The following is a 115,343-nucleotide window of genomic DNA, read 5'->3' as shown; positions in this document are numbered from 1 at the left end:
GAATGGTGGAGTCCAGCAGGATCACCCGCCAGGGCCCCAGGTCGATCACCGGGTCGAGCAGGTCGCTACCGGCGGCGGCTTCGCGCATCGGCCCCATTTCGTCGTGGTTGCCGGGGAACCAGCGCGTTGGCGCGGCGATCGGCGCGGTCAGGGCGCGGAAGCGCTCATACGACTCGACCGAGCCATCCTGGGAGAGGTCGCCCGTGGCCAGCACCAGGTCGATCGCCGGCTGCTCCTCGCCGACCAGGCGCACCACCTGGCTCAGGCTGTCGGCGGTGTCCATGCCCAGCAGCCGGCCGTTCTCTTCGGCAAACAGGTGGCTGTCGGAAAGCTGGACGACCAGGACGGAATCGGAAGCGGTGGGCTGGGTGGGCAATGCGCCTTCTCCTGTGAGGCGGGCGTGCGGGAAGTCGTGACGGAGTATGGTGACAGGCGCCCCGCTGGGCAAACCGGGAAAGCGTCACAGATCACAGTTAGGGACACGAGTCTGCGATGGGCGGGCAGGATAGCATGGTGCCACCATGGCGCAGCGCGCTCATGGCGATTTCAGCGCTGCAGCACCGGCTCCAGTTCGTGACCGCAGGCCAGGCAGTGGCTCAGCCATTCGCCGAGGAACTGGTTGAGCTGGTTCTTCTCGTCGGGCTGGTGCATCGCCTGGTTCGGGTAGGGGTAGATCGCCAGCAGGCGGCGCGCCTGCTCGGCGCCGACCACTTCGGCCATGCGCGCGTCGTGGTACACCCGCACTTCCAGCTTGGGCGCCGGCAGCCAGGGCAGGCCCAGCTCCTGGCGCACCTGCAGCACGGTGGTGTAGGGACAGGCTTCGACCACGTCCAGCGCCAGCACGCCGAGCAGCCGCTCGCCTTCGCTGAGCGCCACGCGGCGCGAGACCTGGGTGTCGCGCATCTCGGGCAACAGGCGCATCAGGCGCAAGTAGTTCGCCTCGCAGGTCGCCTGCAACCCCGCCAGGTCGACGCGATAGCGCTCGCGCAGCAGATTCACACCCATAACCCCCTTACCTCGGCGCGGTTGAGCGCCAGCCATTGCAGCGCGATCATGCTCGCCGCGTTGTTGATGCGACCGTCACGCACGGCCTGCAGGGCTTCCTCGAACGGCATGACGTGGACACGGATGTCCTCGCCCTCCTCCTCCAGCCCGTGGACGCCCGACGCGCCGCTGCTGTCGCAGCGCCCGACGAACAGGTGCACCAGTTCGTTGCTGCCGCCCGGCGACGGCAGGTACTGGGCGATCGGCCACAGCGCGCCGAGGGTCAGGCCGGCTTCTTCCACCGCTTCGCGGCGGGCGACTTCCTCGGGCTCCTCGTCCTTGTCGATCAGCCCGGCGACCAGCTCCATCAGCCAAGGGTTAACCCCGGCATCCATGGCGCCGACGCGGAACTGCTCGATCAGCACCACCTCATCGCGCTGCGGATCATAGGGCAGCACGCACACCGCATCGTGGCGCACGAACAGCTCGCGGGTCAGCAGCGGGCCCATGCCGCCGGCGAACTGGCGATGCCGCAGGCGCAGGCGGTCGACCTTATAGAAACCCTTGAAGCACTGTTCGCGCTCCTGGATCTCGATGTCCTGGGGACCTGGTTTGAACGTTTCCGACATCCCGTCCTACTCACTGTGCGTTGAACTTCGCGCCATCCTATCGCGCCGCCGAGGGCGACGCAGCCTCTTTCGCCCGCAGGCGGACAGCCAGGCTGGCTGTGACCGCCGCACGCAGCCGTGGTTCGCAAAGTGGTTCATAATCTGCCGCCGAACCGGCAGCGCCGACGGCGGTCGAACCACTCCATTGCCGGCGAACGTCAACGACAAGGATTCCCATGCGACTTCTGAAACTTGCCGCCCTGGGCAGCATCTGCCTGTTACTGGGGGCGTGCCAGGGTCTGTTCAAGCCCTCGCTCGACGAACCGCTGAGCGCGCGCCACACCGCGTTCGAGCACCCCAAGCCGGGTTGCCAGGGCGAGCAATGCCCGCTGTTCAACCTCGATACCGTCAGCTTCGACGACGAGCCGGCGCTCAACGAAGCGATCACCACGCAACTGCTGCGACTGGCCCGCGAGGGCGATGGCGCGGCACCGGCGAGCCTGGACGTCTACGAGAAGCGCTTCCTCGATTCGGCCCAGCCCGGCTGGAGTTCCTACCTGCAAGCCAAGATCCGCGAACAGCATGACGGTCTGGTGATCATCGAGCTGTCCAGCTATCGCTTCACCGGCGGCGAGTACGGCCAGCCTGGCCGCGCGTTCATCAATTATGATCGACGTATCCACAAGGTGCTCACCCTGCAGGACATTCTCCTGCCCGGCCAGGAGGACAACTTCTGGAAGGTGGCGCGCATGGCGCACCAGGCGTGGATTCTGCAGAACAAGCTGGACGAGCAGGACCCGAATTTCTCCAGGGACTGGCCGTTCCAGCCGACCGAGCACTTCGCCCTGACCTTCGGCGCGCTGACGCTCAAGTACGACATCGACCGCATCGCCCCGCACTCGGTCGGCCACCCGGAGCTGAAGATTCCCTACCCGCGGCTGAACGGCATCGTGAAGACCTATTACTTCCCGGGGCGCGGGGCGCAGTAAGTGTCGATCAGAACAGCCAGAGCCATCGCGGACGGAGTCCGCTCCTACGCCAGGGCTCGGCACGCCGTAGGAGCGGATTCATCCGCGATCGGCCGGCAACGCCGGCATTGGGCGGGTTCGCGAGCAAGCTCGCTCCTACAGGCGCAACGTTTTTTGTAGGAACGAGCTTGCCCGCGAACAGCCTCACGCCGAGGCCGGTACCTTGGCACCCACACGCCCCAGCAGCAGTTGCAACACAGCCGCCACCACCAGCGCCGGCAGGGTCGCGCCCAGGTCCGGCTGGTAGTTCGCCAGCAGGTGATACACCACCACGCCGCCCGCCCAGGCCAGCAGCGAGCCCCAGCGCAGGCAGTGGGGAATGGCAGCCGGCGCGCGGCGGCGCAGCACGAAGTGGTCGACCAGCACCACGCCGAACAGCGGCGCGAACACCGAGCCGATCAGCAGCAGGAAGTTCTGGTACTCCGCCAGCGGCGCGAACCAGGCGATCAGGGTGCAGATCACGCCGATGGCCAGGGCCAGCTGTTCGACCTTGAGCGGCAGCAGGATGCCGCTGGAGACCGCCGCCGAGTGGATGTCGGCGAAGGCCTTCTCCGATTCGTCCAGCAGGATCAGCAGCAGCGGGATGCCCATGCCGGCGCCGGCCAGCGCCAGCAGCAGGGCGTTGGCGTCACTGCCCTGGGCGAACGCCAGGGTGTAGGCCACGCCCAGGCCCATCAGCCAGAAGCAGCCGATGAAGAAGCCCAACGCCGCGCCGGCGAAGGTCTGCCCGGCGCGCTTGCCGAAGCGCGAGTAGTCGGCGATCAGCGGCAGCCAGGACAGCGGCATGGCAATGGCGATGTCGAAGCCCACGGCGAACGGCATCGAACCGTCGCCGGCCCTGGCCCAGAGCGCGGCCAGGTCGGCACGCCTGAACAGGTCGAAGGTCAGCCAGACGCACGCGGCAAGCAGCAGCCAGATGCCCCAGCGACGCAGTACCCGGCGCACGAAGGCGAGCGGGCCGGCGACCGCCAGCAGGGTTGCCAGCGCGCCGAACACCAGGGTCCACGCAGCCGGGCTGGTCCAGGCGCTGCCTTCGCCGAAGGCGCGGCCTGCCAGCAGGCTGGCGGCGTCGCGCATGACGATGATCTCGAAGGCGCCCCAGCCGATCAGCTGCAACAGGTTGAGCAGCGCCGGCAGCGCGGCGCCGTGGCTGCCCAGGCTGAGCTTGAGCGAGGCCATGGCGGACAGGCCCGTGTCGGTGCCGATCACCCCGGCGCTGGCCAGCAGCAGGACGCCGACCAGGGTACCGAGCAGGATCGCGCCGAGCGCGCCGGCCAGGCCCAGGCCCGGCGCCAGCAGGGCGCCGGTCTGCAGCACCATCAGGCCGATGCCCAGGGAGAACCAGAGGGAGAACAGGTCGCGCAGGCCGAGCACACGCTGGGCGCTGCCCACGGCGGTGGTCGGTGAATAGTCGATGGTGGTCACGATGGGTGCAGGACTCAGTGGTTGGTTTTTGTTTGTCTTTCGTAGGAACGAGCTTGCTCGCGAACAGCCCGGCAGCGGAACCGCCGGGTGGCACGGTTCGCGAGCAAGCTCGCTCCTACAGGTAACCCACCCTCGAGGGTGAGGATGGGGATACCGGTCACACCTGCTTGTAGATCACCGAGCCTTCGTCCTTGAAGCGCGCGGCCTGTTCCTGGAAGCCGGCCTCGATGGCCTTCTGCTCGTCGGTCAGGCCGTTTTCCTTGGCGTAGTCGCGGACTTCCTGGGTGATCTTCATGGAGCAGAACTTCGGCCCGCACATGGAGCAGAAGTGCGCCACCTTGGCCGAGTCTTTCGGCAGCGTCTCGTCATGGAAGGCGCGGGCGGTGTCCGGGTCCAGGCCGAGGTTGAACTGGTCTTCCCAACGGAACTCGAAGCGCGCCTTGGACAGCGCGTTGTCGCGGATCTGCGCGCCGGGGTGGCCCTTGGCGAGGTCGGCGGCGTGGGCGGCGATCTTGTAGGTGATGATGCCGGTCTTCACGTCATCCTTGTTCGGCAGGCCCAGGTGTTCCTTGGGCGTGACGTAGCAGAGCATGGCGCAGCCGTACCAGCCGATCATCGCCGCGCCGATGCCGGAGGTGATGTGGTCGTAACCGGGCGCGATGTCGGTGGTCAGCGGGCCGAGGGTGTAGAACGGCGCCTCGTCGCAGCACTCCAGCTGCTTGTCCATGTTTTCCTTGATCAGGTGCATCGGCACGTGGCCGGGGCCTTCGATCAGCACCTGGACGTCGTGCTTCCAGGCGATGCGGGTCAGCTCGCCCAGGGTCTCCAGTTCGCCGAACTGCGCGGCGTCGTTGGCGTCGGCCACCGAGCCCGGACGCAGGCCGTCGCCCAGCGAGAAGCTGACGTCGTAGGCCTTCATGATTTCGCAGATTTCCTCGAAGTGGGTGTAGAGGAAATTCTCCTGGTGATGCGCCAGGCACCACTTGGCCATGATCGAGCCGCCGCGCGAAACGATGCCGGTGACGCGCTTGGCGGTCAGCGGCACGTAGCGCAGCAGCACGCCGGCGTGGATGGTGAAGTAGTCCACGCCCTGCTCGGCCTGTTCGATCAGGGTGTCGCGGAAGATTTCCCAGGTCAGGTCCTCGGCGATGCCGCCCACCTTCTCCAGCGCCTGGTAGATCGGCACGGTGCCGATGGGCACCGGGCTGTTGCGCAGGATCCACTCGCGGGTCTCGTGGATGTGCTTGCCGGTGGACAGGTCCATCACCGTGTCGGCGCCCCAGCGGATGCCCCAGGTGAGCTTCTCCACTTCTTCCTCGATGGAGGAGCCCAGCGCGCTGTTGCCGATGTTGCCGTTGATCTTCACCAGGAAGTTGCGGCCGATGATCATCGGTTCCAGTTCGGTGTGGTTGATGTTCGCCGGGATGATCGCGCGGCCGCGGGCGACTTCCTGGCGGACGAACTCGGGGGTGATCTCCTGGGGAATGCTGGCGCCGAAGCTCTGCCCCGCGTGCTGGGCGTCCAGCAGGCCGGCGGCGCGGGCCTCCTGCAGCTTCATGTTTTCGCGGATGGCGATGTATTCCATCTCGGGCGTGATGATGCCCTGGCGCGCGTAGTGCATCTGCGTGACGTTCTTCCCGGCCTTGGCCCGGCGCGGGGTGCGCACATGGGCGAAGCGCAGGGCATCGAGGCTGGGGTCGGCCAGGCGCGACTGGCCGAACTCGGAGGTCAGGCCGGGGAGGATCTCGGTGTCGCCGCGCTCGTCGATCCAGCGCGAGCGCACGTCCGGCAGGCCCTTGCGCAGGTCGATGCGCACGTCAGGGTCGGTGTAGGGGCCGGAGGTGTCGTAGACCATCACCGGGGCGTTCTTCTCGCCGCCGAAGGCGGTGGGAGTGTCGGCGAGGGAGATTTCCCGCACGGGGACGCGGATGTCCGGGCGCGAGCCGGTCAGGTAGACCTTCTTCGAATTCGGAAAGGGCTGGGTCGACTGGCGGTCGAGCTGTTCAAGGCGGGTGACGTTGTTTTTCTGGGTGCTCATCCTGGCTCTCCTGGGGTGATTGCCGGGGAGAACCTGGGACGAGAGGAGCTGCTTGCCGCAGCGAAGGGACGCATCCCGGGAAGGGCTGGGGCCGGGGCGGAATGCGCCGCGGGATGCGTACTTCTTGTTCCCTACGCGGGTCTTAACCCGATCAGGTTCAACGGGATCCGGAACTATCCGATCTCAGCCCCTCGCAATGGGGCACCCCGACAAGAACGTCCGCAGTCTAATCAAGTGCGCCCGGATAAGCCAACGCCGCTCGGCCGAAATCACGCACTTGCCTGCAGCCAGCTACACTGCTGCCTCGGAAGGCTCGTACGAACGTGCCTTGACCGCCACCCGGCGGCAACCGTAGCCTTGCCCCACCTCGCATCACTTTCCAGGATGAACGAATGCTGCGCAGACTCTCTCTGGCTGTCGCTGTAGCCGCAACGACAGGCTTTGCCTGGGCTGCACAGCCCACCCCGGCCGCCCCCTCGCTGCCCACCAAGACGGACCTGATCAGCGTCTACAAGGACGCCGTCGACAACAACGCCGACCTCGCCGCCGCCCAGGCCGATTACCTGGCGCGCAAGGAAGCCGTCCCCCAGGCACGCTCCGGCCTGCTGCCGCAGATCAACGCAGGCGCCAGCACCGGGACGACCCGCACCGCCCTGGACACCCCGAGCGCCACGCTGAACCGCAACACCCAGCTGGTGCAGGCGAGCCTGAGCCAGCCGTTGTTCCGCGCGGATCGCTGGTTCCAGCTCAAGGCCGCGGAAAACACCACCGAACAGGCCCAGCTGGAATTCTCCGCGACCCAGCAGCAACTGATCCTGCAAACCGCCGAGACCTATTTCGGCGTGCTGCGCGCCCAGGACAACCTGGCAGCCAGCAAGGCCGAGGAAGCGGCGTTCAAGCGCCAGCTCGACCAGTCCAACGAACGCTTCGACGTCGGCCTGTCCGACAAGACCGACGTGCTCGAATCCCAGGCCAGCTACGACACCGCGCGGGCCAACCGCCTGGTGGCCGAGCAGCAGGTGGATGACGCCTTCCAGGCCCTGGTGACCCTGACCAACCGCGAGTACAGCGCCATCGAGGGCATCCTCCACTCGCTGCCGGTGGTGGCGCCGATGCCCAATGACGCCAAGGCCTGGGTGGACACCTCGGTGCAGCAGAACCTGCGCCTGCAAGCCAGCAACTACGCGGTGGACGCCGCCGAAGAAACCCTGCGCCAGCGCAAGGCCGGCCACCTGCCGACCGTCGACGCCGTGGCCCAGTACCAGAAGGGCGACAACGATGCCCTGGGCTTCACCAACACCGGCGCGCCGGGCGACCCGCACTACGGCAAGTACGTCGACCAGACCAGCATCGGCCTGCAGCTCAACGTGCCGATCTACAGCGGCGGCCTGACCAGCTCGCAGGTACGCGAGGCCTACCAGCGCCTGAACCAGAGCGAACAGCTGCGCGAAAGCCAGCGCCGCCAGGTGGTGCAGGACGCACGCAACCAGCACCGCGCGGTGAACACCGACGTCGAGCAGGTGAAGGCGCGTCGCCAGGCGATCATCTCCAACCAGAGCTCGCTGGAAGCCACCGAGATCGGCTACCAGGTCGGTACCCGCAACATCGTCGACGTACTGGACGCCCAGCGTTCGCTGTACAACTCGGTGCGCGACTACAACAACACCCGCTACGACTACATCCTCGACAACCTGCGCCTGAAGCAGACCGCCGGCACCCTCGCGCCGAGCGACCTGGAAGCGCTGGGCAGCTACCTGAAGCCGGACTACAACCCGGACAAGGACTTCCTGCCGCCCGACCTGGCCAAGGCCGCCGAGGCCCAGCTCAAAGCCGGCTCGAAGTACTGAGCCAGCCCAAAGAAAAAGCCCCGCGATGCGGGGCTTTTTCTTTGGAGCCACGCCAACGACAACGAGCGACTCGTTTTTTGCTCTGGCTCTGCTCTGGCTCGTCAGAGACTTCCAGAAAAACACCCTCACACGCCGAACCGCCCCTTTCAGGAGGCCGAGTGGAAGCGGAGTTTCAGGGGTTGAGCGACATGGATGTCGCGAGAGCCGTGATGGGCCAGGGATGGCCCGTCACGGCGTGCCCCTGAAACTGCGCTGCAGCGAGGGCATTTTTCGCCTGGGCGAAAAACCGGATGGAGGGGCAAGACCTTTTGGTTCCTTTTGGGTCGTTTGCCAAAAGGGACTCGCCGAGAGGCGAAACCCAATCCTCCAGCGCACACCGAAGCGGCGCTGAAACGCCCGGCAGAAATGCAAGCTGACGTCCCAACGCATCCGCATACAACCGGAAACAGCGCGGCGCTACATTTTCGGCGAAGAGGTTGGTTTCCATGCGAAGCCCGGTTCACGCCGCGCGGGATTTCGCGGACAAGGTCCGCTCCTACATGGGATATCGTGCCGGCCCGCCCTCTCCCCCGCCCTCTCCCTGAAGGGAGAGGGAGCCATCCGAGCCGGCTGACGCCACAGTTTCAGCCGGCGCCGGCCCAGTCCCCTCTCCCTTCAGGGAGAGGGTTAGGGAGAGGGGAAATAGCCAGTACGGGGTTTCAGATGAAGACAGTTGCTCCTACGCCTGCCCAAGCAACGGCATCGACCTGCAGCAGCACGCCACGCGCGCCATCGCGGGCATGGCCCGCTCCGCCGCAACGCAGCCCGAAGGCGGCGATCACTCCCGATACCCCGGCGCCACCCGATCCAGCATCCGCAGCAGCGCCGCCCAGGCCAGCTCGTAAGCATCCGGGTCGCTCAGCTCCCCTTCCGCCAGCGGCCGCGCCGGGGCATTGAACTGCTGCTCGGTGTGGCGGCACACCTCCTCCGAGGGGATCACCAGTTCGCCGCCCGCCTGGGCCGCCAGCTGGATGTCGCACGCCTTCTCCAGGTAATACATGCGCAGGAATGCCTGCTGCACCGTCCGCCCCACGGTCAGCAGGCCGTGGTTGCGCAGCATGAGCCCGAAGTGGTCGCCCAGGTCACGCACCAGGCGCTGCTGCTCATCCAGCGACAGCGCGATGCCTTCGTAGTCGTGGTAGCCCAGGCGCCCGTAGAACTCCAGGGAGATCTGGTTCAGCGGCAGCAGCCCACAGGCCTGCGCCGCCACCGCGCAGCCGGCGCGGGTATGGGTGTGCAGCACGCACTGCGCGTCCTCGCGGGCGGCATGGATGGCGCTGTGGATGACGAAACCGGCCGGGTTGACCTTGTACGGTGTCGGCTCCACCGCGTGGCCGTGGAGGTCGATCTTCACCAGGCTCGACGCGGTGATCTCATCGAACATGAGGCCATAGGGGTTGATCAGGAAATGGTGTTCGGGACCGGGGATGCGCACCGAGATGTGGGTGAAGATCAGGTCGGTCATGCGGAAGTGGGCGATCAGCCGGTAGCAGGCCGCCAGCTCCTCGCGCAGCGTCCATTCCTCGGGTGAACAGGTAGCGCGGCTGGGCGCCTGCAGCGATGTCATGGTGCACGTCTCCTCAAGGCAAAGAGACGCCGGGGCCCGCAGGCCCCGGCGTCATCGTCATTGCGCGGCCCAGGCGTTGAAGCGCTCTTCCAGCTCCTCGCCGTGGTCGACCCAGAACTCGTCGTCCATCGCCAGGCCCTGGGGCAGGTTCTGCGTGGAGGTCGGCACCCAGCCGGCGATGTCGGACGGCAGGCGTTCGGCGGCCTGCTTGTTGGTCGGACCATACGCAATGTGCTTCACGTAGTCGACCTGGGCGTCCGGCTGGTTGGCGAAGGCGATGAAGCGCTTCGCCGCGTCGACGTGCTGCGAGCCCTTGATGATCGCCCAGTAGTCCATGCCGTACAGGCTGCCCGGCCAGACCAGCTGCAGATTGCGCCCGCTCTTGTAGGCGTCGGCGATGCGCCCGGTGTAGGTGGTGGTCATCACCACGTCACCGGCGGCCAGCCACTGCGCCGGTTGCGCGCCGGCCTCCCACCACTGCACGTAGGGCTTGATCTGGTTGAGCTTGGCGAAGGCGCGGTCCACACCGGCCTTGGTGCCCAGTTCCTTGTACACGTCCGCCGGCTTGACGCCGTCGGCCATCAGGGCGAACTCCAGGTTGTAGATGGCGCGCTTGCGCAGGCCGCGCTTGCCGGGGAATTTCTGCAGGTCCCAGAAATCCGCCCAGGATTGCGGCGCCGGCTTGAGCTTGTCGGCGTCGTAGGCGATCGCCACGCCCCACACCAGGGCCGCCGAGCCGCAGTCCTTGGCGGCATTGGGGATGAGCTGGTCCTTGCCGCCGATCTGCTGCCAGTCCAGCGGCACGAACAATCCCTCATCGCAGCCCCGCGCCAGGTCCGGGCCCTCAATCTGCACCACGTCCCAGTCGGCGTGGCCGGTGTCGGCCATCACCTTGATGCGGGCCATTTCGCCGTTGTACTCGGTCTGCGTCACGCCAACGCCGGACTGCCGGCTGAAGGGCTGGAAGAACGCCGCGTCCTGGGCCTTCTGGCCGGCGCCGCCATAGCCGACCACCACCATGTTCTCGGCGGCCTGGACGACGCCGCCGCACAGCCCGAGGGCGAGCAGCAGCGGCGAGAGGGTGGTCTTGAGGAAGGAACGCGTGCGGCAGGTGTTGCGGTGGACAGTCATCGGGCATACCCCCGGTCGTAGGTGGCAGCGGGCGCGGCCGCAATGGCCGCACACACGCAGGACGGGCGCGCCGGAACCACGGAGCAAGACAGACAGGGCAGCGATGGATCGATTGCCAGCGGGTGAACCCGCCCGGCGAGGGGGGACCGTGCGAAACGGTTCATGCGCCTCTCCTCTTGTAGTTGTTGTGGAGCTCCTCGCGGTGACCCCGGAGGGTCCCGGGGCGGGATTGAAACTACCCAGTCACTTTTAAAAAAACAAGTTGATTTTTTACTACCGGTAAATTTCTATAGCCACAACTTAAACAACATTTTCCGCATCAGGAGAAGTCCCCGTGTCCCAGGTCCATCACTTCCAGCAGGCCGCCTTGCAGTTCCAGTCCTACGGCGGGCAAGACATCGAGCGCGCCGCCATCTGCCGGCTGATCGGCCCGGCGGACAGCCAGACCATGGGCGCGGGCCTGGCACGCTTCGACGGCGTGTCCATCGAGTGGACGGTGCTCTACGACGAGCTGATCGTGGTGCTGGACGGCCACTTCCGCCTGCGCCTGGCCGACCGGGTGATCGACGCCAGGCCGGGCGACGTGATCTGGGTTCCCGAACGCACGCCGCTGGCCTACGAAGGCGAGCGAGCCACCGTCTTCTACGCGCTCTATCCGGTGGATTGGCAGGCGCGCAACGCCTGAATTCGATTGGCTGCCTACGCCTCGACACCGCACCACCCGCTGCACCACAACAAGAATCCGGAGTTGCCCGATGAGCCAGTTTCCCCACCTGTTCAGCCCGCTGCGCATCCGCGGCAAGGTGCTGAAGAACCGCATCATGTCCACCGGGCACGACACCTCGATGCCCACCGACAACCTGGTCAATGACCAGCTGGTGGCCTATCACACCGCCCGCGCCAAGGGCGGCGTCGGCCTGATCGTGCTGCAGGTCGCCGGCGTGCACGATAGCGCCCGCTACACCTCCCACGTGCTGATGGCCACCGATGACGCATGCATTCCCGGCTACCGGCGCATCGCCGAGGCGTGCCATGCCGAAGGCACCGTGGTGCTGTCCCAGGTCTTCCACCCCGGCCGGGAGATCATGGAATCCAGCGACGGTCTGCTGGCCGTGGCCTATGCGCCATCCGCCTCGCCCAACGAACGCTTCCGGGTGATGCCCCGCGAGCTGAGCCAGGCGATGATCGACGAGATCGTCCAGGGCTACGCCGACGCCGCGCGCCGCCTGCACAGCGCCGGCATCGACGGCGTGGAAGTAGTCGCCAGCCACGGCTACCTGCCGGCGCAGTTCCTCAACCCGCGGGTGAACCGCCGCGGCGACGGCTACAACGGCGACCTCGACGCGCGCCTGCGCTTCACCCGCGAAGTGATCGCCGCCGTGCGCGCGGCCACCGACGAGGACTTCATCATCGGCCTGCGCATCTCCGCCGATGAGCGCGACCCGGAAGGCCTCACCGAGGACGAATCGCTGCAGGCGGTGAAGTCCCTGCAGAACCAGCTGGACTACGTGCACATCGTCGCCGGCACCTCGGCATCGCTGGGCGGCGCCATTCACATCGTCCCGCCCATGGCCATCGAGGCGGCCTACCTGGCCAGCGAAGCCGGCACCTTCAAGCACAGCCTGGAGATTCCGCTGTTCCTCACCGGGCGCATCAACCAGCCGCAGGAGGCGGAGCTGATCGTCGCCCGTGGCCAGGCCGACGTCTGCGGCATGACCCGCGCGCTGATCTGCGACCCGCAGATGCCGAGCAAGACCGAAAGCGGCCATGTCGAGGACGTGCGCGCCTGCATCGCCTGCAACCAGGCGTGCATCGGCCACTTCCACCGGGGCTACCCGATCTCCTGCATCCAGCACCCGGAAACCGGCCGCGAGCTGATCTACGCCGAACGCCAGATGGCCGCCCTGCGCAAGCGCGTGCTGGTGGTCGGCGGCGGGCCGGCCGGCATGAAGGCCGCCGCCGTGGCGGCCCAGCGCGGCCATGAGGTCACCCTCTGCGAAGCCAGCGCCCAGCTCGGCGGCCAGGTCAACCTCGCCCAGTTGCTACCGCGCCGCGCGGAGTTCGGCGGCGCCTCCACCAACCTGCAACGGGAGATGCAACTGGCCGGCGTCGACGTGCGCCGCAACACCCGCGTCGACCGCGCGCTGGTCGAGCAGGAGCGCCCCGACGTGGTCATCGTCGCCACCGGCGCCACGCCCTATCGCCCGCCCTATGAAGAGGCCGGCGACCTGCAGGTGGTGGACGCCTGGCAGGTGCTGCGCGGCGAGGTAAAGATCGGGCGCTCGGTGCTGGTCACCGACTGGCGCGCCGACTGGATCGCCCCCGGCATCGCCGAGCGCCTGGTGCGCGAGGGGCACCAGGTACAGCTGGCGGTGAACGGCACCCACGTCGGCGAAAACCTGCCGCTCTACGTGCGCGACCACCTGGCTGGCGAGCTGCACCGCCTGGGCATCAGCATCACCCCCTACGCCCGCCTGTACGGCGTCGACGACAGCACCGTCTACCTGCAGCACACCGCCAGCGGCGAGCCGATGCTGGTGGAAGGCATCGACACCCTGGTGCTCTGCCAGGGCCACCAGCCGGTGGACGAACTGGCCGACGAGATCGCCGACCTCGCCGAGGTGCGCCGCATCGGCGACTGCCTGGCGCCGCGCACGGCGGAGGAAGCGATCTACGAGGGCCTCAAGGCGGGCTGGGCGATTTGAGGCGCGGTTGAGCTGAGCCGCTCCAATTTTCCCGGCGTGCGCCTGAGCCGCTCTTTTGTAGGAGCGAGCTTGCTCGCGAATTGCCCAGCACCGAAGTCGCCGGACGAATCGTTCGCGAGCAAGCTCGCTCCTACGAAGAGCAACGGTCCATACAGCCGGCGCATTGTTTAGAATGCCCCACGACGAACATCGCCAGGACCCTCGCCGCATGAGCCGCAAAGCCCCGCAGGAAGCCCCCGCCAACGCCGAAGCGCAGTTCCTTGGCACCCGCATCCGCGGCCTGCGCAAGCGGCGCGGCATGACCCTGGCGGAGCTGGCCGAGCAGAGCGGGCTGACCGCCGGCTACATCAGCCAGCTGGAACGCAACCTGGCCTACCCGTCGATCCCGGCGCTGTTCAACATCGCCCGCAGCCTGGGCGTGACCATCCAGTGGTTCTTCGCCAGCGAAGTGCAGGTCGACCCGACCGACGCCGGCTACGTGGTGCGGCGCAACGCGCGCACCAGCGTGCATTACGAAGACGGTATCGTCGACGAACTGCTCAGCCCGCAGCCCAGCCGCCAGCTGGAAATCCTCCACTCGCGCTTCCCGCCGGGCGCCTACAGCCAGCAGAGCTACAGCCACGACGGCGAGGAAGCCGGCTACCTGCTCAGCGGCACGTTCGAGTTGTGGGTGGGCGAGCGCCATTTCGTGCTCAACGAAGGCGACAGCTTCAGCTACTCCAGCCAGGAGCCGCACCGTTATGGCAATCCCGGCGACGTGGATGCCGTGGTGCTCTGGGTGATTACGCCGCCGACGTTCTGAGGCGCGGTTGTAGGAGCGAGCTTGCTCGCGAACGCTCTTCGGGGGCCTCGGTGGCTTCGGCGCCAAGTGGGTTCGCGAGCAAGCTCGCTCCTACAGGCTCCTTGGGAGATGGGTGCGAAAGGTAGCCGGCTGCCTCGGAATTGCATGCCGCGCCAGACTAGTCCCCTCTCCCTTCAGGGAGAGGGTTAGGGAGAGGGGAAGTCCCCTGCTCCGAAACCGATCAACCCTTGATCAACCGCCCCAACCCATCCAGCAACCGCCCCAGCGCCCCCTGGTTGGCCTTCATCACACCCAATCCCGCCTCGGCCATGCGCGCAGCCGAAGCCGGCTCATCCCACAGCGCCGCCACGGCCACCGCCAGCGACGGCGCGTCCGCCACTTCGCGCAGCGCGCCGACCTCGCGCAATTGCGCGGCGATCTCCAGGAAGTTGAACAGGTGCGGGCCGGACAGCACCGGCTTGCCCAGCGCCGCCGGCTCCAGCAGGTTGTGCCCGCCGTTGGGCACCAGGCTGCCGCCAACGAAGGCGACATCGGCCAGCGCGTAGAGGAACAGCAACTCGCCCATGGTGTCGCCCAGCAATACCTGGGTATCGGCGGTTACCAGTTCGCCGGTGGAACGGCGCAGGGTGCGCAAGCCTTCGCGGGTACACAGCTCGGCCATCGGGTTGAAACGTTCCGGATGACGCGGCACCAGGATCAGCAGCGCGTCCGGGTGCTTCTCCAGCAACTGGCGATGCGCGGCGAGGATGATTTCGTCTTCGCCGGCGTGGGTGCTGGCGGCGATCCAGATCGACCGCTGACGCGCCTGCCACTGGTCGCGCAGGTCAGCGGCGCGCGCCAGCAGTTCGGGGTCGATGGTCAGCTCGAACTTGATCGAGCCGGTCACGCTCACCCGTTCCGGACGCGCGCCGAGCTGGCGAAAGCGCTCGGCTTCGGCTTCGGTCTGCACGGCGATCCAGCTCATCTCCTCCAGCATCGGCCGGGTCAGCCCGGCGAAGCGCGCATAGCCGCGCGCCGAACGCTCGGACAGCCGCGCGTTGGCCAGCGCCACCGCAATGCCGCGCCTGGCGCACTGGTGGATGTGGTTCGGCCACAGCTCGGTTTCCATGATCACACCCAGCACCGGTCGCGCACGGTCGAGGAAGCGCGCCGCCGCCCAGGGCAGGTCGTAGGGCAGGTAGCAGTGCTGCACCTGCTCGCCGAACAGCGCGCGGATGCGCTCGGAGCCGGTCGGCGTCATGCAGGTGACGGTGATCGGCAGATCGGGGTGGCGCTGCATCAGCGCGCGGATCATCGGCGCGGCGGCGATGCTCTCGCCAACCGACACCGCATGCACCCAGATGCCGCCGGGTTTGAGCGCCGGCAGGCCGAGGGCGAAGCGCTCGCCGACGCGCCGGGCGTAGGCCGGGGCCTTGCGCGAGCGCAGGAACAGGCGCAGCGCGACCAGCGGCAGGCCCAGGTGGAACAGCAGGGTATAGAGGGTCCGGTTCATGGCGGCGGAGAGTAGCAAATTAGCGGGCTGGGTCGCCGCACAATCCTGAGTGCAGCCGCGTGTCGGTAGGAGCGAGCTTGCTCGCGAACCGCTTGCTACCGGCGCGGCCATTGGCACCTTCCGATCGTGCAGGAGCGGATCTCATCCGCGATGGTCGTGGCACTGCGCCGGGATTTCGCGGACAAGGTCCGCTCCTACGCAGCCCCAGCGCCGGCATGGCAGATCAATCCGGTTCGCGAGCAAGCTCGCTCCTACGAAGAGCAGGTTGGCACGACGTCACACCGGCGAAGCAAGGTGTTCGGCAAAACACTCACCCAACCACTGCGCCGCCGGCCCCAGCGGCTCATCGCGGCGCCAGACCAGTTCCACCACCAGTGGCGGCGGCGTCCAGTCGCTGGCCAGTTCCACCAGCAGCGGTTGATAAGCCGGGTACTGCGCCACGTGGGTCGGCAGCCACGCCCAGCCGAGGTCGCGCATCAGCAGTTCGGCCATGGCGTAGAAGCTGTCGGCGCGCCACACCAGCGGGCTGATTTGTTCGCCGCCGGGGTAGTGGCTGTCCTGCGGGGCCATCAGCAGCTGGCGATGCCGCGCCAATTCGCGGCGGTCGGCATAGTCCAGCTTCGCCAGCTCGTGCCCGGCGCCGCACACGGTGACCATCTCGATGGTGCCCAGGCGCTGGCGCTCCAGCGCCTCCGGCATGCCCTCGTGGTGGAACAGCAGGCCGAGGTCGGCGCGCCGCTCCAGCAGCTTGCGCGCCACGTCGCCCTGGGCGCCGCTGGCCAGTTGCACTTCCAGGGTGGGGAATTCCCGCGCCAGCGCCTGCAGGCCGGAGAGCACCGGCTGGTAGGGCATCGCCTCGTCCTGGGCCAGGCGCAGCAACGGTTCGGTGCCGCGCACCAGCGCCAGCGCACGGCTTTCCAGGCGCTCGCACTGGCGCAGCACCTCGCGCGCCTCGTCCAGCAGCGCCCTGCCCTCGGCGGTCAGCACCGGCTGGCGGCCGCTGCTGCGCTCGAACAGGGTCACGCCCAGGTCGCTCTCCAGTAGCGCGATGGACGAGCTCACCGCCGATTGCACGCGCTGCAACTGCCGCGCGGCCGCCGAGAAGGAAGATTGATCGGCGACGCTGACGAAGAGTCGCAACTGGTCCAGGTTCCACTGCATGGCCGTCTCCGCAACCTATCTCAATCACAGATAGGTAATGACTTTATCCCATCAGCCAGGAGACTAGAATGCCGGCAGAATCGAACGCAACCAACTCGCCGCCGCGCGGCGCGTCGTTTACGGGGAGGACCTACCATGCCCGGCTATCTCTACCTCGCCATCGCCATCGTTGCCGAAGTCATCGCCACCGCCTCGCTGAAGTCGGTGAAAGGCCTGTCCACGCCCCTGCCGCTGGTGCTGGTGATCGTCGGCTACGGCATTTCCTTCTGGATGCTGACCCTGGTGGTGCGCAGCATCCCGGTGGGGATCGCCTACGCCATCTGGGCAGGGCTGGGCATCGTGCTGGTCAGCGTGGCGGCGCTGGTGCTCTACCAGCAGAAGCTCGATACCGCCGCCCTGCTCGGCATGGGCCTGATCGTCAGCGGGGTCGTGGTGATCCAGCTGTTCTCCGGCAACGCCGGCCACTGACCAGCGCCCTCTCCCTGTAGGAGCGAGCTTGCTCGCGAACACCGTCCGCTGCGGGGGCTGGTTCGCGAGCAAGCTCGCTCCTACCGCTGCCGGCAGACGTTTACCGCGACTGACAGGCGTTATACTGCGCGCTTCGTTTTCCCTCGAGGCGCTTTCATGTCCGAATCCCTGAGCACCGACATCCTCATCGTCGGCGGCGGCATCGCCGGCCTGTGGCTCAATGCCCGCCTGCGGCGCGCCGGCTTTTCCACCGTGCTGGTGGAGAGCACCGCGCTGGGCGGCGTGCAGAGCCTGCGCTCGCAGGGGATCATCCATGGCGGCACCAAGTACGCGCTGCACGGCGCGCTGACCGGCGCCTCGGAAGCCATCGCCGACATGCCGGCGCTGTGGCGCGATTGCCTGGCCGGTACCGGCGAGGTGGACCTGCGCGGCGTGCGCGTGCTTTCCGATGCCCATTACCTGTGGTCGCCCGGTGGCCTGGCCGGCAACCTCACCAGCTTCTTCGCCAGCAAGGCGGTGCGCAGCCGCGTCGCCCAGGTGAAAGGTGCGGACCTGCCGCCAGCGCTGCAGGACAAGGCCTTCAAGGGCAAGGCCTACCGCCTGACCGAACTGGTGCTGGACGTGCCCAGCCTGATCGCCCGCCTGGCCGAACTGGCCGGCGATAGCCTGCTGGCCGGCGAGCGCATCGAAGCCCTGCGCGACGGCGACAGCCTGGCCGGCCTGCGCGTGGACGGCCGTGACATCCGCGCCCAGCGCGTGGTGCTCAGCGCCGGCGCCGGCAACGAGGCGCTGCTGCGCGAGCTGGGCCTGGAGCGCCCGGAGATGCAGCGTCGCCCGCTGCACATGGTGCTGGTCACCGCGCCGACGCTGAAACCGCTGTACGCCCACTGCCTGGGCGGCGGGCCGAAACCCCGCGTCACCGTCACCACCCACCCGCTGAGCAATGGCGACTGGGTCTGGTACCTGGGCGGCGACATCGCCGAAGCCGGCGGCGTGGCGCGCAACGAGGCCGAGCAGATCGCCGAGGCGCAGCGCGAGCTGCACAAGCTGGTGCCGTGGATCGACCTTTCCGCCGCCCGCTGGGCCACCCTGCGCGTGGACCGCGCCGAGCCTTCGCAGAACAACCTGCTGCGCCCGGACAGCGCCTTCCTCGCCGAGGACGGCGCGCTGCTGGTCGGCTGGCCGACCAAGCTGGCCCTGGCACCCAACTTCGCCGACCGCGTCGTCGAATCCCTGGACAAGAGCGGCATCCGCCCGCAGGCGCACGCCGCCCTGCCGAGCCTGCCGCGCCCGGCCATGGCCCGCCCGGTGTGGGAGGAACTGTTCGGATGAAGACCCTGCATCACCTGCACCGCCCACTGGGCGGCACCGGCCTAAGCGTTTCGCCCCTGGGCCTGGGCACCGTGAAGCTCGGCCGCGACCAGGGCGTGAAGTACCCCGAGGGCTTCCGCATCCCCGATGACCGCGAGGCCGCCGACCTGATCGCGCTGGCGCGCGAGCTGGGCATCAACCTCATCGACACCGCCCCGGCCTACGGGCGCAGCGAAGAACGCCTTGGCCCACTGCTGCGCGGCCAGCGCGAGGCGTGGGTGATCGTCAGCAAGACCGGCGAGGAGTTCGTCGGCGGCCAGTCGCTGTTCGACTTCAGCGCCGCCCACACCCGTCGCTCGGTGGAACGCAGCCTGCGGCGCCTGGAGACCGACTACATCGACCTGGTGCTGGTGCATTCGGACGGCAATGACCTGGACATCCTGCGCGGCACCGAGGTCTACGCGACCCTGGAGGCACTGAAGCAGGAAGGGCTGATCCGCGGTTTCGGCTTCTCCGGCAAGACGGCGGATGGCGGCCTGCTGGCGCTGGAGCGCGGCGATTGCGCGATGGTCACCTACAACCTCAACGAGCAGGCGGAAAAACCGGTGATCGACCATGCCCAGGCCGTCGGCCGCGGCATCCTGATCAAGAAGGCCCTGGCCAGCGGACACGCCGCCCTCGCGCCGGGCGTGGACCCGGTGCGCGCCAGTTTCGAGCTGGTGCTGGGGCACCCGGGCGTCGCCAGCGCCATCGTCGGCACCATCAATCCGCTGCACCTGGCGCACAACGTGGAGATCGCCGCCCAGGTGCTCGACCGCTGATCGGCGGTCATGTGGATTACGCATTCCTGTGCCATGCTCCAACTCCCCCGATGAAATGCGCGGGGCACAGAAACTGTCGCCAACCGGCGATTCCCCCGCAAAAGCCTCGGAATCGCCAAACCTTTCAGGGAAAAATCCGGAAATCCTTTTGATTTTCGATGGCACCAGGATCGGTGCCAGGCTGTCCAGGTTGTAGCGACCCCGTTATGAACGATCGGCCGGACCGTCCCCAGGACGGTCAGCGTTCGCGTCGGCGCCGCCTGCCACGGTAGGGCGCGCCAGCGCAACCCGGCGCCCTGTACGAGAAGGAGTCCCTATGCCCCGTACGCTCGCCCGCAAGGACCCGACCGCCTTCAAGACCCTGCCGCTGCTGGTGGACGCCAGCCCGGAAGGTCTCGCCTACCAGACCCTCGGCAAGCCCCTGAACTTCGCCCAGGTCCTGGAAAAGCGTCGCCCCATCGAGATCGACGAGACCGAGCGCTTCACCGCCGAACTGGCCAACCTCGGCGTGTCGGTGCGACTGACCCTGAACTATCAGGGCCGCGACCACTGGATCCTGGTGCGCCAGCGGCGCGAAGACCGTGGCGACACGGTGCTCAAGCTGATCTCCGGCTACGTGCCGGCTCACGAACTGAACCTGCCGCTGCTCACGGCGATCCAGGAAGTGGCTGAGGAATGCCTGGTGGAAACCGCCGACGGCTGGCTCGGCGGGCGCTTCGGCGACACCTGGCTGCCGACGCCCTACGAGGGCATCCTGCGCTACCGCGAGAGCAGCCACTTCTCCCTCACCCCGCTGTCCGGCGCCTCGCGCCCGGTGCAGGCCGGCGCGCTGCGCCTGCTGGAGCGCCCGCAGGCGTACGTGCACCTGCCGACGGCGTCGCTGCAGCTGGTCTACGACCTGCGCATGGAGCTGCCCAAGGACGCCCGCGAGGTGAGCCTGTTCCACGTCGACGAGAAACTCGAAAGCGGCCCGCTGGTGGCGCGGCTGGACCGTCGCCGCCCGGACATCTACCTGCTGCCGCTGGAGCACGGGCAACCGACCGGCGAGCTGTTCACCCTGAGCAAGGGCGAACTGTGCAAGGCGAGTACCCGCGGCCTGTGGCTGTCGGAGAGCTTCGCCAGCCAGGACGGCTGGCTCGTGCGCGAGGAACGCATCCGCTTCCGCGAATGGATGGAGCAGTGGCCGCCCGCCGCCGGCAATGCCGGCAGCGGGCGGCGCACGGCCTGACTCCGCCGATTTGAACCGGCCACGTTGATGGTCGGAGCGACCCTGTAGGAGCGAGCTTGCTCGCGAACCAGATCGACCGGCCAATGCCAACATTGGGCGGTTCGCGAGCAAGCTCGCTCCTACGAAAAGCACCGCCGTCACTTCAACTGACTGGAACTCTTGCCCAGCAGCCGCCGCGCCACGATCAGCAACTGGATCTGCTGGGTACCTTCGAAGATGTCGAGGATCTTCGAATCCCGCGCCCACTTCTCCAGCAGTTCCTCCTCCCCATAACCCAGTGCGCCGGCCAGCTCGACGCATTTCAGCGTCACCTCATTGGCCACCCGCCCGGCCTTGGCCTTGGCGATGGACGCCTCCTTGGAGTTGGGCAGGCGGTTGTCGGCCATCCACGCCGCCTTCAGCGTCAGCAGGCGCGCGGCCTCCCATTCGGCTTCCAGCCGGTACAACGTGGCTTCGGCGTGGCTGGCGCTCAGCAGCGGCTGGCGATAGTCGAAGCGGCAGCCGGCCTTCTTCAGCAGTTCGCGGGTGCGATCCAGCGAGGCCTTGGCCACGCCGATCGCCATGGCAGCCACCAGCGGGCGGGTGTTGTCGAAGGTTTCCATCACCCCGGCAAAGCCCTTCTGCACGTCGATCTCGGCATTGCCCAGCAGGTTGGCGGCCGGCACGCGGCAGTCGCTGAAGCTGATGGAGGCGGTGTCCGAGGCCTTGATGCCGAGCTTCTTCTCCAGGCGGGTGACGGTCATGCCCGGCGTGCCCTTCTCCACCACGAAGGACTTGATCGCCGCGCGGCCCAGGCTCTTGTCCAGGGTCGCCCAGACCACCACCGCATCGGCGCGGGCGCCGGAGGTGACGAAGATCTTCTCGCCATTGAGCACATAGTGATCGCCATCGCGGGTGGCGGTGGTGCGGATCGCCGCCGAGTCCGAGCCGCACCCCGGCTCGGTGATGGCCATGGCCGCCCAGGTGCCGGCGAAGCGCTTGAGCTGCTCCTCATTGGCTACCGCGGCGATGGCGGCGTTGCCCAATCCCTGGCGCGGCATGGCCAGCAACAGGCCGGTGTCGCCCCAGCACATTTCCATCACGCCCAGGCAGGCGGAGAGGTTGCCGCCGTTCTTCACGCCCTGCTCTGCGCCCTGTTCTGCGCCAGCCTTGCGCTTGCTGGCCGAGGTGGCGCCCACGGCATCCGGCGAGCCGGCATTCATGCCGTCCAGCAGCGCGGCCAGCAGGTCCAGCTCCTTGGGGTAGGCGTGCTCGGCCTTGTCGTACTTGCGCGAAATCGGCCGCAGGTAGTTCTCCGCCACCTGGCGGGCCTGGTTCTGCAGGGTGCGGAGTTTCTTCGGCGTCTCGAGGTACATGCAAAGCTCCTTAGAGATGCAGCCCGCCAGCCATCAGGCTGACGGCGCGCAGGTCACGGTACCAGCGCTCTGCCGGGTGTTCCTGGGTGAAGCCGTGGCCGCCGAGCAGTTGCACGGCGTCGGTGCCGATCTTCATCGCCTTCTCGGCGCACAGCAGCTTCGCCAGATAGGCCTCGCGGTGGAACGCCTGGCCGCGCTCGGCCAGGGCGCAGGCGCGCAAGACCATCAGGCGCATGGCATCCAGCTCGATGGCGATGTCCGCCACCATGAAGGCCACGCCCTGGCGATGGCTGATCGGCTCGCCGAAGGCCTCGCGCTCGTTGCAGTAGGTGATCACGTAGTCCAGCGCGGCCTGCCCGGTGCCCACGGCCAGGGCACACCAGGCCAGGGCGGTGTAGTCGAGGAAGGCCTGGTAGTCGAAGCGCTCCGCCGCCAGCCGCTGCTCGGCGGGGACCTTGACGCCCTTGAAGCGAACCCGTGCGGTGCCGGTGGCCTTCAGGCCCATGGCCGGTTCGGCGCGCACCTCGACCCCCTTGGCGCGGGTGTCGACGAGGAACAGCGCCGGGCCCTCGCCGGCATCCGCCGCGACGATCAGCTTCTGCGCATCGACGCCGCGCACGACCAGGCATTTTTCGCCGGACAGCGTGTAGCTGGAACCGCGCTTGCGCGCCTTGGTGGACAGGCGCTGCGGATCGGCCAGCAGCTGCGGCTCGCTCACCGCGATGGCGATCAGCGGCGCCGTCTCTTCACCGACGAACGCCGGCAGCCAGCGTGCCTGCTGGGCAGGCGAGGCCCAGCGGCGAATGCAGTTGGCCGCCGACAGCGGCACCAGCAGCGCAGCCGCCAGGCTGAGGTCGCCCCGGGCAAGGGATTCGGCGATCACCGCATTGGTCACCACGGTGCGCTCGCCGGCCATGCCGCCCAGCACCTCGCTGACGCCGTAGTGGGTCAAGCCCAGCTCCTGCGCCTGGGCCAGCAATTCCAGGCTCAGGTGGGCCTTGGCGTCGGCCTCATGGGCGGCGGGGCGCAGCACCTCGGCGGCGAAGCCTTCGAGCATCTCCGCCAGCATCTGCTGCTCGTCGGACAGGGACAGGTCGAACAACCCATCCGGGTCAACCTTGCGCGGTGTCTTGGGCTGCTTGGCGGCACGCTCGCTGGCCAGCCGGAAGCCGGTGCGGCTGCCGCTGTAGAGCAGTCGTTCGAAGGGCTTGCGCAGCTTGAGTCGGTCCGGCCAGTCGGCCTGGGCGACACGGTTCAGCACGGCCAGGGCGCGGCCCTGCACGTCGGTGGTCATGGCATCTCGCTCCGCGGAGGGGGGATGCCGTGATCATGCGCCGGGAATTGGCGGGGGAACCATGACCGCTTTGCCGCCGGTCACTGGCAGAGCGGTCAGTGGGGGGAGCGGGGGCAAGCGGAGAGCGTGTGCCTGGGCTTACCCCCTCACCCCAGCCCTCTCCCTCAGGGAGAGGGGACAGGTTATGCCGGCTGGCGTCATGGTTTCATCCTGCACCGAACGGTCCCCTCTCCCCCTGGGAGAGGGTTAGGTGAGGGGAATCCGCAGGAACGAAGATTCAGCCCTGGTGGCGAATCTTCTCGACGATGGCGGTGGTGGAGCTGTTTTCCACCAGGCCCAGCACGCGCACTTCGCCGCCGTAGGCGCGAACGATATCGGCGCCGACCACCTGCTCGACGCCATAGTCGCCGCCTTTCACCAGCACGTCCGGGCGGACTTCTGTGAGCAGGCGCTCGGGGGTGTCTTCGGCGAAGCTGACGACCCAGTCCACCGCGCCGAGGCCGGCGAGCACGGCCATGCGGCGGTCGACGCTGTTGATCGGGCGGCCCGGGCCCTTGAGGCGGGTCACCGAGGCATCGTCGTTGGTGGCGACGATCAGGCGGTCACCCTGGGCGCGGGCCTGTTCCAGGTAGGTCACGTGGCCGGCGTGGAGGATGTCGAAGCAGCCGTTGGTGAAGACGATCTTCTCGCCGTGGGCGCGAGCGTCTTCGATGGCCAGCAGCAGTTGCTCGAGGCTCAGCACGCCACGCTCGGAGCCCTGCTCGCGCTGCACGGCGCGGCGCAGTTCCGGAGCGCTGATGGCCGCGGTGCCGAGCTTGCCGACGACGATGCCCGCCGCCAGGTTGGCCAGGGCCACGGCCTGCGGCAGGTCCTCACCGGCGGCGATGGCGCCGGCCAGGGTGGAGATTACCGTATCGCCGGCACCAGTGACGTCAAACACTTCGCGGGCGCGGGCCGGCAGGTGCAGGGCACTGTGGCCGGGGCGCAGCAGGGTCATGCCGTGTTCGCCGCGGGTGACCAGCAGCGCGCCGAGCTCCAGCTCGGTCATCAGTTGCAGGCCCTTGGCGACCAGGTCGCCTTCGTCGGTGCAGCGACCGACGATGGCTTCGAATTCGGAGAGGTTCGGGGTGATCAGGCTGGCGCCGCGGTAGATGGCGAAGTCCTTGCCCTTGGGGTCGGCCAGCACCGGGATGCCACGCTGGCGGGCGGCCTGGATCAGTTGCTGGTGGTTCTTCAGCGCGCCCTTGCCGTAATCGGAGAGCACCAGCACGCGGACCTGGTCCAGCAGCGCCTCGACGTCGGCGGACAGCGCCACGGCGTCGGTGCGGAAGGCTTCCTCGAAGTCCACGCGCAGCAGTTGCTGGTGGCGGCTCATGACCCGCAGCTTGACGATGGTCGGCTGGCCGGCGATGCGTTGGAAGCGAGTGGTGACGCCCACCGCCTGCAGGCTGTCGCTCAGGCTGTCGGCGGCCTCGTCGACACCGGTGACGCCGACCAGGAAGGCCGGGGCGCCGAGGGCGGCGAGGTTCAGCGCGACGTTGGCGGCGCCACCGGGGCGGTCCTCATGCTGCTCGACCCGCACCACGGGCACCGGCGCCTCGGGCGAGATGCGCGAGGTCGCGCCGTGCCAGTAGCGGTCGAGCATCACGTCGCCTACCACCAGCACGGGGGCCTGATCGAATCGGGGCATGGTCAATTTCATGGGAACTCCGCAGGTCGAAATCGCCGCGGATAATACCATAGCCGCCCAGTGCGACTTGCGCCGAACACCGGGCGGGCGGCGCCAGGGCGGCGCCGATGGGTTACGGCAGTTTGCGCACCCAGAACAGCTCGTGGCGACGCACCGCCTTGCGGAAGAACTCGTCGTCGCCGGTGGCCGGCCACTGGCGCCCGGCGAGCACGCGCTGGATCAGGCGGCGCAGGCGCTTCTTGCCGGTGAGCGGGGTCTGCAGATCATGCTGCAGGGCCAACGCCTGGGCCTTGTCGATGCGGGTCGCGGCATCCAGTACCGGGCTCCACAGCGGGTCGGCCGGCAACGGCTCGATGCACGGCGGCAGCGCGATGCCGCCGTCGGCCGGGCCCATGGGCCAGCGGTCGTTGTCGTGCAGGTGGTTGGCGTAGAGCAGCAGGGTCTGCGGTTTCCAGCTGCTGCGCTGGATCGCCTCCAGGGTCGCGCGGGTGGCCTGCACGTGGTCGGCGTGGGGGTCCAGCTCCGGGTGGGCGGTGAGGATCACCTCCGGGCGGATGTGTTCGATCAGCGCGGTGAGGTCGGCCACCAGGTTCAGCCAGGTCGGCGCGCCGTCGCTGTCGGCCGGCAGGGCGAACGGGTTGAAGCCGCGCACGCTGCGGATGTCGCTCTCGCCGGACTCCCTGGAGCCGAACGCCTGGCTCGGTTCGGCGGCCATCGCCGGCAATTGCAGGCAGTAATAGCCCAACTGCACGCAGCGCTCGGCCGGCACCCCGCCCCAGAGCGGCCCGGCGATGCTGTCCCAGGTGCGCAGGCGGCCCTTGAGCCGGGCGGCTTCGGCCTTGTCCAGGCCAAGACGCTGGTAGTGCTCGGCCTCGATTTCGCCCTGGGTCAGGGTGACGATCCAGGCCTCCGGGCAGCGGCTGTACTGGCCGAAGGCGGCCAGTTCGGCGTCGTCGGCGTGGGGCGCGACGATCAGCATGCGCTGCCGGGCATAGTCGGGATTGTCGAACGCATGCAGGACGCCCTGTTGCGCCAGTCGGCAATGGCGGCTGCGGATGATCAGCTTGCCGGCGCGCAGCGCTTCGCCCTGGCCGGAGAGATTGATGTAGCGGGTGCCGCTGACGCCGCGCTCGAAGTCCTGCCGATCAGGCTCGACACCCTCGATCAGCACCTGCGGGTCGAGCCAGCGGCCGAGCAGCGAGGCCTTGACCTGGATTTCCAGCACCAGCGTTTCCTCGTTCTCCGGCAGCGCGCCGGTGGCGACGTGCAGGCCGTGGGCGCCGAGGGAAACCGGCAGGGCGATGGAACCCTCGGGGAAGTCGTAGCGGTAATCGTCGCGCGGGGAATAGAAGAGGTGGTCGGCGAACCAGGCCTCATGGGCGATCCAGCCGAGCAGCACGGCCAGCGGCACGCTCCACCAGGGCGCGACGATGCCCAGCAGGATCAGCGCCAGCAGGGCGACGAGCAGCACCGCACGTTTCTTGCGGCGGTGCTGTTTGAGCAGTTGCTGTTTACGCCCGGACATGGTGGTTCTCCCTCAAGGCCAATCGCGGATGGAATCCGCTTACGGGAAAGATCGACGCTCGGATTTCCCTCTCCCCCACCATTCTGTGCCGGCTGACGCCAAGCTTTCAGCCTGCGCCGATCCAGTCCCCTCTCCCTTCAGGGAGAGGGTTAGGGAGAGGGCGCTTCAGACCTGGAACACCGGCACCCGATGGCACCAGCGGTCCTTGTATTCACGGTCGGCGCGGCCGAAGGAATAGCGCAGCGGCTTGCCCAGCGCCTCGGCGTCGGCCCAGGCCTCTTGCGTGTTGACGAAGCTGAGCACGCTGCCGGGGCTGAACTCGCGGTTCTCCGGCGCGACACCGCCGTTGATGTATTCGACGCTGACCCATTTGGGCGCCTCGACCCGGTAGAGAATCTGGATCGCCACCGGCTCGCCGTCCAGGCGCACCAGCGAGCCGCGCATGAATTCGCGCATCAGGCCGAACACCTCGGCCAGCCGCGCCTTGCCCGGCACCTCGAACTCCCAGCGGCGCTGGAACAGGTCGGCATAGATGCGCGCCTGTTCCTCGGGGCTCAGCTCGCTCATCGGTTGCAGTACGCCGCCCGCCTCTTCCAGCAGGCGCTGCTCGCGGCGCTGGTTGTAGCGGAACTTCTTCGAGAAATCGGCCGGCGCGCGGTTCATCGCCAGTTGCTCGGGCTGCTCGCGGGCATCGCTGACCTGCTCGCGATTCAGCTCGGAGAGGTAGCGCACCTGGTGGCGCAGGTCGATGCGCGCACCGTCGGCGATCGGCAGGATGATCTCGGCGTTGCCCAGGTCGAACAGGGCCTTCTTGCCCGCGCGCTTGAGCACGTCCTTGGACAGCGCCAGGTGGCGTCCCCAGGTCGGCACGGCGGCGCGCAGCTCATCGCCCTCGAACCAGCCGAGGTAGCGCACCGGAATACCGGCCAGGCCGGCGAGGCGCTCGACCACCTCCGGGTGGGTGGCGACGCTGCCGCCGAAGCGCTGCCAGGCGGCGGCATAGTCCGCCGCCGCGATGGGCGTCCAGCCGCGCTCGCGGAAGACTCGCAGGCGGTTCAGCATGCCGGGGACTGCGTCATACCGGCTGCTCGACGGGCACTTCTTCGCCGCCCTCGACCGGGTCGTCGGCGAACTGCCGGGCATGCAGGCGGGCGTAGTAGCCGTTCTGCGCGATCAGTTCGTCGTGGGTGCCGCGCTCGACGATGTGCCCCTGGTCCATCACCAGGATCAGATCCGCCGCCTCGATGGTGCTCAGGCGGTGGGCGATGACCAGGGTGGTGCGGCCCTCCATGACCTTCTCCAGGGCCGCCTGGATGTGCCGCTCGGACTCGGTGTCCAGCGCCGAGGTGGCCTCGTCGAGGATCAGCACCGGCGCATCCTTGAGCAGCGCGCGGGCAATCGCCAGGCGCTGGCGCTGGCCGCCGGAAAGCATCACGCCGTTCTCCCCGACCTCGGTCTCGAAGCCTTCAGGCAGGCGGTCGATGAACTCGCGGGCGAAGGCGTCTTCGGCGGCCTTTTCCACCGCTTCGCGCGGCTTGCTGGCGAGGTCGCCATAGGCGATGTTGTTGAGCACGCTGTCGTTGAACAGGTTGACCTGCTGGGTGACCAGGGCGATGTGCTTGCGCAGGTTGCGCAGCTTGTAGTCCTCGACGTCCAGGCCGTCGAGCAGGATCTGCCCGTCGTTGTGCGAATAGAAACGCGGGATCAGGTTGGCCAGCGTCGATTTGCCGCTGCCCGAACGCCCCACCAGCGCCACCATCTGGCCCGGCTCGACGGTGAAGTTCAGATCGTTGAGGACCCGCTTCTCGGTACCCGGGTAGGTGAAGCTGAGGTTCTTCACCTCCAGGCGGCCGCTGACGCGGTCGCGCTCGGCGGTGCCGTTGTCGACTTCCTGCGGCTGGTCGAGCTGATCGAAGATGCTCTCCGCACCGGCGACGCCCTTCTGAATGGTGGAGCTGACTTCCGACAGCTGGCGGATCGGCTTGGGCAGCAGGCCGGCCATGGAGATGTAGGCGACCAATTCACCCGCCGTGGCATCGCCCCGCAGCAGCAGCACCAGATACAGCAGCACGGCCATGGCGCTGTAGATCACCAGCTGCAGCATCGGCGTGTAGACCGCCGAGGTCTTGTTCATGCGCAGGTTCCGCTTGGTGTTGTCGTTGCTCACCTTGAGGAAGCGCTGGCTCTCGTATGGCTCGCCGCCGAAGCTGCGGACCACGCGGTAACCATGGATGGTTTCCGAGGCGACATGCGTCACGTCGCCCATGGCCACCTGGATCTTCTTGCTCTGCTTGCGGAATTTTCGGCTGGCGCTGGTCACCATGACGGCGATGACCGGCAGGATGGCCAGCATCACCAGGGTCAGCTTCCAGTTCATGTACAGCAGCGAGGCGAACAGGAACACCACGGTCATGCCTTCGCGGATCACCACCTTGATGGCGTCTGTCGCGGCACCGGTGACCATGGTCACGTTGAAGGTGATGCGCGAGATCAGGTGGCCGGAGTTGTGCCGGTCGAAATAGCGATTGGGCAGGGTCAGCAGGTTGTTGAACAGTTCGACACGCAGGTCGTGGACCAGGCCGAGCGAGACCTTGGCCAGGAAATAGTTGCCCAGGAAGGAGCCGACGCCTTGCCAGACGGCGATCAGCACCACCAGCAGCGGCACGGCGTAGAGCAACTCCAGGTCACGCAGCCAGAGCCAGGGAGCGTCGGGGAAGAGGGCGGCGTCCGGATTGGTCAGGCCATCGACGAAATACTTGAGGATGCCGGCAAGCATCGGCTGGGTGGCAGCGAAGATCAGGAAACCGACGATGCTCAGTGCGAACAGGCCAGCGTACGGGCGCACGTAGGAGAGCAGGCGGAAGTAGATCTTGATGCTGGACACCGGCTGGGCGCTCCGGGGAGAATCACTCATGAAGTGCAAGCTGCCTTGTCGTAAGAAGACTGCGGATAATACCACCGCTGTCCCACTCCATGTTGCCCCCAGGTCTGACAGTCTGTCCCGATGAACGCCCTCGACGATTCCTCCTACCTTTCACTCGTCGACGGCGCCCAGGTCATCGAACGCGATCCCCATGGCGACAAGGTCCTGATCCTGCGCGACGGCAGTTTCCTCAAGTTGTTCCGGCGCAAGCGCCTGCTCTCCACCGCGCTGCTCTCGCCGCCGGAGAAGCGCTTCCAGAACAACTGCCAGGCGCTGGCGACCCGGGGCATCCCGTGCCCGCGCACGCTGCAGACCTACAGCTTCCCGGACATCGAGCGCACCGCCGTGCGCTACCAGCCGCTCCCCGGCGAGACCCTGCGCAGCTACATCCCCCTCCAGGCGCCCGAGCGTCAGCTTGAACTGCTGCGCGAGCTCGCCGCGTTCATCGCACGCGTGCATGACCTGGGTATCTATTTCCGCTCGCTGCACCTGGGCAACGTGATCCTGACGCCCTCCGGCGAGTACGGGCTGATCGACCTGTCGGACCTGCGCACCCGCCCGACAGCCTTGTCCCGCGCCCTGCGAAAACGTAATTTCAAGCACTTGCTGCGCTACAAGAAGGACCTCGCACTGATCCGCAAATTGGGCCTGGCCACCTTCTTCGAGCTTTATAACAAGAACGCCAAGACGCCCCTGGACAGTCGCGACCTCATCGCCGAATACGAACCTTCCAGGGCGTGACCCCACAACAGGAGCCAGCCTCCAGCCAGATCAGGGAATGCCGGAAATGAGCGAAACGATGAAGATCTTCGTCGGATGTGATCCGAACGACTGCGATCTCGAACAAATGATGGTGCTGGAATACAGCCTGCGCAAGCACGCCAGCCAGCCCCTCGAGATCCACTGGATGCAGCTCTCCCACGACCCGCAGAGCTTCTGGTATTCCAATCCCGAACAACAGCAGGGCTGGCGCAGCGATGACTGGACCACTCCGTTCTCAGGCTTCCGCTGGGCCATTCCTGCGTTCTGCCAGTTCGAGGGCCGGGCGATCTACATGGACGCCGACGTGGTCATCCTCAGCGACATCGCGGAGCTGTGGAACACCCCCTTCGAGCCGGGCAAGATCGTCATGGCCAAGGGCGGCGAGGAGTCCTGGCGCTTCTGCGTGTCGATGTGGGACTGCGCCGCGGCCAGGGAACACCTTCCGCCACTGGAGCAGATCCGTAGCGACCGCAAGGCGCACCACAAGCTGCGCGACTACTTCCGTGACCATACACAACTGATCCAGGCGTTCGACACCCAGTTCAACAACATCGACGGTGAAGACCACCCGATCGAAGCAATCAAGATCCTGCACTATTCGGACATCGGCACGCAGCTGTCGCACAAGCACTCGTTCAAGCGCCTGGCAAGCCAGGGCGAGAAACACTGGTTCGACGGCGCGGTCTTCGATCATCCGCGCAAGGATCTGATCGAGCTGTTTGACCGCTACCTCGCCGACGCACTGCAAGCGGGTTATTCGCTGGACAGCTACAAGGTGAAGCGGCGCTTCGGGACCATCACCAAGGCATCCCAGAAGAACTACAAGGGCAACGACATCACCCGCGGCAAGAAAAGCAGCGGCTTGCTCGCTCGCCTGTTCGGCCGCTGAGCATGGCAGCCATCACGCCGCATGGCGTGATGGCCCTTTCCGTCAGGCCGCTCGCTCGACCCTGTGCTGGGTCGCCACCGCCAGGCAACCCGCCATCGGCAGCCAGAACCACATCCACACCAGGTTCGGCGCAGCGACGAAGAAGTGCAGCTCGACGGTCATTACCACCGCGGCGGATACCATCACTGCGAACCACAGCTTGGCGAACTCAGTACGTGCCTTCCACGCCCCACGGATGCAGGCGACCATCGCCAAGACCATGGTGAACAAGCCGACCAGGCCGAATTGGTAGAGCACTTCCAGGTAGAGACTGTGAGGGTTGCGCACCACCTGCCCAGTGGACAGGGTGACCTTGCCCAGCTCGGTGTGCGAGCCATGACCGAACCACCAGGCCTCGCCAATGCGCTCGAACACTACGCGCCAGATCTGGTCACGGTGGGTCAACCCGCGGGAGCCGAACTCGTACATGACCTGCTCGAAGCCGAAGACCAGCACGGCCAGCCCGACCAGCACGGCCAAGCCGACCGCAATGAGACGCTGTCGCCCTTCGGTCATGCACAGCACCAGCAGGCCAGCGCCCATCAGACCGGCGACCCAGGCGGAACGCGCAAAGGTGAAGTACAGGTAGGCGAACAACACCAGGCTGCAGGCCAGCCAGACCGTGCGCATCGTCACGTTGCGCGCGCGCATCAGCAGCCATACCGCCACGATGAAGCAGAAGGCGTAGTGCATGCCCGCTTCGATGGTGATGCCGAAGTCGGCAATGCCGAGCACGCCGGAGTCCTTGATGTTCATCATCCGGTAGCCGAGATCGAACTGCCCCTGGAGCGCCTTGTTGACCAGGGAGAACCCGGCGAAACCCGCGCCCGCCAGCGCATCCAGGCCGAGCACGAACAGCCATGGCCGGCTCTCGCGGCCTCCCATGATCATCACGACCCAGGTGAAGAACAGGATGACCAGCAGCTGTTTCACCGAGCTTGGGGAGTCGGTCAGGATCGAATTGAGTAACAGCCCCACCCAGAACACCAGGTAGAGCAGGAAGGGTACGCTGGCCAGCCGCGCACGCTCGCGGAACAGCTCCAGCGACAGGAAGATCACCGCGAGAAACGCCCCAAGGCGAATGCTCTTGAGCCAGTCGCCGTTTTCCGTCGGCCACCAGAAGCGCCCCACCACCAGCATGCTCAGCGTAAGGACGGCGAAGGCCAGCCCCACCAGTTTCAACCAATCCGACCGTCTTTCGAGTTGCATAACACCACGCTGGCAAGTCAGTGATCGACGGCGATCGCCGTCGGGAATCAGAGTTTGATGACGGTAACGCCGCTTTCGCGGGTCCATTCCCGTTCGAAGTCCCAGGCATGGCCATCCCAGAACGAGCCGCCTTCATCGGAAAATCCAACCAGGACAATCTCGTAGTCAGCCTGCTTGAGACGCTTCACGTAATCGAAGAAGGCCAGAGCGTAGAACCCCGTGGAAGGGCCGCCGCGGCTCGGCAGGCGCTCGTAGGGATAACCTTCCAGCGCAGGAAACGGCTGCTTGAGCGGCAGGAACGAGGCCTTGCGATGCGAGGCGGGCAAGGTCTCCACCTCGCCTCCCAGCAGAACACTGTGGAAGCGTGCATTGAACCAGGGGAACAGCCGCAGCCATCCCTTGTAGGGGAAGCCGAAGTACCCGCTCTTGCGGTAGTTGTGCCGATGAATGAACACGTTGTGCAATTTGCGGCGCAGCAGCGTGCGGTTGCGGCACTTGTTGAAACTCACCACCAGATCCTCAGGCCCGAGCGCGAGCGCATCGACATGGTCGCGGGTGATCGCCGGGTTATTCGCCAGCAGAATCACCCGGCGCGACGCGACGATGCGCGCGAGCAGTTCCGGCGAGATTCGCTCCAGGGATGGGTGTGCCGCAGCCAGCATCGAGAGTCAGTCCTTCAACATCGTGGCGATATCGTCCGTCGTGTAGAGCCTTGCAATGACCAGATCGTTGCCGCCCTGCTTGAGATTCGAGCTGTACAGGGCAATATCCTGCGTGCCGGGCACGCTGAGGAAATGCTCATCGCTGTCGGAAATCTGCCGCACTCGCACCCCCGAACGCAGGGCATGCCAGTGCAGCCAGATGTCATCGGCCTTCGGCGTCACCTCGACGAAGGCTTCGCCCGCCCGCTTGAGCACGTCCTGCAGCACTGCCGGGTAAAGCACCCCGGAGACGCCAATGGCGAAGTTGCGCACGCTGGGTGTCTTGTCCAGTTGAGTGACCCAACCGTGGTACGGCTGGATCACGCCCTCCTCGATGCCCACCTGCTTGGCCATGTAGCACACTACCTGGTTCGGGGTCTGCTCATGGGCCGCCTGCAGGCCGGCAAGCCAGGTATCTGGGTAGAGCACGTCATCGTCCGCCGTCACCAGCGGCGCACCGATTCTCTCACCCTGAACGTAGGGAAAGTATTTCTTGTGCGGCCCGTAATTATTGCAGCGCTTTACTTCCAGCCCGCGCGCCTGCAAACGCCGCAGCGGCGCGGGGAGGTTCGCCAGGGTCTTTTCCTCGTCGACCCACAGGATCAATCGCGAGGGCAGCAATCTGCCGGCGGCAATCGACTCGAGGGTGATGTGCACCTTGCTCAGCCGTGTCGAATAGCTGGTCAGCGAGACGACCGGACCGCCCTCGGCCACCACCTTGCGTGCGCCAAAACGATTCACCAGGGCAAAACGCAGCAGCAGGCATTTGCGCAGCAGGCGGGTGCGGTACTTGCGAACCTTGCGGGTGAGTTTCGAACCCTGGGAGCTGCGCCCCATCAGTGGCCGCGCTCCAGCGAATCGCCGCGACCGACCGCATAGTAGAGCAGGCCGGCCGCGCGAACCTCGTCCGGGTTGTACAGGTTGCGGCCATCGATGATGACCGGGCGGCGCAGGGCCGACGCCAGCCAGGCGAAGTCCACCGCGCGGAACTCCTTCCACTCGGTACAGATCACCAGTACGTCCGCGCCTTCGACCACCGACTCGCGGCTGTCGACCAGCTCCAGGTCGGGGCGCTCACCATAGACACGGCCAATTTCATGGGAGGCCACCGGATCGTAGGCGCGGACGCGCGCACCGCGCTCCCACAGCGCCTCCATCAGTACACGGCTGGGCGCCTCGCGAATGTCATCGGTATTGGGTTTGAAGGCCAGCCCCCAGATGCCCACCGTGAGGCCAGACAGCTCACCATCAAAGGCCTGCAGCAGCTTGCGCAGGAGCACGTGCTTCTGTCGGTCGTTGACGCGCTCCACGGCGCGCAGCAACTCGGCCTCGTAGCCGATTTCACTGGCGGTGCGCTCCAGCGCCTGCACATCCTTGGGGAAACAGGAGCCGCCGTAACCACAGCCGGGGTAGATGAAGTGGTAGCCGATGCGTGGATCGGAGCCAATTCCCAGACGCACCTGCTCGACGTCCGCGCCGACGCGCTCGGCGATGTTGGCGATCTCGTTCATGAAGCTGATCTTGGTCGCGAGCATGGCGTTGGCCGCGTACTTGGTCAGTTCCGATGCCCGCACGCCCATGAAGAACAGCTTGTCATGGTTGCGATTGTAGGGGGCGTAGCATTCACGCATCAGCGTGCGCACTTCTTCCGAGTCCGTGCCCACGACGATGCGCGCGCCACGGGTGAAGTCCTCGATCGCCGCACCTTCCTTGAGGAATTCGGGGTTCGAGCAGACATCGAAGCGGAACTCGGTGCCCCGCTTGCGCTGCTCTTCGAGCACCGCGGCCTGGACCTTGTCGGCGGTGCCGACCGGCACGGTGGATTTGTTCACCACCACCTTGTAGCCGTCGATGTGCTGGCCAATGGTGCGCGCCACATTGAGCACGTAGGTCAGGTCAGCCGAGCCGTTCTCGTCCGGCGGCGTGCCCACCGCGATGAACAGCAGCGTGCCGAAGGAGATGGCCTCGGCGGCATCCTCGGTAAAGCGGATGCGCCCGGCGGCCAGGTTGTTGCGCACCATGACATCCAGGCCCGGTTCATAGATCGGTATCTGGCCCTTGCACAGCATCTGTGTGCGTTCGCTGTTGGTATCGACGCAGATCACCTGGTGCCCGGCGTCAGCCAGGCAGGCACCAGTCACCAGACCGACATAACCGCTTCCGAAGATCGTGATTTTCATGCTCAGACCCTGCTGTTGCGGAGTCGCCGCCCGTGCATCAAGCGCGGGAGAACAGCGACCCGAGCCGGCGGAGGAGACTCGGCCGGCTGATTCCTTGGGGATTCGGATGAGGCAGCGCGAGCACCTTCGAGAAAGCCTCGGCGCGCTGGCTCAGGCGATGCCGCTCGAACACCAGATCGTGCCCGGCGCGGGCGATGGCCGCAGCCTGCTGCGGATCGGCCAGCAGCTGGCGGTACTTCTCCATCAGCTCTTCGAGCGTGTCGTAGTGCACCACGTTGCGCATGTCGATCAGGCCGAGCAGGTCATCCTCGGTCGGCTGGCGCTTGGCGACCAGCACGCAGCCGCAGGCCATGGCCTCGAAGTTCTTCGCCATGTACTCGTTGAAACCGATGTCCGCACTCAGGAAGAAGCGGATGCGGTTGAGCACCGTCAGGTATTCGTCGGGATTCTCGGTGCGCAGCAACTGCAATGGCGTCTGCTCGGCCACACGGTCGAGCAACTCCTTGCGCCGCCCGTAGACCTTGCTCTTCACTCGGCCGACGAAGGCCAGGTCGATGTCGCGCGCCAGCCCGAGGTCCTTGAGCTGGCGGTCGTCGAAGGCCTTGGGCACGAAGTGGGCATTGACGCCCTGCTTGGCGAAGTAGCCGCGCACGGATTCGCTGGTGTAGATCACCGGCGCACCCTTGAGCGAATGGAAGAAACGCAGGAACTTGCCGTAGAACTTGCTCTCGCCCATGAACTCCTGGTACGCGTCCTCCTCGTAGTACACCAGCCCCGGCAGGGCGCGCACGCTGTCGAAGGCGTGCGCGGCACGGCGCAGCGGGATGTCGAAGAGCACCCGCTCGTAACCGGAGGTGTCCAGGTTGGACAAGGTGCGCGGCAGGTCGCGGATTTCCTCCTTGCTCAGCTTGATCATGCGCGAACCGGGGTTCAGCGCGATCAGGCCTTCATAGAGGGTATCCAGCGAGCGGGCGCGCTCCTGGCGGTTGATGATCAGGACACGCATGCTGGCGCTCCGCCGGTCACTGCACGCCGTCCTTGACCACCAGGATGTCCTGCATGATCAGGTATTGCAGGTCCGAGCCGTAGAACATGTTCAGGGCGTCGGTCGGCGAGCAGATCATCGGTTCGCCGCGGCGGTTGAGCGAGGTGTTGAGCGCCACGCCGTTGCCGGTGAGCTTCTCCAGTTCCTTCATCATGTCGTAGTAGCGCGGGTTGAACTCGCGCTTCAAGACCTGGGCGCGGGAGGTGCCGTCCTCATGGACGACTTCCGGCACGCGGGTCTTCCACTCTTCGTTGACTTCGAAGGTGAAGGTCATGAAGGGCGCCGGGTGGTCGATCTTGAACATCTGCGGGCCGACGGTATCGAGCATCGACGGGCAGAAGGGTCTCCAGCGTTCGCGGAACTTGATCTGCGCGTTGATGCGGTCGGCCACGCCGGCCACGCTCGGGCAGCCGATGATCGAGCGGCCGCCGAGGGCGCGCGGGCCGAACTCCATGCGACCCTGGAACCAGGCCACCGGGTTGCCCTCGACAAGCACCTTGGCGATGTACTCGGGCACGTTGTCGATCTTGCGCCACTGCGGCTTGGCCTCGTGGCGGGCGCAGGCGGCGATGACGTCTTCGTTGCTGTATTCCGGGCCGAGGTAGACGTGCTCCATCTTCTCGACCGGCACGCCGCGCTCCCAGGACACGTACGCGGCGGCGCCAACGGCGGTGCCGGCGTCGCTGGCCGCGGGCTGCACGTACAGCTCCTTGACCTCGGGGCGGGCGATGATCTTCTGGTTGAGCTTGACGTTCAGCGCGCAGCCGCCGGCGAAGGCGATCTTGCCGGTCTCGCGGATGATGTCGCCCAGGTAGTAATCCATCATCTCCAGCGCCAGCTTCTCGAACAGGGCCTGGATGCTGGCGGCGTAGTGGATGTAGGGATCGTCGGCGATGTCGCCTTCCCGTTTCGGGCCGAGCCATTCGATCAGCTTGGGCGAGAAGTAGTAGCCCTTGCCCTTTTCCTTGTAGCGGCGGAAGCCGATGACGTTGGCGTAGTCGGTGTTGATGATCAGCTCGCCGTTCTCGAACTTGGCGAGACGGGAGAAATCGTACTTGCTGGCGTCGCCATAGGGCGCCATGCCCATGACCTTGAACTCGCCGTCGAGCATGTCGAAGCCGAGGTATTCGGTCAGCGCGCCGTAGAGGCCGCCCAGGGAGTCCGGATCGTAGAACTCCTTGATCTTGTGGATCTTGCCGTTCTCGCCATAGCCGAAGAAGGTGGTGGCGTACTCGCCCTTGCCGTCGATCCCGAGGATCGCCGTCTTCTCCTTGAAGCCCGAGCAGTGGTAAGCGCTGGAGGCGTGGGCCAGGTGGTGCTCGACCGGCTGGATCTTGGTCTTCTTCAGGTCGAAGCCCAGCTGCTGCAGGCACCACTGGATGCGCTTGTAGTAGCGGTGGTAGCGGCGGTTGCCGAGCAGGATGGCGTCCAGCGCGCGGTCGGGCGCGTAGGCGTAGCGCTTGGCGTAGTGCCAGCGGGCCTTGTCGAAGATGCTGATGGGGGCGAACGGAATGGCCACCACGTCAACGTCGGACGGCTTGATCCCGGCCTGTTCCAGGCAGAACTTGGCCGACTCGTAGGGCATGCGGTTCTTCGCGTGCTTGTCGCGGACGAAGCGCTCTTCTTCGACGGCCGCGACCAGCTTGCCGTCGATGTACAGGGCGGCGGAAGGGTCATGGCTTACGGCGCCGGACAGGCCGAGGATGGTCAATGCCACAGGGTCTAGCCTCTTTCATCTGGGCGGGTGCCAGGCACCCGCGGTAAACGTTCGTCGAGCAGCCGGTGCAGTGCGCTGCCCTCTGGCCAGTTGCGCAGGAAACGCGCACGGTCGCGGGCATAGGCGCGGGCGAAGCTCGCTTCGCGCGAGTGACGCTGCATGGCATCGAGGTCGATCAGCGACCACTGCCCGCCTTCGCCCTGCTCCTGCCAGAACAGGTTGTGCCCCTTCAGGTCGCCATGGCTGATGCGCTCGCGCACCAGCGCCGCGAACAGTCTGTCCAGGGCTGCAAGGTCTGTTTCCGGCGGCAGGCCGCTCCCTGCCTGTTGCTCCAGGTAGGGTTTGAAACGGGCGATTATATCCTGACCGGCCAGGTAATCGGTAATCAGGAAGGCGGGGCCGCGTAGCCACAGCCAGCGCCGCTCGATCACCGCCAGCGGCTTGGGCGTGGCGATGCCGAGGAAGTCCAGGCGGTTGCCCTCGCGCCACGAGGCCCAGGCGCGGCTGGGGCGCCAGAAGCGCTTGAGCCAGTGCAGCAGGTTCTTGATGTTGTAGCGCTTGACCACCAGCGGCCGCCCATCGAGTTCCACACGGGCGACGGTCGCGGCACCGCCGGTCTTGTAGATATGCCCCCTGGCAATGAAGGCATCGGGATCGGCCAGCAGCGGCTGCAGCCCCTCCTCCTGCTCGCGGCGCACTGCGCGCAGGCCGAACGGGCCCTTGAGCACGCTGAACAGGCTGCAGTCGCGAGCGATCTTCTTCATCAGGTCGCCGACGCGCCAACGGCGGACCCTGGCGATTTCCTTCTGCAGGGCCTCCAGCGGCAGGGCGTGCTCGCCATTGGCCAGCAGGTAGTGGATCAGCAACTCTTCCAGGTAAGGATCCAGGCTCGCCGGCAGCTGGGCGAAGAACACCCCGAGGTTTTCCAGCACGCGCTTGCGCGACAGCGGCTGGCCGGGGGCTTCCGCACGGATGCCGGCGCCGTCGATCAGGTACAGCGTGCCGCCCTGGCGCAGCAGGTTGTCCAGGTGCAGGTCTTCCTGCCACAGGCCCTTGGCGTGCAGCTGGGCGATGGCGGTGAACGCCTCGGCGATGACCGCGGTCTGCGCGTCGGACAGCAGCGGCTCGGCTTCCACGGCGCGCCAGGCGTCCCAGAGGCTCTGGGCGTTATCGAGGAACTTGAAGAGCAGCCAGCCGCCCTCGCCGTCTTTCAGGCCGTCGGCCAGCAACTGGGGCGTACTCAGGCCCTGTTCGGCGAGCAGGCGTACACCATCGCGTTCACGCTGGAAGTGCCGCGCGGCCTTGCCGCCGACCAGCAACTTGGCCAGTACCGGGCGCCCGCGCCAATTGGCCGCACCGACGTAGCGCTGGCCGGGCAGTACGCGCAGCAGGCTGTCCAGGCGCAGTTCGGCCGGGCCGGCGCCGTCTTCCAGCTCGATGCGCAGGGGCAGCGCCGGCGTGCGGCCGGCTTCGCGCAGGGCGGAGAGCCTCATGCGCGGTTTTCCTTCTTCTTGCGACGCGCGCCCAGTCGGCGGTACCAGTCATCGACTTCCGGGCCGCCGGACGCGGTGCCCAGGTACGCCGCCAGCAAATTGCGCACGTCGGTCTCGTTCCAGTCCGGCGCGCGGCGCAGCAGCGGTTCGAGGTCGCGCACGCGGTCGCGCTGGCCGAACCACAGCGGGCGGGTCTTCTCCAGGTCGATCAGGGTCGCCTCGAAGGCATCGTCGGTTTCGCGCAGGAAGATGTGCTTGGGGTAGAAGCAGCCGTGCATCTGCCCGGCCTCGTGCAGACGACGGGCAAGCATGCCGCAGGCGCGCAAGATCGCCTGGCGACGCTCGGCGGGCAGGTTCGACCAGCCCTGCAGCAGGCTGTCCAGATCGCGCCAGCCATCCAGGGCGCGGGTCATGAGGATTGCCCGGCGCTCGCCGCCGACCTGTCGCGCGCCGAAGAAGGCTGCCTGCATGGAGGGGATGCCGAGCTGGTGGTAGCGCTGGATGTTGCGGAACTCGCGGCTGAAGGTTGGCTCGCCCAGCGGGCGCTTCAGGCTACGGGTCAGGTGGTTGCTCTGGCGCTTGAGGTAGTAGGCGGTGCCGTCCAGCTCCAGGCGGTACACGCTGCTCCAGCCGCCGCGCTCGGTGTTGGGCTCGTCCACGGCCACCAACTCCAGGGCCCACAGGGCATCGAAATCGGCCAGGGCATGGCTTTCCAGCAGGGCCTGATCGCCCTCGGCAATGAAATCCTTCACTCGCGTCCCTCGAAGAAATGAACGATGTGGCGGACGCGCTTCTTGTCCGACGCATTCAGGCGCTCACGCCGGCGGTACAGCAGGTAAAAGCGCAAGCGCTGCGTGGCCGACAGCTGACGCTTGGCGACCTTGTCCAGCGTGGCCAGGTCCTTGGTAATGCGGTAGCGCAGCATGAAGCCGATCCAGAAGTCGCCGATCGGGCAATCGATGAAATACACCGTGCCCTCGCCATCGACCAGGATGTTGCGCCACTTCAGATCGTTATGGGTGAAATGATGGTCATGCATCGTCCGCGTATAGCGCGCCAACTGCTGCATGACGTGATCGACCCAGGCACGGTCCTTCAGCCGAGGATCCTTTTGCTTGGCCAGGGCCTGCAGGTCCTCGGTGCCAACCAGCTCGCGGGTGATGATCGCACCGCGGGAGAAACCGCCGTGCTCCCGCTCCAGACCGTAGGCCACCACCTGCGCCGTGGGGATACCCCACTTGGCGAACTGCTTGAGGTTCTGCCACTCGGCCTTCACCCGCGGGCGCGGCAGGAAGCGGCGAAACCCCTTGCCCGGCTTGCGGTAGCGCTTGACGTAATAGCGCACGCCATCGCGCTCGATGCGCACCACGTCGGACATCGCATCCTTGGTAATGCGCTCGCCTTGCAGGGCGAACACGGCATCCAGGCTGCCGAAATCGGCGGCGAGATGCTGGTAGTCGGCTTCGAGTACCCAGCCGGCCATCAGAGCAGGTCTCCGTATCGTTGTTTGCGGTCGTAGAGCTTGGCTGCCTTGCGCTCCATCCATGCCAGCAGCGCGGCTTCCTCGCGGAGGATGTCACGCAGGGGGCGCTGGAAGTAACCGCGCAGGAAGCGCAATTTGTCACGGCGCGTGAGGCCGATGTCCAGCGCGGAGAAGTACAGCGCCGCCAGGTCCTTGTTGCGCCAGCGGCGCGGCGTCGCGGCGCGGGTCTGGGCGCGGTGCAGGTCGATCACCGACAGGCGCAGGTCGTCCGCGCTGATCGGCCGATCGGTGTGCAGCAGGAAGTGGCAGATGTAGCAGTCGCGGTGGTTGACCCCGGCGCGGTGCATGGTGCCGACCATCGTCGCCACTTCGGCGATCAGCGCGCGCTTCAGGCGCGGCTCGGGTGGCGTCTGCAGCCAGTCCAGCGACAGGACTTCCAGGTCGGTGGTGGGCGCCAGCTCCTCGGTGATGATGAAGGAGTGCTGCGCGGCCGGGTTGCCGCCGCGCTCGCCGTAGGCCACCGAGGTCATGGTCGCCACGCCGGCCTGGTGCAGGCGCTCCAGGGCGCGCTGCTCCTGGCCCGCGCCCAGCACCGGGAGCTTGGCGCTGAACAGGTTCTTGACGATCTCGCCCCAGCCGATGCCGCGGTGGATCTTGACGAAATAGCCGCGCCCATCGACCTCGGTACGCAGTGTGCGGCGGCCTTCCAGTTCGCGGTAGACCTTGCCCTGCAGGCGCTCGACCTCGACGAAGGGGTCCTTGCCGGCCCACAGGCGCTTGAAGGGCTCGTGCAACTCAAGCTTCATGGAAACCGCCTTTGTAGGAGCGAGCTCGCTCGCGAACCTGCATGGCACTCCGGGTGGCCGGGAGAGCATTCGCGAGCAAGCTCGCTCCTACCAGAGCAAAAGCGTTCATGCGCGCTCCTGCAGGATCAGGTCGGCGGCGTGCTGCGGCATGCTGTACAGGTCCGCGGTGTCGGCGAAGGCCAGGCCGTTGCGCCCCCACTCCGCCCGCGCCGCGTCGTCTTCCAGCATCTGCTGGAGCATGCCGTTCAGGCGTTCCTGCTCGAAGGGCGACGGCACTACGCGGCCGGCGTTCGCCTCGTCGATGTAGTGGGCGTAGCCGCACACGTCGGTGACCAGCACCGGCAGGCCCGCCACCAGCGCTTCGAGCAGCACGGTGCCGGTGTTCTCGTTGTAGGCCGGGTGGATCAGCAGGTCGGCGCCGAGCAGGAAGCGCGGAATATCGCTGCGCCCCTTGAGGATCTGCACGTTGTCCGACAACCCCAGCGCCTTCACCTGCAGCAGGAAGGGCTTGGGATCGTCCTGGCCGATGGCGATCAGGCGGGTGCGCTTGCGCAGGGAGCGCGGCAGCGCCGCCAGTGCCTTGAGGCTGCGGTCCAGGCCCTTGGTCTTGAAGCCGGAGCCGATCTGCACCAGCAACAGGTCGTCGTCCGCCAGCTTGAACTCTCGACGGAACTCGGCGCGGATTTCGCCGGCGTTGGCCGGCGCGCGGCGGTCCTGGGCGATGCCCGGCGGCAGCAGGTGGAAACGGGATTCAGGCGTACGGTAGTGCTTGATGAACAGCGGCTGCTGGACCTCGGAGATCATCAGGATCTCGGTTTTGGACTCCGGCGCGAACACCGCGCGCTCGTAGTCGGCGAAGTGCTTGTAACGGCCCCAGCGGCGATAGAACCCGTTGCGCAGGGTCTGCGCCTTGTCCTCGAAGCAGCCGTCGGCGGCGTAATAGACATCCAGGCCGGGCATCTTGTTGAAACCGATCACCCGGTCCACCGGCGAACGCGCGAGGTCGGCGGCCAGCCAGGCGCTGAACTTCTCGTTGCGGCGGTGGTTGAACAGCGATTTCACCGGCGCCACGCGCACGTCGAAGCCGGGCGGTATGTCGCCTTCCCAGATCGGGGTGTAGACACGGATGGCATGGCCGCGCTGCTGGCACTCCAGCGCGATGCGCATGAAATCGCGTTGCAGCCCGCCAAAGGGGAAGTATTTGTAGAGGACGAAAGCCAGGGTCATCGAAGCGTCTCCGGGGCCAGCAGCAGTGCCTCCAGCTGGGTGGCCACGCGCTGGGGATTCAGGCGCGTGAAGCACAGAGGCTGTTCATGCCGCAGGTCGAACTGACGCTTGTCGTCGGCCGTCGGCTGGTAGGTGCAGGTCTTCTGCAGGCAGGGGGCGCACGGCCAGTCACTGGCCAGGTGCACCTGCGAGCGCCCGTAGGCGCCGGTCAGACCGGGATTGGTCGGGCCGAACAGCGACAGCGTCGGCACGTCCAGGGCAGCGGCCAGGTGGCCCAGCCCGGTGTCCACCGCCACGCAGGCGGAAGCGCCGGCCAGCACCTTTGCCATGCCCGCCAGGCTTAATCTGGGGAGCACGGAGGCATTTTCCAAGCCTTCGGCCAGGCGCTCGGCGCGCTGCCGCTCGGCGTCGTTGCCCCACGGCAGGCGCACCGACCAGCCGCGTTCGCCCATGCGCTGGGCCAACTCGCGCCAATAGACCTCGGGCCAGTGCTTGGTCACCCAGGTGGTGCCGTGGAGGAACACCAGGTACGGGTCGCCATCCACGGCATCCAGCAGGCGATTGCGGTCCAGGCCGTAGTCGCCGGTGCCGGCGGGCAGCGGGTAGTCCAGCGCCTGGGCGAACAACTGGCGCACGCGCTCGACGGCGTGCTGCCCCCAGGCAACCGGGTAGGTGCGGCGATAGAAGCGGCTGGCGGCCGGCTCGCGGGCCGACGCCTTGTCCAACCCGGCGACAGGCGTGCGACGGCGTGCATAGCGGGTCAGCCAGGCGCTCTTGAGCAGGCCCTGGGCATCGATCACCAGGTCGTAATCCACTTCCTTGAGGCGACGCTTGAAGCGCCCCCACTCACCGCTCTTGAAGGTTTGCCAGAGGTTCTTGCGCCAGCGGCGGATCGCCACCGGGATCACCTGGGCGACCGCCGGATGCCAGGCCGGAATCTCGGCGAAACCTTCTTCCACCACCCAGTCGAACTGGATGCCGGGAATGGCGCGGGCGGCGTCGGTCAACGCCGGCAGGGTATGGATGACATCGCCCAGGGACGACGTCTTGATCAGCAGGACCCTCATTCCACATCAACCGGATCGGCAACCAGGCGGTCCAGCGCTTCGATCACCGGACGCGGCTTGAGCTCGCGCAGGCAGTTGTAATGGCCGAAGCGGCACACGCGATCGAAGCAGGGGCTGCACTCCAGGCCCAGGCGGACGATTTCCACCGCATCGGCCAGCGGCGGGGTGAACTGCGGCGAGGTGGAACCGTAGACCGCCACCAGCGGGCGATTCAGCGCGGCGGCCACGTGCATCAGGCCGGAGTCGTTAGTGACCACGGCGCCGGCGCAGGACATGAGGTCGATGGCCTCGGCCAGGGCGGTCTCGCCGGCCAGGTTCACCGCCTCTTCGCGCAGACCGGGGATCAGCCGCATGCGGATGTCTTCGCCGCCGGGATGGTCGTTCTTCGACCCGAAGATCCAGACCTGCCAGCCAGCACGGATCTTCGCTTCGGCGACCTTGGCGTAATACTCCGCCGGCCAGCGCTTGGCCTCGCCGAACTCGGCGCCGGGGCACAGCGCCAGCACCGGGCGATCCAGGCTCAGGCCGAACTTGGCCAGCGCCGTGTCGCGGCTTAGCGGGTCGATGGACAGGCGTGGCTGTGGATAAGGTTGCGGCAGCGCGGCGCCCGGCTCATAGGCCAGGGCCATGAAGCGCTCGATCATCAGCGGATAGCGCTCTTTATCCAGCGTGCGGATGTCGTTGAGCAGGCCGTAGCGCATCTCGCCCTTCCAGCCGGTGCGCGTGGGGATGCCGGCGAAATACGGCACCAGCGCCGACTTCAGCGAGTTGGGCAGGAGGATCGCCTGGTCGTACTGCCCCTTGAGGGACTTGCCGATGCGCCGGCGCGAGGCGATGTCCAGCACGCCATGGCCGAGGGGGAAGCTCAGGGCCTGGCGCACCTGCGGCATGCGCTCGAGGATCGGCCGGCTCCAGTCCGGCGCCAGCACGTCGATCACGCAGTCCGGATGCTGCTGCTTCAGACACTGGAAGAGTGTCTGCGCCATCACCATGTCGCCCACCCAGGAGGGGCCTACGATCAGAATTCTCATGCCTTTTCCGAAAAACGACCGGGGAGGCTCTCGCCTCCCCGTATTCCATTCATCCAGCCGTGCGGCAGGTGCCCTCACGGTTGGGTGCCGAGCAACGAATGCCGGCAGTCTAGCCCAGCCTTCATGCCGGCCGGGCGGATTTCGTCACTCCCTGTGACCTGGCGCAATGGCATCATGCGCCGGCTCCTGATCCCACCCTGGCCCGCGCAGGCCACCCGACAGCGCGGCGCGCTCCGGCGATGGTCATTGCGCCGGATGCCAGTGACTTCGTGGGGAAAACGCAGCGAATCAGGTCAGCTCGAAGGCCTTCCACATCTGCATCACCATGCGTCGTTCTGCATGGAAGTGGTCGCCGCTCACCACGCCCGGCTGCTTCTGCAGGGACAATCGGTGCGCCGCCGCCCGGTAGGCCTTGTAGGCGTCCTGCAGCTTCAGGACATCCTCGCCGGACATCAACCCGACCCGCTCCAGGGCTTCCAGGATGCGGATGTTATCGGTGAACTCCACCAGTTCCGGGTGCTGCCAGGACCACGCCAGGGCCGCGTATTGCACCATAAATTCGATATCGACGATACCACCGGCATCCTGCTTGAGATCGAACGGGGCCGCGGCCTCGAAGGCATTCGGCGCGGTGCCGGCGGCGGTGCTCGGGGTGCCGAGGTTGTCGCGCATCTTGGCGCGCATTTCACTGACGTCCCTGCGCAGCTCCGCCAGGTCGCGCTGCTGGCCCAGGACCTTGGCGCGGATCGCCTCGAAGGCCTTGCCCACGCGCGGGCAACCGGCGAGCACGCGGGCGCGCACCAGCGCCTGGTGCTCCCAGGTCCACGCCTCGCCCAGCTGGTAGGCCTCGAAGGCGCGCAACGAACTGACCAGCAGGCCCGACGCGCCGCTCGGGCGCAGGCGCATGTCCACCTCGTAGAGCATGCCCGAGGGCGTCTGCGCGGTGAGGAAGTGGATGATCTTCTGCCCCAGGCGCGTGTAGAACTGCGCGCCGTCGATGGACTTCTCGCCATCGGTCTCGCACTGCGGGTCGCCGTCGTGGATGAACACCAGATCCAGGTCCGAGCCGTGGCCCAGCTCCAGGCCGCCGGACTTGCCGTAGCCGATGATGATGAAATCCGGATCGCACGGCGTGCCATCGGCACGGGTCGGCCGGCCGTGGCGCTGCACCAGCTGGTCCCAGGCCAGGCTCAACACCTGCTCGAGGATCGCCTCGGCCAGCCAGGTCAGGTAGTCGCTGACCTTCATCAGCGGCAGGGTGCCGGCGATCTCCGAGGCGACCACGCGCAGGGCATGGGCCAGCTTGAAGTGGCGCAGGGTTTCCATCTGCTGTTCGAGGTCATCCTCGGGAATGCGCATCAGCCGCTCGCGCAGCTCGGCGCCCAGCTCGGCGGCCTGCGGCGGACGGAACAGCCGCCCCTCGTTCAGGAGCTCGTCGAGCAGGATGGGGAAGCGGGCGATCTGCTCGGCCACCATCGGGCTGGCCGCGCACAGCGTCAGCAGGCGCTCCAGCGCCCCGGGGTTCTCCGTCAGCAGCACCAGATAGGCCGAGCGCCGCGCCACTGCCTCGATCAGCGGCAGGGTGCGCTCGAGCAGCACGTCCGCCGGGCCGCGCTCGGCGATCATGTTCAGCAGGCGCGGCATGAAGGCGTCCAGCCGCTCGCGGCCCAGGCGCTGCATGGCGCGCACCTGCGGGCCGTTGCGCAGGTCGGTGAGGCGCTTCCAGGCCGCGGCCGGCTCCACGAACCCGGCATCGGCGAACTGCCGGCAGGCAGACTCCTCGTCCACCGCCTCTTCCCACAGCGGAATCCATTCGCCGCCGATGGTGGTGTCCACCTGCCCTTCTTCATCTTCGTCCGGGTCGGCGATGACCTGGCGGAAGTGCCAGTCGATGCGCTCGCGCCACTGGTTGGTCGCCTGGTGGAACGCCGACCAGTTGGCGAAGCCCATGATGAAGGCCACGCGGATCCGCTCGAACTCGTCCTCCGGCAGCATCTGCGTCTGCCGGTCGGCGATGGCCTGCAGGGCGTGTTCGGCGTAGCGCAGGAATTCGTAGCCCTCGCGCAGCTCGGCGACCACCTGCGGCGGCAGGTAGCCCTGCCCCTCGAGGATCGCCAGCACCCGCAGCAGCGGCCGCTGCTGCAGGCTCAGGTCGCGGCCGCCGTGGATCAGCTGGAAGGCCTGGGCGATGAATTCCACCTCGCGGATGCCACCGGCGCCCAGCTTGATGTTCTCGCTCATGCCCTTGCGCCGGACTTCCTGCTGGATCAGCTGCTTCATGGTGCGCAGCGCTTCGATGGCGGAGAAATCCAGGTAGCGCCGGTAGACGAACGGGCGCAGCAGCTCCAGCAGGCGCTGGCCGGCTTCCTCGTCGCCGCCCACCACGCGGGCCTTGATCATCGCGTAGCGCTCCCAGTCGCGGCCCTGGTCCTGGTAGTACTGCTCCAGCGCGGCGAAGCTGTGCACCAGCGGGCCGCTGGAGCCATACGGGCGCAGGCGCATGTCGACGCGGAAGGCGAAGCCCTCGACGGTGATGGCGTCCAGCGACTTGATCAGCTTCTGCCCCAGGCGGGTGAAGAACTCCTGGTTGTCCAGCGCGCGCTTGGCGCCCTGGGTCTCGCCGCCCTCGGGGTAGCCGAAGATCAGGTCGATGTCCGAGGACAGGTTCAGCTCGCCCGCCCCCAGCTTGCCCATGCCCAGCACCACCATCTTCTGCGGCAGGCCCGAACGATTGCCGATGGGCACGCCGAACTGCTGGCAGTGGCGCTGGTAGAGCCAGGCCAGGGACTGGTCGATGCAGGCGTCGGCGAGGTCCGAGAGGTCGCGGCAGGTCCCGGCCAGATCGCTGCGGCGGGTCAGGTCGCGCCAGATGATGCGCACCTGCTGGCGCCGGCGGAAGCGACGCAGGCGGCGGCCCAGTTCGTCCTCATCGGTGCAGTCGGTCAGCAGGGCTTCGAGCTGCGCGCCCATCTCGCCGGGCTGCAGGCTCCGCTCCAGTTCGCCGGTCGCGGCCAGCGCCAATAGAAAGGCAGGATCGCGCTGCACCTGCTCGGCGACGAAGTCGCTGCCGGCAGTGACACGGGCGAAATCGGCGTGCCGCTCGTCGGGCCAACTGTCGAAACTGGCGATCTGCTCGGCGGAAAGGGCGGCGATGGCGGTGCGGAAATTCTGCTCAGCGCGCTCGGCGAGCGGCTTGAGCGTGGCCGGCAATGCGGCCAGGGACGGCAGGCTCATGGTCTATCCTGAGTGGTCGGCGAGGCGCCGGCATTCCTGTCTTTTCGCGCCCCTGTAGTTTTACTACTAACTTTTTCTGGCGGAGGGGTGTATCCGTTGGCGATTTGTAGTAAAACTACAACCCGCCGGGCGTACCCCCGGAGCACTTCCAAGAATTCGCCGCGTCGCCCACGAGGTTGGCGCAGCTATCGGCAACGATCTACTGGCTTCCGATTCTGGAAGCCTTTCCGCCCTGGAGCAAGCCATGCAAGACCTCGATCCCGTCGAAACCCAGGAATGGCTGGACGCCCTGGAATCGGTCCTGGACCGTGAAGGTGAAGACCGCGCCCATTACCTGATGACCCGCATGGGCGAGCTGGCCAGCCGGTCCGGCACCCAACTGCCCTACGCCATCACCACGCCCTATCGCAACACCATCCCCGTCACCCACGAAGCGCGCATGCCCGGCGACCTGTTCATGGAACGCCGCATCCGCTCCCTGGTGCGCTGGAACGCCCTGGCGATGGTGATGAAGGCCAACAAGAACGACCCGGATCTGGGTGGCCACATCTCCTCCTTCGCCTCCTCGGCGACCCTGTACGACGTTGGCTTCAACTACTTCTTCCAGGCCCCGACCGACGAACACGGCGGCGACTTGGTGTTCTTCCAGGGCCACGCCTCCCCCGGCGTCTACGCCCGCGCCTTCCTCGAAGGCCGCATCACCGAAGACCAGCTGAACAACTTCCGCCAGGAAGTGGACGGCAATGGCCTGTCTTCCTACCCGCACCCCTGGCTGATGCCGGACTTCTGGCAGTTCCCGACCGTGTCCATGGGTCTGGGCCCGATCCAGGCGATCTACCAGGCGCGCTTCATGAAGTACCTGGAAAGCCGCGGCTTCATCCCCGCCGGCAAGCAGAAGGTCTGGTGCTTCATGGGTGACGGCGAGTGCGACGAGCCCGAATCCCTGGGCGCGATCTCCCTGGCCGGCCGCGAGAAGCTGGACAACCTGATCTTCGTCATCAACTGCAACCTGCAGCGCCTCGACGGCCCGGTTCGCGGCAACGGCAAGATCATCCAGGAACTCGAAGGCGTGTTCCGTGGCGCCGAGTGGAACGTCAACAAGGTGGTCTGGGGTCGCTTCTGGGATCCGCTGTTCGCCAAGGACACCGCCGGCCTGCTGCAGCAGCGCATGGACGAGGTCATCGACGGCGAGTACCAGAACTACAAGGCCAAGGACGGCGCCTACGTGCGCGAGCACTTCTTCGGCGCGCGTCCCGAGCTGCTGGAGATGGTCAAGGACCTCTCCGACGAAGAGATCTGGAAGCTCAACCGTGGCGGCCACGACCCCTACAAGGTCTATGCGGCCTACCACCAGGCGGTCAACCACAAGGGCCAGCCGACCGTCATCCTGGCCAAGACCATCAAGGGCTACGGCACCGGCTCGGGCGAAGCGAAGAACATCGCGCACAACGTCAAGAAGGTCGACGTCGAGTCCCTGAAGTCGTTCCGCGACAAGTTCGACATCCCGATCAAGGATGCCGACCTGGAAAACCTGCCGTTCTACCGCCCCGAGGAAGGCAGCGCCGAAGCCAAGTACCTGGCCTCGCGCCGTGCCGCGCTGGGCGGCGTGATGCCGGTTCGCCGCGAGAAGAGCTTCAAGGTCCCGGTTCCGCCGCTGGATACCCTCAAGGCCATGCTCGACGGCTCGGGCGACCGTGAAATCTCCACCACCATGGCCTTCGTGCGGATCATCTCGCAGCTGGTCAAGGACAAGGAACTCGGCCCGCGCATCGTCCCGATCGTGCCGGACGAAGCCCGTACTTTCGGTATGGAAGGCATGTTCCGCCAGCTGGGTATCTACTCCTCCGTCGGCCAGCTGTACGAGCCGGTGGATAAAGACCAGGTGATGTTCTACCGCGAGGACAAGAAAGGTCAGATCCTCGAGGAAGGCATCAACGAAGCCGGCGCCATGTCCAGCTGGATCGCCGCGGGTACCTCGTACTCCACGCACAACCAGCCGATGCTGCCGTTCTACATCTTCTACTCGATGTTCGGCTTCCAGCGCATTGGCGACCTGGCCTGGGCCGCCGGCGACAGCCGCGCGCACGGTTTCCTGATCGGCGGCACCGCCGGCCGCACCACCCTGAACGGTGAAGGCCTGCAGCACGAAGACGGTCACAGCCACCTGCTGGCGGCGACCATCCCGAACTGCCGCACCTACGATCCGACCTACGCCTACGAGCTGGCGGTGATCATCCGCGAAGGCTCGCGCCAGATGATCGAAGAGCAGCAGGACATCTTCTACTACATCACCGTGATGAACGAGAACTACGTCCAGCCGGCCATGCCCAAGGGCGCAGAGGAAGGCATCATCAAGGGCATGTACCTGCTCGATGAGGACAAGAAGGACGCCGCGCATCATGTGCAGCTGCTGGGCTCGGGCACCATCCTGCGCGAAGTCGAAGCCGCCGCGAAGATCCTGCGCGAAGACTTCGGCATCGGCGCCGATGTCTGGTCGGTACCCAGCTTCAACGAACTGCGCCGCGACGGCCTCGCCGTGGAGCGCTGGAACCGCCTGCACCCGGGCCAGAAGCCCAAGCAGAGCTACGTCGAAGAGTGCCTCTCCGGCCGCAAGGGCCCGGTGATCGCCTCCACCGACTACATGAAGCTCTACGCCGAGCAGATCCGCCAGTGGGTGCCGAGCAAGGAGTACAAGGTGCTGGGCACCGACGGCTTCGGCCGCAGCGACAGCCGCCGCAAGCTGCGCGACTTCTTCGAAGTGGACCGTCACTGGGTCGTGCTGGCCGCGCTGGAAGCCCTGGCCGATCGTGGCGATATCGAACCCAAGGTGGTGGCCGAGGCCATTGCCAAGTTCGGCATCGATCCCGAAAAACGTAATCCGCTGGACTGCTGAGGAGAGGCACGATGAGCGAACTGATTCGTGTACCCGACATCGGCAATGGTCAGGGTGAAGTCATCGAACTGCTGGTCAAGGTCGGCGACACCGTCGAGGCCGACCAGAGCCTGCTGACGCTGGAATCCGACAAGGCCAGCATGGAGATCCCCTCGCCGAAGGCCGGCGTGGTGAAGAGCCTGAAGGTCAAGGTGGGCGACACCCTGAAGGAAGGCGACGAGATCCTCGAGCTGGAAGTCGAGGGTGGTTCGGCCGCCGCCGAAGCGCCCAAGGCCGAAGCACCGGCTCCGGCCGCCGAAGCACCGAAGGCAGAGGCTCCGGCCGCTGCCCCGGCCCCGGCCCCGGCCCCGGCTGCCGCACCCGCCGCTGGCGCCAGCGTCCAGGACATCCATGTCCCGGACATCGGCTCCGCCGGCAAGGCGAATGTCATCGAAGTCATGGTGAAAGCCGGCGACACGGTCGAAGCCGACCAGTCGCTGATCACCCTGGAATCGGACAAGGCGAGCATGGAAATCCCCTCGCCGGCCTCCGGCGTGGTGGAGAGCGTGTCGATCAAGGTCGGTGACGAAGTCGGCACCGGCGACCTGATCCTCAAGCTCAAGGTCGCGGGCGCCGCCGCCCCGGCCGCGGCTGAGGCACCGGCTGCCGCACCGGCTCCGGCCGCTGCTGCTCCTGCTGCCGCGCCGGCCCCGGCGGCCCCGGCCCCGGCCAAGGCTGCGGAAGCCGCCCCGGTGGGTGCGCCGAGCCGCGACGGCGCCAAGGTTCACGCAGGCCCCGCGGTGCGCATGGTCGCCCGCGAGTTCGGCGTCGAGCTGTCCGAGGTGAAAGGCACCGGTCCGAAGGGCCGTATCCTCAAGGAAGACGTGCAGGCGTTCGTGAAAGAACAACTGCAACGCGCCAAGTCCGGCGCGCCGGCTGGCGCTACCGGTGGCGCGGGCATCCCGCCGATCCCGGAAGTCGACTTCAGCAAGTTCGGCGACGTGGAAGAAGTGGCCATGACCCGCCTGATGCAGGTCGGCGCCGCCAACCTGCATCGCAGCTGGCTGAACGTGCCGCACGTGACCCAGTTCGACTCGGCCGACATCACCGAGATGGAAGCCTTCCGCGTGGCCCAGAAAGCCGTTGCGGAGAAGGCCGGCGTCAAGCTGACCGTGCTGCCGATCCTGCTCAAGGCCTGCGCCCACCTGCTCAAGGAAATGCCGGACTTCAACAGCTCCCTGGCCCCCAGTGGCAAGGCGCTGATCCGCAAGAAGTACGTGCACATCGGTTTCGCCGTGGATACGCCGGACGGCCTGCTGGTGCCGGTGATCAAGAACGTCGACCAGAAGAGCCTCCTGCAGCTCGCCGCCGAAGCCGCCGAACTGGCCGAGAAAGCGCGCACCAAGAAGCTCTCCGCCGACGCCATGCAGGGCGCCTGCTTCACCATCTCCAGCCTCGGCCACATTGGCGGCACCGGCTTCACGCCGATCGTCAACGCGCCGGAAGTGGCGATCCTGGGTGTCAGCAAGGCCACCATGCAGCCGGTGTGGGACGGCAAGGCCTTCCAGCCGCGCCTGATGCTGCCGCTGTCGCTGTCCTACGATCACCGCGTGATCAACGGGGCGGCCGCCGCGCGCTACACCAAGCGCCTGTCCGACCTGCTGGGCGATATCCGCACGCTGTTGCTGTAAGGGAATGGCCTACGGTCCTGCTACGCGGACGCACAGCAGACCGCAGGCCCTTTCCACGTGTTGTAAGGGGTAGGTCCGCCTACCCTTCCTCTCGACGAGCACGCCACGCTCGTTCTCTCCAGCCCTGCCGGATGGCGGGGCTTCTTTTTTGCCGGACCGGCGGTTACGCCGCGCTCCCGCCCCTGGCTCAACTTCGCACCGTGACGGCCGATACAGTCTTGGCTTGTCATGGCCCCGTGCCTCATGCAAATCTTGCCAACGCCCATAGAAGTCGGGCGAGGCCATGTACCTCGTCCAGCACCCTGGAAATCCACCGCGCATGAAGAGTCATCCCGATGCCGCCAGCCGTCAGGCGGCCGAGGTTGTCACGCAGCTTCCCGTCCCTTCGAGGCTCGGGATGCTGCGCTTCGAGCGCCTGAACGAGCCCAGCTGGACCCTGCTGTTCCTCGACCCCGGCTGCGAACGCCAGATCGGCGTGCCGGCCCACGACCTCTGCGGCATCCTCGACGCCCCCTACGCCAGCCTGATGGAGCCCGAAGCGCGCCATCGCCTGCATGAGCAGGTGCAGCAGCAACTCCTCAAGGACGGCCGTTACCGGGTGCGCTACCTGCTCCACTCGCCACGCGGCACGCTCAACGTGCTGGAGGTCGGCGAGAGCTTCCAGCAGCACGGCCGCCAGCTGCTTCACGGCTACCTGCTGCAGACCGAGGGCGACGAGCAGGACACCGAGCTGGACCCGCGCCTGCTGGACCTGGAAGCGCAGAACATCCGCCTGAAGATGTCCCTGGAGATGTACCAGCGCTCCCAGGACGAACACCTGCAGCACCTGGTGCGCTCGCGGACCCAGCAGAACCTGATCGTGCGCCTGGCGCGGCACCGTTACCTGTCCAGCGACCCGCTGCTCGAAGCCGCGCAGCTGATCGCCCAGGCCGCCTGCGAGGCCTACGACGTGGCCCGCGCCGGCATCTGGCGGCTGCATCCGGACCATCGCCTGGAGGCGGTGACAATCTACCGCCGCGACATCGACCAGTACGAAAAGCCCCAGGACATCGACGCCAGCCACTTCCCCAACTACCTCGACGCGGTGCACAGCGGCCGCGCCATCGATGCCCACAACGCCCAGCAGGACCCGCGCACCCAGGAGTTGGCCAAGCGTTACCTGCGCCCGCAAGGCATCAGCGCCATGCTCGACGCCACCATCCGCGTCGGCGGCGAAGTGGTCGGGGTGCTCTGCCTGGAACACGTCGGCGAGGTGCGCATGTGGCAGAGCGACGAGATCGCCTTCGCCGGCGAGCTGGCCGACCAGTACGCCCAGGTGCTGATGAACCACGAGCGGCGTAACGTCTCCAGCGCCCTGCACCTGTTCCAGCGCGCGGTCGAGCAGAGCGCCAGCGCCTTCCTGCTGATCGATCGCGACGGCCTGGTGGAGTACGTCAACCCGAGCTTCACCGCGATCACCCAGTACGGCGCCGATGAAGTGCGCGGCCGCCGCCTGCCGGAGCTGCCGGCATTGGCCAACTTGAGCGAGCTGCTGTTCGACGCGCGCTCCACCCTGGTCACGCAGAACAGCTGGCAGGGCGAGTTCCGTAGCCGGCGCAAGAACCTCGAGCCCTACTGGGGCCAGCTGTCGCTGTCCAAGGTCTACGACGACAAGGGCGAGCTGACCCACTACATCGGCATCTACGAAGACATCACCCAGAGCAAGCTGGCCCAGCAGCACATCGAGAAGCTCGCCTACCGCGACAACCTCACGGGGCTGGCCAACCGGCACTTCTTCATCAACGCCCTGGAAGAACGCCTGCAGGTGGGCAGCGAACACTCGCTGAGCCTGCTGCTGGTGGACATCGACAACTTCAAGCGGATCAACGACAGCCTCGGCCACCAGACCGGCGACAAGCTGCTGGCCAACCTCGCCCGGCGCCTGCGCAGCAGCCTGAGCGACAGCGCCACCCTGGCGCGCTTCGCCAGCAACGAATTCGCCGTGCTGCTGGAGGAATCGGTGGCCGGCCGTGGCGAGAAGGTCGCCGCGCAGATCCTCGATGTGCTCGACAAGCCGCTGTTCGTCGACAACCAGCTGATCAGCATCACCGGCTCGGTGGGCATCGCCTACGCGCCGCAGCACGGGCAGGACCCGCAGACCCTGATGAAGCACGCGGGCCTGGCGCTGCACAAGGCCAAGGCCAACGGCAAGCACCAGGTGCAGACCTTCACCGAGGCGATGACCGCCGAGGCGAGCTACAAGCTGTTCGTCGAGAGCAACCTGCGCCGCGCCCTGGTGCAGGACGAACTGGCGGTGCACTACCAGCCCAAGCTGTGCCTGCGCAGCGGCGCACTGCTCGGCCTCGAAGCGCTGCTGCGCTGGCAGCACCCGGAGAAGGGCATGATCCGCCCGGACCAGTTCATCAGCGTCGCCGAGGAAACCGGGCTGATCATCCCCATCGGCAAATGGGTGATCCGCCAGGCCTGCCGCCAGGTGCGCGAACTGGCCGCCAAGGGCCTGGGCGAGCTGCACATGGCGATCAACCTGTCGCCCAAGCAGTTCAGCGACCCGGACCTGGTCGGCTCCATCGCCGCCATCCTCCACGAGGAAAGCATCCCCGCCTCGCAGCTGGAACTGGAGCTCACCGAAAGCCTGCTGCTGGACGCCACCGACGACACCCGCCAGCAGCTGGAGCGCCTGAAGAATCTCGGCCTGACCCTGGCCATGGACGACTTCGGCACCGGCTACTCGTCGCTGAGCTACCTGAAGAAATTCCCCATCGACGTGATCAAGATCGATCGCAGCTTCATCAAGGACATCCCGGACAACCAGGACGACATGGAGATCACTTCCGCGGTGATCGCCATGGCCCACAACCTCAAGCTGCAGGTGGTCGCCGAAGGCGTCGAGACCGCCGCCCAGCTGGCCTTCCTGCGGCGCAACCGCTGCGACATCGGCCAGGGCTACCTGTTCGACAAGCCCATCCCCAGCCACGACCTTTCCTCCAGCCTGCAGCGCTACCCCTGCCGCCCGCACTGAGGCGCCCTGGCGCGGCGTGCCCGCAGCCAATTGCACCGGCGCGATCAAACATCCCGCAAAGCAAAACAAACGCTGTAATCTTCGGCGAGTACCCGAGTCTATTGCCGCCCCTTTCGTGAGGAGACGAATGCCATGACCCTGCGCTCGCAAATACTTGCCCACAAGCTGGAACTGCCCAGCTCCGCCCAGGCCCTGCCGGGGCGCGAAATCCCGATGCCGGTGCCTGAAGCGCATTACGTCAATGGCCGCCCGCTGACCGCGCCCTTCCCCGCCGGCGTGCAGCAGATCGTGGTCGGCCTGGGTTGCTTCTGGGGCGCCGAACGGCGCTTCTGGCAACAGCCGGGCGTGTGGGTCACCGCGGTGGGCTATGCAGGCGGCTACACGCCGAACCCGACCTACGACGAAGTCTGCTCCGGCCTGACCGGCCACAGCGAAGTGGTGCTGGTGGCGTATGACCCGCGGGAGACCAGCATCGAAGCCCTGCTGAAGGTGTTCTGGGAATCCCACGACCCGACCCAGGGCATGCGTCAGGGCAACGACACCGGCACCCAGTACCGCTCGGTGCTCTACTGGTTCGACCAGGCGCAGAAAGCCGCCATCGACGCCAGCCGCGAGGCGTTCCAGAAGGAACTCAGCGCCAAGGGCTACGGCGAGATCACCACGGAAATCCGCGAGGTGCCGCCGTTCTACTACGCCGAGGCCTACCACCAGCAGTACCTGGCGAAGAACCCCAACGGCTACTGTGGCCTGGGCGGCACGGGCGTCTGCCTGCCGGCGTAAGTGTGCTCGTGTAGGAGCGAGCCTGCTCGCGAACAGCCCCGCTGCGAGGCTGGCGCCCTGCGGGCGTGATCGCGGGCATGGCCCGCTCCTACAGGGAACACCGTGCCTACCGGCTGCGTAGGAGCGGACTCCGTCCGCGATTGGCCGAGCCCCGCGCCAAGCCTATCGCGGATAAATCCGCTCCTACGAAAGCCACAGGAAAAGCCCCGGCACGTGCCGGGGCTTTTTTCATTCGGCGATCAGCCAGTCCACCTGGCCGCTGCCTTCGCTCTGCGCCAGCGTCTGCGCCAGCCAGGGCAACAACCCGCGCAGCTCCTCGTCCAGCGGCCACGGCGGGTTGGCGATGACCAGCCCGGAGCCGTTCAGGCGGTCAGCGGTGTCGGCCGGATGCACGCACAGCTCCACCCGCAGCAGCTTCGGCGCGCTGCTCTTCTCCAGGCGCTGGTAGAAGCGCTTGAGCTGGCGCCGGTCCTTGATCGGGTACCAGATGGCGACCACGGTCTGGCGCATGCGGCCGATGGCCTCGTCCAGCGCCGTGACGCAGCGTTCCAGGTCGTCCGGCTGTTCGAACGGCGGGTCGATCAGCAACACGCCGCGCTTCTCCGCCACCGGCAGGAAGGCACGGGGCAGCAGCCAGCCATCGCCCTGATGCACCGAGATGCGCCGCTCACCGGCCATGTTAGCCTTGAGCAAGCGGCCGTCCTCGGGGTGCAGCTCGTTGAGCAGCACGCGGTCCTGCGGGCGGGTCAGGCGCCGCGCCAGCTCCGGCGATCCGGGGTAGAACTCCAGGCCGCCGTCGGGGTTCAGTGCGCTCACCACGCCCAGGTAGTCCTGCAGCAGCTCGGGCAGGTCATCGCGGCCGACCAGGCGGCCGATGCCCGATTCCCACTCCCCGGTGCGGCTGGCTTCATCGCCCAGCAGGTCGTACAGGCCGATGCCGGAATGGCTGTCGAGGTAGGCGAAGGGCGTGTCCTTGCGCGCCATCAGCGCGAAGAGGCGGGCAAGGACGATGTGTTTCAGCACGTCGGCGTGGTTGCCGGCGTGGTAGGCGTGGCGGTAGTTCATCGATAGCGGCTCCTCAAGGCGCGCAGTTTAGGTCCTGGGGCGGGTGCGGGGCGAGTCCGCCGTCGCCAGGGACTGCCGGGAGGCCGGGCCTTTTGGCCCTTTATCACGCTGATGGATGATTCTGTGCACGCTTCATTCACCAGACTAGACTGCGCCGATCCCTATGGAGGCCGATCCATGTCCGAGACCCTGCTCAGCTCCCGCAACCTCGCCTTCGAACTCTACGAAGTGCTCGACGCCGAGGCCCTGACCCAGCGCGAACGCTTCGCCGACCACAACCGCGAGACCTTCGACGCCGCCCTGGGCACCGCCCGCGGCATCGCCGAGGAGCTGTTCGCCCCGCACAACCGCAAGAACGACGAGAACGAACCGCAGTACGTCGACGGCGGCGCGGTGCTCATCCCGGACGTGAAGCCGGCGGTGGACGCCTTCAACGAGGCCGGCTTCCAGAACGCCTCGCGCAGCTTCGAACAGGGCGGCATGCAGTTGCCGCACCTGCTCTCGCGCGCCTGCTTCGCCCACTTCCAGTCGGCCAACATCGCCACCTCGTCCTACCCGATGCTCAGCATGGGCGCCAGCCACCTGATCGAGACCTTCGGCAGCGACGAACAGAAACGCCTGTTCCTCCAGCCGATGATCGAAGGCCGCTGGTTCGGCACCATGGCCCTGACCGAGCCTCACGCCGGCTCGTCCCTGGCCGACATCCGCACCCGCGCGGAGCCGGCCGCCGACGGCAGCTACCGGATCCGCGGCAACAAGATCTTCATCTCCGGCGGCGACCACCCGCTCTCGGACAACATCGTGCACATGGTGCTGGCCAAGCTGCCGGACGCACCGCCCGGCGTGAAGGGCATCAGCCTGTTCATCGTGCCCAAGTTCCTGGTCAACGCCGACGGCTCCCTGGGCGCACGCAACGACGTGACCCTGGCCGGCCTGTTCCACAAGATGGGCTGGCGCGGCACCACCTCCACCGCACTGAACTTCGGCGACAAAGGCGACTGCGTCGGCTACCTGGTCGGCAAGCCGCACCACGGCCTGGCCTACATGTTCCAGATGATGAACGAGGCGCGCATCGGCGTCGGCATGGGCGCCATCATGCTCGGCTACGCCGGCTACCTGTACTCCCTGGAATACGCCCGCGAACGCCCGCAGGGCCGCCCGGTGGACGCCAAGGACCCGACCTCGGCGCCCGTGGCGATCATCCAGCACACCGACGTGCGGCGCATGCTGCTGACCCAGAAGGCGTATGTCGAAGGCGCCTTCGACCTCGGCCTGTACGCCGCGCGCCTGGTGGACGACAGCGAAACGCTGGCCACCGAGGAGGAGCGCAGGCAGGCGCACGAGTTGCTCGACCTGCTCACCCCGATCGTCAAGTCCTGGCCCTCGGAGTTCTGCCTGAAGGCCAACGAACTGGCGATCCAGATCCTCGGCGGCCACGGCTATACCCGCGAATACCCGGTGGAGCAGTACTACCGCGACAACCGCCTGAACCCCATCCACGAGGGCACCCACGGCATCCAGTCGCTGGACCTGCTGGGCCGCAAGCTGGCGCAGAACAACGGCGCCGGCCTCAAGCAGCTGACCCGCCTGATCAGCCAGTGCTGCGAGCGCGCCAGCGCGCACCCGTCGCTGGACAAGCTGCGCGAGCCGCTGGAACAACTGATGGCGCGCCTGTCGGCGACCACCCTGAGCCTGCTCGGCGACCTGATGCAGGGCCGCGTCGCCCAGGGCCTGGCCAACTCGGCGCTGTACCTGAAGGTCTTCGGCCACGCCGTGATCGGCTGGCGCTGGCTGGAGCAGGCCATTCGCGCCGAGGAAGGCCTGGCGCGCGGCAACGCCGCCGACGTCGACTTCTATCGCGGCAAGCTGCAGGCGGCACGCTACTTCCTGACCTGGGAAGTGCCCTCCTGCCACCATGAACTGGCCCTGCTCGAAGGCCGCGACGACACCTGTTCCACCATGCAGGACGCCTGGTTCTAGGCCCCCGCATGCCCTTTGCGCCCCGGTCACGTCCGGGGCTTTTTTATGCGCGGCGGATGACCATGCGGCCGGGGCTGGGTTCCGTCCGAACCGACTCACAAGACGGCAGACGATAACCACAGCAAACGCAGGAAAATTCCCACTCATATCTCTGACCCCGCCGAATGTGTGGCCCTGGAGGGATGCCGTTGAATAGCGGCTGCGAAAAATCCCATCACGACCTACGCCATGCCGACCTTCTCCCGCACCACCCTCCTGCGCCGCTTCCAGCTCTTCTTCCCGCTACTTGCCATCATCGTCGCCCTCGGCTGCACGCTGGTGCTGTTCAACACCGGCTCCACCGACGACGGCAAGCAACGCGACGCGGCGCTTTCCCCGCGCACCGCGCCCATCTTCAGCGAGCGCAACAGCGAGGCCTTCCAGCACGCCGACGACTACCTGAAGGACATCGACAAGGCGATTGCCGACGGCGTCGCCCTCCTGCGTGGCGGCGACAGCAAGTCGGTCGCCTCGCAAAGCCGCTACTTCAACGCACTGGTCAATGCCGGCTACGCGCAGTTCGGCTCGTCCTACTACAACCCGCTGGGCAGTTGCGGCGTGGCCGGCAGTTCCGCCCGCCACCTGTGGCACACGCAGGTTCGCGCCGTGCAGGGGGAAGCCAACATCAACGGCGAAGTGGCCCGCGCCCGCGCCGCCCTGCAGCGCGACCGCCAGGCCTGCCTGGAGGCGGTGCACCTGCCCCTGGACGAGGCGACTGCCTGGGCGCCCGACGAGCTGGCGTCGCCGAGCCTGGTGCCGACCTGGGCCAGCATCGGGCAGTGGCCGGAAAGCGCTACCGAGCGGTCCTCAACAAACCTTTGACAGCCTTGTAAATCCGCAGGTTAGAATCGATTGGCATGCGGCCTGCATCCTGATCCTTGAGTAGCGTCGCCACTCCCCCATTCCCCAGGAGGTCGACACCTTGGATGCCGTGGCCATCAACAGCTATTTCCTGATCGCTGCGGTGCTCATCGGCATGAGCATCCTGGTCAGCTCGCTGTCCTCGCGGCTGGGCATCCCGATCCTGGTCATCTTCCTCGCCGTCGGCATGGTGGCGGGCACTGACGGCCCCGGCGGGATCGGCTTCTCCAACTACCCCATGGCCTACCTGGTGGGCAACCTGGCGCTGGCGGTGATCCTGCTGGACGGCGGCTTGCGCACCCGTGTGTCGAGCTTCCGCGTGGCCCTGTGGCCGGCGCTGTCGCTGGCCACCGCGGGGGTGCTGATCACCGCCGGGCTGACCGGCATCGCCGCAGCCTGGCTGTTCAAGCTGAGCTGGATGGAAGGCCTGCTGATCGGCGCCATCGTCGGCTCCACCGACGCCGCGGCGGTGTTCTCGCTGCTGGGCGGCAAAGGCCTGAACGAGCGGGTCACGGCCACGCTGGAAATCGAATCGGGCAGCAACGACCCGATGGCGGTGTTCCTCACCGTGACGTTGATCGACATGCTCGCCCATGGCGAGAGCGGCCTGTCCTGGAGCTTCCTCTGGCACTTCCTGCGCGAGTTCGGCATCGGCTCGGTGCTCGGCCTGGGCGGCGGCTGGCTGCTGCTGCAGGTGATCAACCGCATCCACCTGGCCAACGGGCTCTACCCGCTGCTGGCGATCAGCGGCGGCCTGCTGATCTTCGCCCTGGCCAACGCCGCGCACGGCAGCGGCATCCTCGCCATCTACCTGTGCGGCCTGGTGCTGGGCAACCAGCCGATCCGCTCGCGCCACGGCATCATGCACATGCTCGACGGCATGGCCTGGCTGGCGCAGATCGGCATGTTCCTGGTGCTGGGCCTGCTGGTCACGCCCCACGACCTGTGGCCCATCGCCCTGCCCGCCCTGGGCCTGGCGCTGTGGATGATTCTCTTCGCCCGCCCGCTGTCGGTGCTGGTCGGGCTGTTCCCGTTCCGCGCCTTCCATGGCCGCGAGAAGGCCTTCATCGCCTGGGTCGGCCTGCGCGGCGCGGTGCCGATCATCCTCGCGGTGTTCCCGCTGATGGCCGGGCTGCCCAATGCCCAGCTGTTCTTCAACGTGGCCTTCTTCATCGTGCTGGTCTCGCTGCTGGTGCAGGGCACCAGCCTGCCCTGGGCTGCCAAGCTGCTGCGCGTGGTGGTGCCGCCGGACCCGGCGCCGATTTCCCGCGCGGGCCTGGAGGTCCACCCGACCAGCGAGTGGGAGCTGTTCGTCTACCACCTGAGCAAGGAAAAGTGGTGCATCGGCGCCGCCCTGCGCGAGCTGAAGATGCCCGAGGGCACCCGTATCGCCGCGCTGTTCCGCGGCACCCAGCTGCTGCACCCATCCGGCAGTACCATCCTCGAGGCGGACGACATCCTCTGCGTGATCGGCCACGAGCATGACCTCTCCGCGCTGGGCAAGCTGTTCAGCCAGGCGCCGGATCGCGGCCTGAGCGCGCGCTTCTTCGGCGACTTCGTCCTCGAAGGCGACGCCCAGCTGTCCGCCGTGGCCTCGCTCTACGGCCTGAAGCTGGAAGGCGTCGACGGCGAACAGAACCTGGGCCGCTTCATCGCCCACGAAATCGGCGGCCAGGCGATCATTGGCGACCAGGTGGAATGGAACGGCCTGACCTGGACCGTGGCCGCCCTGGACGGGAACAAGATTCGCAAGGTCGGGGTCAAATTCCCCGAAGGACGCCCCGGCCCGGGGCTGTTCCTCTGACCGCCCACCGGTGCCCGCTTGCGGGTGCCGGCCCGCCAGCACTACCCTCACTCCACTTTTTTGCACGAGCCGCTGACCGCGACCATGTCATTCCTGCTGCGTACCCTTCTGACCGCTGTCCTCCTGGGCGGCTCGCTCACCGGCCTGCCCGCGCTGGCCGCCGACACCACCCCGCCCAGCGCCGAGCAGGTGCAGCAGAGCCTCGACGGCCTGGCCGATCGCAAGCTCTCCGACATCGACGCCAAGCCGATCAAGGCGAGCCTGGAGAATACCCTCAAGCTGCTCACCGCCAAGGCCGACAGCGAGAAGCAGCTCAGCGAGCTGAAGGGTCGCCTGGCCGATGCGCCCAAACTGATCAGCGAGAACCAGAAGGCGCTCAATCGCCTCAAGGCCAGCAGCGACAAGCCCGCCAACCAGCGCTATGGCGGCTACAACGCCACCCAGCTGGAAATGCTGCTCAACGAGCAATCCACCCAGCTGGCCGCCTGGCAGAAGGAGATGATCGACGCCAAGAGCGAGATCCTCACCGCGCAGACCCGCCCCGAGCGCGCCCAGGCCGACCTGAGCAGGAACCAGACACGCCTGCTCGACATCAACACCGCGCTCAAGGCCGGCAAGGAAGGCAACAAGCCGCTGGGCGAGGAGCACCGCAACGAACTGCTGGCCGAGCAGGCCGCGCTGACCGCGCAGAACCTGCTGCTGCGCCAGCAACTGGCCGGCAACAACCTGCTGCTCGACCTCGCCTCCAGCCAGCGTGACCTGCTGGCCGAACGTATCGGCCGCGAGGAGCGCGAGACGCTCGAACTGCAGGCGATGATCAGCGACAAGCGCCGCGAGCAGTCGGAAAAGACCGTCGCCGAGCTGTCCAAGGACGCCGACCAGGCCGCCGGTACCGACAGCCTGCTCAGCCAGCAGAGCGCCGCCAACCTGAAGCTGTCGGACTACCTGCTGCGCACCACCGACCGTCTCAACACCCTGACCCGGCGCAACCTCGAAGCCAAGCAGCAGCTCGATACCCTGACCCAGGGCGAGCAGGCGCTGGACGAGCAGATCAACGTACTGCGCGGCAGCCTGCTGCTGTCGAAGATCCTCTACCAGCAGAAGCAGTCGCTGCCGGTGATCAAGACCGACCAGGACCTGGCCGACGAGATCGCCGACCTGCGCCTGTACCAGTTCGAGCTGAACCAGAAACGCGACGAGATCAACAACACCCAGGTCTACATCGACAACCTGCTGGCCCAGCAATCCCAGGAAAGCTTGACCCCGCAGCTGCGCAAGGACCTCTCCGAGCTGGTGGACACCCGCCTGGAGCTGATGGAGCGCCTCAACCACGAGCTGAACGCGCTGCTCAACGAAGCCATCACCCTGCAGCTGAACCAGAAGCAGCTCAAGGAAACCAGCAGCAGCCTGCGCGCGACCCTCGACGAGCAGATGTTCTGGATTCCCAGCAACCGCCCGCTGGACCTGTCCTGGTTCAAGATGACCCCGACCCTGCTGCACCACCAGCTGGCCGAGGTGCCCTGGGGCTCGGGCGTGAAGGAGCTGGGCGAGGGCCTGATCGACCGGCCGTTCCTGTTCCTGCCGCTGCTCCTGCTGGTCGCCGCGCTGCTGTGGAAGCGCAAGTTCCTCTACGACAAGCTGGAATCGCTGAACGACGACATCGGCCACTTCAAGCGCGACAGCCAGGCCCACACCCCGCTGGCCCTGCTGCTCGCCGTACTGCTGGCGCTGCCGGGCACCCTGGCGCTGGCGATCGCCGGCCTCGCCCTGGTACTCGACGCCCGCGGGCAGAACGCCACCCTGGGCAGCGCGCTGCTGGAAATGGCGCAGGTCTGGCTGGTGTTCTACACCGCGCACCGCATCCTGCGCCCGGGCGGCATCGCCGAGCGGCACTTCCACTGGAGCCAGGCGCAGGTGCAGTTCCTCGGCAAGCTCATGCGCCGACTGGGCCTGGTGGTGATGGCGCTGGTGGCCGTGGTCACCGTTGCCGAGCACTCGCCGGCCTCGCTGGCCGATGACGTGATCGGCATCGCCGTGGTGCTGTTCGGCTATGGCGCGATGACCTGGCTGCTCGCCCAGCTGCTGTTCAACAGCCCGTCCAGCGAGCGGCCGTCGATGATCAAGATGATCGTCGGCCTGGGCTTCACCGCCCTGCCGGTGGCCCTGTTCCTCGCCGTGGGCTTCGGCTACTACTACACCGCGCTCAAGCTCACCGACCGGCTGATCGACAGCCTGTTCCTGCTGATGTTCTGGATGGTGGTGGAAGCCACCTTCATCCGCGGCATGGGCGTCGCGGCCCGCCGCCTGGCCTACCAGCGCGCACTGAGCAAGCGGCAGAACGCACCCAAGGAAGGCATCGAGGGCACCGAGGTGATCGAAGAGCCCACCCTGGGCATCGAGCAGATCAACGACCAGTCCATGCGCCTGATCCGCCTGGGCCTGCTGATCGGCTTCGTGGTCACCCTGTACTGGGTCTGGGCCGACCTGATCAGCGTGGTGTCCTACCTCGACAACGTGACCCTCTACCAGTACACCAGCGGCACCGGCGACGCCGCGTCCACCACGCCGATCAGCCTGAGCGACTTCCTCATGGCCCTGGTGATCGCCGCCGTCACCGTCGCCCTCGCGCGCAACCTGCCCGGCCTGCTGGAAGTGCTGGTGCTGCAGCGCCTGACCCTGGCCCAGGGCAGCGCCTACGCCATCACCACGCTGTTGTCCTACGCCATCAGCGGCGTCGGCATCGTCAGCGCGCTGTCCACCCTCGGGGTGAGCTGGGACAAGCTGCAATGGCTGGTGGCGGCGCTGTCGGTCGGCCTGGGCTTCGGCCTGCAGGCGATCTTCTCCAACTTCGTGTCCGGCCTGATCATCCTCTTCGAGCGCCCGGTGCGGATCGGCGACGTGGTGACCATCGGCACGCTGTCCGGCACCGTCAGCCGGATCCGCATCCGCGCCACCACCATCACCGATTTCGACCGCAAGGAAATCATCGTCCCCAACCAGACCTTCATCACCGGCCAGTTGGTGAACTGGTCGCTGAGCGACACCGTCACCCGGGTCACCATCAAGGTCGGCCTGGCCTACGAGAGCGACCTGCCGCTGGCGCGCAAGATCATGCTCGACGCCGCCCACGCCAACACCCGCATCCTGCGCGACCCGGAGCCGGTGGTGTACTTCACCACGATCAGCGCCAGCACCTTCGACTACGAGCTGCGCTTCCACGTACGCGAGCTGGGCGACCGCAACCCGGCCGTGGACGAAACCCTCACGCGCATCGCCCTGGCCTTCCGCGACGCCGGCATCGACATGGCCTTCAACCAGGTCGACGTGTTCCTGAAGAACTTCCAGGGGCAGGAAACCCAGGTCATCGTCGGCCAGCCGCAAAGCGCCGCCACGCCGGTGAAACTCTCCGCAGCGAAGGACGACAAGCCCAGCGGCGACAAGGCCTGAGGGTGGACGCCCGCGGACAAGTCCGAGCACAATGCTCGGACTTGTCCGGAGTTAGATTGTGAAAAAGCTCGACGAACTGACCTTCGATAACCGCTTCGCCCGCCTGGGCGACGTGTTTTCCACCCAGGTGCTGCCCGATCCCATCGCCGACCCGCGCCTGGTGGTCGCCAGCCCCGCCGCCATGGCCCTGCTCGACCTCGACCCGAGCGAGGCGGATAGCCCGCTGTTCGCGGAAATCTTCGCCGGCCACAAGCTCTGGGAAGAAGCCGACCCGCGCGCGATGGTCTACTCCGGGCACCAGTTCGGCTCCTACAACCCACGCCTGGGCGATGGCCGCGGCCTGCTGCTGGGCGAAGTGGTGAACGAGGCCGGCGAGCACTGGGACCTGCACCTGAAAGGCGCCGGGCAGACGCCTTACTCGCGCATGGGGGATGGCCGCGCCGTGCTGCGCTCGTCCATCCGCGAATTCCTCGCCAGCGAATACCTCGCCGCCCTGGGCATTCCCAGCAGCCGCGCGCTGTGCGTCACCGGCTCCAGCACCACGGTGTGGCGCGAGTCGAAGGAAACCGGCGCCATGCTGTTGCGCCTGGCGCCCAGCCACGTGCGCTTCGGCCACTTCGAATACTTCTACTACACCAAGCAGGAAGAGCACCTGCGCACCCTGGCCGAGTTCGTCCTCCAGTCCTACTACCCGCAGTGCCTGGACGACGAAAAGCCTTACCTCGCCTTCTTCCGCGAAGTCGTCGAACGCAACGCCGAGATGATCGCCCTCTGGCAAGCCTACGGCTTCTGCCACGGCGTGATGAACACCGACAACATGTCGATCCTGGGCATCACCTTCGACTACGGCCCCTACGCCTTCCTCGACGACTTCGACGCCAACCACATCTGCAACCACTCCGACGACACCGGCCGCTACTCCTTCAGCAACCAGGTGCCCATCGCCCACTGGAACCTTGCCGCGCTGGCCCAGGCGCTGACGCCCTTCGTCGAGGTGGACGACCTGCGCGCCACGCTGGAGCTGTTCCTGCCGCTGTACCAGGCCCACTACCTGGACCGGATGCGCCGCCGCCTCGGCCTCACCACCGCTGAAGACGGTGACCTGGAGCTGGTGCAACGCCTGCTGCAGACCATGCAGAAGGGCGCGGTGGATTATTCGCTGTTCTTCCGCCGCCTTGGCGAGCAGGCGCCGGAGCAGGCCCTGGCGGTGGTCCGCGAGAACTTCGTCGATCTCGCCGGCTTCGATGCCTGGGCCGCTGACTACCAGGCCCGCGTCGAACGCGAAGGCGGTAGCCAGGACGCGCGCCGCACCCGCATGCACGCGGTCAACCCGCTCTACGTCCTGCGCAACTACCTCGCCCAGGAGGCCATCAGCGCCGCCGAACAGGGCGACTTCAGCGTGGTACGCCGCCTGCACGCCGTGCTCAGCACGCCCTTCGACGAACAGCCCGACGCCGAAGCCTTCACCCGCCGCCCGCCAGACTGGGGCCGCCACCTGGAAATCAGCTGCTCGTCCTGAGCAGTTATAAGCTCAGCAAAAAGCGATCTAGCGGCGGCCCTGCCGGCGTTGCTCCCGGTCATTGACCGGGGCGGGGCGCCGCTCGCATTCTCCGGGCTTTCTGCCACAAGGACGCTCGAACAATGAAACCGGAAACCCTGGCCATCCACGCCGGCTACAGCCCCGACCCGACCACCAAGGCAGTGGCCGTGCCGATCTACCAGACCAGTTCCTACGCCTTCGACGACACCCAGCACGGCGCCGACCTGTTCGACCTGAAGGTCGCCGGCAACATCTACACGCGCATCATGAACCCCACCAATGCGGTGCTGGAGGAGCGCGTGGCCGCCCTGGAAGGCGGCGTCGCCGCGCTGGCCGTGGCCTCCGGCATGGCTGCCATCACCTACGCCATCCAGACCGTCGCCGAAGCCGGCGACAACATCGTCTCGGTGGCCAAGCTCTATGGCGGCACCTACAACCTGTTCGCCCATACCCTGCCGCGCTTCGGCATCCAGACGCGCTTCGCCGCCCACGACGACATCGCCGCTCTCGAAGCACTGATCGACGAACGCACCAAGGCAGTGTTCTGCGAATCCATCGGCAACCCGGCGGGCAACATCGTCGACCTCCAGGCCCTGGCCGATGCCGCGCATCGCCACGGCGTGCCGCTGATCGTCGACAACACGGTCGCCACGCCGATCCTTTGCCGTCCGTTCGAGCACGGCGCGGACATCGTCGTGCACTCGCTGACCAAGTACATCGGCGGCCATGGCACCAGCATCGGCGGCATAGTCGTCGACTCCGGCAAATTCCCCTGGAGCGAGAAAAAGGCGCGCTTCCCGCTGCTCAACACGCCGGATGCGTCCTACCACGGCGTGACCTACACCGAAGCCTTCGGCCCCGCCGCCTTCATCGGCCGCTGCCGCGTCGTGCCGTTGCGCAACACCGGCGCCGCGCTGTCGCCGTTCAACGCCTTCCTCATCCTGCAGGGCCTGGAAACCCTGGCGCTGCGCATGGAGCGCCACTGCGAGAATGCCCTGAAGGTCGCGCAATACCTGCAGGAACACCCGCAGGTGAACTGGGTGAAATATGCCGGCCTGGCCGACCACCCCGAACAGAAACTGGCGCTGCGCTACTTCGGCGGCAAGCCGGCGGCGATCCTCTCGTTCGGCATCAAGGGCGGCCAGGAAGCCGGCGCGCGCTTCATCGACGCACTCAAGCTGGTGGTCCGCCTGGTGAACATCGGCGACGCCAAGTCCCTCGCCTGCCACCCGGCGTCCACCACCCACCGCCAGCTCAACGACGAGGAGCTGGAGAAGGCCGGCGTACCGCGCGACATGATGCGCCTGTCCATCGGCATCGAGCACATCGACGACATCCTCGCCGACCTCGCCCAGGCGCTGGACGCCGCCGGAGCCTGATCCACCGCCCCTCGCGAGGCACCGCGCGGTGCCTCGCGATCTTCCCCCACGCGCCTCGCCGTCATATCCAGATGCCATCATCGTGCAGACGATGGCCTCGCCCTTCCGTACAATGCCGCCCCCGCCTGTAACCCAGGCGCCGCGCGACCGTGCCACCCGATACGCCAGCGAAAAGGGACTTGCGCGGCCCGTCCACCGCTCCCCTCCCCGTCTTCCGCTTCCGACCCGCCTCCGGCGCCGGCCGGTGGATAACTTTTTTCGCTCGCCACCATCGGGTTCTGTCCGAGCCTGCCGATAGTGCAGGGACGTGGTTCGCCACCCTGGCCCCCAACAAGAACAATCTCCGAACGGCCTGACTTCACACAACCTTTCCTGGAGATCGTCAATGAACAGCTGGATTTCCAACCTGAGCGTGAATCTCAAGTTGGCCCTGGGCTTCGGCCTGGTCCTCGCCTTTACCGCCATCCTCGCCATCGTCAGTTGGGTCGGGCTGGGCTCGCTGATCGACCGCAGCAACTGGATGAGCGACATCACCGAGCTGAACTCGCGCCTCACCAAGCTGCGCATCACCCGCCTGCAGTACATGATCGCCGATGGCGCCGAACAGGAAGCCGCCAACGTCATGAGCACGCTGGCCGATTTCAAGGCGCAGCAGCAGAAACTGCGCGCGTCCTTCGTCAGCCCCGAGAACGTGCGCCTGCTCGACCAGCTCGGCGGCATCATCGGCGACTATGAGAAATCCCTCGCCGCCATGCGCGCCGGCTACCAGAGCGCCACCATTACCCGCCGCACCCTGCAGGACAACGCCGCGCGCGCCAGCGAGCTGACCGCGCAGATCCAGCAGGACATCCTCAAGGCGCCGGCCGACGAGGAGCGCGCCACGCGTTTCCAGGCCATCACCGGCACCCGCGAGGACCTGCTGCAGGCACGCTACGAGGTGCGCGACTACCTCGCCACCGCGCTCACCAGCAATGGCGACGGCGTCACCCGTGGCCTCGACGAAAGCATCGCCGGCCTGCCAGCGCTGGAAAGCGTGCTCGGCGTCGGTGAAGCACAGTACGTCCAGCAACTGGGCAACGCCCTGCGCAGTTACCGCGACGCCGTACAGACCCTGCGGCAGAACATGGCCAGCATCGTCCAGGCGCGCAAGGAAATGACCACCCAGGGCCAGGACATCGTCAAGATCAGCGAAAATCTCTACCAACTGCAGCTCGATCGTCGCGACGTCGAAAGCGCCCGCGCCCGCTCCCTGCAAACCCTGGTAACCCTGCTCGCGCTGGTGCTGGGCAGCATCGCCGCGCTGATCATCACCCGACAGATCACCCGCCCGCTGCACGACACCATGGCGGTGGTCGACCGCATCGCCGCCGGCGACCTGTCGCAGACCATCCAGGTCAGCCGCCGCGACGAACTGGGCCGCCTGCAACTCAGCATGCAGCGCATGAGCCAGAGCCTGCGCGAGCTGATCGGTGGCATCCGCGACGGCGTCACCCAGATCGCCAGCGCCGCCGAGGAGCTCTCCGCCGTCACCGAACAGACCAGCGCCGGCGCCAACACCCAGAAGGTGGAAACCGACCAGGTCGCCACCGCCATGCACGAGATGTCCGCCACCGTGCAGGAAGTCGCGCGCAATGCCGAGCAGGCCTCCCAGGCCGCCTCCGCCGCCGACCACCAGGCCCAGGACGGCGACCGCGTGGTGAACAAGGCCGTGGAGCAGATCGAACGCCTGGCCGCGGAAGTGGAGCGCTCTGCCGAGGCCATGCAGCGCCTCGAGCAGGAGAGCGAGAAGATCGGCAAAGTCATGGACGTGATCAAGTCGGTGGCCGAGCAGACCAACCTGCTGGCCCTCAACGCCGCCATCGAAGCCGCCCGCGCGGGCGAGGCAGGCCGCGGTTTCGCCGTGGTCGCCGACGAAGTACGCGGCCTGGCCCAGCGCACCCAGCAGTCCACCGAAGAGATCGAAGCCCTGGTCGCCGGCCTGCAGAGCGGCACCCGCCAGGTCTCCAGCGTCATGCTCGGCAGCCGCGAGCTCACCGCCAGCAGCGTCGCCCTCAGCCGCCAGGCCGGCGAATCCCTCGGCGAGATCACCCGCACCGTCTCCAACATCCAGGCAATGAACCAGCAGATCGCCACCGCCGCCGAGGAGCAGAGCGCCGTGGCCGAGGAAATCAGCCGCAGCGTGGTGAACGTGCGCGACGTCTCCGAACAGACCGCGTCGGCCAACGAGGAAGTCGCCGCCTCCAGCGTCGAACTCGCCCGCCTGGGCGGTCAGCTGCAGACGCTGGTCAGTCACTTCCGCGTGTAACGCGTCGCTGGGTTGCGGGCCTACCCGCTCCTGCAGGCAAGCCCACAACGGCGGCCACTGCAGGAGCGGGCGTGCTCGTGACTCCTCAGCCTGGGGCGGCCAACAATGCCTGCTGAGCCTCCGCCTGATCCCGGCCCGTTGATAATCGCCGACCGAGCCTCCACTTAGCTGCCTATAGCCTCTGGAGCCCCGTCATGTCCGATTCCCTGATCATCCCCTGCCCCCACTGCAACGGTCTGAACCGCGTGCCCGCCGCACGCCTGGGGGACTCGCCCAGTTGCGGGCGCTGCCAGTCGCCAATCGTGCTGGATGCGCCCTTCAACCTCGACGAAGCCAGCTTCGCCGCCCAGGCCAAGGGCGATCTGCCGTTGCTGGTGGACGTCTGGGCCGACTGGTGCGGGCCGTGCAAGGGCTTTGCGCCGGTGTTCGAGCAGGCTGCCGCGCGGCTCTCGGGCAAGGTGCGGTTGGCCAAGCTGGACAGCGACGCCAACCCGAACCTCTCCACACGCCTGGGGATTCGTTCGATTCCCAGCCTGATCCTGCTGCGCAACGGCCAGGAAGTGGCGCGTCAGAGCGGTGCGATGCCGTTGCCGCAGCTGCTCGACTGGCTTTCCCGCCAGGGCATCTGAGGGCGAGCGTTTCGGTCAATCGCGGCGGTCATTGCCAGGACGCGAACGCGGGCTAGGCTTGGGCAAAAAACACGGAGCGTGCCCATGCCCTACCCCGAAGAGTTCATCCGCCAGCTCACCGAAGAGCACATCGCCTTCGTCAAGCGCACCGGCCTCAAGGCCGAGGTGCTGGAACCGGGCCACGTGCGCCTGCGCATGCCGCTCAAGGGCAACGAGAACCACATCCACAACATGTACGCCGGCGCCCTGTTCACCGTGGCCGAACTGCCCGGCGGCGTGCTGATGCTGACCAGCTTCGACGCCCGGCGTTTCTATCCCATCGTCAAGGAAGCCGGCCTGCGCTTCCTGCGGCCTGCCGCCAGCGACGTGACGGTGGACGCGCGGCTGAGCGAGGAGGAGATCCAGCGCATCGGCGAGGAAGCCACGCATCAGGGCAAGTCGGAATTCGTGCTGGACCTGCAACTCAAGGACGACGAAGGCAACGTCGTCGCCGAAAGCCACGCCATCTATCAGCTGCGCAGCCGCTGAACCGGTGCCGTTGCCCTGAATCAAGGTGAAATTTCCTACGTGGCGCGACAGTGGACGCGCCACAGAGGGAGCCCACCATGTACAGGAACCTGCTCGTCGCCCACGACCTCAGTGTCGAGGCGGACATCGCCGTGCGTCGCGCCGCCCAGTTGGCGCGCCAGCACGGCGCCAGCGTCACGCTGCTGCACGTCATCGAAGAATTCTTCCCCGAACGCATGATGACCACGGTGCGCGAAGCCGCCGAAGTGGCCCTGCGCGATGCGGCCCGCGCCAGTGACCTGGCCGACTACCAACTGGCCATCCGCCAGGGTCGCGCGGCGAACAGCATCACCGAGGCGGTGCAGGAGCTGCACGCCGACCTGCTGGTGATCGGCGCGCACCATCAGCAGCTGCTGGAACGCTTCGAAGGCACCACCCTGGAGCGCATCGCCCGGCACTGCCGCGTGCCGATACTGCTGGCCATCGAGGAATCCGCCGCGCCTTATGCCAAGGCCCTGGCCGGGCTGGACCTGTCGCACTGCTCCCGCCAGGCCTGGCGCGCCGGTTACCGGCTGCTGGGGGCCGATGCCGAGCTGCTGGCGCTCAACGCCTACCAGCCGGGCAAGAACGCCGGCCGCGCCGACAGCCATCTGGAAACCCAGCGCGAACTGTTGCGCCAAGCGCTGCAGGATGAGCGCATGCAGGTGCCCGCCCACGGTCCGCAACTGCTCTGCGCGGTACAGCCGGGCGCGGTCCAGCAGGCGCTGGAGTCGGCACTACGGGAATGGACGCCAAGCCTGCTGGTACTCGGCAGCCGCAGCCGCGGCGCCATCGAGCAGGCCATGCTGGGCAGCGCGACGCGTCACTTCCTGCGCCGGCCGCCCTGCGATGTGCTGATCAGCCAGTAGCCGCTCAGGCTTCCAGCAGGTTGTGCAGTTCGACGAACTGCTGGGTCAGCTTGTGCCGCGGTTCGAGGAAGATCAGCGGGGTGCAGGCCTGGTGCGACTCGCGCATCTTCACCGAGCTCATCAGGTACACCGGCAGGACCGGCAGTTCCTCCTCCACCAGTTCGTCCAGCAGTTGCTGCGGCAGCGTGGCGCGCGGCTGGAACTGGTTGACCACGATGCCTTCCACTTCCAGGTCTTCGTTGTGGTCTTCCTTCAGCTCTTCGATCTCCTGCAGCAGGCCGTAGAGCGCCTGGCGGGAGAAGCTGTCGCAGTCGAAGGGAATCAGGCAGCGATCGGCGGCGATCAGCGCGGAAACCGTGTAGAAGTTCAGCGCTGGCGGCGTATCCAGGTAGATGCGGTCGTAATCCTCGGCGAGCTCGTCCAGCAATTTGCGCAGCTTGTTGATCTTGTGCTTCTGCTCGAGCTTGGGCTGCAGGTCGGCCAGTTCCGGACCGGCGGTGACGATGTGCAGGTTATCGAAGGGCGTCTCGTAGATATCGACCTTACCCTTGCGGCTGAACGGCCCGGACGCCAGCGTCTGCTTGAAGAAGTCGGCGATCCCCACCGGGACGTCCTCGCCGGTCAGGCCGGTGAGGTAATGGGTGGAGTTGCCCTGGGCATCCAGGTCCACCAGCAAGGTGCGGTAGCCCTCCGCTGCGCTCACCGCTGCCAGGTTGCAGGCGATGCTGGACTTGCCTACCCCGCCCTTCTGATTGAACACCACACGCCGCATGAGCCGTCCCTCCAGGAACCAATCGAGTGCCCATGGATTCTATGCAAAGCCCATGACAAGGGCGAGCAGACTTCTCCCCGGGATTGTCACCCCCCCGGTTCCGGTTCACGCCCTGCTCAAGCCAGGTGACATGAGCGTGAGGGTGAAAACCTTCTGCTCGGCCAGCCGGCGGTGTCACTGCCGGGCTAACCGGGCGACGAAGCGGGCGATACGCCGGGACGACCTCAGCGCTTGGGTTGGCCGGCGTCCGCACCGCTGTGCAGGACCGCCACCTCCGCCGCCACCAGGTCGAAAAACGACTGCGCCAGACGCGACGACTCGTTGCGCCGGCGCACCAGCCACACCGAGCTGGTGGCGCCGGGGTCGATCAGGGTGCGATAGACCACACCGTCCACCCGCGTCCGGCGAAACGACGCCGGCAGCATCGACACGCCCAGCCCCGCCGCCACCAGGCCGATGATGGTCATCGCTTCCCCCGCCTCCTGGGCGATACGGGGGCTGAACCCGGCCTGCCGCGACAGGGCCATGAGCTGGCTATAGAGGCCGGTGCCGTAGCTGCGCGGGAAGAATACGAAGGGCTCCTCGGCCAGCGCGGCGAACTCCAACCCCTCCTGGCTGGCCTGGGCCAGCGGGTGATCGGCGCGCAGCACCGCGACCAATGTCTCGCTGAACAGCTCGACCGCTTCCAGCGTCTCCGGCAGTGGGATAGGACGGATCAGGCCGACCTGCACACGCTCTTCCAGCAGTGCCTGCACGGCCTGGCCGCTGCTGAGCTCCTGCAAGTCGAGATGCACGTCCGGGTAGGCCTGGCGGAAGGCGAGAATGGCGCGGGGAATACTCGACGTGAACGGCGCCGAAGCGGTGAAACCGACCTTCAGTTCGCCGATCTCACCCTGGTGCGCACGACGCGCCAGCAGCACGGCACGGTCCACCTGCTGGAGCACCTGCCGCGCCTCGTCGAGGAACAGCTTGCCCGCCTCGGTCAGCGCCACCCGCCGGTTGGTCCGTTCCAGCAGGCGCGCGCCGATCTCTTCTTCCAGCGCCTGGATCTGCTGGCTCAAGGGCGGCTGGGAAATACCCAGTTGCTCGGCCGCCCGGCCGAAATGCAGCTCTTCCGCCACGGCGATGAAGTAACGCAGGTGTCGCAGTTCCATGGTGCCTCGCTGGGGATCGTGCCGTGCGGTTCGCGAGCAAGCTCGCTCCTACGAAGAGCGCTCCGAGCAGGAGCGAGCTTGCTCGCGAACACGCCTATCCATGTCCGAACATCTATGATTCGTAAAACGAATCAAACGTGTCGATTAATATATTGGAAATAATAAACCTCGCTCTTTATCCTTTCCACACAAGCCCAATAACGACTACCAACTGCTCCCTGCCTGGCCGCGCGACCCCTTGTCGCCATGCCAGGCCACTGCCGTATCCCATTCGAGGTGTGTCGTGAGTCAACCTGCCCTGCGGGCTTTGCGGGAAGAACATCCCTTGGCGGCCGAGCCGTCTGCCGTGCCAGAACCGGCAGCCGCCAACGATCCGGCCGAGCCGCGGCCTGATTGGCGCGAAAGCGCGCGCGAAGCCAACGCCGACGTGGTGCGCGTCGTCGAAGAAGTCGAAAGCTACATCGAGAAAGGCACCCCGGCCTTCATGCGCACGTCGCTGGCGCTGTTCTCCGGCGGCTTCGCCACCTTCGCGCTGCTCTACTGCGTGCAGCCGATGATGCCGGTTCTGTCGAAGGCCTTCAGCCTGACCGCCGCGCAAAGCAGCCTGGTGCTGTCGATCTCCACCATCACCCTGGCCCTGGGCCTGCTGATCACCGGGCCGATCTCGGACGCCATCGGCCGCAAGTCGATCATGGTGGCCTCGCTGATCCTCGCCGCGCTGTTCACCATCGGCAGTTCGCTGATGCCGACCTGGCACGGCGTGCTGGTCATGCGCGCGTTGCTCGGCTTGTCGCTCAGTGGCCTGGCGGCGGTGGGCATGACCTACCTGTCCGAAGAAATCCACCCGCAGCACATCGGGCTGTCCATGGGGCTGTACATCGGCGGCAATGCCATCGGCGGCATGAGCGGCCGGCTGATCAGCGGCGTGCTGGTGGACTACGTGAACTGGCACGTGGCGCTGGCCACCCTGGGCGTGCTCGCCCTGGCCGCGGCGCTGCTGTTCTGGCGCATCCTGCCCGAGTCGAAGAACTTCCGCCCGGCGCCGTTGAAGCCGCGCCAGCTGGCCGAAGGTTTCCGCGGTCACTTCCGTGACGCCGGCCTGCCCTGGCTGTTCCTCGAAGCGTTCCTGCTGATGGGCGCCTTCGTCACCCTGTTCAACTACATCGGCTATCGCCTGCTGGCCGATCCCTACCACCTGAGCCAGGCCGTGGTCGGGGTGCTCTCGGTGGTCTACCTGTCGGGCATCTACAGCTCCGCCTGGGTCGGCTCGCTGGCCGACCGCCTGGGCCGGCGCAAGGTGCTCTGGGCGATGATCGCGCTGATGCTCGGCGGCGTGCTGATCACCCTGCTGCAACCGCTGGCCCTGGTGCTGGTCGGCATGCTGGTGTTCACCTTCGGCTTCTTCGGCGCGCATTCGGTGGCCAGCAGCTGGATCGGCCGGCGCGCCCTGAAAGCCAAGGGCCAGGCCTCGTCGCTGTATCTGTTCAGCTACTACGTCGGCTCCAGCGTGGCCGGCACCGCCGGTGGGGTGTTCTGGCACCACTATGGCTGGAACGGCGTCGGTCTGTTCATCGCCAGCCTGCTGGGAATCGCCGTGCTCGTAGCGCTTCACCTGGCACGCCTGCCAGTGTTACCGCGCGACCTCCCCGCACTGGTCAAGGCTGGGTAGTTTCTACACAAAACGAATCACACTTACTCAAAAACGACATGGAACGGTCGTACAAAGACATGGATGTCGCTTTCAGCAATGCCTTTCAGACAGGGCATGTAGAGAAAATCCCCATCCTACGACTTAAGTCGTAACAGAATATGGCGCGATCCTTGCGTTCACTTTCTTGAACGACTTGTTGGAATCCTGAAACGGACCTCGACTCCCGCAGTACGCAATTCCCTCCGTAGTTGTAGGTAAAGCATGAGTAGTACCCCTTCTTCCGGGCTCTCCCAGGGCCTGCAAAATCGTCACGTCACGATGCTTTCGATTGCCGGCGCCATCGGCGCGGGCCTGTTCGTCGGCTCCGGCCACGCCATCGCCGAAGCCGGCCCTGCGGTCATGATTTCCTATCTGGTCGCCGGCCTGCTGGTAGTCCTGGTGATGCGCATGCTGGCCGAAATGGCCGTCGCGCAACCGGACAGCGGCTCCTTCTCCACCTATGCCGACCGCGCCATCGGTCACTGGGCCGGCTTCACCATCGGCTGGCTGTACTGGTGGTTCTGGGTCCTGGTGATCCCGCTGGAAGCCAACGCCGCCGCGGCGATCATCCACGCGTGGTTCCCCGGTGCGCCGATCTGGGTACTGGCCTTCCTGATCACCTCGGCGCTGACGGTGACCAACCTGTTCAGCGTGAAGAATTACGGTGAGTTCGAATTCTGGCTGGCACTGATCAAGGTCTGCTCGATCATCGCCTTCCTGGTGCTGGGCTGCGCGGCCATCTTCGGCTTCTCGCCCAACAGCGAAGTCTCCGGGATCAGCCACCTGACCAGCGAAGGCTTCCTGCCCAAGGGGTGGGGCGCCGTGCTCGCCGCGCTGCTGACCACCATGTTCTCCTTCATGGGGTCGGAAATCGTCACCATCGCCGCCACCGAGTCCAAGGACCCGGAACAGCAGATCACCCGCGCCACCAACTCGGTGATCTGGCGTATCGCGCTGTTCTACCTGCTGTCGATTTTGATCGTGGTCTGCCTGGTGCCGTGGAATGACCCGCGCCTGGTGAGCATGGGTTCCTACCAGACCGTGCTGGAACACCTGCACATCCCGTACGCCAAGCTGATCGTCGACATCATCGTGCTGGTCTCGGTGACCAGCTGCCTGAACTCGGCGCTCTACACCGCCTCGCGCATGATGTACTCGCTGAGCAAGCGCGGCGACGCGCCGAAGATCGCCCAGGTGACCAGCGCCAGCCGCACTCCGGTCTATGCCGTGCTGCTGTCCACCGCCATGGCCTTCCTGTGCACCTTCGCCAACTACCTGGCCCCGGCCGAAGTGTTCAACTTCCTGCTGGCCAGCTCCGGCGCCATCGCCCTGCTGGTGTACCTGGTGATAGCCCTGTCGCAGTTGCGCATGCGCAAGAAGCTGCTCGCCCAGGGCCACCAGCTGAAGCTGAAGATGTGGCTGTTCCCCTGGCTGACCTGGGCGGTGATCCTGTTCATCGTCGGCGCCCTGGTGATCATGCTGATCCGCCCGGACCACCGCATGGAAGTGGTCGCCACCACTCTGCTGACCGTGGTGGTCGTCTGCTCCGGCCTGCTGGTGTCGAACCGCCGCAAGGCACAGCGTGCTGCCGGGATGGTGGGCGACGTCGCCTGACGCATTTTGATTGGGGCCAGAGGCTCCATGATGAACGAGCAAGCCCCGCTTTCGAGCGGGGCTTTTTTCATTGCGTCACGTCGTAGCGTGCCGTTCAGGCCGATCGCGGACGGAGTCCGCTCCTACGCTCGGTTTCGCTTTCGCAGGAGCGAACCTTGTCCGCGAAAGCGCTCGCGGCGGAATCCGCCGTTACCGAGACACGCCGATCTGCAGCGCTCATCTGTAGGAGCGCGCCATGCGCGCGATCGCGGGCACGGCCCGCTCCTAAAGGCGAACATTTGCGTCCGGCGGTTCGCGAGCAATAACAATGGCGTCCCCCTCGCTCCTACGAAGAGCCAGCCACGCCGATCCGGCTTAGGCTCTGGCTTTGACCCTGAAGACTTCCAGAGCAACGTCAGCCACTCCGAATGCCCCGTTCAGGAGGCCTCGTTGAGCCGGAGTTTCAGGGGTTGAGCGACATGGATGTCGCGAGAGCGCTGTCGGGCCAGGGAGGGCCCGTCAGCGCGTGCCCCTGAAACTTCGGCTCAACGAGGGAATTTTTCGCCTAAGCGAAAAACCGGATGTCCGGGGCAAGACCTTTGCCTACTTTGCGTCGTTTGGCAAAGTAGGTCGCCCGAGGGGGCGAAACCCAGAGTCCACCCGCACGCCGAAGCGGCGCAGAAACACCCAAGCCAACGCAGCAAACCTGCAACACCAGAGCAAAAGAAAGCGCCGGCCCCGCCGGCGGATCGCGGGCATGGCCCGCTCCTACAGGGGGCCAGAAAAAAGCCCCGCATTTGCGGGGCTTTTTGGTGAAGCGTCAGGCTCAGTGGTACTGCGCCGACAACTCGTGCACCGCCTCGAAGAAGGCGCCGGCGTGCGCCGGGTCGACTTCCGGGGTGATGCCATGGCCAAGGTTGAATACATGGCCATTGCCACTGCCGAATGCAGCGAGGATGCGAGCCACTTCAGCACGGATGGCGGCCGGCTTGGCGTGGAGCACCGCCGGGTCCATGTTGCCCTGCAGGGCGACCTTGTCGCCGACGCGGGCGCGGGCGCTGCCGATGTCGCAGGTCCAGTCCAGGCCCAGGGCCTCGGCGCCGGTGTTGGCCATGGATTCCAGCCACAGGCCGCCGCCCTTGGTGAAGAGGATCACCGGCACGCAACGCCCGTCGTGCTCACGGATCAAGCCGTCGACGATCTTCTGCATGTAGGCCAGGGAGAACTCCTGGTACGCCCCCGCCGACAGGCTGCCGCCCCACGAATCGAAAATCTGCACCGCCTGCGCGCCTGCCAGGATCTGCCCGTTCAGGTAGCTGGTGACCGACTGCGCCAGCTTGTCCAGCAGCGCGTGCATGGCCTGCGGGTTGTCGTAGAGCATCGCCTTGGACTTGCGGAAGTCACGGCTGGAGCCACCCTCCACCATGTAGGTGGCCAGGGTCCAGGGGCTGCCGGAGAAGCCGATCAGCGGCACGCGGCCGTTCAGCTCGCGGCGGATGGTGCGCACGGCGTCCATCACGTAGCCCAGGTCCTTCTCCGGATCGGGGACCGGCAGCGCGTCGATGTCCGCCTGGGTGCTGACGACCTTCTTGAAACGCGGACCTTCGCCGGTTTCGAAGTACAGGCCCTGCCCCATGGCATCGGGGATGGTGAGGATGTCGGAGAAGAGGATCGCCGCGTCCAGCTGCGGGTAGCGGTCCAGTGGCTGCAGGGTCACTTCGCAGGCCATCTGCGGGTTCATGCACAGGCTCATGAAGTCACCGGCCTTGGCGCGGGTGGCGCGGTATTCCGGCAGGTAGCGGCCGGCCTGGCGCATCATCCAGACGGGGGTGACATCGACGGGCTGCTTGAGCAGGGCGCGGAGGAAGCGATCGTTCTTCAGGGCAGTCATAACGGCATCCGGAAAAAAAGTGCGGGCATTTTCGCAAAGCCCAAACGAAAAGGCACGGCGGGTGCCGTGCCTTTTGTCTTAAGCGGCATTCTGCCGCACTGGTAGGTGCAACTCATCTCGTGGAAATCCGTGCCACTGAATTCCCTCTCCCCCGCCCTCTCCCTGAAGGGAGAGGGAGCTCTGCGTGCCGGCTGATACAGAGGTTCCATCCTGCACCCTACTGTCCCCTCTCCCTTCGGAGCGGGGCGCGCAGCCAGGGTTAGGGAGAGGGCCCGACAGGCCGGCTCAGACGCCCAGGTAGTCCAGGATGCCTTCGGCGGCCGTACGGCCTTCGAAGATCGCCGTCACCACCAGGTCGGACCCGCGGACCATGTCGCCACCGGCGAAGATTTTCGGGTTGCTGGTCTGGTGCTTGAACTGTGCGGCGGCCGGGGCGATGACGCGGCCCTGGCTGTCGATTTCCACCTGGTGCTGGTCGAACCACGGCGCCGGGCTCGGGCGGAAGCCGAAGGCGATCAGCACGGCTTCCGCCGGGATGATTTCCTCGGACCCCGGGATCGGCTCGGGGCTGCGACGGCCGCGGGCGTCAGGTTCGCCGAGACGGGTCTCGACCACCTTCACGCCTTCCACCTTGTCCTCGCCGACGATGGCGATGGGCTGGCGGTTGAAGAGGAATTTCACGCCTTCTTCCTTGGCGTTCTTCACCTCTTTGCGCGAGCCGGGCATGTTCTCCTCGTCGCGGCGATAGGCGCAGGTCACGCCCTTGGCGCCCTGACGGATGGAGGTGCGGTTGCAGTCCATCGCGGTGTCGCCACCGCCCAGCACCACGACGCGCTTGCCCTTCATGTCGATGAAGTCTTCCGGCGACTTCTCGAAGCCCAGGTTGCGGTTCACGTTGGCGATCAGGAAGTCCAGCGCGTCGTGCACGCCGGGCAGGTCCTCGCCGGGGAAGCCGCCTTTCATGTAGGTGTAGGTGCCCATGCCCATGAACACGGCATCGTATTCATCGAGCAGTTGCTGCAGGGGCACATCCTTGCCGATCTCGGTGTTCAGGCGGAACTCGATGCCCATGCCGGTGAACACCTCGCGGCGACGCGACATCACCTGTTTCTCCAGCTTGAACTCGGGGATGCCGAAGGTCAGCAGGCCACCGATTTCCGGGTTCTTGTCGAACACCACCGGGGTCACGCCGTTGCGCACCAGCACGTCGGCGCAGCCCAGGCCCGCCGGGCCCGCGCCGATCACGGCGACACGCTTGCCGGTGGGCTTGACCTTGGACATGTCCGGGCGCCAGCCCATGGCGAAGGCGGTGTCGGTGATGTACTTCTCCACCGAGCCGATGGTGACCGCGCCGAAGCCGTCGTTCAGGGTGCAGGCGCCTTCGCACAGACGGTCCTGCGGGCACACGCGGCCGCAGACTTCCGGCAGGGTGTTGGTCTGGTGGGACAGCTCGGCGGCGGCGAGGATGTTGCCTTCGGAAACCAGCTTCAACCAGTTGGGGATGAAGTTGTGTACCGGGCACTTCCACTCGCAGTACGGGTTGCCGCAGCCCAGGCAGCGGTGCGCCTGGTCAGCGGCCTGGGCCGGCTTGAACAGGTCGTAGATTTCCACGAACTCGCGCTTGCGCTGGCGCAGCAGTTTTTTCTTCGGATCCTTGCGCCCGACTTCGATGAACTGGAAGTCATTGTTCAGGCGATCAGAATTCAGACGTTCAGACATTTCTTGACCTCATCAACAACTTCAGGCGCTTATTGCGGGTTGGCACGGGTGCTGGACAGCAGCGAACCCAGGCTGGCGGCCTTGGGTTTCACCAGCCAGAACCGACGCAGGTAGTCGTCCAGGTTTTCCAGGACGTTCGCGCCCCACTCGCTCGCCGTTTCTTCTACGTATTCGACCAGGACCTTGCGCAGGTGGCTGCGGTAGGCCTCCATCGCTTCGCCACTGATGCGCTGGATTTCCACCAGTTCGTGGTTCACGCGGTCGACGAAGGTGTTGTCCATGTCCAGGACATAGGCGAAGCCGCCGGTCATGCCGGAGCCGAAGTTGTAGCCGGTCTTGCCCAGTACGCAGATGAAGCCGCCGGTCATGTATTCGCAGCAGTGGTCACCGGTGCCTTCCACCACGGCATGGGCGCCGGAGTTGCGCACGCCGAAACGCTCGCCCGCGGTGCCGGCCGCGAACAGCTTGCCGCCGGTGGCGCCGTACAGGCAGGTGTTGCCGACGATGGCCGACTCCTGCGACTTGAACGGGCTGCCCTTGGGCGGGGTGACGACCAGCTTGCCGCCGGTCATGCCCTTGCCGACGTAGTCGTTGGCGTCGCCTTCCAGGTACAGGTGCAGGCCGCCGGCGTTCCACACGCCGAAGCTCTGGCCCGCGGTGCCCTTGAAGCGGAAGGTGATCGGCGCCTTGGCCATGCCCTGGTTGCCGTGGACCTTGGCGATCTCGCCGGAAATCCGCGCGCCGATGGAGCGGTCGCAGTTGCAGATGTCCAGTTCGTACTCGCCGCCCTTGGCGCCTTCGATGGCGAAACGGGCCAGCTCGACCATCTTCTCGGCCAGCAGGCCCTGGTCGAACGGCGGGTTCTTCTCGACTTCACAGAACTGCGGCTTCTCGGCCGGGATCAGGTCGCTGCCCAGCAGTGGGGTGAGGTCGAGGTTGCCCTGCTTGGGCGTCTCGCCCGGGAGGATCTCCAGCAGATCGGTGCGGCCGATCAGTTCTTCCAGGCTGCGCACGCCGAGCTTGGCCAGCCACTCACGGGTTTCGCTGGCGATGAAGGTGAAGAAGTTCACCACCATGTCCACGGTGCCGATGAAATGGTCCTTGCGCAGCTTGTCGTTCTGGGTGGCGACGCCGGTGGCGCAGTTGTTCAGGTGGCAGATGCGCAGGTATTTGCAGCCCAGGGCGATCATCGGCGCGGTGCCGAAGCCGAAGCTCTCGGCGCCGAGGATGGCGGCCTTGATGACGTCCAGGCCGGTCTTCAGGCCGCCGTCGGTCTGCACACGCACCTTGCCGCGCAGGTCGTTGCCGCGCAGGGTCTGGTGCGCCTCGGCGAGGCCCAGCTCCCACGGGGAGCCGGCGTACTTGATGGAGGTGATCGGCGAGGCGCCGGTACCGCCGTCGTAGCCGGAGATGGTGATCAGGTCGGCGTAGGCCTTGGCCACGCCGGCGGCGATGGTGCCCACCCCCGGCTCGGACACCAGCTTCACCGAGACCAGCGCCTGCGGGTTGACCTGCTTGAGGTCGAAGATCAGCTGGGCGAGGTCTTCGATGGAGTAGATGTCGTGGTGCGGCGGCGGCGAGATCAGGGTCACGCCGGGCACGGCATAGCGCAGGCGGGCGATCAGGCCGTTGACCTTGCCGCCGGGCAGCTGGCCGCCCTCGCCAGGCTTGGCGCCCTGGGCCACCTTGATCTGCAGGACTTCGGCGTTGACCAGGTATTCCGGGGTCACACCGAAGCGGCCGGTGGCCACCTGCTTGATCTTCGAGCTTTTCAGCGTGCCGTAGCGCGCCGGGTCTTCACCGCCCTCGCCGGAGTTGGAGCGGCCGCCCAGGCGGTTCATGGCCTCGGCCAGGGCTTCGTGGGCCTCCGGCGACAGCGCGCCCAGGGAAATGCCGGCGGCGTCGAAGCGCTTGAAGATGGACTCCAGCGGCTCGATCTCGTCCAGGCTCAGCGGTTGCTCGCTGGTTTTCACCTTGAGCAGGTCACGCAGCATGGATACCGGGCGCTGGTCGACCAGCGCGGTGTATTCCTTGAACTTGGCGTAGTCGCCCTGCTGCACAGCGGCCTGCAGGGTGTTCACCACGTCCGGGTTGTAGGCGTGGTACTCGCCGCCGTAGACGAACTTCAGCAGGCCGCCCTGCTGGATCGCCTTGCGGCTGTTCCAGGCTTCGTTGGCCAGCAGCTTCTGCTCGTTCTCGATGTCGAGGAAACGCGCGCCCTGGATGCGGCTCGGGGTGCCCGGGAAGCACAGGCCGGTGACCTCGTCGGACAGGCCGATGGCTTCGAACAGCTGGGCGCCACGGTAGGAGGCGATGGTGGAGATGCCCATCTTCGAGAGGATCTTCAGCATCCCCTTGGAGATGCCCTTGCGGTAGTACTTGAAGACCTCGTAGAGGTCGCCCAGCACTTCGCCGGTGCGGATCAGGTCGGCCAGCACCTCGTAGGCGAGGTACGGGTAGACCGCAGACGCACCGAAGCCCACCAGCACTGCGAAATGATGCGGGTCGCGGGCGGTGGCGGTTTCCACCAGGATGTTGGAGTCGCAGCGCAGGCCGGTCTGCACCAGGCGGTGGTGCACCGCGCCGACGGCCAGGGCCGCGTGCACCGGCAGCTTGCCGGGGGCGATGTTGCGGTCGGAGAGCACCAGCAGCACCTTGCCGGCGCGCACGGCTTCCTCGGCCTGGTCGGCGATGTTGAGCACGGCCGCTTCGAGGCCCACGGCCTCGTCGTAGTTCAGGTCGATGTGGTGCAGGTCGAAGCCCGGACGATCCAGGTTCATCAGGGTCCGCCACTTCGCCGGGGAGATCACCGGGGTGGTCAGGATGGCCTGGTTGGCGTGGTGCGGGGACTCTTCGAAGATGTTCTGCTCGATGCCCAGACAGGTTTCCAGGGACATCACGATCGCTTCGCGCAGCGGGTCGATCGGCGGGTTGGTCACCTGCGCGAAGACCTGGCGGAAGTAGTCGTACGGCGAGCGGATGCGCTTGGACAGCACCGCCATCGGGGTGTCGTCGCCCATCGAGCCGACGGCTTCCTGGCCCTGCTCGGCGAGCGGGCGCAGCACCTGGTCACGCTCCTCGAAGGTGACCTGGAACATCTTCATGTACTGCTTGAGCTGGTCGCCGTCGTAGCTGGCCACGCCCTGGTCATCGTCCAGGGTCGCCTGGATGCGCAGCGCGCTCTGGCGCAGCCACTGCTTGTACGGATGGCGCGACTTGAGGCGGTTGTCGATGTCTTCGGTCTGCAGCAGCTGGCCGGTCTCGGTGTCTACCGCGAGGATCTGGCCCGGTCCGACGCGGCCCTTGGCGATAACGTCCTCGGGCTTGTAGTCCCACACGCCGATTTCCGAGGCGAGGGTGATGTAGCCGTTCTTGGTGGTGACCCAGCGCGAGGGGCGCAGGCCGTTGCGGTCGAGCAGGCAGACGGCGTAGCGGCCGTCGGTCAGCACGACGCCGGCGGGGCCGTCCCACGGCTCCATGTGCAGCGAGTTGAATTCGTAGAACGCACGCAGGTCGGCGTCCATGGTCTCGACGTTCTGCCAGGCCGGCGGAATGATCATGCGCAGGCCGCGGAACATGTCCATGCCGCCGGTGACCATCAGCTCGAGCATGTTGTCCATGCTGGAGGAGTCCGAACCGACACGGTTGACCAGCGGGCCGAGCTCGTCCAGGTCCGGCATCCACTCGTTGGCGAACTTGGCGCGACGGGCCTGGGCCCAGTTGCGGTTGCCGGTGATGGTGTTGATCTCGCCGTTGTGCGCCAGCAGGCGGAACGGCTGGGCCAGCGGCCATTTCGGCAGGGTGTTGGTCGAGAAGCGCTGGTGGAAGACGCAGATGGCGGTCTTCAGGCGCTCGTCGGAGAGGTCCGGATAGAAGGCGGCGAGGTCCGCCGGCATCATCAGGCCCTTATAGATAATGGTCTTGTGCGAGAAGCTGCAGACGTAGTGATCGGCGTCCTCGGCGTTGGCCACGGAGGAGCGGCGACGGGAGCTGAACAGCTTGACCGCGAATTCCTGGTCGGAGAGGCCTTCACCGCCGATGAACACCTGCTCGATCTGCGGCAGGCGCTCCAGCGCCAGGCGACCCAGGACGCTGGTGTCGATCGGCACCTTGCGCCAGCCGACCAGTTTCAGGCCGGCGCGCTCGATCTCGCGATTCATGTTCGCGCGAGCGGCCTCGGCTTTCACCGGGTCCTGGTTGAAGAAGACCATGCCCACGGCGTATTGGGCGGGCAGCTCGACGCCGAAGGATTCCTGGGCCACGGCGCGCAGGAACTGGTCGGGCTTCTGGATCAGCAGCCCACAGCCGTCCCCGGTTTTCCCGTCCGCGTTGATCCCACCTCGGTGGGTCATGCAGGTCAGTGCTTCGATGGCGGTTTGCAGAAGTTCGTGGCTTGCCTCGCCCGTCATGTGGGCGATCAGACCGAATCCGCAGTTATCCTTGAACGTCTCAGGATGGTACAGACCTGCTTTCATAGGGAACTCTCACCGGCAAAACTTTTATAAATTCCAGGGTCTGCTGACGTTTCGCCATCGCCCTGTTTCGCCGTGCAGGCTCGTTTCCCGCGCACCGCAAAGGCTCGGGCCGCTTCTATCGAGCAGCGCCGTGGTAGCCCCTGGTTCACCTGGAATGACCGCTCCGCGCGTGGTGCCACGTCTTACCCAACGTGACGGCGGTTCCGGTCCTGGCCATGACGAAACGTCAGCAGACCCTCTTCAAGCACTTCGCCTGTCTACTCGCTCAAGCGGCAAGTTTCCGATAGGCAAAGGGAGGTCATTGTACACATGGGGAAAGCGGCGTCACTGTTTTTTTTGACGCACTGCTGACACCCGATGTCGCATTTTTATAAGAATGCAGCAAAAGACACAAGCCAATAAAAAAGCCGAGCCCCAGGCTATGGGGCTCGGCTTTTACAGCATTGCGACGGTGCGACCTTTCAGCGCGCCCCGGCGATGTCCTGCTGGATGCTGGAGAAGGGTCGCGCCCAGGGCTTGGACGCCTGGACCTTCGCCGGCAGCTTCTTGATGGCCGCCTGAGCGGAGGCGCGGTCGGCGAAGCTGCCATAGGTCACGACGTAGAAGGGCTTGCCCTGCAGGTTCTTGCGGAAGTAACGGTACTCACCGCCGCCCTGCTGGCTGACGAAGGCCTTGGCGCTGGCTTCCGAGCTGGTCCCGAGCAACTGCACGGCATAGCGCGAACCCGCCTGGGACTGGTACCAGCTGCTACCGCCCGCACCACCGGCGGCGGCCGCGGCCGGCTTGCTGGCGGCGCTCGCCGGCTTGGCGCTGGCCACGGTGGTCGCAGGCTTGGTCGCAGCAACCGGCTTGGCGGCCTGGACGGACTTGGCCGGCGCGGTGGCGGCGGGCTTGACCGGTTCCGGACGCGGCGTCGGCACCGGGGTCGGAGCCGGGGCGGGCTGAATGGCCGCCTGCTGCTGAACGGGAGCCGGCGGCACCGGGTTCAGCGGTTTCGGACCGTTGTTGGCCAACGGGGTAACCGGCGGTGCGCTGGTGGTCACGGTCGGCGGGATGGCCGCGGAGGGCATCGCGCCGTCGTCAGCATCGTCCTGGCCACCGGCCTGGGCCATGGGCTCGCGGATCACCGGCTGGCTCTCGCCCACCAGCGGCAACGGCAGCGGTTGGTTGGAGCCAGCGAATTCCACCGAAGGGCCGCTGCCCTGGGCGTCCGGCTGCGGCTGCGCACTCGGCTGCGGCGCGGCGCCGCCCAGCGGCAGCTGGGAGGATGTCTGCGCGGCGGTGTTGCTCGCCGTGTCCGGCTTGCTGGTCTTGCCCTGCATGAACCAGGCGGCGATGACGCCGATGGCGACCACGCCGAGGATCGCCAGGTGCTTCTTCGGCAGCTTGAAGCCGGCACCGGCGGCTTTGCGCTCGCCGCCGCGGTCGGCCAGCATCGCCTCGATCATCGCGTCGCGGGCGGTCTGGTTGATCGCGCCCGGCCAGCCGCCAGACTGTTCATGGATGTCGCTCAGCAGGTCGGCGGAGATCAGCTCGATGCCCTGCCCCGCGCCCTCCAGGCGCTGGGCCAGGTACTCGCGAGTCTCTTCCTCGCTGTAGGGCTGCAGCTCGATGGCGTGGAATCGTTCCTCGCCTTCGGAGAGCGCTTCCAGGCGCGACAGCAGCTCCGGCTCCCCGAACAGGAAGACGTGCAGGCGCGCTTCGGAATTGCCGGCAGCCAGCAGCAGGAGGACTTCCAGCGCGTCGTCACGCAGCTGCTCGGCGTCATCCACCAGCAGGTACACGTCCTGGCCGGTAATCGCCAGCTGGGCGACCTTGGCGAGGATCGCCTCGATGCTGGTCTGGGTGATCCCCAGGCCTTGCGCCAGTTGACGCAGCAGGGTGGCTTCGTCGGTCACCGAGCGACCGGAAATCACCACGCTGGAGACGGCGTCCTTGTTGGTGCTGGCCACCAGGGCCTGGCGCAGCAGCGTCTTGCCGCTGCCCAGCGGGCCGGTGACGGCCAGCAGCAGGTGGCTGTAGCGCGCCAGGTGGTGCAGCTGGCCCAGCACGGGCTTGCGCTGCGCCGGGAAGAACTTGAAGCCCGGAACCCGCGGTGCGAACGGATCGTGGCTGAACTGGTAGTGGGCCAGGAAGGCCTCATCGGCATGCAAGCTGGACATGGGACCTCAGTGTTCTCCTGCCTGACCGACCAGTGCCTGGTAGTCAGCGCGCAGTGTTTCTTCCAGAATCTCACGGGGGAATTCGGCGGTCACGACCGCGCCCCCCAGCCCTTGGAGCAATACCAGACGCAAACGGCCATCGAGCACTTTCTTGTCGACGGCCATGTGCTCGAGAAAATGCTCGGCGTTCATTTCCTGCGGCGGGACCACCGGCAGTTTCGCCGCGGCAAGCAGGCGAATGCCCCGGTCGAGTTCGGCCTTTGTCAGCCATCCCAGCCGATGCGACATCTCCAGCGCCATCACGGTTCCCGCACCCACGGCTTCGCCGTGCAGCCAGACGCCATAACCCATGTGGGTTTCGATGGCGTGGCCGAAGGTATGACCCAGGTTGAGGGTGGCGCGCACGCCGGTTTCCTTCTCGTCGGCGCCGACCACACGGGCCTTGGCCGCGCAGGAGCGCTCGATGGCTTCGGTCAGCGCGGTTGGCTCCAGCGCCAGCAGGTCGCCCATTCGCGCTTCCAGCCAGGCGAGGAACGGCTCGTCGCAGATCAAGCCGTACTTGATCACTTCCGCCAGGCCCGCGGACAGCTCGCGGGGCGGCAGGGTCTTGAGAGTCGCGGTGTCGATCACCACGGCCTGGGGCTGGTAGAAGGCCCCGACCATGTTCTTGCCCAGCGGGTGGTTGATGCCGGTCTTGCCGCCGACCGAGGAGTCCACCTGGGACAACAGGGTGGTCGGCACCTGGATGAAGTCGACGCCGCGCTGGTAGCAGGCGGCGGCAAACCCGGTCATGTCGCCGATGACGCCGCCGCCCAGCGCGATGAGGGTGGTCTTGCGGTCATGGCGCGCGGTCAGCAGCCCATCGAAGATCAGCTGCAGGGTTTCCCACTGCTTGTAGGCCTCGCCGTCGGGCAACACGACCGTGGTGACCTGATAGCCGGCCAGGGTCTTCTGCAGTCGATCCAAATACAGCGGCGCGATGGTTTCGTTGGTGACGATGGCTACCTGGCGGCCGCGGATGTGCGGCTCGAAGTAGCGCGGATCATCCAGCAGCCCCTCTCCGATGTAGATCGGGTAGCTGCGATCGGCCAGATCGACATTGAGTGTGCGCATGAAACCCCCGGGCAAGAAAGGGGATAGGATACCGCAGATTGCAACGCCGTTAATGGCGCTCCAGCTCACGTAGACGTTCGATGATCTCCAGGACGACGAGACGCGGTGGCCGCTCGTCGGTCTCGATGATCACATCGGCGATTTCGCGATAGAGCGGATCACGTAGTTGCATGAGGTCACGCAGGATCTGCTCCGGATTGGGCTTCTGCAGCAACGGACGATTCTTGTCGCGCGCGGTGCGGGAAATCTGCTGCTCGACCGAGGCATGCAGGTAGATCACCTTGCCGCCGGATTTGAGGATCAGGCGATTGGCCTCGCGCATCACTGCGCCGCCACCGGTGGCAATGACCATGCCCCCTTCATCGCACAACTCGGCCAGCATCGACTGCTCACGCTCACGGAAGCCAGCCTCGCCCTCGACATCGAATATCCAGGGGATGTTGGCTCCGCAGCGCTGCTCGATTTCTTTATCCGAATCCTTGAAGACGAGGTGAAGCTCTTTGGCGAGAAGACGCCCGATGGTGCTTTTACCAGCACCCATCGGGCCTACCAGAATCAAATTGGACACGACATTGATCAACGGCCGATGGCAATGGCCTGATTATTCATGATCCGCGGGGTAAGGAAAACCAGCAGCTCGTTCTTGCTGTCGGTCACGTAGTCGTTCTTGAACAGGCGGCCGATCATCGGCACGTCGCCCAGGAACGGCACCTTCGCCGTCGATTTGGTCTGGGTGTTGGAGAACACACCACCGATCACGATGGTTTCGCCATCGTTGACCAGCACCTTCGCGTTCACCTCGTTCTTCTTGATCGGCGGTACGCCGTTCAGCGCGTTGGCGTAGTCCGGCTCGTCCTTGTTGACCTTCACTTCCATGATGATGCGGTTGTCCGGCGTGATCTGCGGGGTCACTTCCAGGGACAGCGCCGCTTCCTTGAAGGACACCGAGGTCGCACCGCTGGAGCTGGCTTCCTGGTACGGAATCTCCGAGCCCTTGAGGATCTTCGCGGTTTCCTTGTCGGAGGTGACGACCTTCGGCTGGGAAACCACTTCACCGTTACCGGTCTTCTCCATGGCGTTGAGCTGCAGGTCCAGGATGGTGTTGTTGGTGGTGAAGCCGATGCTGATCCCCGAAGTCGGAGTCACGTTCGAAGTCCCCAGATCGACGAAGGTATTGCCCGTGCTGTTGGTGCCGCCGGACACATCGAAGTTACCGTGACCGGACAGCGAACCGCTCCAGTTCACGCCCAGCTCCTTGGTGTAGTCGACGTTGGCTTCGACGATGCGCGCCTCGATCATCACCTGGCGCACCGGGATGTCCAGCTGGGCGACGATGCGGCGCAGCTCGTCCAGGCGATCCTGGGTCTGGTAGGCGATGATGCTGTTGGTGCGGTCGTCCACGGTGATCGAGCCGCGGTTGTCGCCCTGGGCTGCCGCAGCAACGCCGGGCGCGCCACCACCAGTGCCGGTGACGGAGCTGAACAGCTTGGCGATGTCCGCCGCCTTGGCGTAGTTCACCTGGATCAGTTCACGGCGCAGGGGCGCCAGCTCGGAAATCTGCTTCTGCGCTTCCAGCTCCTGGCGTTCACGGGCGGCGATCTCGTCAGCCGGCGCGACCAGCAGGACGTTGCCGACCTTGCGCTTGTCCAGGCCCTTGGTCTTGAGCACCAGATCCAGCGCCTGGTCCCACGGCACGTTCTGCAGGCGCAGGGTGATGTTCCCCTGCACGGTGTCCGAGGCGACGAGGTTCAGGTCGGTGAAGTCGGCGATCAGCTGCAGAACCGAACGCACGTCGATGTCCTGGAAGTTCAGCGACAGTTTTTCGCCGGTGTAGGCGAAGTTGTCCTTCTTCCGCTTCTCGGCATCGTCCTGGGTCAGCGGCTTGATGCTGACGGTCATGCGATTGTCGGTCTGATAGACGAGGTAGTCGTACAGGCCGGTCGGCTCGATGGTGATGCTCGCCTTGTCGCCAATGGCGGAGGCGTTGACCAGTTGCACCGGGGTCGCGAAGTCCTTCACGTCCAGGCGAACGCGCAGGTTGTCCGGCAGCTGGGTGCGCGGGAAGTCCAGGCGGATCTTGCCGCCCTGCTCCTGGATGTCGGGGCTGACGGTCGGATCGGACAGGTCGATGACGACGTTGCCTTCACCCTGCTCGCCACGCTGGAAATCGATATTGCGGATCGCCTTGCCGGCCGGGATATACGGCTTGGGCTGCGCCGGCTTGGCCGCCGGAGCCGGAGACGGCGCCGCGGAAGCGTAGGAGGCCGCAGGCGCGCCACCGGCGCCGACCACGACGTACAGGTTGGAACCCTCGGCACGGGTGGTGTACGGCACCAGCGTCGCCAGGTTGACGATGAGGCGGGTACGGTCCTTCGCCTCGACCACGGTCAGGCTGCGGGCGTTGCCCACCCCCAGTTCGCGGTTCTTGCTGCCCAGCTTGTTCTGCACACCCGGCAGGTCCAGCGCAATGCGCGCGGGCTGCTCGATGGTGTAGCCACGTGGCGCCGCCACCGGCTCATCGAAGCCGAGCTTGAGTTCCACGCGGTCGCCCGGCAGGGCCGCCACGTCGACGCTCTGCAGGTTTGCAGCCAGCAGGGTCGGTGCGAATACGGCCGCGAGCACGGAAATGCCCAGGCGGGAAAGCGTTTTATTCATCGTCTGAATCCGTCGTGCAGACTGCTGTTTGTTATCCATGTTCATCCCCGCCCTTAGGAGCGTTCCTTGAGAGTCAGGCTGCGCGGACGCTCCAGCCAGCCACCCTCACCATCAGGAACGATTTCAATCACGTCGATCTTGGCTTCGCTGATCGCAACGATCTTGCCGTCGTTGCGACCGAGGTAATCCCCCACTCGCACCCGGTGCACCCCTCCTGCACCTTTCACGAGAGCGAATACCTGACTGTCCTTGGCCAGGGTGCCGACCATTTCGAAGGTTTCGATGTTGAAGCCTTCGAGGAACTGCTTGACCCGCGTCTCATCGGGCTTGATGACCTTGTTGCCCTTCTGCTTGACCGCCAGGTCGATCTTCACTGGCGGCTGGAACGGGCTGCGCAGGGAGGCTGCACTGTAGGTGAAGGCCTCGTACGCCTGGAACTTGGGCAACGGCTCGATGGTGCCCTTCGGCCGGGCGCGCACCTCGTCCATGTAGGCCTGCAGATCGGCGAAGTCGCTTCCCGAGCCGCAACCATTGAGCGTCAGGAGCAGGAAACTGCAAATGATCAGGCGCCCCCTCATTTTTTCGCTCCCGCAGCCGGGGCAGTAGCCTTCACGCCCTTGTCGTTGTACCGGTAGGTTTTCGCCAGGATGCTCATGCGCAGCTTGGACGTGCTGTCCGAGCTGGCCGGCTTGATGTCGAAATCATGCAGCGTGACGATCCGCGGCAGGCTGGATACGCCACTGACGAAGGTCGCCAGGTCGTGATAACCACCCACCACGCTGATCTGGATCGGCAGCTCGATATAGAACTGCTGCGCCACTTCCGGCAGCAGCTTGATCTCTTCGAACTCCAGGCCACTGCCCAGGCCGGTGCGGGTAATGTCTTCCAGCAGGCCAGGCACTTCGGTGTCGCTGGGCAGCTGACGCAACAGGGCGCCGAAGGACTCTTCCATCTCCTTCATCTGCACCTTGTAGGCTTCCAGGTTCGCCGCCTGGAAGGCCTTGGACGAGAACTGCTGCTTGAGGGTCTGCTCTTCCTCGCGATTGCGGTCGAGCTGGTCCTGCAGATCCTTCAGGTGGAAGTTGTAGCCCAGCGCCAGCACCACGGCCATCAGCAGAATGCAGGCGATGACCTTGACCGCCGCCGGCCAGGAACCGAGGTTATTCAGGTCAAGATCGTTGATGTCGATCTTGCGCAAGCTCTCCAGAGAACTGGCCAGACTCATTTCTTGGCTCCTTGCGCGGTACTCTTCTTGTCCTGCTCATCGCCAGGCTGGGTCTGCTGCACGGTCAACTGGAAGACGTTGGCCTGGTCCAGAGCGCCTTGGGTGACCGCTTTCACCTCGGTCAGGTTCGGAGAGGTCAGCCACTCCGAGGCATCCAGGTTGCGCATGAGATTGGAGACGCGGTTGTTGGATTCAGCCGCCCCGGCGATCGCGATGGACTTGCCGGACATCTTCAGCTCAGTGAAGAACACGCCATCGGGCAGGGTGCGAACCAGTTGGTCGAACACCCGGCCGATGATCGGACGGTTACCCTGCAGGTCCTGAATGATCTTCATCCGTTCCAGCAACTGCTGGCGGCGCGTCTTCAGCTCGCTGATTTCCTTGATGCGCGCATCCAGCACGGCGATTTCCTTGCGCAGGAAGTCGTTGCGCGCGCCCTGGTTCTCGATGGCCGAGTTGAAATACTGGTCGCCGAGGAACACCACCGCCCCCGACGCGACCAGCACCGCCCCGAGAATCACCAGGAAGCGCTGCTTGCGCTCCTCGCGCAGCTGCTCCCGCCACGGCAATAGGTTGATGCGTGCCATCAGTCGAAACTCCTCATCGCCAGACCGCAGGCAATCATCAGCGCCGGCGCATCACTGGCCAGCGCACCGGCGTTGACCTTGCCGCTCAGCACCATGTCGGCGAACGGGTTGGCCACCAGGGTCGGAGTGCCGATCTTCTGCTGGATCAGGCGATCCAGGTCGGGGATGGACGCCGTGCCACCGGCGAGCAGGATGTAATCCACGTCGTTAAACTGGCCGGCCGCGAAGAAGAACTGCAGCGAACGGGATACCTGCTGTACCACGGCGTCCTTGAACGGTTGCAGCACTTCGCTGTCGTAGTCATCCGGAAGACCGCCCTGCTTCTTCGCAAGACCGGCTTCCTCGACCGACAGGCCGTAGCGACGCTGGATTTCCTCGGTCAGCTGGCGCCCACCGAAGAGCTGTTCGCGGGTATAGATGGTGCGACCATGGTGCAGGACGCTGAGCGTGGTCATGGTGGCGCCGATGTCCACCACCGCAACTGTGAGCTCGTCGGCATTGCCGCCCAACTGGTCTCCCAGCAGACTGAACGCTCGCTCCAGCGCATAGGCTTCAACATCGACGACCTTGGCCGTCAGGCCCGCGAGCGCCAGCGCAGCTTCGCGCACCTCGACGTTCTCCTTCCGGCAAGCGGCAAGCAGAACATCGACGCGATCCGCGTTGCGCGCGGACGTACCCTGCACCTCGAAGTCGATCGCAACCTCTTCGAGGGGATAGGGGATGTACTGATCGGCCTCGATCTTGAGCTGGTTTTCCAACTCATCGTCCGAGAGTCCGCCGTCCATCTCGATGGTTTTAGTGATGACCGCCGAGCCGGCAACGGCGACCGCAGACGTCTTCACCGCGGTTCGCGCCTTGGCGACCACGCGTGACAACGCCTGGCCGACACCCTCCAGCTCAGCGATGTTCTTTTCTACCACTGCATTGGGCGGGAGCGGCTCCACAGCATAGGCCTCTACCTTGTAGCGGCCTCCAGAGCGGCTCAATTCGAGAAGTTTGACCGAAGTCGAACTGATGTCTATCCCCAGCAGCGTGTTCGCTTTCTTATTGAAGAGCCCTAGCACGACTGATTTCCTATCAGCATCCGAGACTTACGGACGATTTATGTTTTTCCACATTAGATACCAGACTTGACACCTGCGCAAATGGCTCGCCAGCAAAAAAACTGCTTATAATGTGATCAGCTTTTCTCTTTTTACCGCGCCATCCGCTTAACTCTTTCTTTTCTCTGGAAATCCAAGACCTTCCCGATGCGCCTGCTGAAGTTTCTGTGGTGGACCTGTGTCACCATTATTTGTGGAGTGCTGCTCAGTTTCAGCGGCGCCTATCTGTACCTCAGCCCGAACCTCCCGTCCGTGGAGGCCTTGCGCAACGTGCGCTTGCAGATGCCGCTGCGCGTGTACAGTGCTGATAACAAATTGATAGCAGAGTTTGGCGAGATGCGCCGAACGCCGATTCGATTTGCTGAAATCCCCCCGGATTTCACCCACGCACTGTTATCGGCTGAAGATGACAATTTCGCCAACCATTATGGCGTGGACGTCAAAAGCCTGATGCGTGCTGCCGCGCAATTATTGAAGACCGGCCACATCCAGACCGGCGGCAGCACCATCACCATGCAGGTGGCGAAGAACTACTTCCTCACCAACGAACGCAGTTTCTCCCGCAAGATCAACGAGATATTGCTCGCCCTGCAGATCGAGCGCTCGCTCACCAAGGACGAGATCCTTGAGCTCTACGTCAACAAGATCTACCTGGGCAACCGCGCCTACGGCGTCGAAGCCGCCGCCCAGGTGTATTACGGCAAGTCCATCAAGGACCTGAGCCTGGCGCAGATGGCGATGATCGCCGGTCTGCCCAAGGCGCCGTCGCGCTACAACCCGCTGGCCAACGCCGCGCGCAGCCTGGAGCGTCGCAACTGGATCCTCGAGCGCATGCTCAAGCTGGGCTTCATCGACCAGGCGCGCTACCAGGCCGCCATCCAGGAGCCGGTAGGCGCCTCGTACCATGTACAGACGCCGGAGCTGGCCGCCCCCTACATCGCCGAGATGGCCCGCGCCGAACTGGTCGGCCGCTTCGGTGGCGATGCCTATACCGAGGGCTATCGCGTCTACACCACCGTGCGCAGTGACCTGCAGGAAGACGCCAACACCGCCCTGCGCGAAGGCCTGCAGGACTACGACCAGCGCCATGGCTACCGCGGGCCGGAAACCCGCCTGCCGGGCAAGACCCGTGACGCCTGGCGCCAGGCGATTGCCGAGCAGCGCCCGCTGGGCGGCCTGGAGCCGGCCATCGTCACTCAGGTCGAGAAAAGCGGCGCCATGGTCATGACCCGCGACGGCAAGGAAGAAGCCCTGAGCTGGGACGGCATGAAATGGGCCCGCCCGTACCTCAGCAACAACAGCATGGGCCGCATGCCCAGCCAGCCCAGCGACGTGGTGCAGGCCGGTGACGTGATCCGCGTACAACGCAAGAGCGACGGTTCGCTGCGCCTGACCCAAGTGCCGGCCGCGCAGAGCGCGCTGGTGTCCCTGCACCCGCAGGACGGCGCGATCATGGCGCTGGTCGGCGGCTTCTCCTTCGAGCAGAGCAACTACAACCGCGCCACCCAGGCCCGTCGCCAGCCCGGTTCCAGCTTCAAGCCGTTCATCTACAGCTGCGCGCTGGACAACGGCTTCACCGCCGCCTCGCTGATCAACGACGCTCCGGTGGTGTTCTACGACGAGTACCTGGACAAGGTCTGGCGGCCGAAGAACGACACCAACACCTTCCTCGGCCCGATCCCCATGCGCGAGGCGCTGTACAAGTCGCGCAACATGGTGTCGATCCGTATCCTCCAGGCACTGGGCGTCAATCGCGCACGGGACTGCATCAGCAAGTTCGGCCTGAACAAGGACGACCTGCCGCCGAACCTGTCCATGGCCCTGGGCACCGCGACCCTGACGCCGATGGAAATCGCCGGCGCGTGGACCGTCTTCGCCAACGGCGGCTTCAAGGTCTCCCCCTACATCGTCCAGCGCATCGAAAGCCGCGACGGGCAACTGCTGTACCAGGCCAACCCGCCCAGCATTCCCCACGACGAGGAACAGGTGCCGGCGCAACCGGAAGCAGCCAGCACCGACGCCTTCGGCAATGAGGACCCGACCCAGGCCAAGACCACCGTCGAGCCGGCTGCCGCCGAGCGCGTCATCGACGCCCGCACCGCCTACATCATGACCAGCATGCTGCAGGACGTGATCAAGCGCGGCACCGGCCGCCGGGCCCTGGCGCTCAAGCGTGATGACCTGGCGGGCAAGACCGGCACCACCAACGAGTCCAAGGACGCGTGGTTCTCCGGCTACAACGCCGACTACATGACCACCGTCTGGGTCGGCTTCGACCAGCCGGAAAGCCTCGGTCGCGCGGAGTACGGCGGCAACGTCGCCCTGCCGATCTGGATGCGCTACATGGGCGCGGCGCTCAAGGACAAGCCGTCGCACCTGCTGCCCGAGCCGCCCGGCCTGATCAGCCTGCGCATCGACCCGGTGACCGGTCGCGCGGCAGGCCCCGGCACGCCGGGTGCGTACTTCGAACTGTTCAAGAAGGAGGACACGCCTCCAACGATGAGCGAGCTGCCTCGCGGCAGCGCTCCGGGCGGCGGCATGCCGGCGGACGAAGAAGCGCCCATCGACCTGTTCTGACACGAAGGCCCCTCTGTGCAGGGGCCTTCTCATTTTCGGGAAGCGCTTCCGACAAAGTCATGGCGTTTCGCTAACGCATTGATTAATCTGGCGTTTGCGGCGGTGAACAACCCCAGGCGGCTGACCCCATCCGGTACGTCAGGGGCTTCCCGCGGCAACTTCGTCAGGAGGTCTGGATGCCCCGCTCCCTGCCAGGCTGGCTGTTCTGCCTGCTCGCCCTGCTGCTGGGCGCGCCTTTGCTGCGCCTGCTTGCGCAACCCCGCCCGCTCGAACCTGCCCCTGATCTCGTCTACCTCGACCAGTTGTTCGCGGTGCTGATTGCCAGCGCCGGCCTGAGCGGACTGCTGATCGCCTTCCTGCTGCGCCTGGCAGGCCGAACGCTGGTCGCGCTGATCCTGCTGGTGCCGGCCATTGGCCTGTGCGCCTGGCACCTCACCCATACCCACCTCGGCCCGGTGTCGCCCACGGTTGAGCAATACCAGCTGCTGCTGGCAGGTTTGGCGGTGTATGCGCTGCTGCTGGCGGGTATCAACTGGCTGAACCGGGGCGCGCACGGGCCGCGTCGGGCGCTGCGCTACCTGGGCTTCGCCCTGTTGCTGCCGTGGTGTGTCGGGCTGTTCTACCTGGGGCGGCTCTACTACTGAGCCAGGTCACGCCAGGTCAGGTAGACACGCAGGTCGAACTCCAACTGGTGATAGCCGGGCAGCATGTGCTCGCAGAGCTGGTAGAACGCCTTGCTGTGATCGCGCTCCTTCAGGTGCGCCAGCTCATGCACGACGATCATCTGCAGGAACTCCGGGGCGGCGTCCTTGAACAGTGAGGCGACGCGGATTTCCTTCTTCGCCTTGAGCTTGCCGCCCTGCACGCGGGAAATCGCGGTGTTCAGGCCCAGCGCGCGCTGCACCACATCCAGCTTGTTGTCGTAGAGCACCTTGTCCACCGCCGGGGCGGTGCGCATGTATTGCTGCTTGAGGTCCATGGCATAGCCGTACAGCGCCTTGTCGCTCTGCACGTCGTGGCGACCGGGATAGCGGCGCTCCAGGTAGTCGCCGAGGCGATCCTGCTCGATGAGCTGGCGCACCTGGTCCTGGAGCTGTGGCGGATAGGCCTGGAGATAACGAAGCGGCTGCATGGGAAACGACTGGCGGTCAGAACAGCCGCCAGTCTAGCGCATTTCCCACTCAGGCCCGCGCGCGGGTGCTATAGGCCTCGGTGCGATAGGGGAAGGCAATTTCGCTGCGCCCCTTCAGCGCCGGGTGCGTGGCGATCAGTTCGTGCAGTTGCTCGGCGACCCGCTGCTTCTGCTCGTCGGGCAGCGCGGCGATGAAGCTCACCGACAGGGTCCGCGCGACGATGACCTGCTCCGGCGGGCCGACATGCTGGTAGCCGAACTCGCGCAGGCGCAGATCCTCGAAGCGCGATCCGGCAAAGGCCCGGCGCCATTGCCCGGTGTGGAAACGCGGCGTGCTGCCTTCGTAGCGCTCGAGGATGCGCGTGACCTGGGCGACCCAATCGACGCGCTCGTCGCGCACGTTCCAGACCAGCCCCAGGTGGCCACCCGGACGCAGCACGCGATGGATCTCCGCCAGGGCGCGCTCATCGGCGAACCAGTGGAAGGCCTGGGCGCAGGTCAGCGCATCGACGCTCTCCGCCGCCAGCGGCATCGCCTGGGCCGTGCCGTTGAGTACCTTTACGGCGGGCAGCGACGCACTGAGCTGCTCGCGCATCGCCGCCACCGGCTCGATCGCGGTGACCTGCGCGCCGCTGCGCAATAACAGCGATGTGAACTTGCCGGTACCGGCACCGAGGTCGACTACCTCCTTGCCGGCCCCGATGTCCAACGCCTCGCCCAGCCAGCCCAGCAACTCCTCGGGGTAGTCCGGGCGACCGTGGGCATAGGCCTTTGCCTCGCGGGTGAAACCTTCCTGCGCACTGCCATGTACATCCGTCATCGTGCCTCCAGAGCCTGCCCGGCGAGCACCAGCGCTCAGCGGAATCGGCAGGCCTTGCCGTCCAGGTAACTACGGTAGCAGTTGAGCAGTCGCGCTTCCTTGATGCGGCAGCGCTTCTGCCGGCACGCGCTGGAAAACTCGAAGCGTCCACCCTCCGGGTCGGCCAGTTGGATGCGGATCGCCGGCCAGCCGTTCTTCGGCGCTTTCGCCGGCGTGCTGAGCACGCGATTCTCGTTCTCCACCAGGGCCGCGCCGGCTTGCGCGTAGTCGAAGACGAACAACAAGGTGCGCGAGGTCTTCAGCGTGCACTCCTGGTGAGTAAGGCAGTTCTGCGCGTCCACCGGCAGGTCCACCGGCGGCCTGGGCGGCGGGGTCGCCGGCGCCGTCGGGCGCAGCGAACAGCCGGCGAGCAGGACCAGTAGCAGCAGGGAAAACCAGGCACGCAACATCGGGACTTCCTTCTGGCGGATACGAAAGAGCCCCGCAGGGCGGGGCTCTTCAGCTCTCTAGAAACAGAGCAGCAGCGGGAGCGGGATCAGTTGACCTTCGCTTCCAGCTCGCCCTTGGCGTAACGCTGGAACATGCCTTCCAGGGAGATCGGCTTGATCTTCGAGGCGTGGCCGGCGGTGCCGAAGGCTTCGTAGCGGGCGATGCAGACATCGCGCATGGCTTCGACGGTCTTGGCGAAGTATTTGCGCGGGTCGAACTCGCTGGGGTTCTTCGCCAGGAAGCGACGGATGGCACCGGTGGAGGCCAGGCGCAGGTCGGTATCGATGTTGACCTTGCGCACGCCGTACTTGATGCCTTCGACGATTTCCTCGACCGGCACGCCGTAGGTTTCCGGGATTTCGCCGCCGAACTCGTTGATGATCGCCAGCCAGTCCTGCGGGACGGAGGACGAACCGTGCATCACCAGGTGGGTACCCGGAATGCGCGCGTGGATCGCCTTGATGCGGTCGATGGCGAGGATGTCGCCGGTCGGCGGCTTGGTGAACTTGTAGGCGCCGTGGCTGGTGCCGATGGCAATGGCCAGGGCGTCGACCTGGGTCTTCTTCACGAAGTCAGCGGCTTCTTCCGGGTCGGTCAGCAGCTGGCTGTGGTCCAGCACGCCTTCGGCGCCCACGCCGTCTTCCTCGCCGGCCATGCCGGTTTCCAGGGAGCCCAGGCAGCCCAGCTCACCTTCCACCGACACGCCACAGGCGTGGGCGAAGGCAACGGTCTGCTGGGTGACGCGGACGTTGTATTCGTAGTCGGCCGGGGTCTTGCCGTCTTCCTTCAGCGAGCCGTCCATCATGACCGAGGAGAAGCCCAGCTGGATGGAGCGCTGGCAGACGTCAGGGCTGGTGCCGTGGTCCTGGTGCATGCACACCGGGATATGCGGGAATTCTTCGATGGCGGCGAGGATCAGGTGGCGCAGGAAGGGCGCACCGGCGTATTTGCGGGCGCCGGCGGATGCCTGGACGATCACCGGGGAATCGGTCTTGTCGGCCGCTTCCATGATGGCGCGCATCTGCTCGAGGTTGTTGACGTTGAAAGCCGGAACGCCGTAGCCGAACTCGGCGGCGTGGTCCAGCATTTGGCGCATGCTGATGAGTGCCATGGTCTCGCTTCTCCCAGAAGGCGGGCTCATTCACATGAACCCGTAAAGATAGGTGTGCAAGCCTGCCGCAGGGGCAGGCGGTGTTCAAGTAGTCCGGCGTACGCCGGACAATCGGCGCTCAGCGCGCCTTGCAACCACGGCCGATCAGGTCGTTGCTCTCGACCCAGTAGACCACGCCCTGGTCACCTTTGATGCTCAAGCCGATCAGCCCGTCGCTATAGAAAGCGCCGGAGCCGCCGGGTTCCTCTTCCAGATGATGCACGACGTCATCGTCCCCCAGTTGCAGGTCGACCACCGACCTGCTGGGGTCCACGTAATGCCAGCGCACCTCGGCCCCGCTGTCGCAGACCCAATGGTTCCAGCCAGTGCCCGTGCCGGCCTTGCCGTCGGACGAATGGCTGGAACAGCCGGCCAGCAGCGCAAGGGCCAGCACCGGGACGAAATAACGCAGCATCGGGCGATTCTCCTTCGGGCGGACGTGCCGCCGGATATCCAATGCGCCAGATTGCCCGTCCCGCCGCAGGAACGCCAGTGCCGCCCGTGCGTGGGCGCGGGCGGCACCGTCAGATCGTGAACCCGACCGCCGGGCGCTGCCTCAGGGGCAGTTCACCGGCTTCTGGCCAGGGGTCGGATCGCCGCTGCTCTGGCTTTCCACCCGTTCGCGGTTCTGGTCCGAGGGCACCATGACCGCGGGCGGGCTCATCACTTCACAGGTACTGGGGGCCGCGCCGCCTCCGGCACACCCCACCAGCACCAGGCATAACGACAGCACGGGGGTGACAGCTCGCATGACCGTTCTCCTTGGCATCCGTACAAGGCTTGTGACCCGGGGATGCCGCAGAGGTTTGCTTTACTGTCGCCCGGCGGCGCCCGGAGCGTCAGGCTTTGGCGCGCTGCTCCAGCACTTCGACGGCCGGCAGGACCTTGCCCTCGACGAACTCGAGGAAGGCGCCACCGCCGGTGGAAATGTAGGAAATCTGCTCGCCGATGCCATATTTGTCGATGGCCGCCAGGGTGTCGCCGCCGCCAGCGATGCTGAACGCGGAGCCTTCGGCGATCGCCTTGGCCAGGGTCTTGGTGCCCTCGCCGAACTGGTCGAATTCGAACACGCCCACCGGGCCGTTCCACAGGATGGTCTTGGAGGTCTTCAGCAGCTCGGCGAACTGGGCGGCGGTCTTCGGGCCGATGTCCAGGATCATGTCGTCGTCGGCCACGTCGGCGATGTCCTTGACGGTGGCGACGGCGCTCTCGGCGAACTCCTTGGCGACCACGACATCCACCGGCAGCGGAACGCTGACCTTGGCGGCAATGGCCTTGGCGGTGTCGACCAGATCGGCTTCGTACAGCGACTTGCCGACCTTGTGGCCCGCCGCGGCGAGGAAGGTGTTGGCAATGCCGCCGCCGACGATCAGCTGGTCGCAGATCTGCGCCAGGCTGTTGAGTACGTCGAGCTTGGTCGACACCTTGGAGCCGGCGACGATGGCCGCCATCGGGCGGGCCGGGTTGCCCAGGGCCTTGCCCAGGGCTTCCAGCTCGGCGGCCAGCAGCGGGCCGGCCGCGGCGACCTTGGCGAACTTGGCCACGCCGTGGGTCGAGCCCTCGGCGCGGTGGGCGGTGCCGAAGGCGTCCATGACGAACACGTCGCACAGGGCGGCGTATTGCTGGGCCAGTTCGTCGGCGTTCTTCTTCTCGCCCTTGTTGAAGCGCACGTTCTCGAACAGCACGACTTCACCCGGCTTCACCTCGACGCCGCCCAGGTAGTCCTTGACCAGCGGCACGGCGCGACCCAGGGCCTTGGCCAGGTAGTCGGCGACCGGCTGCAGGCTGTTTTCCTCGGAGAATTCGCCTTCGGTCGGGCGGCCCAGGTGCGAGCAGACCATCACCGCCGCGCCCTTTTCCAGGGCCAGCTTGATGGTCGGCAGCGAGGCCAGGATGCGCGCGTCGCTCTTGACCACACCGTCCTTCACCGGAACGTTGAGGTCTTCGCGGATCAGTACGCGCTTACCTTGGAGGTCGAGGTCGGTCATCTTCAACACGGTCATGACAGTCAGTCCTGTAGGGGCTGTTTGATTAACGTTCGGTAGCGGCGACACGCAGGAAATGCCCTGCGGTGTCGAGCATGCGGTTGGCGAACCCCCACTCGTTGTCGAACCAGGCCAGCACGTTCACCAGCCGGGGGCCGGAAACGCGGGTCTGGCTGCCATCGACGATGGCCGAATGCGGGTCGTGGTTGAAATCGCAGCTGGCGTGGGGCAGCTCGGTGTACGCCAGCAGGCCTTTCAACGGGCCGTCGGTGGCGGCCTGGCGCAGCACGCGGTTGATCTCGTCGGCCGACGTATCGCGGGAGACCTGCAGCGTGATGTCCAGAGCCGAGACGTTCACCGTCGGCACCCGAATGGCTTTGGCCTGGATTCGCCCGGCGAGTTCCGGCAACAGGCGTTCGATGCCGCGCGCCAGCCCCGTGGACACCGGGATCACCGACTGGAAGGCCGAGCGCGTGCGGCGCAGGTCTTCGTGGTGGTAGGCGTCGATCACCGGCTGGTCGTTCATCGCCGAGTGGATGGTGGTGATCGAGACATACTCGATGCCCACGGCCTCGTTCAGCAGCTTGAGCAGCGGCACGCTGCAGTTGGTGGTGCAGGAGGCGTTGGACACCAGCGTCTCGGCGCCGGAGAGGCCCTGCTGGTTGATGCCGAAGACCACCGTGGCGTCGATGTCCGCCTCGCTGGCCATCGGCTGGGAGAACAGCACCCGCGGCGCCCCGGCGCCAAGGAAGCGCTCGCCGTCGGCACGGGTGTGGTAGACGCCGGAGCATTCGAGCACCAGGTCGATGTCCAGGGCGCGCCAGTCGATGGCCTCGGGTTCGGCTTCGCGGAACACCTTCACGCAGTCGCTGCCCACATGCAGGCAGCCATCGGCCACGCTCACCTCGCCGGGGAAGCGGCCGTGGGTGGAGTCGAAGCGGGTCAGGTATTCCAGGCTGGCCAGGTCCGCCAGGTCGTTCAGCGCGACGATGGCGAACTCGGCCTTGGCGCCGCGCTCGTGCAGGGCACGGAACACGCAGCGGCCGATGCGGCCATAGCCATTGAGGGCAACACGGTAAGGGCGCTTGGACATTGTTATCCCTTGGTGATCGTCGCAGGAGCGGGCTTGCCCGTGATTCGAGCGAAGCGGTTCGCGAGCAAGCTCGCCCCTGCAAGAGCCGGATCAGGCGTCGAGCAGCTCGGCAGCGACTTCCAGCACGTTCTCGACGGTGAAGCCGAAGTGCTCGAACAGCGCCGGGGCCGGGGCCGACTCACCGAAGGTGGTCATGCCGATTACGCGGCCTTCCAGGCCCACGTACTTGTACCAGTAGTCGGCGTGGGCGGCTTCGATGGCGATGCGCGCACCCACCTGGACCGGCAGAACGGCCTGCTTGTAGCCGGCGTCCTGCTGGTCGAAGACGCTGGTGGACGGCATGGAGACCACGCGCACCTTGCGGCCTTCGGCGCTGAGCTTGTCGAACGCCTGCACCGCCAGGCCGACTTCGGAGCCGGTGGCGATCAGGATCAGTTCCGGCTCGCCGTCGCAGTCCTTGAGCACGTAGGCGCCACGGGCCACGTCGGCCAGCTGGGCGGCGTCGCGCGGCTGGTGCGGCAGGTTCTGGCGGCTGAAGATGAGCGCGGACGGGCCGTCGGCGCGCTCGATGGCGTATTTCCAGGCCACCGCGGACTCCACGGCATCGGCCGGGCGCCAGGTGTCCAGGTTCGGGGTCAGGCGCAGGCTGGCCAGTTGCTCGATCGGCTGGTGGGTCGGGCCGTCTTCGCCCAGGCCGATGGAGTCATGGGTGAACACGTAGAGCACGCGCTGCTTCATCAGGGCGGACATGCGCACCGCGTTACGGGCGTATTCCATGAAGATCAGGAAGGTCGCGCCGTAGGGGATGAAGCCGCCATGCAGGGCCACGCCGTTCATGATGGCGCTCATGCCGAACTCGCGAACGCCGTAGAACACGTAGTTGCCATTGGCATCGTCCGCGCTCACGCCCTTGCAGCCTTTCCACAGGGTCAGGTTGGAACCGGCGAGGTCGGCGGAGCCGCCGAGGAATTCCGGCAGCAGTGGGCCGAAGGCGTTCAGCGCGTTCTGGCTGGCCTTGCGGCTGGCGATGGTTTCGCCCTTGACGGCGACGTCGGCGACGTAGGCCGCGGCCTTCTCGGCGAAGTCGGCCGGCAGTTCACCGGCAACGCGGCGCTGGAACTCGGCGGCCAGTTCCGGGTGCGCGGCCTGGTAGGCGGCGAAGCGCTTGTTCCACTCGGCCTCGGCGGTGGCGCCAGTGTCCTTGGCGCTCCACTCGGCGTAGATGTCCGCCGGGATCTCGAACGGCGCGTGGTTCCAGCCCAGCGCGGCGCGGGTGGCGGCCACTTCGTCGACGCCCAGGGCGGCGCCGTGGCTTTCTTCCTTGCCCTGCTTGTTGGGCGAGCCGAAGCCGATGATGGTCTTGCAGCAGATCAGGGTCGGCGCATCGCTCTTGCGGGCAGTCTCGATGGCGGTCTTGATCTCGTCGGCATCATGTCCGTCGACGTTGCGGATCACCTGCCAGCCATAGGCTTCGAAGCGCTTGGGGGTGTCGTCGGTGAACCAGCCGTGGACTTCGCCGTCGATGGAGATGCCGTTGTCGTCGTAGAAGGCGATCAGCTTGTTCAGGCGCAGGGTGCCGGCCAGCGAGGCGACTTCATGGGAGATGCCCTCCATCATGCAGCCGTCGCCCAGGAAGGCGTAGGTGTAGTGATCGACGATGCGGTGGCCGTCGCGGTTGAACTGCGCGGCCAGCACCTTCTCGGCCAGCGCCATGCCCACGGCGTTGGCGATACCCTGGCCCAGCGGGCCGGTGGTGGTCTCAACGCCGGCGGTGTAGCCGTACTCCGGGTGGCCCGGGGTGCGCGAGTGCATCTGGCGGAAATTCTTCAGGTCATCGACGGTGACGTCGTAGCCGGTGAGGTGCAGCAGCGAATAGATCAGCATCGAGCCGTGGCCGTTGGACAGCACGAAGCGGTCGCGGTCGGCCCATTGCGGGTTGCTCGGGTTGTGCTTGAGGTAATCGCGCCAGAGCACTTCGGCGATATCCGCCATGCCCATGGGGGCGCCAGGATGGCCGCTGTTGGCTTTCTGCACGGCATCCATGCTCAGTGCGCGGATGGCGTTGGCTCGCTCACGACGGCTGGGCATCGCTGAATCTCCTGCGGGGGCTGCTTCGAAAGATCGAAGGGAATGAAAAAAGGCCGGTATTTTCGCCCAGCCGGGCCCTGCGGGGCAATGACAGATCGGCAGATGCCTGATGCAAGGCACGCTCCTGCGCCGCCCCACTGGTCAAAAACCACTCATCCGCCAATATCAAAACTTTTTGATACAGCTATTGCCCGCCCCGGAACCCGCGACTAGACTGCGCCACCTATGAGTCTGCGCCTGCCCGAAATCCGCCACGACGATTGCGACCAGCTGGCTGCCCTGTGCAAGGCCGGCGGCGATCCGCTGCGGCTGAACGTGCTGCGGGTACTGGCCAACGATTCGTTCGGCGTGCTGGAGCTGGCGCATATCTTCGGCGTGCGCCAGTCGGGCATGAGCCATCACTTGAAGGTGCTGGCCCAGGCCGGCCTGGTAGCCACCCGCCGCGAAGGCAACGCGATCTTCTATCGCCGCGCCCTGCCGCAGCCCGAGAGCCTGGGCGGCACGCTGCACGGCGCACTGCTCGAGGAAGTCGACGAGCTGGCCCTGGCCGATGACGTCAGCGCCCGCATCGATGGCGTGCACGCCCAGCGTGCGGCCGTCAGCCGCGACTTCTTCGCCCGCAGCGCGGAGAAATTCCAGGCGACCCAGGACCTGATCGCAGGACTGCCGCAATACCGCGAAAGCGTGCTGGCGCTGCTCGATGCACTGAGCTTCGCCCCCGGCGCCACGGCGCTGGAAGTCGGCCCCGGCGACGGTGGATTCCTCCCGGAGCTGGCCCGGCGTTTCGATCAGGTCACCGCGCTGGACAACAGCGAGACCATGCTCGAAATGGCGCGGCAACGCTGCGCCAGTGAAGGATTGAACAACGTCCGGCTGCGGCTGGCCGACGCCCTGCGGGATGTCGACGACGCGGCGGATTGCGTGGTGCTGAACATGGTCCTGCACCACTTCGCCGCACCGGCCGAGGCCGTGAAGCAGCTGGCGCACCTGGTGAAACCCGGTGGCAGCCTGCTGGTGACCGAACTCTGCAGCCACGACCAGAGCTGGGCCCGCGAGGCCTGCGGGGATCTGTGGCTTGGGTTCGAACAGGAAGACCTGGCCCATTGGGCCGACGCCGCCGGGCTCGCGTCCGGCGAAAGTGTGTACATCGGTTTACGTAATGGCTTTCAGATCCAGGTACGGCACTTCGCCAAGCCGGATTCGCGAAGCGTCCTCACCCACCGGTAATTGAATAGGAACCGTTAGATGAGCGAATACTCTGTTTTCACCTCCGAATCCGTCTCCGAAGGCCATCCGGACAAGATCGCGGACCAGATTTCCGATGCGGTGCTCGACGCCATCATCGCCAAGGACAAATACGCCCGCGTGGCCTGCGAGACCCTGGTGAAGACCGGTGTCGCGATCATCGCCGGTGAAGTCACCACCTCCGCCTGGGTCGACCTGGAAGAGCTGGTGCGCAAGGTCATCATCGACATCGGCTACAACAGCTCCGACGTCGGCTTCGACGGCGCCACCTGCGGCGTGCTGAACATCATCGGCAAGCAGTCGGTGGACATCAACCAGGGCGTCGACCGCGCCAAGCCGGAAGACCAGGGCGCCGGCGACCAGGGCCTGATGTTCGGCTACGCCAGCAACGAAACCGACGTGCTGATGCCGGCGCCGATCTGCTTCTCCCACCGCCTGGTGGAGCGCCAGGCCGAAGCACGCAAATCCGGCCTGCTGCCGTGGCTGCGCCCGGACGCCAAGTCCCAGGTCACCTGCCGCTACGAAAACGGCAAGGTGGTCGGCATCGACGCCATCGTCCTGTCCACCCAGCACAACCCGGAAGTCAGCTACAAGGACCTGCGCGAAGGCGTGATGGAGCTGATCATCAAGCAGGTGCTGCCGGCCGAACTGCTGCACAAGGACACCCAGTTCCACATCAACCCGACCGGCAACTTCGTGATCGGCGGCCCGGTGGGCGACTGCGGCCTGACCGGCCGCAAGATCATCGTCGACTCCTACGGCGGCATGGCCCGCCACGGCGGCGGCGCGTTCTCCGGCAAGGACCCGTCCAAGGTCGACCGTTCCGCGGCCTACGCCGGCCGCTACGTGGCCAAGAACATCGTGGCCGCGGGCCTCGCCGAGCGTTGCGAGATCCAGGTGTCCTACGCCATCGGCGTGGCCCAGCCGACCTCCATCTCGATCAACACCTTCGGCACCGGCAAGATCGGCGACGACAAGATCATCCAGCTGGTCCGCGAGCACTTCGACCTGCGCCCGTACGCGATCACCAAGATGCTCGACCTGCTGCACCCGATGTACCAGCCGACCGCGGCCTATGGCCACTTCGGCCGCAACCCGTTCGAAATGACCTACGACGGCGACACCTTCACCGCCTTCACCTGGGAGCGCACCGACAAGGCTGCCGCCCTGCGTGACGCCGCCGGTCTGTAAGACCGCCAGCGAGAAAAAGCCCCGCCTCGGCGGGGCTTTTTCGTTTCGGCAGCCAACGCATGCGTAAGAGCGAGGGGGACGCCGAGTTCTTGCCCGCGAACAGCCCGAGCGACGGCATTGGGCGGTTCGCGAGCAAGCTCGCTCCTACAATCACCGGCGTCCGACACCACACAACGAAACCTCCTTCCTGTCCCTCGGCATCGACCTCCGTGCCGCACTTCTAGGCTGCCCCGCACATCACCGTGCCGAGGCCCGCCATGCCCCCTCTCATTCTCGTCCTGCTGCTTTGCCTGGCCTTCACCGCACAGGCCTGCCCCGACTGGCCAGCGGAACAAGCGACCCGACAGATCGACGGCCTGCGCGGGCAGCTGCAGCAGTGGGATGACGCCTACCATCGGGACGGCCACTCCCCCGTCGCCGACGAACTCTACGACCAGGCGCGCGAACGGCTGCGGCAATGGCAGGCGTGCTTCCCCCTCGTCGCAGCCGGGCCCGAGACGCCGCTGGCCAGCAGCGCGGGCGACGTCCGCCACCCGGTGGCCCACACCGGCCTCGACAAGCTGGCCGATGCCAAGGCAGTGAGCGACTGGCTGGCGCATCGTCGCGATCTCTGGGTGCAACCCAAGGTCGACGGCGTGGCAGTCACGCTGGTCTACCGCGATGGACGCTTTACCCAGGCCATCAGCCGCGGCGACGGTACCGCCGGGCAGGACTGGACCGCCAACGCGCAACGGATTGCCGCCATTCCCAAGCAGCTACCTGGCGAGCGCGGCCGCCTGGTACTGCAGGGCGAGCTGTACTGGCGCCTGCCGCAGCACGTGCAGGCCCGCCAAGGCGGTGCGGGCGCGCGCGGCAAGGTCGCCGGGCTGATGGCACGCAAGACGCTGGGCGACGAAGGTGCCCAGATCGGCCTGTTCGTCTGGGAGCTGCCGGATGGCCCGCTGGAGATGCCGCAGCGCCTCGCCTGCCTGCGCCAGCTCGGCTTTGCCGACAGCGCCGAGTTGACCGAAGCGGTCGCCGGCCAGGCGGACATCGGGGCCTGGCGCGATCGATGGTTTCACCACCCCCTGCCCTTCGCCAGCGACGGCATCGTCATTCGCCAGGGTCGTCGGCCACCGGGCAAGGCCTGGAGTGCCCAGGCGCCAGGCTGGGCGGTGGCCTGGAAATATCCGCACCAGCAGGCATTGGCCGAGGTCCGGCGCGTGGAGTTCAAGGTCGGGCGCAGCGGCCGGGTCACGCCCGTGCTGCATCTCGCACCCGTGGAGCTGGATGGGCGCACCATCCAGCGCGTCGGCGCCGGTTCGCTCAAGCGTTGGCGCAGCCTCGACGTTCGCCCCGGCGACCAGGTCGCCATCGCCCTCGCCGGGCTGACCATCCCACGGCTGGACGGCGTGGTCTGGCGCTCGCCGACGCGTGCGGAGGTATCGGCGCCGCTTGACGGCCAATACGACGCCCTCTCCTGCTGGCGCCCCACCGCGGGCTGCGAGGAGCAATTCCTCGCGCGCCTGGAGTGGCTGGGCGGCAAGAACGGGTTGGGGCTGTCCGGCGTCGGCCCGGGCACCTGGCGCCGCCTGCACGACGCCGGGCTGCTTCAGGGCCTGCTCGATTGGATGACCCTGACACCCGAGCGGTTGGCGCAGGTTTCAGGCCTTGGCGAGCGCAGCGCCGCCATGCTGAACCAACAATTCCTGCTGGCCCGCCAACGCTCGTTCGCAACCTGGCTGCGCGCCCTGGGAGCGCCCTTCCCCGCCGCCCACCCGGCGGGTGAAGACTGGTCGGCCCTCGCCGCTCGCAGCACCGCGCAATGGCAGGAGCTGCCCGGCATCGGCACGGTACGCGCTGCGCAGCTGCAAGCCTTCTTCAACGCGCCGGAGGTCGTGCACCTGCGTGAGCAGTTGCACGACCTCGGCATCAGCGGTTTCTGAGCGCCTCAGCGCATCTGGAAGGCTTCCTGGTGGAAGCGCCCGCTCGGCATGCCCAGGCGACGCAGGTCACGGCGCAGCAGCTCGGCCAGCGCCTGTGGGCCACAGAACCAGACACTCGGCCAACGCCCCTGCCCACCGGGCTGCAACCCCAGGTCGGCGGCCTGCAGGTAGCCTTCGCTCTCGCTGTAATGCACGCGCAGATCGATGCGCGGCAGGTCAGTACACAGCTCGCGCAGGCGACCGGCGTAGATGGCGTCGGACGGGGAGCGCACGCAGTACAGCAGCGTGACTTCCGGGCAGTCCTGCGGCCGTCCCTGCAGTGACTCGAGCCAGGCCAGGAACGGCGTGATGCCGATGCCGCCAGCGATCCACACCTGACGCTCGCCCTTGTCGCGGCGGAAGTCGAAGCGGCCGTACGGCCCTTCCACCTTCACCGGATCACCGACCTTCAGGCTGTCCTGCAGGCGTTGGGTGTAGTCCCCCAGCGCCTTGATGCTGAAGCGCACCTCGCCGTTGCCCTGGTCGCCGCTGGAGATGGTGAAGGGATGCTGGCCCTCCAGGCGATTGCAGGTGAGGAAGGCGAACTGCCCGGCGCGGTGCTGCCAGCGGCCCTGGAGTTTGCAGGTGACTTCCAGCATGCGCTCGCCGGGGCGCTCGACCGCCACCACGATACCTTCATGGGTGCGCCGGCGGCCGATCTGCCCGGTCAACGACCAGAGCGCGCACAGGCTGCCCACCAGCGCGCAGAAGGCGACCAGCCAGCCGATGGGCTGCGTCCAGTAGCCTGCCGGCGCCAGCACCACGGCGTGGAAAGCGAGCACCAGATAGACCACCGCGAGGGTTTTGTGAACGTAGCGCCACAGGTGGTACGGGAAACGTTGCCAGAGGGTAATGACCAGCATCGCCCCCAGCAGCCAGGCCGACCACTCGCCCAGCTCCTTGGCCGAGCCGCGGAATACGTCGAGGAAGGTCTCCACCCGCGGCCCCTTGACGGGTCTGCCGATGAATCTGGCGAGCAGCGGCCCGCCCAATTCCAGCAGGTAGTGCAGCAGACCCAGCACGATGGCCAGGATGCCGGCCCACTTGTGCGCGCGGTACATGCGATCGAGGCCGTCGAGGGGCTTTTCCAGCCACACAGGGCGCACCGCCAGCAGCATGATCAGCGACATCAGCGCAAAGGACGCGACACCGGTGAAGAGAATGGCCTGCTTGCGCACGACCCAGATGTCCAGCGCGGCCGGTGGGTCGATCCACAGGGCCAGGCCAAAGCTGGCGGCCACGGCCAACAATACGATCCAGATGATTTTCATGAGTCCTCCCAAGGGCGCCAACACGGCGGCCCAGGTGGAAGCTGGCGGGTTCTTCTGAATTATCCCTTAATTTAGAAGGGTCTTTAGACGCAGAGCCGCGATGCCATGACTCATGTCAAAGGCCGCGTCCTTCGCTATGCTCGGCACATTCCTAGATACCAGTTGTTTGCCATGCGTCTGCGAGTCCTGTCCGATCTTCACCACGAACATTTCCCCAATGGCCACCGCATGCTTCCTACTGCCGAAGCGGACGTCGTGGTACTGGCGGGAGACATCCATGAGCACCTACAGGGGCTGCACTGGGCGCGTGAGGAATTCCCCGACAGTGAAATCATCTACGTCGCCGGCAACCATGAGTTCTATCACTCCGACCTGCCCGAACTGGTCCAGGCCATGCGCAACCTGGCCCGGGCGCTGAACATCCACTTCCTCGAACAGGATGCGGTGGTCGTGGGGAACGTTCGCTTCCTGGGCGCGACGTTGTGGACGGATTTCCAGCTCTACGGCGACCGCGCATCAGCGCTCGCCTACGAGCAGGCAGACCTGCTGATGCCGGAATTCAGCTCGGTGGATTACTTCGGCCAACCCTTCACGCCGGCCAAGAGCCGTGAACTGTGCCATGCCAGCTGCGAATGGCTGGCAGCCGAACTGGCCCAACCCTTCGCCGGCCCCACCGTGGTGGTGACCCACCACGCGCCCAGCCCCCGCTCGATTCCCGCGGATTACGTCGGCGACGCCCTGTCGCCCGCCTTCGCGTCGAACCTCGACGGCCTGGCTGAACGCTGCGACCTGTGGATCCACGGACATGTGCATGCGTGCCTCGACTACCGCATCGGCGCCGCACGCATCGTCGCCAACCCCGGCGGCTATCCCGGCGAGGACAACGGCTTCGATCCCTGCCGGGTCATCGATCTCTAGCGTGCCAGCCCAAGTCCGTTCGGCGACAGCTCACTGAAGAAACGCCAGATTTCCGCGGGCCCATCCAGCTCCGGGTCGACCCGGCCCAGCAGCCGCGGCGGCCGGTATAGCGGCTGCGGCAGCAGATGCCCACCCCCGAACACCGTTACCAGCTCCACTGGCGGCCGGCCCTCGGCAGTCCAGCGCTGCCGCTGCGTCCACACCGGGCCCGGCTGGGTCAGCTTGTCCACCTGCGGCTCGCCGCCCTGGCCATTGCGCCGAGCCAGGGCGAGGGCGGATTCCTCGGCCGACAGGACATTGCCGCGATCCCCCAGGCCGAACAGGGTGACCCGGCCGCCGGCGTAAGGATTGATCGGGTCGCGGGTGCCGTTCATCAACAGCGCGGCCATGGGGCGGTCGGCAGGAAGGCAGGCGTCGTTGTCGGCGGCGGGCAGGCTGGCAGCCACCGCGGCAATGCCATTGACCTTGTCCGGCGCTTCGGCGGCCAGGCGCAGGGCCATCTGCCCGCCATTGGAGTAGCCCGTGGCGAAGACCCGCGCAGGGTCAACGCCGCGCTCGCGCTGCAGGCGTTCGATCATCTGCGAGAGGAAGCCGACGTCGTCGATGTTCAGCCGCCGTGCGCTGTAGGCGGCCACCCGCCGGCAATCGTTCCAGTGTCCCTCGAAACCATCGGGGTACAGCACCAGGAACCCGTCGCGGTCGGCCAGGGCATCGAAACGGTAGCCGCTGTCGCGGCGCATGCGCTCGCCGTTGCTCTGCGAACTGTGCAGGACCACCAGCAGCGCCGGGTGCTCGGCCAGTTTCCGCGGTACGTAGAGCACATAGCTGCGTCGCCGCTCGCCCTGGCGCACCGAGGCATCCTCGCTGCTGCCGCTCAGTTGAGGCCGTTGCGTCAACTCGCCGGGCACGTACCACCAGGCGCCCGCCATCAGCGCCAGCACCAACAGTGCGATGAGTGTCTGCACGATCCGCATCGCCAGCCGCATACCGCCACTCCTTGCCCGCCCGGCGGGCCTTGCGAGTCCGGCCTGATCCCGAGGCATTTGTCCCAGGGCAGCCTCTGCCTTGCCCTTCCATGGCACACTCTAGCCGTTGACTCCAACGTCATAGTGTTTGGTAACCAAGGATTCTGAAAATGTTCCGAAGCTCTGCCCTGATGGCCGCCGTTCTCGCCCTCGGCTGCGCAAGCCCATTGCTCGCTGCCGAGGCCGCCAAGCCACCGCTGACCGGCTGCGCCGCCAAGCGTGCGGCGCTCGAAAACCAGCTGGAGCAGGCCAAGGCCCAGGGCAACGGCAACCGCGTCGCCGGGCTGCAGACCGCACTGGAAAAGGTAAAGACCTACTGCACCGACGCCGGTCTGGCGCAGGAACGCAAGCAGAACGTGCTGGATGCCGAGAAGGAAGTCGCCCAGCGCGAGCAGGACCTGCGCAAGGCGATGAACAAGGGCGACGCCGCGAAGATCGAGAAGCGCAAGGACAAGCTGGCCGAGGCCCGCGCCGAGCTGGAGCAGGCCAAGCGCGAGCTGGAGGAGTAAGGCCGCGCCCTGGAGCCGCCTCTGTGGGGCCGCGCTGTCTGTAGGAGCGCGCTTGCTCGCAAAGCGCGTCGCAGCACACCTCTACAGGACAGCACGGGCCGCCAGCGCGCTTAATCCGACGGCCTGATCGCGAGCAAGCTCGCTCCTACGAAAAGCAGCGGCGCAGAAGGTCTGGCGTCAGAGCGCGCGGAATTTCTTGTGGCACGCTTCGCAGGCGTCTTCCACCGCGGCGAAGTCCTTGCGCACGCCCTCGGGCGTCGGCGTGGCGTTGCGGGTGTTCTCGCCCAGCGCGCGGACGGCCTGTTCGAAGGTCTTGGCATCGGCCTGGAACTCCAGCTGGCGCTGCCAGATTTCCGCCTTGGCGCGGGTGTCGTCGCTTTCCACCTGCTCGGCCGGCGGCTGGGTGCTGGGGAAGTATTGCCAGGGCTTGTCGGCCAGCTCACCGAGCTTGCTGGAGCCGGCACGGAACTTCTCCCCATCGAAGGGGATACGGCCACGCAGCATGCCGCCCATGTCCTCGCTGGTCTTGAGCATCTCCTTGAACACCGCCTGGCGCTTGTACTCCGGCGAGTTGGGGTCCTGGCGATGGCAGCCGG

90 protein-coding genes and 1 riboswitch (2 of these 91 running past the window's edge) are annotated in these 115,343 nt (G+C 66.4%); of the genes, 34 read left to right on the top strand and 56 right to left on the bottom strand.

Annotated features, from left to right (window positions below):
- From cpdA to ACNFIA_RS11980, 3 genes are all read right to left on the bottom strand, one after another.
- Positions 1-376, bottom strand: partial view of a 3',5'-cyclic-AMP phosphodiesterase gene (gene cpdA, locus ACNFIA_RS11990; protein WP_259757680.1) — the start only. 434 nt of this gene lie to the left of the window's left edge; 376 of the gene's 810 nt are visible here — the first part of the coding sequence; its start codon is at positions 374-376; its stop codon lies off the left edge, out of view.
- A gap of 170 nt (positions 377-546) precedes the next feature.
- Positions 547-1,005: a DUF1249 domain-containing protein gene (locus ACNFIA_RS11985; RefSeq protein WP_259757681.1), complete on the bottom strand. Its 459-nt coding sequence runs from the start codon at positions 1,003-1,005 to the stop codon at positions 547-549.
- Complete coding sequence (locus tag ACNFIA_RS11980) at positions 996-1,613, bottom strand: NUDIX domain-containing protein (RefSeq protein WP_259757683.1); 618 nt, start codon at positions 1,611-1,613, stop codon at positions 996-998. The genes ACNFIA_RS11985 and ACNFIA_RS11980 overlap by 10 nt, the downstream gene beginning before the upstream one ends.
- 215 nt (positions 1,614-1,828) lie before the next feature.
- On the opposite strand from ACNFIA_RS11980, the gene ACNFIA_RS11975 reads away from it, so the two are divergent.
- Positions 1,829-2,581 (top strand): RsiV family protein, encoded by a 753-nt coding sequence (locus ACNFIA_RS11975; RefSeq protein WP_259757684.1) that lies wholly within the window; start codon positions 1,829-1,831, stop codon positions 2,579-2,581.
- Between the two features lie 183 nt (positions 2,582-2,764).
- Here the strand turns inward: ACNFIA_RS11975 and cytX are convergent, their stop codons facing one another.
- Both cytX and thiC read right to left on the bottom strand, forming a co-directional pair.
- The gene (gene cytX, locus ACNFIA_RS11970; RefSeq protein WP_416785434.1) at positions 2,765-4,048 is read right to left on the bottom strand and encodes a putative hydroxymethylpyrimidine transporter CytX; all 1,284 of its coding nucleotides are present in this window, start codon (positions 4,046-4,048) and stop codon (positions 2,765-2,767) included.
- 154 nt (positions 4,049-4,202) lie between these two features.
- Positions 4,203-6,083, bottom strand: a complete 1,881-nt coding sequence (gene thiC / locus ACNFIA_RS11965) for a phosphomethylpyrimidine synthase ThiC (RefSeq protein WP_416785051.1) — start codon at positions 6,081-6,083, stop codon at positions 4,203-4,205.
- Between the two features lie 111 nt (positions 6,084-6,194).
- Positions 6,195-6,302, bottom strand: a riboswitch (TPP riboswitch).
- A 173-nt stretch (positions 6,303-6,475) separates the two neighbouring features.
- Between thiC and ACNFIA_RS11960 the strand changes: the two genes are divergently transcribed.
- Entirely contained in the window at positions 6,476-7,930 is a 1,455-nt protein-coding gene (locus ACNFIA_RS11960; protein WP_259757687.1) for a TolC family outer membrane protein, read from the top strand.
- Positions 7,931-8,102: 172 nt separating this feature from the next.
- Here ACNFIA_RS11960 and ACNFIA_RS11955 read toward each other — a convergent pair whose 3' ends face one another.
- The 3 genes from ACNFIA_RS11955 to ACNFIA_RS11945 form a co-directional block, all read right to left on the bottom strand.
- Positions 8,103-8,417 (bottom strand): hypothetical protein, encoded by a 315-nt coding sequence (locus tag ACNFIA_RS11955; protein WP_416785049.1) that lies wholly within the window; start codon positions 8,415-8,417, stop codon positions 8,103-8,105.
- 330 nt (positions 8,418-8,747) lie between these two features.
- Positions 8,748-9,536, bottom strand: coding sequence for a class II aldolase/adducin family protein (locus tag ACNFIA_RS11950; protein ID WP_259757688.1), 789 nt, complete (start codon positions 9,534-9,536; stop codon positions 8,748-8,750).
- A gap of 57 nt (positions 9,537-9,593) precedes the next feature.
- Positions 9,594-10,667, bottom strand: coding sequence for an ABC transporter substrate-binding protein (locus tag ACNFIA_RS11945; RefSeq protein WP_416785047.1), 1,074 nt, complete (start codon positions 10,665-10,667; stop codon positions 9,594-9,596).
- A 334-nt stretch (positions 10,668-11,001) separates the two neighbouring features.
- Between ACNFIA_RS11945 and ACNFIA_RS11940 the strand changes: the two genes are divergently transcribed.
- The 3 genes from ACNFIA_RS11940 to ACNFIA_RS11930 all read left to right on the top strand — a co-directional run bounded on the left by ACNFIA_RS11940 (position 11,002) and on the right by ACNFIA_RS11930 (position 14,174).
- Complete coding sequence (locus ACNFIA_RS11940) at positions 11,002-11,352, top strand: ethanolamine utilization protein EutQ (protein WP_416785045.1); 351 nt, start codon at positions 11,002-11,004, stop codon at positions 11,350-11,352.
- 70 nt (positions 11,353-11,422) lie between these two features.
- A complete protein-coding gene (locus ACNFIA_RS11935; RefSeq protein WP_416785043.1) occupies positions 11,423-13,372 on the top strand; it encodes an FAD-dependent oxidoreductase in 1,950 nt (649 codons plus the stop codon).
- Positions 13,373-13,580: 208 nt separating this feature from the next.
- Positions 13,581-14,174: a helix-turn-helix domain-containing protein gene (locus ACNFIA_RS11930; RefSeq protein ID WP_416785041.1), complete on the top strand. Its 594-nt coding sequence runs from the start codon at positions 13,581-13,583 to the stop codon at positions 14,172-14,174.
- A gap of 220 nt (positions 14,175-14,394) precedes the next feature.
- On the opposite strand, the gene waaA is transcribed toward ACNFIA_RS11930, so the two are convergent.
- Together waaA and ACNFIA_RS11920 are read right to left on the bottom strand one after the other, a co-directional pair.
- Positions 14,395-15,666 (bottom strand): lipid IV(A) 3-deoxy-D-manno-octulosonic acid transferase, encoded by a 1,272-nt coding sequence (waaA, locus tag ACNFIA_RS11925; RefSeq protein ID WP_416785039.1) that lies wholly within the window; start codon positions 15,664-15,666, stop codon positions 14,395-14,397.
- A gap of 276 nt (positions 15,667-15,942) precedes the next feature.
- Positions 15,943-16,827: a LysR family transcriptional regulator gene (locus ACNFIA_RS11920; RefSeq protein WP_259757698.1), complete on the bottom strand. Its 885-nt coding sequence runs from the start codon at positions 16,825-16,827 to the stop codon at positions 15,943-15,945.
- 135 nt (positions 16,828-16,962) lie between these two features.
- Here ACNFIA_RS11920 and ACNFIA_RS11915 point away from each other — a divergent pair, with 135 nt between their 5' ends.
- The 4 genes from ACNFIA_RS11915 (at position 16,963) to ACNFIA_RS11900 (ending at position 20,655) form a co-directional block, all read left to right on the top strand.
- Positions 16,963-17,295 carry a DMT family transporter gene (locus ACNFIA_RS11915; RefSeq protein WP_416785037.1) on the top strand — a complete coding sequence of 111 codons (333 nt, stop codon included), beginning with the start codon at positions 16,963-16,965 and terminating at the stop codon, positions 17,293-17,295.
- A gap of 156 nt (positions 17,296-17,451) precedes the next feature.
- Positions 17,452-18,627 (top strand): NAD(P)/FAD-dependent oxidoreductase, encoded by a 1,176-nt coding sequence (locus tag ACNFIA_RS11910; RefSeq protein WP_416785035.1) that lies wholly within the window; start codon positions 17,452-17,454, stop codon positions 18,625-18,627.
- Complete coding sequence (locus ACNFIA_RS11905; RefSeq protein WP_416785033.1) at positions 18,624-19,427, top strand: aldo/keto reductase; 804 nt, start codon at positions 18,624-18,626, stop codon at positions 19,425-19,427. The genes ACNFIA_RS11910 and ACNFIA_RS11905 overlap by 4 nt, the downstream gene beginning before the upstream one ends.
- Before the next feature lie 316 nt (positions 19,428-19,743).
- Positions 19,744-20,655 (top strand): metal ABC transporter ATPase, encoded by a 912-nt coding sequence (locus tag ACNFIA_RS11900; protein WP_416785031.1) that lies wholly within the window; start codon positions 19,744-19,746, stop codon positions 20,653-20,655.
- Between the two features lie 137 nt (positions 20,656-20,792).
- Here the strand turns inward: ACNFIA_RS11900 and ACNFIA_RS11895 are convergent, their stop codons facing one another.
- From ACNFIA_RS11895 to msbA, 6 genes are all read right to left on the bottom strand, one after another.
- Positions 20,793-22,010, bottom strand: a complete 1,218-nt coding sequence (locus ACNFIA_RS11895; protein WP_416785029.1) for an acyl-CoA dehydrogenase family protein — start codon at positions 22,008-22,010, stop codon at positions 20,793-20,795.
- Positions 22,011-22,020: 10 nt separating this feature from the next.
- Positions 22,021-23,304 (bottom strand): acyl-CoA dehydrogenase family protein, encoded by a 1,284-nt coding sequence (locus tag ACNFIA_RS11890; protein WP_416785027.1) that lies wholly within the window; start codon positions 23,302-23,304, stop codon positions 22,021-22,023.
- 277 nt (positions 23,305-23,581) lie between these two features.
- Complete coding sequence (gene hldE, locus ACNFIA_RS11885) at positions 23,582-25,006, bottom strand: bifunctional D-glycero-beta-D-manno-heptose-7-phosphate kinase/D-glycero-beta-D-manno-heptose 1-phosphate adenylyltransferase HldE (protein ID WP_416785025.1); 1,425 nt, start codon at positions 25,004-25,006, stop codon at positions 23,582-23,584.
- Between the two features lie 100 nt (positions 25,007-25,106).
- A complete protein-coding gene (locus ACNFIA_RS11880) occupies positions 25,107-26,519 on the bottom strand; it encodes a PIG-L deacetylase family protein (protein WP_416785023.1) in 1,413 nt (470 codons plus the stop codon).
- Positions 26,520-26,684: 165 nt separating this feature from the next.
- Positions 26,685-27,581: a GNAT family N-acetyltransferase gene (locus ACNFIA_RS11875; RefSeq protein WP_416785021.1), complete on the bottom strand. Its 897-nt coding sequence runs from the start codon at positions 27,579-27,581 to the stop codon at positions 26,685-26,687.
- 13 nt (positions 27,582-27,594) lie between these two features.
- Positions 27,595-29,433, bottom strand: coding sequence for a lipid A export permease/ATP-binding protein MsbA (gene msbA / locus ACNFIA_RS11870; protein ID WP_259757711.1), 1,839 nt, complete (start codon positions 29,431-29,433; stop codon positions 27,595-27,597).
- Between the two features lie 90 nt (positions 29,434-29,523).
- On the opposite strand from msbA, the gene ACNFIA_RS11865 reads away from it, so the two are divergent.
- Both ACNFIA_RS11865 and ACNFIA_RS11860 read left to right on the top strand, forming a co-directional pair.
- Complete coding sequence (locus ACNFIA_RS11865; protein WP_416785019.1) at positions 29,524-30,183, top strand: phosphotransferase; 660 nt, start codon at positions 29,524-29,526, stop codon at positions 30,181-30,183.
- A 46-nt stretch (positions 30,184-30,229) separates the two neighbouring features.
- The gene (locus ACNFIA_RS11860) at positions 30,230-31,093 is read left to right on the top strand and encodes a glycosyltransferase (protein ID WP_416785017.1); all 864 of its coding nucleotides are present in this window, start codon (positions 30,230-30,232) and stop codon (positions 31,091-31,093) included.
- 42 nt (positions 31,094-31,135) lie between these two features.
- Here the strand turns inward: ACNFIA_RS11860 and ACNFIA_RS11855 are convergent, their stop codons facing one another.
- The 14 genes from ACNFIA_RS11855 to glnE form a co-directional block, all read right to left on the bottom strand.
- The gene (locus tag ACNFIA_RS11855; protein ID WP_416785433.1) at positions 31,136-32,305 is read right to left on the bottom strand and encodes an O-antigen ligase family protein; all 1,170 of its coding nucleotides are present in this window, start codon (positions 32,303-32,305) and stop codon (positions 31,136-31,138) included.
- Positions 32,306-32,388: 83 nt separating this feature from the next.
- Positions 32,389-33,003 carry a hypothetical protein gene (locus ACNFIA_RS11850; RefSeq protein WP_416785015.1) on the bottom strand — a complete coding sequence of 205 codons (615 nt, stop codon included), beginning with the start codon at positions 33,001-33,003 and terminating at the stop codon, positions 32,389-32,391.
- A 6-nt stretch (positions 33,004-33,009) separates the two neighbouring features.
- Positions 33,010-33,879, bottom strand: coding sequence for a hypothetical protein (locus ACNFIA_RS11845; RefSeq protein WP_416785013.1), 870 nt, complete (start codon positions 33,877-33,879; stop codon positions 33,010-33,012).
- The gene (locus ACNFIA_RS11840) at positions 33,879-35,222 is read right to left on the bottom strand and encodes a UDP-glucose dehydrogenase family protein (RefSeq protein WP_416785011.1); all 1,344 of its coding nucleotides are present in this window, start codon (positions 35,220-35,222) and stop codon (positions 33,879-33,881) included. Before ACNFIA_RS11840 ends, ACNFIA_RS11845 begins: the two co-directional genes overlap by 1 nt.
- Before the next feature lie 37 nt (positions 35,223-35,259).
- Complete coding sequence (locus ACNFIA_RS11835) at positions 35,260-36,228, bottom strand: glycosyltransferase family protein (protein WP_416785009.1); 969 nt, start codon at positions 36,226-36,228, stop codon at positions 35,260-35,262.
- Between the two features lie 16 nt (positions 36,229-36,244).
- Entirely contained in the window at positions 36,245-37,984 is a 1,740-nt protein-coding gene (locus ACNFIA_RS11830; RefSeq protein ID WP_259757720.1) for a carbamoyltransferase, read from the bottom strand.
- Positions 37,985-37,989: 5 nt separating this feature from the next.
- Positions 37,990-39,477: a lipopolysaccharide kinase InaA family protein gene (locus tag ACNFIA_RS11825; RefSeq protein ID WP_416785007.1), complete on the bottom strand. Its 1,488-nt coding sequence runs from the start codon at positions 39,475-39,477 to the stop codon at positions 37,990-37,992.
- The gene (locus tag ACNFIA_RS11820) at positions 39,474-40,229 is read right to left on the bottom strand and encodes a lipopolysaccharide kinase InaA family protein (protein WP_259757723.1); all 756 of its coding nucleotides are present in this window, start codon (positions 40,227-40,229) and stop codon (positions 39,474-39,476) included. The genes ACNFIA_RS11825 and ACNFIA_RS11820 overlap by 4 nt, the downstream gene beginning before the upstream one ends.
- Positions 40,226-40,960, bottom strand: coding sequence for a lipopolysaccharide kinase InaA family protein (locus ACNFIA_RS11815; protein ID WP_259757724.1), 735 nt, complete (start codon positions 40,958-40,960; stop codon positions 40,226-40,228). The genes ACNFIA_RS11820 and ACNFIA_RS11815 overlap by 4 nt, the downstream gene beginning before the upstream one ends.
- The gene (gene rfaP / locus ACNFIA_RS11810) at positions 40,960-41,766 is read right to left on the bottom strand and encodes a lipopolysaccharide core heptose(I) kinase RfaP (protein WP_416785005.1); all 807 of its coding nucleotides are present in this window, start codon (positions 41,764-41,766) and stop codon (positions 40,960-40,962) included. The genes ACNFIA_RS11815 and rfaP overlap by 1 nt, the downstream gene beginning before the upstream one ends.
- Positions 41,767-41,871: 105 nt before the next feature.
- Positions 41,872-42,993 carry a glycosyltransferase family 4 protein gene (locus ACNFIA_RS11805; protein ID WP_416785003.1) on the bottom strand — a complete coding sequence of 374 codons (1,122 nt, stop codon included), beginning with the start codon at positions 42,991-42,993 and terminating at the stop codon, positions 41,872-41,874.
- Entirely contained in the window at positions 42,990-44,060 is a 1,071-nt protein-coding gene (gene waaC / locus ACNFIA_RS11800; protein ID WP_416785001.1) for a lipopolysaccharide heptosyltransferase I, read from the bottom strand. The genes ACNFIA_RS11805 and waaC overlap by 4 nt, the downstream gene beginning before the upstream one ends.
- The gene (gene waaF / locus ACNFIA_RS11795; RefSeq protein ID WP_416784999.1) at positions 44,057-45,091 is read right to left on the bottom strand and encodes a lipopolysaccharide heptosyltransferase II; all 1,035 of its coding nucleotides are present in this window, start codon (positions 45,089-45,091) and stop codon (positions 44,057-44,059) included. The genes waaC and waaF overlap by 4 nt, the downstream gene beginning before the upstream one ends.
- A gap of 288 nt (positions 45,092-45,379) precedes the next feature.
- On the bottom strand, positions 45,380-48,325 hold the full coding sequence (glnE, locus tag ACNFIA_RS11790; protein WP_416784997.1) for a bifunctional [glutamate--ammonia ligase]-adenylyl-L-tyrosine phosphorylase/[glutamate--ammonia-ligase] adenylyltransferase: 2,946 nt from the start codon (positions 48,323-48,325) through the stop codon (positions 45,380-45,382).
- 244 nt (positions 48,326-48,569) lie between these two features.
- Here glnE and aceE point away from each other — a divergent pair, with 244 nt between their 5' ends.
- From aceE to msrA, 4 genes are all read left to right on the top strand, one after another.
- On the top strand, positions 48,570-51,218 hold the full coding sequence (aceE, locus tag ACNFIA_RS11785; RefSeq protein WP_259757731.1) for a pyruvate dehydrogenase (acetyl-transferring), homodimeric type: 2,649 nt from the start codon (positions 48,570-48,572) through the stop codon (positions 51,216-51,218).
- Positions 51,219-51,229: 11 nt separating this feature from the next.
- A complete protein-coding gene (gene aceF / locus ACNFIA_RS11780; protein WP_416784995.1) occupies positions 51,230-52,888 on the top strand; it encodes a dihydrolipoyllysine-residue acetyltransferase in 1,659 nt (552 codons plus the stop codon).
- A 319-nt stretch (positions 52,889-53,207) separates the two neighbouring features.
- Positions 53,208-55,907, top strand: coding sequence for a putative bifunctional diguanylate cyclase/phosphodiesterase (locus ACNFIA_RS11775; protein WP_416784993.1), 2,700 nt, complete (start codon positions 53,208-53,210; stop codon positions 55,905-55,907).
- A 132-nt stretch (positions 55,908-56,039) separates the two neighbouring features.
- Positions 56,040-56,687 (top strand): peptide-methionine (S)-S-oxide reductase MsrA, encoded by a 648-nt coding sequence (gene msrA, locus ACNFIA_RS11770; RefSeq protein WP_416784991.1) that lies wholly within the window; start codon positions 56,040-56,042, stop codon positions 56,685-56,687.
- A gap of 228 nt (positions 56,688-56,915) precedes the next feature.
- Here msrA and ACNFIA_RS11765 read toward each other — a convergent pair whose 3' ends face one another.
- Positions 56,916-57,752: a 23S rRNA (adenine(2030)-N(6))-methyltransferase RlmJ gene (locus ACNFIA_RS11765; protein WP_259757737.1), complete on the bottom strand. Its 837-nt coding sequence runs from the start codon at positions 57,750-57,752 to the stop codon at positions 56,916-56,918.
- Positions 57,753-57,929: 177 nt separating this feature from the next.
- Here ACNFIA_RS11765 and ACNFIA_RS11760 point away from each other — a divergent pair, with 177 nt between their 5' ends.
- The 10 genes from ACNFIA_RS11760 (at position 57,930) to ACNFIA_RS11715 (ending at position 73,151) form a co-directional block, all read left to right on the top strand.
- Entirely contained in the window at positions 57,930-59,732 is a 1,803-nt protein-coding gene (locus ACNFIA_RS11760) for an acyl-CoA dehydrogenase (protein ID WP_416784989.1), read from the top strand.
- Between the two features lie 228 nt (positions 59,733-59,960).
- On the top strand, positions 59,961-60,593 hold the full coding sequence (locus ACNFIA_RS11755) for a hypothetical protein (RefSeq protein ID WP_416784987.1): 633 nt from the start codon (positions 59,961-59,963) through the stop codon (positions 60,591-60,593).
- 100 nt (positions 60,594-60,693) lie between these two features.
- Positions 60,694-62,436 carry a potassium/proton antiporter gene (locus tag ACNFIA_RS11750; protein WP_259757740.1) on the top strand — a complete coding sequence of 581 codons (1,743 nt, stop codon included), beginning with the start codon at positions 60,694-60,696 and terminating at the stop codon, positions 62,434-62,436.
- Positions 62,437-62,520: 84 nt separating this feature from the next.
- On the top strand, positions 62,521-65,883 hold the full coding sequence (gene mscK, locus ACNFIA_RS11745) for a mechanosensitive channel MscK (RefSeq protein WP_416784985.1): 3,363 nt from the start codon (positions 62,521-62,523) through the stop codon (positions 65,881-65,883).
- A 58-nt stretch (positions 65,884-65,941) separates the two neighbouring features.
- The gene (gene selO / locus ACNFIA_RS11740; protein ID WP_416784983.1) at positions 65,942-67,402 is read left to right on the top strand and encodes a protein adenylyltransferase SelO; all 1,461 of its coding nucleotides are present in this window, start codon (positions 65,942-65,944) and stop codon (positions 67,400-67,402) included.
- Positions 67,403-67,524: 122 nt separating this feature from the next.
- Entirely contained in the window at positions 67,525-68,802 is a 1,278-nt protein-coding gene (locus ACNFIA_RS11735; RefSeq protein WP_416784981.1) for a bifunctional O-acetylhomoserine aminocarboxypropyltransferase/cysteine synthase, read from the top strand.
- Between the two features lie 385 nt (positions 68,803-69,187).
- The gene (locus ACNFIA_RS11730) at positions 69,188-71,107 is read left to right on the top strand and encodes a HAMP domain-containing methyl-accepting chemotaxis protein (protein WP_416784979.1); all 1,920 of its coding nucleotides are present in this window, start codon (positions 69,188-69,190) and stop codon (positions 71,105-71,107) included.
- A gap of 194 nt (positions 71,108-71,301) precedes the next feature.
- The gene (gene trxC, locus ACNFIA_RS11725; RefSeq protein ID WP_259757745.1) at positions 71,302-71,736 is read left to right on the top strand and encodes a thioredoxin TrxC; all 435 of its coding nucleotides are present in this window, start codon (positions 71,302-71,304) and stop codon (positions 71,734-71,736) included.
- Between the two features lie 84 nt (positions 71,737-71,820).
- The gene (locus ACNFIA_RS11720) at positions 71,821-72,264 is read left to right on the top strand and encodes a DUF4442 domain-containing protein (protein ID WP_259757746.1); all 444 of its coding nucleotides are present in this window, start codon (positions 71,821-71,823) and stop codon (positions 72,262-72,264) included.
- A 77-nt stretch (positions 72,265-72,341) separates the two neighbouring features.
- On the top strand, positions 72,342-73,151 hold the full coding sequence (locus ACNFIA_RS11715) for a universal stress protein (RefSeq protein WP_416784976.1): 810 nt from the start codon (positions 72,342-72,344) through the stop codon (positions 73,149-73,151).
- Between the two features lie 4 nt (positions 73,152-73,155).
- Here ACNFIA_RS11715 and ACNFIA_RS11710 read toward each other — a convergent pair whose 3' ends face one another.
- Both ACNFIA_RS11710 and ACNFIA_RS11705 read right to left on the bottom strand, forming a co-directional pair.
- A complete protein-coding gene (locus tag ACNFIA_RS11710) occupies positions 73,156-73,923 on the bottom strand; it encodes a ParA family protein (protein WP_259757748.1) in 768 nt (255 codons plus the stop codon).
- A 224-nt stretch (positions 73,924-74,147) separates the two neighbouring features.
- Positions 74,148-75,077 (bottom strand): LysR substrate-binding domain-containing protein, encoded by a 930-nt coding sequence (locus ACNFIA_RS11705; protein ID WP_416784974.1) that lies wholly within the window; start codon positions 75,075-75,077, stop codon positions 74,148-74,150.
- A 346-nt stretch (positions 75,078-75,423) separates the two neighbouring features.
- On the opposite strand from ACNFIA_RS11705, the gene ACNFIA_RS11700 reads away from it, so the two are divergent.
- A complete protein-coding gene (locus ACNFIA_RS11700; RefSeq protein WP_416784972.1) occupies positions 75,424-76,746 on the top strand; it encodes an MFS transporter in 1,323 nt (440 codons plus the stop codon).
- Positions 76,747-76,989: 243 nt separating this feature from the next.
- Positions 76,990-78,381: a GABA permease gene (gabP, locus tag ACNFIA_RS11695; RefSeq protein WP_416784970.1), complete on the top strand. Its 1,392-nt coding sequence runs from the start codon at positions 76,990-76,992 to the stop codon at positions 78,379-78,381.
- 805 nt (positions 78,382-79,186) lie between these two features.
- On the opposite strand, the gene hemE is transcribed toward gabP, so the two are convergent.
- The 11 genes from hemE to ACNFIA_RS11640 form a co-directional block, all read right to left on the bottom strand.
- Positions 79,187-80,251, bottom strand: coding sequence for a uroporphyrinogen decarboxylase (hemE, locus tag ACNFIA_RS11690; protein ID WP_416784968.1), 1,065 nt, complete (start codon positions 80,249-80,251; stop codon positions 79,187-79,189).
- A 285-nt stretch (positions 80,252-80,536) separates the two neighbouring features.
- A complete protein-coding gene (locus ACNFIA_RS11685) occupies positions 80,537-81,970 on the bottom strand; it encodes an FAD-dependent oxidoreductase (protein ID WP_416784966.1) in 1,434 nt (477 codons plus the stop codon).
- A 29-nt stretch (positions 81,971-81,999) separates the two neighbouring features.
- On the bottom strand, positions 82,000-86,445 hold the full coding sequence (gltB, locus tag ACNFIA_RS11680) for a glutamate synthase large subunit (protein WP_416784964.1): 4,446 nt from the start codon (positions 86,443-86,445) through the stop codon (positions 82,000-82,002).
- A 461-nt stretch (positions 86,446-86,906) separates the two neighbouring features.
- Entirely contained in the window at positions 86,907-88,607 is a 1,701-nt protein-coding gene (locus ACNFIA_RS11675; protein WP_416784962.1) for an AAA family ATPase, read from the bottom strand.
- A gap of 6 nt (positions 88,608-88,613) precedes the next feature.
- Positions 88,614-89,720, bottom strand: coding sequence for a 3-dehydroquinate synthase (aroB, locus tag ACNFIA_RS11670; protein WP_416784960.1), 1,107 nt, complete (start codon positions 89,718-89,720; stop codon positions 88,614-88,616).
- 49 nt (positions 89,721-89,769) lie between these two features.
- Positions 89,770-90,288: a shikimate kinase AroK gene (gene aroK / locus ACNFIA_RS11665; protein WP_259757759.1), complete on the bottom strand. Its 519-nt coding sequence runs from the start codon at positions 90,286-90,288 to the stop codon at positions 89,770-89,772.
- An 8-nt stretch (positions 90,289-90,296) separates the two neighbouring features.
- The gene (gene pilQ / locus ACNFIA_RS11660) at positions 90,297-92,375 is read right to left on the bottom strand and encodes a type IV pilus secretin PilQ (protein ID WP_416784958.1); all 2,079 of its coding nucleotides are present in this window, start codon (positions 92,373-92,375) and stop codon (positions 90,297-90,299) included.
- A 53-nt stretch (positions 92,376-92,428) separates the two neighbouring features.
- Entirely contained in the window at positions 92,429-92,953 is a 525-nt protein-coding gene (gene pilP, locus ACNFIA_RS11655) for a type 4a pilus biogenesis lipoprotein PilP (RefSeq protein ID WP_416784956.1), read from the bottom strand.
- Positions 92,950-93,600: a type 4a pilus biogenesis protein PilO gene (pilO, locus tag ACNFIA_RS11650; RefSeq protein WP_416784954.1), complete on the bottom strand. Its 651-nt coding sequence runs from the start codon at positions 93,598-93,600 to the stop codon at positions 92,950-92,952. The genes pilP and pilO overlap by 4 nt, the downstream gene beginning before the upstream one ends.
- Positions 93,597-94,187, bottom strand: coding sequence for a type 4a pilus biogenesis protein PilN (gene pilN / locus ACNFIA_RS11645; protein ID WP_259757764.1), 591 nt, complete (start codon positions 94,185-94,187; stop codon positions 93,597-93,599). Before pilN ends, pilO begins: the two co-directional genes overlap by 4 nt.
- Complete coding sequence (locus tag ACNFIA_RS11640) at positions 94,187-95,251, bottom strand: pilus assembly protein PilM (protein WP_017520515.1); 1,065 nt, start codon at positions 95,249-95,251, stop codon at positions 94,187-94,189. The genes pilN and ACNFIA_RS11640 overlap by 1 nt, the downstream gene beginning before the upstream one ends.
- 186 nt (positions 95,252-95,437) lie before the next feature.
- Between ACNFIA_RS11640 and ACNFIA_RS11635 the strand changes: the two genes are divergently transcribed.
- Both ACNFIA_RS11635 and ACNFIA_RS11630 read left to right on the top strand, forming a co-directional pair.
- Complete coding sequence (locus ACNFIA_RS11635; RefSeq protein WP_416784952.1) at positions 95,438-97,867, top strand: penicillin-binding protein 1A; 2,430 nt, start codon at positions 95,438-95,440, stop codon at positions 97,865-97,867.
- A 176-nt stretch (positions 97,868-98,043) separates the two neighbouring features.
- Positions 98,044-98,511, top strand: a complete 468-nt coding sequence (locus ACNFIA_RS11630) for a hypothetical protein (protein ID WP_416784950.1) — start codon at positions 98,044-98,046, stop codon at positions 98,509-98,511.
- On the opposite strand, the gene ACNFIA_RS11625 is transcribed toward ACNFIA_RS11630, so the two are convergent.
- The 9 genes from ACNFIA_RS11625 to tkt form a co-directional block, all read right to left on the bottom strand.
- Positions 98,505-98,999, bottom strand: a complete 495-nt coding sequence (locus ACNFIA_RS11625; RefSeq protein WP_259757767.1) for a YgjP-like metallopeptidase domain-containing protein — start codon at positions 98,997-98,999, stop codon at positions 98,505-98,507. The genes ACNFIA_RS11630 and ACNFIA_RS11625 overlap by 7 nt on opposite strands.
- A 49-nt stretch (positions 99,000-99,048) precedes the next feature.
- Entirely contained in the window at positions 99,049-99,819 is a 771-nt protein-coding gene (locus tag ACNFIA_RS11620) for a class I SAM-dependent methyltransferase (RefSeq protein WP_416784948.1), read from the bottom strand.
- A 35-nt stretch (positions 99,820-99,854) separates the two neighbouring features.
- The gene (locus tag ACNFIA_RS11615) at positions 99,855-100,268 is read right to left on the bottom strand and encodes a hypothetical protein (protein WP_416784945.1); all 414 of its coding nucleotides are present in this window, start codon (positions 100,266-100,268) and stop codon (positions 99,855-99,857) included.
- An 86-nt stretch (positions 100,269-100,354) separates the two neighbouring features.
- Positions 100,355-101,419 (bottom strand): class II fructose-bisphosphate aldolase, encoded by a 1,065-nt coding sequence (gene fba / locus ACNFIA_RS11610; RefSeq protein WP_152226796.1) that lies wholly within the window; start codon positions 101,417-101,419, stop codon positions 100,355-100,357.
- Positions 101,420-101,537: 118 nt separating this feature from the next.
- Positions 101,538-101,873: an MliC family protein gene (locus tag ACNFIA_RS11605; protein WP_416784943.1), complete on the bottom strand. Its 336-nt coding sequence runs from the start codon at positions 101,871-101,873 to the stop codon at positions 101,538-101,540.
- A 141-nt stretch (positions 101,874-102,014) separates the two neighbouring features.
- Positions 102,015-102,209 carry a hypothetical protein gene (locus ACNFIA_RS11600; RefSeq protein WP_259757772.1) on the bottom strand — a complete coding sequence of 65 codons (195 nt, stop codon included), beginning with the start codon at positions 102,207-102,209 and terminating at the stop codon, positions 102,015-102,017.
- An 88-nt stretch (positions 102,210-102,297) separates the two neighbouring features.
- Positions 102,298-103,461, bottom strand: a complete 1,164-nt coding sequence (locus ACNFIA_RS11595; protein ID WP_259757774.1) for a phosphoglycerate kinase — start codon at positions 103,459-103,461, stop codon at positions 102,298-102,300.
- Positions 103,462-103,489: 28 nt separating this feature from the next.
- The gene (epd, locus tag ACNFIA_RS11590) at positions 103,490-104,536 is read right to left on the bottom strand and encodes an erythrose-4-phosphate dehydrogenase (protein ID WP_416784940.1); all 1,047 of its coding nucleotides are present in this window, start codon (positions 104,534-104,536) and stop codon (positions 103,490-103,492) included.
- Between the two features lie 90 nt (positions 104,537-104,626).
- A complete protein-coding gene (tkt, locus tag ACNFIA_RS11585; RefSeq protein ID WP_259757776.1) occupies positions 104,627-106,624 on the bottom strand; it encodes a transketolase in 1,998 nt (665 codons plus the stop codon).
- 225 nt (positions 106,625-106,849) lie between these two features.
- Between tkt and ACNFIA_RS11580 the strand changes: the two genes are divergently transcribed.
- The 3 genes from ACNFIA_RS11580 (at position 106,850) to ligB (ending at position 110,985) form a co-directional block, all read left to right on the top strand.
- Positions 106,850-107,851, top strand: coding sequence for an ArsR/SmtB family transcription factor (locus ACNFIA_RS11580; protein WP_416784938.1), 1,002 nt, complete (start codon positions 106,850-106,852; stop codon positions 107,849-107,851).
- A gap of 18 nt (positions 107,852-107,869) precedes the next feature.
- The gene (gene metK, locus ACNFIA_RS11575; RefSeq protein WP_416784936.1) at positions 107,870-109,060 is read left to right on the top strand and encodes a methionine adenosyltransferase; all 1,191 of its coding nucleotides are present in this window, start codon (positions 107,870-107,872) and stop codon (positions 109,058-109,060) included.
- A 257-nt stretch (positions 109,061-109,317) separates the two neighbouring features.
- A complete protein-coding gene (gene ligB / locus ACNFIA_RS11570) occupies positions 109,318-110,985 on the top strand; it encodes an NAD-dependent DNA ligase LigB (RefSeq protein WP_416784934.1) in 1,668 nt (555 codons plus the stop codon).
- 5 nt (positions 110,986-110,990) lie between these two features.
- Here ligB and ACNFIA_RS11565 read toward each other — a convergent pair whose 3' ends face one another.
- Positions 110,991-112,295 (bottom strand): ferric reductase-like transmembrane domain-containing protein, encoded by a 1,305-nt coding sequence (locus tag ACNFIA_RS11565; protein ID WP_416784932.1) that lies wholly within the window; start codon positions 112,293-112,295, stop codon positions 110,991-110,993.
- Positions 112,296-112,466: 171 nt separating this feature from the next.
- Here ACNFIA_RS11565 and ACNFIA_RS11560 point away from each other — a divergent pair, with 171 nt between their 5' ends.
- On the top strand, positions 112,467-113,213 hold the full coding sequence (locus tag ACNFIA_RS11560) for a metallophosphoesterase (RefSeq protein WP_416784930.1): 747 nt from the start codon (positions 112,467-112,469) through the stop codon (positions 113,211-113,213).
- Here the strand turns inward: ACNFIA_RS11560 and ACNFIA_RS11555 are convergent.
- Positions 113,210-114,199 (bottom strand): alpha/beta hydrolase family esterase, encoded by a 990-nt coding sequence (locus tag ACNFIA_RS11555; RefSeq protein WP_416784928.1) that lies wholly within the window; start codon positions 114,197-114,199, stop codon positions 113,210-113,212. The two genes, ACNFIA_RS11560 and ACNFIA_RS11555, sit on opposite strands and share 4 nt — an antisense overlap.
- Before the next feature lie 149 nt (positions 114,200-114,348).
- Between ACNFIA_RS11555 and ACNFIA_RS11550 the strand changes: the two genes are divergently transcribed.
- Positions 114,349-114,747 (top strand): DUF1090 domain-containing protein, encoded by a 399-nt coding sequence (locus ACNFIA_RS11550; protein ID WP_416784926.1) that lies wholly within the window; start codon positions 114,349-114,351, stop codon positions 114,745-114,747.
- Between the two features lie 177 nt (positions 114,748-114,924).
- Here the strand turns inward: ACNFIA_RS11550 and ACNFIA_RS11545 are convergent, their stop codons facing one another.
- Positions 114,925-115,343, bottom strand: the 3' portion of a protein-coding gene (locus tag ACNFIA_RS11545; RefSeq protein WP_259757785.1) for a c-type cytochrome. Its footprint extends 49 nt past the window's final position; only the last 419 of its 468 coding nucleotides appear in the window; its start codon lies off the right edge, out of view — the gene reads right to left on this strand; it ends in the stop codon at positions 114,925-114,927.

The organism is Pseudomonas sp. NY15437, from assembly GCF_048068435.1.
GTDB classification, from domain to species: domain Bacteria; phylum Pseudomonadota; class Gammaproteobacteria; order Pseudomonadales; family Pseudomonadaceae; genus Pseudomonas; species Pseudomonas nitroreducens_B.
This window is presented reverse-complemented; position numbering and strand designations above follow the sequence as displayed.

What these genes read in the sequence shown, in the direction of transcription:
- ACNFIA_RS11985 (WP_259757681.1), bottom strand. Translation starts at nt 1,005, where the DNA reads ATGGGTGTGAATCTGCTGCGCGAGCGCTATCGCGTCGACCTGGCGGGG.
- ACNFIA_RS11980 (WP_259757683.1), bottom strand. Translation starts at nt 1,613, where the DNA reads ATGTCGGAAACGTTCAAACCAGGTCCCCAGGACATCGAGATCCAGGAG.
- ACNFIA_RS11975 (WP_259757684.1), top strand. Translation starts at nt 1,829, where the DNA reads ATGCGACTTCTGAAACTTGCCGCCCTGGGCAGCATCTGCCTGTTACTG.
- thiC (WP_416785051.1), bottom strand. Translation starts at nt 6,083, where the DNA reads ATGAGCACCCAGAAAAACAACGTCACCCGCCTTGAACAGCTCGACCGC.
- ACNFIA_RS11960 (WP_259757687.1), top strand. Translation starts at nt 6,476, where the DNA reads ATGCTGCGCAGACTCTCTCTGGCTGTCGCTGTAGCCGCAACGACAGGC.
- ACNFIA_RS11955 (WP_416785049.1), bottom strand. Translation starts at nt 8,417, where the DNA reads ATGGAAACCAACCTCTTCGCCGAAAATGTAGCGCCGCGCTGTTTCCGG.
- ACNFIA_RS11950 (WP_259757688.1), bottom strand. Translation starts at nt 9,536, where the DNA reads ATGACATCGCTGCAGGCGCCCAGCCGCGCTACCTGTTCACCCGAGGAA.
- ACNFIA_RS11945 (WP_416785047.1), bottom strand. Translation starts at nt 10,667, where the DNA reads ATGACTGTCCACCGCAACACCTGCCGCACGCGTTCCTTCCTCAAGACC.
- ACNFIA_RS11935 (WP_416785043.1), top strand. Translation starts at nt 11,423, where the DNA reads ATGAGCCAGTTTCCCCACCTGTTCAGCCCGCTGCGCATCCGCGGCAAG.
- ACNFIA_RS11930 (WP_416785041.1), top strand. Translation starts at nt 13,581, where the DNA reads ATGAGCCGCAAAGCCCCGCAGGAAGCCCCCGCCAACGCCGAAGCGCAG.
- waaA (WP_416785039.1), bottom strand. Translation starts at nt 15,666, where the DNA reads ATGAACCGGACCCTCTATACCCTGCTGTTCCACCTGGGCCTGCCGCTG.
- ACNFIA_RS11920 (WP_259757698.1), bottom strand. Translation starts at nt 16,827, where the DNA reads ATGCAGTGGAACCTGGACCAGTTGCGACTCTTCGTCAGCGTCGCCGAT.
- ACNFIA_RS11915 (WP_416785037.1), top strand. Translation starts at nt 16,963, where the DNA reads ATGCCCGGCTATCTCTACCTCGCCATCGCCATCGTTGCCGAAGTCATC.
- ACNFIA_RS11910 (WP_416785035.1), top strand. Translation starts at nt 17,452, where the DNA reads ATGTCCGAATCCCTGAGCACCGACATCCTCATCGTCGGCGGCGGCATC.
- ACNFIA_RS11905 (WP_416785033.1), top strand. Translation starts at nt 18,624, where the DNA reads ATGAAGACCCTGCATCACCTGCACCGCCCACTGGGCGGCACCGGCCTA.
- ACNFIA_RS11900 (WP_416785031.1), top strand. Translation starts at nt 19,744, where the DNA reads ATGCCCCGTACGCTCGCCCGCAAGGACCCGACCGCCTTCAAGACCCTG.
- ACNFIA_RS11895 (WP_416785029.1), bottom strand. Translation starts at nt 22,010, where the DNA reads ATGTACCTCGAGACGCCGAAGAAACTCCGCACCCTGCAGAACCAGGCC.
- ACNFIA_RS11890 (WP_416785027.1), bottom strand. Translation starts at nt 23,304, where the DNA reads ATGACCACCGACGTGCAGGGCCGCGCCCTGGCCGTGCTGAACCGTGTC.
- hldE (WP_416785025.1), bottom strand. Translation starts at nt 25,006, where the DNA reads ATGAAATTGACCATGCCCCGATTCGATCAGGCCCCCGTGCTGGTGGTA.
- ACNFIA_RS11880 (WP_416785023.1), bottom strand. Translation starts at nt 26,519, where the DNA reads ATGTCCGGGCGTAAACAGCAACTGCTCAAACAGCACCGCCGCAAGAAA.
- ACNFIA_RS11875 (WP_416785021.1), bottom strand. Translation starts at nt 27,581, where the DNA reads ATGCTGAACCGCCTGCGAGTCTTCCGCGAGCGCGGCTGGACGCCCATC.
- msbA (WP_259757711.1), bottom strand. Translation starts at nt 29,433, where the DNA reads ATGAGTGATTCTCCCCGGAGCGCCCAGCCGGTGTCCAGCATCAAGATC.
- ACNFIA_RS11865 (WP_416785019.1), top strand. Translation starts at nt 29,524, where the DNA reads ATGAACGCCCTCGACGATTCCTCCTACCTTTCACTCGTCGACGGCGCC.
- ACNFIA_RS11860 (WP_416785017.1), top strand. Translation starts at nt 30,230, where the DNA reads ATGAGCGAAACGATGAAGATCTTCGTCGGATGTGATCCGAACGACTGC.
- ACNFIA_RS11850 (WP_416785015.1), bottom strand. Translation starts at nt 33,003, where the DNA reads ATGCTGGCTGCGGCACACCCATCCCTGGAGCGAATCTCGCCGGAACTG.
- ACNFIA_RS11845 (WP_416785013.1), bottom strand. Translation starts at nt 33,879, where the DNA reads ATGGGGCGCAGCTCCCAGGGTTCGAAACTCACCCGCAAGGTTCGCAAG.
- ACNFIA_RS11840 (WP_416785011.1), bottom strand. Translation starts at nt 35,222, where the DNA reads ATGAAAATCACGATCTTCGGAAGCGGTTATGTCGGTCTGGTGACTGGT.
- ACNFIA_RS11835 (WP_416785009.1), bottom strand. Translation starts at nt 36,228, where the DNA reads ATGCGTGTCCTGATCATCAACCGCCAGGAGCGCGCCCGCTCGCTGGAT.
- ACNFIA_RS11825 (WP_416785007.1), bottom strand. Translation starts at nt 39,477, where the DNA reads ATGAGGCTCTCCGCCCTGCGCGAAGCCGGCCGCACGCCGGCGCTGCCC.
- ACNFIA_RS11815 (WP_259757724.1), bottom strand. Translation starts at nt 40,960, where the DNA reads ATGGCCGGCTGGGTACTCGAAGCCGACTACCAGCATCTCGCCGCCGAT.
- rfaP (WP_416785005.1), bottom strand. Translation starts at nt 41,766, where the DNA reads ATGAAGCTTGAGTTGCACGAGCCCTTCAAGCGCCTGTGGGCCGGCAAG.
- ACNFIA_RS11805 (WP_416785003.1), bottom strand. Translation starts at nt 42,993, where the DNA reads ATGACCCTGGCTTTCGTCCTCTACAAATACTTCCCCTTTGGCGGGCTG.
- waaC (WP_416785001.1), bottom strand. Translation starts at nt 44,060, where the DNA reads ATGAGGGTCCTGCTGATCAAGACGTCGTCCCTGGGCGATGTCATCCAT.
- waaF (WP_416784999.1), bottom strand. Translation starts at nt 45,091, where the DNA reads ATGAGAATTCTGATCGTAGGCCCCTCCTGGGTGGGCGACATGGTGATG.
- glnE (WP_416784997.1), bottom strand. Translation starts at nt 48,325, where the DNA reads ATGAGCCTGCCGTCCCTGGCCGCATTGCCGGCCACGCTCAAGCCGCTC.
- aceE (WP_259757731.1), top strand. Translation starts at nt 48,570, where the DNA reads ATGCAAGACCTCGATCCCGTCGAAACCCAGGAATGGCTGGACGCCCTG.
- aceF (WP_416784995.1), top strand. Translation starts at nt 51,230, where the DNA reads ATGAGCGAACTGATTCGTGTACCCGACATCGGCAATGGTCAGGGTGAA.
- ACNFIA_RS11775 (WP_416784993.1), top strand. Translation starts at nt 53,208, where the DNA reads ATGAAGAGTCATCCCGATGCCGCCAGCCGTCAGGCGGCCGAGGTTGTC.
- msrA (WP_416784991.1), top strand. Translation starts at nt 56,040, where the DNA reads ATGACCCTGCGCTCGCAAATACTTGCCCACAAGCTGGAACTGCCCAGC.
- ACNFIA_RS11765 (WP_259757737.1), bottom strand. Translation starts at nt 57,752, where the DNA reads ATGAACTACCGCCACGCCTACCACGCCGGCAACCACGCCGACGTGCTG.
- ACNFIA_RS11760 (WP_416784989.1), top strand. Translation starts at nt 57,930, where the DNA reads ATGTCCGAGACCCTGCTCAGCTCCCGCAACCTCGCCTTCGAACTCTAC.
- ACNFIA_RS11755 (WP_416784987.1), top strand. Translation starts at nt 59,961, where the DNA reads ATGCCGACCTTCTCCCGCACCACCCTCCTGCGCCGCTTCCAGCTCTTC.
- mscK (WP_416784985.1), top strand. Translation starts at nt 62,521, where the DNA reads ATGTCATTCCTGCTGCGTACCCTTCTGACCGCTGTCCTCCTGGGCGGC.
- ACNFIA_RS11735 (WP_416784981.1), top strand. Translation starts at nt 67,525, where the DNA reads ATGAAACCGGAAACCCTGGCCATCCACGCCGGCTACAGCCCCGACCCG.
- ACNFIA_RS11730 (WP_416784979.1), top strand. Translation starts at nt 69,188, where the DNA reads ATGAACAGCTGGATTTCCAACCTGAGCGTGAATCTCAAGTTGGCCCTG.
- trxC (WP_259757745.1), top strand. Translation starts at nt 71,302, where the DNA reads ATGTCCGATTCCCTGATCATCCCCTGCCCCCACTGCAACGGTCTGAAC.
- ACNFIA_RS11720 (WP_259757746.1), top strand. Translation starts at nt 71,821, where the DNA reads ATGCCCTACCCCGAAGAGTTCATCCGCCAGCTCACCGAAGAGCACATC.
- ACNFIA_RS11715 (WP_416784976.1), top strand. Translation starts at nt 72,342, where the DNA reads ATGTACAGGAACCTGCTCGTCGCCCACGACCTCAGTGTCGAGGCGGAC.
- ACNFIA_RS11710 (WP_259757748.1), bottom strand. Translation starts at nt 73,923, where the DNA reads ATGCGGCGTGTGGTGTTCAATCAGAAGGGCGGGGTAGGCAAGTCCAGC.
- ACNFIA_RS11705 (WP_416784974.1), bottom strand. Translation starts at nt 75,077, where the DNA reads ATGGAACTGCGACACCTGCGTTACTTCATCGCCGTGGCGGAAGAGCTG.
- gabP (WP_416784970.1), top strand. Translation starts at nt 76,990, where the DNA reads ATGAGTAGTACCCCTTCTTCCGGGCTCTCCCAGGGCCTGCAAAATCGT.
- hemE (WP_416784968.1), bottom strand. Translation starts at nt 80,251, where the DNA reads ATGACTGCCCTGAAGAACGATCGCTTCCTCCGCGCCCTGCTCAAGCAG.
- ACNFIA_RS11685 (WP_416784966.1), bottom strand. Translation starts at nt 81,970, where the DNA reads ATGTCTGAACGTCTGAATTCTGATCGCCTGAACAATGACTTCCAGTTC.
- gltB (WP_416784964.1), bottom strand. Translation starts at nt 86,445, where the DNA reads ATGAAAGCAGGTCTGTACCATCCTGAGACGTTCAAGGATAACTGCGGA.
- ACNFIA_RS11675 (WP_416784962.1), bottom strand. Translation starts at nt 88,607, where the DNA reads ATGTCCAGCTTGCATGCCGATGAGGCCTTCCTGGCCCACTACCAGTTC.
- aroB (WP_416784960.1), bottom strand. Translation starts at nt 89,720, where the DNA reads ATGCGCACACTCAATGTCGATCTGGCCGATCGCAGCTACCCGATCTAC.
- pilQ (WP_416784958.1), bottom strand. Translation starts at nt 92,375, where the DNA reads ATGAATAAAACGCTTTCCCGCCTGGGCATTTCCGTGCTCGCGGCCGTA.
- pilP (WP_416784956.1), bottom strand. Translation starts at nt 92,953, where the DNA reads ATGAGGGGGCGCCTGATCATTTGCAGTTTCCTGCTCCTGACGCTCAAT.
- pilO (WP_416784954.1), bottom strand. Translation starts at nt 93,600, where the DNA reads ATGAGTCTGGCCAGTTCTCTGGAGAGCTTGCGCAAGATCGACATCAAC.
- pilN (WP_259757764.1), bottom strand. Translation starts at nt 94,187, where the DNA reads ATGGCACGCATCAACCTATTGCCGTGGCGGGAGCAGCTGCGCGAGGAG.
- ACNFIA_RS11635 (WP_416784952.1), top strand. Translation starts at nt 95,438, where the DNA reads ATGCGCCTGCTGAAGTTTCTGTGGTGGACCTGTGTCACCATTATTTGT.
- ACNFIA_RS11630 (WP_416784950.1), top strand. Translation starts at nt 98,044, where the DNA reads ATGCCCCGCTCCCTGCCAGGCTGGCTGTTCTGCCTGCTCGCCCTGCTG.
- ACNFIA_RS11625 (WP_259757767.1), bottom strand. Translation starts at nt 98,999, where the DNA reads ATGCAGCCGCTTCGTTATCTCCAGGCCTATCCGCCACAGCTCCAGGAC.
- ACNFIA_RS11620 (WP_416784948.1), bottom strand. Translation starts at nt 99,819, where the DNA reads ATGACGGATGTACATGGCAGTGCGCAGGAAGGTTTCACCCGCGAGGCA.
- ACNFIA_RS11615 (WP_416784945.1), bottom strand. Translation starts at nt 100,268, where the DNA reads ATGTTGCGTGCCTGGTTTTCCCTGCTGCTACTGGTCCTGCTCGCCGGC.
- fba (WP_152226796.1), bottom strand. Translation starts at nt 101,419, where the DNA reads ATGGCACTCATCAGCATGCGCCAAATGCTGGACCACGCCGCCGAGTTC.
- ACNFIA_RS11605 (WP_416784943.1), bottom strand. Translation starts at nt 101,873, where the DNA reads ATGCTGCGTTATTTCGTCCCGGTGCTGGCCCTTGCGCTGCTGGCCGGC.
- ACNFIA_RS11600 (WP_259757772.1), bottom strand. Translation starts at nt 102,209, where the DNA reads ATGCGAGCTGTCACCCCCGTGCTGTCGTTATGCCTGGTGCTGGTGGGG.
- ACNFIA_RS11595 (WP_259757774.1), bottom strand. Translation starts at nt 103,461, where the DNA reads ATGACCGTGTTGAAGATGACCGACCTCGACCTCCAAGGTAAGCGCGTA.
- epd (WP_416784940.1), bottom strand. Translation starts at nt 104,536, where the DNA reads ATGTCCAAGCGCCCTTACCGTGTTGCCCTCAATGGCTATGGCCGCATC.
- tkt (WP_259757776.1), bottom strand. Translation starts at nt 106,624, where the DNA reads ATGCCCAGCCGTCGTGAGCGAGCCAACGCCATCCGCGCACTGAGCATG.
- ACNFIA_RS11580 (WP_416784938.1), top strand. Translation starts at nt 106,850, where the DNA reads ATGAGTCTGCGCCTGCCCGAAATCCGCCACGACGATTGCGACCAGCTG.
- metK (WP_416784936.1), top strand. Translation starts at nt 107,870, where the DNA reads ATGAGCGAATACTCTGTTTTCACCTCCGAATCCGTCTCCGAAGGCCAT.
- ligB (WP_416784934.1), top strand. Translation starts at nt 109,318, where the DNA reads ATGCCCCCTCTCATTCTCGTCCTGCTGCTTTGCCTGGCCTTCACCGCA.
- ACNFIA_RS11565 (WP_416784932.1), bottom strand. Translation starts at nt 112,295, where the DNA reads ATGAAAATCATCTGGATCGTATTGTTGGCCGTGGCCGCCAGCTTTGGC.
- ACNFIA_RS11560 (WP_416784930.1), top strand. Translation starts at nt 112,467, where the DNA reads ATGCGTCTGCGAGTCCTGTCCGATCTTCACCACGAACATTTCCCCAAT.
- ACNFIA_RS11555 (WP_416784928.1), bottom strand. Translation starts at nt 114,199, where the DNA reads ATGCGGCTGGCGATGCGGATCGTGCAGACACTCATCGCACTGTTGGTG.
- ACNFIA_RS11550 (WP_416784926.1), top strand. Translation starts at nt 114,349, where the DNA reads ATGTTCCGAAGCTCTGCCCTGATGGCCGCCGTTCTCGCCCTCGGCTGC.